General features: G+C 60.4%; 94 protein-coding genes, 4 tRNA genes and 1 pseudogene (1 of these 99 running past the window's edge). 45 read left to right on the top strand and 54 right to left on the bottom strand.

Going from position 1 to position 115,343, the window contains the following annotated elements:
- Positions 1 to 2,234, bottom strand: the beginning of a protein-coding gene (locus JV551A3_RS11315; RefSeq protein WP_133970844.1) for an NAD-glutamate dehydrogenase. Its footprint begins 2,632 nt before the window's first position; only the first 2,234 of its 4,866 coding nucleotides appear in the window; its start codon is at positions 2,232 to 2,234; the stop codon falls past the left edge of the window.
- A gap of 274 nt (positions 2,235 to 2,508) precedes the next feature.
- Here JV551A3_RS11315 and JV551A3_RS11310 point away from each other — a divergent pair, with 274 nt between their 5' ends.
- Positions 2,509 to 2,862 carry a hypothetical protein gene (locus JV551A3_RS11310; RefSeq protein WP_112252093.1) on the top strand — a complete coding sequence of 118 codons (354 nt, stop codon included), beginning with the start codon at positions 2,509 to 2,511 and terminating at the stop codon, positions 2,860 to 2,862.
- A 185-nt stretch (positions 2,863 to 3,047) separates the two neighbouring features.
- On the opposite strand, the gene JV551A3_RS11300 is transcribed toward JV551A3_RS11310, so the two are convergent.
- Complete coding sequence (locus JV551A3_RS11300) at positions 3,048 to 3,953, bottom strand: LysR family transcriptional regulator (RefSeq protein WP_112252092.1); 906 nt, start codon at positions 3,951 to 3,953, stop codon at positions 3,048 to 3,050.
- Between the two features lie 123 nt (positions 3,954 to 4,076).
- On the opposite strand from JV551A3_RS11300, the gene lysA reads away from it, so the two are divergent.
- From lysA to JV551A3_RS11285, 3 genes are all read left to right on the top strand, one after another.
- Complete coding sequence (gene lysA / locus JV551A3_RS11295; protein ID WP_133970843.1) at positions 4,077 to 5,309, top strand: diaminopimelate decarboxylase; 1,233 nt, start codon at positions 4,077 to 4,079, stop codon at positions 5,307 to 5,309.
- A gap of 312 nt (positions 5,310 to 5,621) precedes the next feature.
- Entirely contained in the window at positions 5,622 to 6,065 is a 444-nt protein-coding gene (locus JV551A3_RS11290) for an acetyltransferase (RefSeq protein ID WP_133970842.1), read from the top strand.
- A gap of 57 nt (positions 6,066 to 6,122) precedes the next feature.
- On the top strand, positions 6,123 to 6,860 hold the full coding sequence (locus JV551A3_RS11285) for a GntR family transcriptional regulator (RefSeq protein ID WP_133970841.1): 738 nt from the start codon (positions 6,123 to 6,125) through the stop codon (positions 6,858 to 6,860).
- A gap of 199 nt (positions 6,861 to 7,059) precedes the next feature.
- On the opposite strand, the gene JV551A3_RS11280 is transcribed toward JV551A3_RS11285, so the two are convergent.
- Both JV551A3_RS11280 and JV551A3_RS11275 read right to left on the bottom strand, forming a co-directional pair.
- A complete protein-coding gene (locus JV551A3_RS11280) occupies positions 7,060 to 10,140 on the bottom strand; it encodes a MexW/MexI family multidrug efflux RND transporter permease subunit (RefSeq protein WP_133970836.1) in 3,081 nt (1,026 codons plus the stop codon).
- Positions 10,137 to 11,234 carry an efflux RND transporter periplasmic adaptor subunit gene (locus tag JV551A3_RS11275; RefSeq protein ID WP_133970835.1) on the bottom strand — a complete coding sequence of 366 codons (1,098 nt, stop codon included), beginning with the start codon at positions 11,232 to 11,234 and terminating at the stop codon, positions 10,137 to 10,139. The genes JV551A3_RS11280 and JV551A3_RS11275 overlap by 4 nt, the downstream gene beginning before the upstream one ends.
- A gap of 85 nt (positions 11,235 to 11,319) precedes the next feature.
- Here JV551A3_RS11275 and soxR point away from each other — a divergent pair, with 85 nt between their 5' ends.
- Positions 11,320 to 11,775, top strand: a complete 456-nt coding sequence (gene soxR, locus JV551A3_RS11270; RefSeq protein ID WP_016500816.1) for a redox-sensitive transcriptional activator SoxR — start codon at positions 11,320 to 11,322, stop codon at positions 11,773 to 11,775.
- 191 nt (positions 11,776 to 11,966) lie between these two features.
- On the opposite strand, the gene JV551A3_RS11265 is transcribed toward soxR, so the two are convergent.
- Positions 11,967 to 12,263, bottom strand: a complete 297-nt coding sequence (locus tag JV551A3_RS11265; RefSeq protein WP_112252086.1) for a DUF3144 domain-containing protein — start codon at positions 12,261 to 12,263, stop codon at positions 11,967 to 11,969.
- Positions 12,264 to 12,405: 142 nt separating this feature from the next.
- Between JV551A3_RS11265 and JV551A3_RS11260 the strand changes: the two genes are divergently transcribed.
- The 3 genes from JV551A3_RS11260 (at position 12,406) to JV551A3_RS11250 (ending at position 15,203) form a co-directional block, all read left to right on the top strand.
- Entirely contained in the window at positions 12,406 to 13,266 is an 861-nt protein-coding gene (locus tag JV551A3_RS11260; protein ID WP_133970834.1) for a CAP domain-containing protein, read from the top strand.
- Between the two features lie 219 nt (positions 13,267 to 13,485).
- Positions 13,486 to 14,268 (top strand): aldolase, encoded by a 783-nt coding sequence (locus tag JV551A3_RS11255; protein WP_133970833.1) that lies wholly within the window; start codon positions 13,486 to 13,488, stop codon positions 14,266 to 14,268.
- 44 nt (positions 14,269 to 14,312) lie between these two features.
- Complete coding sequence (locus JV551A3_RS11250) at positions 14,313 to 15,203, top strand: dihydrodipicolinate synthase family protein (RefSeq protein WP_133978681.1); 891 nt, start codon at positions 14,313 to 14,315, stop codon at positions 15,201 to 15,203.
- 77 nt (positions 15,204 to 15,280) lie between these two features.
- On the opposite strand, the gene JV551A3_RS11245 is transcribed toward JV551A3_RS11250, so the two are convergent.
- A complete protein-coding gene (locus tag JV551A3_RS11245) occupies positions 15,281 to 16,588 on the bottom strand; it encodes a DUF2235 domain-containing protein (protein WP_133970831.1) in 1,308 nt (435 codons plus the stop codon).
- Between the two features lie 231 nt (positions 16,589 to 16,819).
- Here JV551A3_RS11245 and JV551A3_RS11240 point away from each other — a divergent pair, with 231 nt between their 5' ends.
- From JV551A3_RS11240 to JV551A3_RS11195, 9 genes are all read left to right on the top strand, one after another.
- Positions 16,820 to 17,779 carry an AAA family ATPase gene (locus JV551A3_RS11240; protein WP_112252082.1) on the top strand — a complete coding sequence of 320 codons (960 nt, stop codon included), beginning with the start codon at positions 16,820 to 16,822 and terminating at the stop codon, positions 17,777 to 17,779.
- Positions 17,780 to 17,783: 4 nt separating this feature from the next.
- Positions 17,784 to 18,728, top strand: a complete 945-nt coding sequence (locus tag JV551A3_RS11235) for a DUF58 domain-containing protein (RefSeq protein WP_025338269.1) — start codon at positions 17,784 to 17,786, stop codon at positions 18,726 to 18,728.
- Between the two features lie 13 nt (positions 18,729 to 18,741).
- Entirely contained in the window at positions 18,742 to 19,236 is a 495-nt protein-coding gene (locus JV551A3_RS11230) for a DUF4381 domain-containing protein (protein WP_085625249.1), read from the top strand.
- Positions 19,229 to 20,305, top strand: a complete 1,077-nt coding sequence (locus JV551A3_RS11225; protein WP_133970830.1) for a vWA domain-containing protein — start codon at positions 19,229 to 19,231, stop codon at positions 20,303 to 20,305. The genes JV551A3_RS11230 and JV551A3_RS11225 overlap by 8 nt, the downstream gene beginning before the upstream one ends.
- Positions 20,302 to 22,020, top strand: a complete 1,719-nt coding sequence (locus JV551A3_RS11220) for a vWA domain-containing protein (RefSeq protein ID WP_133970829.1) — start codon at positions 20,302 to 20,304, stop codon at positions 22,018 to 22,020. The genes JV551A3_RS11225 and JV551A3_RS11220 overlap by 4 nt, the downstream gene beginning before the upstream one ends.
- Positions 22,017 to 23,651: a BatD family protein gene (locus tag JV551A3_RS11215; protein WP_133970828.1), complete on the top strand. Its 1,635-nt coding sequence runs from the start codon at positions 22,017 to 22,019 to the stop codon at positions 23,649 to 23,651. Before JV551A3_RS11220 ends, JV551A3_RS11215 begins: the two co-directional genes overlap by 4 nt.
- Before the next feature lie 341 nt (positions 23,652 to 23,992).
- The gene (locus tag JV551A3_RS11205) at positions 23,993 to 25,231 is read left to right on the top strand and encodes an exonuclease SbcCD subunit D C-terminal domain-containing protein (protein ID WP_133970827.1); all 1,239 of its coding nucleotides are present in this window, start codon (positions 23,993 to 23,995) and stop codon (positions 25,229 to 25,231) included.
- Positions 25,228 to 28,872: an AAA family ATPase gene (locus JV551A3_RS11200; RefSeq protein WP_133970826.1), complete on the top strand. Its 3,645-nt coding sequence runs from the start codon at positions 25,228 to 25,230 to the stop codon at positions 28,870 to 28,872. Before JV551A3_RS11205 ends, JV551A3_RS11200 begins: the two co-directional genes overlap by 4 nt.
- Positions 28,869 to 29,462 carry a glutathione S-transferase gene (locus JV551A3_RS11195; RefSeq protein ID WP_133970825.1) on the top strand — a complete coding sequence of 198 codons (594 nt, stop codon included), beginning with the start codon at positions 28,869 to 28,871 and terminating at the stop codon, positions 29,460 to 29,462. The genes JV551A3_RS11200 and JV551A3_RS11195 overlap by 4 nt, the downstream gene beginning before the upstream one ends.
- 147 nt (positions 29,463 to 29,609) lie before the next feature.
- Here JV551A3_RS11195 and JV551A3_RS11190 read toward each other — a convergent pair whose 3' ends face one another.
- From JV551A3_RS11190 to JV551A3_RS11135, 11 genes are all read right to left on the bottom strand, one after another.
- The gene (locus JV551A3_RS11190; protein WP_063913828.1) at positions 29,610 to 29,789 is read right to left on the bottom strand and encodes a hypothetical protein; all 180 of its coding nucleotides are present in this window, start codon (positions 29,787 to 29,789) and stop codon (positions 29,610 to 29,612) included.
- A gap of 122 nt (positions 29,790 to 29,911) precedes the next feature.
- Positions 29,912 to 31,042: a lactonase family protein gene (locus tag JV551A3_RS11185; RefSeq protein WP_235874563.1), complete on the bottom strand. Its 1,131-nt coding sequence runs from the start codon at positions 31,040 to 31,042 to the stop codon at positions 29,912 to 29,914.
- A complete protein-coding gene (locus JV551A3_RS11180) occupies positions 31,008 to 31,298 on the bottom strand; it encodes a DUF5629 family protein (protein WP_133970823.1) in 291 nt (96 codons plus the stop codon). Before JV551A3_RS11180 ends, JV551A3_RS11185 begins: the two co-directional genes overlap by 35 nt.
- 151 nt (positions 31,299 to 31,449) lie before the next feature.
- On the bottom strand, positions 31,450 to 33,825 hold the full coding sequence (locus JV551A3_RS11175; RefSeq protein WP_112252168.1) for an efflux RND transporter permease subunit: 2,376 nt from the start codon (positions 33,823 to 33,825) through the stop codon (positions 31,450 to 31,452).
- Positions 33,826 to 33,845: 20 nt separating this feature from the next.
- Positions 33,846 to 34,865, bottom strand: a complete 1,020-nt coding sequence (locus JV551A3_RS11170; RefSeq protein ID WP_133970822.1) for a WD40/YVTN/BNR-like repeat-containing protein — start codon at positions 34,863 to 34,865, stop codon at positions 33,846 to 33,848.
- Positions 34,866 to 35,131: 266 nt separating this feature from the next.
- Positions 35,132 to 37,789: an aminopeptidase N gene (pepN, locus tag JV551A3_RS11160; protein ID WP_133970821.1), complete on the bottom strand. Its 2,658-nt coding sequence runs from the start codon at positions 37,787 to 37,789 to the stop codon at positions 35,132 to 35,134.
- Between the two features lie 13 nt (positions 37,790 to 37,802).
- Positions 37,803 to 38,633: a DUF2797 domain-containing protein gene (locus tag JV551A3_RS11155; protein ID WP_133970820.1), complete on the bottom strand. Its 831-nt coding sequence runs from the start codon at positions 38,631 to 38,633 to the stop codon at positions 37,803 to 37,805.
- Positions 38,630 to 38,890 (bottom strand): YeaC family protein, encoded by a 261-nt coding sequence (locus tag JV551A3_RS11150; protein WP_003260154.1) that lies wholly within the window; start codon positions 38,888 to 38,890, stop codon positions 38,630 to 38,632. The genes JV551A3_RS11155 and JV551A3_RS11150 overlap by 4 nt, the downstream gene beginning before the upstream one ends.
- Positions 38,891 to 38,903: 13 nt before the next feature.
- Positions 38,904 to 39,791, bottom strand: coding sequence for a rhomboid family intramembrane serine protease (locus JV551A3_RS11145; protein WP_133970819.1), 888 nt, complete (start codon positions 39,789 to 39,791; stop codon positions 38,904 to 38,906).
- On the bottom strand, positions 39,788 to 40,759 hold the full coding sequence (locus JV551A3_RS11140; RefSeq protein WP_133970818.1) for a metallophosphoesterase: 972 nt from the start codon (positions 40,757 to 40,759) through the stop codon (positions 39,788 to 39,790). The genes JV551A3_RS11145 and JV551A3_RS11140 overlap by 4 nt, the downstream gene beginning before the upstream one ends.
- The gene (locus JV551A3_RS11135; protein ID WP_025338255.1) at positions 40,759 to 41,649 is read right to left on the bottom strand and encodes an NAD(+) kinase; all 891 of its coding nucleotides are present in this window, start codon (positions 41,647 to 41,649) and stop codon (positions 40,759 to 40,761) included. The genes JV551A3_RS11140 and JV551A3_RS11135 overlap by 1 nt, the downstream gene beginning before the upstream one ends.
- An 88-nt stretch (positions 41,650 to 41,737) precedes the next feature.
- Between JV551A3_RS11135 and JV551A3_RS11130 the strand changes: the two genes are divergently transcribed.
- Both JV551A3_RS11130 and JV551A3_RS11125 read left to right on the top strand, forming a co-directional pair.
- Positions 41,738 to 42,670 (top strand): DUF1853 family protein, encoded by a 933-nt coding sequence (locus JV551A3_RS11130; RefSeq protein WP_133970817.1) that lies wholly within the window; start codon positions 41,738 to 41,740, stop codon positions 42,668 to 42,670.
- 224 nt (positions 42,671 to 42,894) lie between these two features.
- Positions 42,895 to 43,440 (top strand): cytochrome b, encoded by a 546-nt coding sequence (locus JV551A3_RS11125; protein WP_133970816.1) that lies wholly within the window; start codon positions 42,895 to 42,897, stop codon positions 43,438 to 43,440.
- Here the strand turns inward: JV551A3_RS11125 and JV551A3_RS11120 are convergent.
- Together JV551A3_RS11120 and JV551A3_RS11115 are read right to left on the bottom strand one after the other, a co-directional pair.
- Positions 43,431 to 44,324: a 1-aminocyclopropane-1-carboxylate deaminase/D-cysteine desulfhydrase gene (locus JV551A3_RS11120; RefSeq protein ID WP_133970815.1), complete on the bottom strand. Its 894-nt coding sequence runs from the start codon at positions 44,322 to 44,324 to the stop codon at positions 43,431 to 43,433. The two genes, JV551A3_RS11125 and JV551A3_RS11120, sit on opposite strands and share 10 nt — an antisense overlap.
- A gap of 153 nt (positions 44,325 to 44,477) precedes the next feature.
- Complete coding sequence (locus JV551A3_RS11115; protein WP_133970814.1) at positions 44,478 to 46,514, bottom strand: NADPH-dependent 2,4-dienoyl-CoA reductase; 2,037 nt, start codon at positions 46,512 to 46,514, stop codon at positions 44,478 to 44,480.
- Positions 46,515 to 46,704: 190 nt separating this feature from the next.
- Here JV551A3_RS11115 and JV551A3_RS11110 point away from each other — a divergent pair, with 190 nt between their 5' ends.
- From JV551A3_RS11110 to JV551A3_RS11085, 6 genes are all read left to right on the top strand, one after another.
- Positions 46,705 to 47,823: a carbon-nitrogen hydrolase family protein gene (locus JV551A3_RS11110; RefSeq protein WP_133970813.1), complete on the top strand. Its 1,119-nt coding sequence runs from the start codon at positions 46,705 to 46,707 to the stop codon at positions 47,821 to 47,823.
- Positions 47,824 to 47,827: 4 nt separating this feature from the next.
- Positions 47,828 to 48,868 carry an AraC family transcriptional regulator gene (locus JV551A3_RS11105; protein WP_133970812.1) on the top strand — a complete coding sequence of 347 codons (1,041 nt, stop codon included), beginning with the start codon at positions 47,828 to 47,830 and terminating at the stop codon, positions 48,866 to 48,868.
- Positions 48,869 to 49,177: 309 nt separating this feature from the next.
- Complete coding sequence (locus JV551A3_RS11100; protein ID WP_133970811.1) at positions 49,178 to 50,359, top strand: tyrosine-type recombinase/integrase; 1,182 nt, start codon at positions 49,178 to 49,180, stop codon at positions 50,357 to 50,359.
- Positions 50,323 to 52,005: a hypothetical protein gene (locus JV551A3_RS11095; protein WP_133970810.1), complete on the top strand. Its 1,683-nt coding sequence runs from the start codon at positions 50,323 to 50,325 to the stop codon at positions 52,003 to 52,005. The genes JV551A3_RS11100 and JV551A3_RS11095 overlap by 37 nt, the downstream gene beginning before the upstream one ends.
- A gap of 17 nt (positions 52,006 to 52,022) precedes the next feature.
- Positions 52,023 to 53,879, top strand: coding sequence for a tyrosine-type recombinase/integrase (locus tag JV551A3_RS11090; RefSeq protein WP_235874562.1), 1,857 nt, complete (start codon positions 52,023 to 52,025; stop codon positions 53,877 to 53,879).
- Complete coding sequence (locus JV551A3_RS11085; protein WP_133970808.1) at positions 53,876 to 54,304, top strand: TetR family transcriptional regulator; 429 nt, start codon at positions 53,876 to 53,878, stop codon at positions 54,302 to 54,304. The genes JV551A3_RS11090 and JV551A3_RS11085 overlap by 4 nt, the downstream gene beginning before the upstream one ends.
- A gap of 23 nt (positions 54,305 to 54,327) precedes the next feature.
- Here the strand turns inward: JV551A3_RS11085 and JV551A3_RS11080 are convergent, their stop codons facing one another.
- Positions 54,328 to 54,780: a hypothetical protein gene (locus tag JV551A3_RS11080; protein WP_133970807.1), complete on the bottom strand. Its 453-nt coding sequence runs from the start codon at positions 54,778 to 54,780 to the stop codon at positions 54,328 to 54,330.
- Positions 54,781 to 54,865: 85 nt separating this feature from the next.
- Here JV551A3_RS11080 and JV551A3_RS11075 point away from each other — a divergent pair, with 85 nt between their 5' ends.
- The 8 genes and pseudogenes from JV551A3_RS11075 (at position 54,866) to JV551A3_RS11045 (ending at position 60,773) form a co-directional block, all read left to right on the top strand.
- Positions 54,866 to 55,153, top strand: a complete 288-nt coding sequence (locus JV551A3_RS11075) for a helix-turn-helix domain-containing protein (protein WP_133970806.1) — start codon at positions 54,866 to 54,868, stop codon at positions 55,151 to 55,153.
- Positions 55,154 to 55,474: 321 nt separating this feature from the next.
- A complete protein-coding gene (locus tag JV551A3_RS31375) occupies positions 55,475 to 55,741 on the top strand; it encodes an antitoxin Xre/MbcA/ParS toxin-binding domain-containing protein (protein WP_133970805.1) in 267 nt (88 codons plus the stop codon).
- Positions 55,742 to 55,799: 58 nt separating this feature from the next.
- Positions 55,800 to 56,411 carry a DUF6088 family protein gene (locus JV551A3_RS11065; RefSeq protein ID WP_133970804.1) on the top strand — a complete coding sequence of 204 codons (612 nt, stop codon included), beginning with the start codon at positions 55,800 to 55,802 and terminating at the stop codon, positions 56,409 to 56,411.
- A gap of 479 nt (positions 56,412 to 56,890) precedes the next feature.
- Positions 56,891 to 57,934, top strand: a complete 1,044-nt coding sequence (locus tag JV551A3_RS11060; RefSeq protein WP_133970803.1) for an AbrB family transcriptional regulator — start codon at positions 56,891 to 56,893, stop codon at positions 57,932 to 57,934.
- A 49-nt stretch (positions 57,935 to 57,983) separates the two neighbouring features.
- Positions 57,984 to 58,742 carry a TerC family protein gene (locus JV551A3_RS11055; RefSeq protein WP_133970802.1) on the top strand — a complete coding sequence of 253 codons (759 nt, stop codon included), beginning with the start codon at positions 57,984 to 57,986 and terminating at the stop codon, positions 58,740 to 58,742.
- A gap of 97 nt (positions 58,743 to 58,839) precedes the next feature.
- Positions 58,840 to 59,601, top strand: a pseudogene (locus JV551A3_RS31370) (MCP four helix bundle domain-containing protein); the annotation flags it as partial.
- Positions 59,599 to 60,465, top strand: coding sequence for a methyl-accepting chemotaxis protein (locus tag JV551A3_RS31365; protein WP_371262250.1), 867 nt, complete (start codon positions 59,599 to 59,601; stop codon positions 60,463 to 60,465). The pseudogene JV551A3_RS31370 and the gene JV551A3_RS31365, both read left to right, overlap by 3 nt.
- A 44-nt stretch (positions 60,466 to 60,509) precedes the next feature.
- Complete coding sequence (locus JV551A3_RS11045; RefSeq protein WP_133970800.1) at positions 60,510 to 60,773, top strand: LysR family transcriptional regulator; 264 nt, start codon at positions 60,510 to 60,512, stop codon at positions 60,771 to 60,773.
- Positions 60,774 to 61,083: 310 nt separating this feature from the next.
- Here the strand turns inward: JV551A3_RS11045 and JV551A3_RS11040 are convergent, their stop codons facing one another.
- The gene (locus JV551A3_RS11040; protein ID WP_133970799.1) at positions 61,084 to 61,725 is read right to left on the bottom strand and encodes a hypothetical protein; all 642 of its coding nucleotides are present in this window, start codon (positions 61,723 to 61,725) and stop codon (positions 61,084 to 61,086) included.
- Positions 61,726 to 61,972: 247 nt separating this feature from the next.
- Between JV551A3_RS11040 and JV551A3_RS11035 the strand changes: the two genes are divergently transcribed.
- Positions 61,973 to 64,627, top strand: coding sequence for a TrlF family AAA-like ATPase (locus JV551A3_RS11035; protein ID WP_133970798.1), 2,655 nt, complete (start codon positions 61,973 to 61,975; stop codon positions 64,625 to 64,627).
- A gap of 91 nt (positions 64,628 to 64,718) precedes the next feature.
- Here JV551A3_RS11035 and JV551A3_RS11030 read toward each other — a convergent pair whose 3' ends face one another.
- The 3 genes from JV551A3_RS11030 to JV551A3_RS11020 are packed head-to-tail and all read right to left on the bottom strand — an operon-like array spanning position 64,719 to position 70,474.
- Positions 64,719 to 66,134, bottom strand: a complete 1,416-nt coding sequence (locus tag JV551A3_RS11030; RefSeq protein ID WP_133970797.1) for an efflux transporter outer membrane subunit — start codon at positions 66,132 to 66,134, stop codon at positions 64,719 to 64,721.
- Positions 66,118 to 67,284 carry an efflux RND transporter periplasmic adaptor subunit gene (locus JV551A3_RS11025; RefSeq protein ID WP_133970796.1) on the bottom strand — a complete coding sequence of 389 codons (1,167 nt, stop codon included), beginning with the start codon at positions 67,282 to 67,284 and terminating at the stop codon, positions 66,118 to 66,120. Before JV551A3_RS11025 ends, JV551A3_RS11030 begins: the two co-directional genes overlap by 17 nt.
- Positions 67,277 to 70,474, bottom strand: coding sequence for an efflux RND transporter permease subunit (locus JV551A3_RS11020; RefSeq protein WP_133970795.1), 3,198 nt, complete (start codon positions 70,472 to 70,474; stop codon positions 67,277 to 67,279). The genes JV551A3_RS11025 and JV551A3_RS11020 overlap by 8 nt, the downstream gene beginning before the upstream one ends.
- Positions 70,475 to 70,659: 185 nt before the next feature.
- Between JV551A3_RS11020 and JV551A3_RS11015 the strand changes: the two genes are divergently transcribed.
- On the top strand, positions 70,660 to 71,070 hold the full coding sequence (locus JV551A3_RS11015) for a PA0061/PA0062 family lipoprotein (RefSeq protein WP_133970839.1): 411 nt from the start codon (positions 70,660 to 70,662) through the stop codon (positions 71,068 to 71,070).
- A gap of 77 nt (positions 71,071 to 71,147) precedes the next feature.
- Here the strand turns inward: JV551A3_RS11015 and fecE are convergent, their stop codons facing one another.
- The 7 genes from fecE to JV551A3_RS10980 all read right to left on the bottom strand — a co-directional run bounded on the left by fecE (position 71,148) and on the right by JV551A3_RS10980 (position 78,663).
- On the bottom strand, positions 71,148 to 71,933 hold the full coding sequence (gene fecE, locus JV551A3_RS11010) for a Fe(3+) dicitrate ABC transporter ATP-binding protein FecE (RefSeq protein WP_133970794.1): 786 nt from the start codon (positions 71,931 to 71,933) through the stop codon (positions 71,148 to 71,150).
- 4 nt (positions 71,934 to 71,937) lie between these two features.
- Positions 71,938 to 72,906: an iron chelate uptake ABC transporter family permease subunit gene (locus JV551A3_RS11005; RefSeq protein WP_133970793.1), complete on the bottom strand. Its 969-nt coding sequence runs from the start codon at positions 72,904 to 72,906 to the stop codon at positions 71,938 to 71,940.
- Positions 72,903 to 73,898 carry an iron-dicitrate ABC transporter permease FecC gene (gene fecC / locus JV551A3_RS11000; RefSeq protein WP_166674230.1) on the bottom strand — a complete coding sequence of 332 codons (996 nt, stop codon included), beginning with the start codon at positions 73,896 to 73,898 and terminating at the stop codon, positions 72,903 to 72,905. The genes JV551A3_RS11005 and fecC overlap by 4 nt, the downstream gene beginning before the upstream one ends.
- A complete protein-coding gene (locus JV551A3_RS10995) occupies positions 73,895 to 74,815 on the bottom strand; it encodes a Fe(3+) dicitrate ABC transporter substrate-binding protein (RefSeq protein ID WP_133970792.1) in 921 nt (306 codons plus the stop codon). Before JV551A3_RS10995 ends, fecC begins: the two co-directional genes overlap by 4 nt.
- Positions 74,816 to 74,953: 138 nt before the next feature.
- Positions 74,954 to 75,901, bottom strand: a complete 948-nt coding sequence (locus JV551A3_RS10990; RefSeq protein ID WP_226033916.1) for a GntR family transcriptional regulator — start codon at positions 75,899 to 75,901, stop codon at positions 74,954 to 74,956.
- A gap of 46 nt (positions 75,902 to 75,947) precedes the next feature.
- Positions 75,948 to 77,255, bottom strand: a complete 1,308-nt coding sequence (locus tag JV551A3_RS10985; protein ID WP_025755010.1) for an MFS transporter — start codon at positions 77,253 to 77,255, stop codon at positions 75,948 to 75,950.
- Between the two features lie 88 nt (positions 77,256 to 77,343).
- Complete coding sequence (locus tag JV551A3_RS10980) at positions 77,344 to 78,663, bottom strand: CitMHS family transporter (RefSeq protein WP_027615666.1); 1,320 nt, start codon at positions 78,661 to 78,663, stop codon at positions 77,344 to 77,346.
- Positions 78,664 to 78,959: 296 nt separating this feature from the next.
- Between JV551A3_RS10980 and acnA the strand changes: the two genes are divergently transcribed.
- The 9 genes from acnA to JV551A3_RS10935 all read left to right on the top strand — a co-directional run bounded on the left by acnA (position 78,960) and on the right by JV551A3_RS10935 (position 90,824).
- Entirely contained in the window at positions 78,960 to 81,587 is a 2,628-nt protein-coding gene (gene acnA / locus JV551A3_RS10975; protein ID WP_133970791.1) for an aconitate hydratase AcnA, read from the top strand.
- Positions 81,587 to 82,735: a 2-methylaconitate cis-trans isomerase PrpF gene (gene prpF, locus JV551A3_RS10970; RefSeq protein WP_133970790.1), complete on the top strand. Its 1,149-nt coding sequence runs from the start codon at positions 81,587 to 81,589 to the stop codon at positions 82,733 to 82,735. The genes acnA and prpF overlap by 1 nt, the downstream gene beginning before the upstream one ends.
- Before the next feature lie 71 nt (positions 82,736 to 82,806).
- Positions 82,807 to 84,027, top strand: coding sequence for a lactonase family protein (locus tag JV551A3_RS10965; protein ID WP_235874561.1), 1,221 nt, complete (start codon positions 82,807 to 82,809; stop codon positions 84,025 to 84,027).
- Positions 84,028 to 84,085: 58 nt separating this feature from the next.
- On the top strand, positions 84,086 to 85,354 hold the full coding sequence (locus JV551A3_RS10960) for an OprD family porin (protein WP_372239046.1): 1,269 nt from the start codon (positions 84,086 to 84,088) through the stop codon (positions 85,352 to 85,354).
- 13 nt (positions 85,355 to 85,367) lie between these two features.
- Positions 85,368 to 86,093 (top strand): transporter substrate-binding domain-containing protein, encoded by a 726-nt coding sequence (locus tag JV551A3_RS10955; protein WP_133970788.1) that lies wholly within the window; start codon positions 85,368 to 85,370, stop codon positions 86,091 to 86,093.
- A 63-nt stretch (positions 86,094 to 86,156) separates the two neighbouring features.
- A complete protein-coding gene (locus JV551A3_RS10950; RefSeq protein ID WP_133970787.1) occupies positions 86,157 to 87,800 on the top strand; it encodes an acetolactate synthase large subunit in 1,644 nt (547 codons plus the stop codon).
- 328 nt (positions 87,801 to 88,128) lie between these two features.
- Positions 88,129 to 88,662, top strand: coding sequence for a hypothetical protein (locus JV551A3_RS10945; RefSeq protein WP_133970786.1), 534 nt, complete (start codon positions 88,129 to 88,131; stop codon positions 88,660 to 88,662).
- Between the two features lie 170 nt (positions 88,663 to 88,832).
- Positions 88,833 to 90,161 (top strand): HEPN/Toprim-associated domain-containing protein, encoded by a 1,329-nt coding sequence (locus JV551A3_RS10940; protein ID WP_133970785.1) that lies wholly within the window; start codon positions 88,833 to 88,835, stop codon positions 90,159 to 90,161.
- A 99-nt stretch (positions 90,162 to 90,260) separates the two neighbouring features.
- A complete protein-coding gene (locus JV551A3_RS10935) occupies positions 90,261 to 90,824 on the top strand; it encodes a hypothetical protein (RefSeq protein WP_133970784.1) in 564 nt (187 codons plus the stop codon).
- A 136-nt stretch (positions 90,825 to 90,960) separates the two neighbouring features.
- On the opposite strand, the gene JV551A3_RS10930 is transcribed toward JV551A3_RS10935, so the two are convergent.
- From JV551A3_RS10930 to JV551A3_RS10905, 6 genes are all read right to left on the bottom strand, one after another.
- Positions 90,961 to 91,689 carry a hypothetical protein gene (locus JV551A3_RS10930; protein ID WP_133970783.1) on the bottom strand — a complete coding sequence of 243 codons (729 nt, stop codon included), beginning with the start codon at positions 91,687 to 91,689 and terminating at the stop codon, positions 90,961 to 90,963.
- Positions 91,686 to 92,213: a hypothetical protein gene (locus JV551A3_RS10925; RefSeq protein WP_133970782.1), complete on the bottom strand. Its 528-nt coding sequence runs from the start codon at positions 92,211 to 92,213 to the stop codon at positions 91,686 to 91,688. The genes JV551A3_RS10930 and JV551A3_RS10925 overlap by 4 nt, the downstream gene beginning before the upstream one ends.
- A gap of 52 nt (positions 92,214 to 92,265) precedes the next feature.
- Positions 92,266 to 93,303 carry a hypothetical protein gene (locus tag JV551A3_RS10920; protein ID WP_133970781.1) on the bottom strand — a complete coding sequence of 346 codons (1,038 nt, stop codon included), beginning with the start codon at positions 93,301 to 93,303 and terminating at the stop codon, positions 92,266 to 92,268.
- 64 nt (positions 93,304 to 93,367) lie between these two features.
- The gene (locus tag JV551A3_RS10915) at positions 93,368 to 94,159 is read right to left on the bottom strand and encodes a hypothetical protein (RefSeq protein ID WP_133970780.1); all 792 of its coding nucleotides are present in this window, start codon (positions 94,157 to 94,159) and stop codon (positions 93,368 to 93,370) included.
- 944 nt (positions 94,160 to 95,103) lie between these two features.
- Positions 95,104 to 97,197, bottom strand: coding sequence for a TonB-dependent receptor (locus JV551A3_RS10910; protein ID WP_166674229.1), 2,094 nt, complete (start codon positions 97,195 to 97,197; stop codon positions 95,104 to 95,106).
- Between the two features lie 582 nt (positions 97,198 to 97,779).
- A complete protein-coding gene (locus tag JV551A3_RS10905; protein WP_133970777.1) occupies positions 97,780 to 98,517 on the bottom strand; it encodes a hypothetical protein in 738 nt (245 codons plus the stop codon).
- A gap of 302 nt (positions 98,518 to 98,819) precedes the next feature.
- Between JV551A3_RS10905 and JV551A3_RS10900 the strand changes: the two genes are divergently transcribed.
- Positions 98,820 to 99,647: a restriction endonuclease gene (locus JV551A3_RS10900; protein ID WP_133970776.1), complete on the top strand. Its 828-nt coding sequence runs from the start codon at positions 98,820 to 98,822 to the stop codon at positions 99,645 to 99,647.
- 377 nt (positions 99,648 to 100,024) lie between these two features.
- On the opposite strand, the gene JV551A3_RS10895 is transcribed toward JV551A3_RS10900, so the two are convergent.
- The 17 genes from JV551A3_RS10895 to JV551A3_RS30650 form a co-directional block, all read right to left on the bottom strand.
- On the bottom strand, positions 100,025 to 100,864 hold the full coding sequence (locus JV551A3_RS10895; protein ID WP_133970775.1) for a DUF2242 domain-containing protein: 840 nt from the start codon (positions 100,862 to 100,864) through the stop codon (positions 100,025 to 100,027).
- A 200-nt stretch (positions 100,865 to 101,064) separates the two neighbouring features.
- A tRNA-Asp gene (locus JV551A3_RS10890) sits at positions 101,065 to 101,141 on the bottom strand.
- A 141-nt stretch (positions 101,142 to 101,282) separates the two neighbouring features.
- Positions 101,283 to 101,359 (bottom strand) — tRNA-Asp (locus JV551A3_RS10885).
- Between the two features lie 99 nt (positions 101,360 to 101,458).
- Positions 101,459 to 101,535, bottom strand: a tRNA-Asp gene (locus JV551A3_RS10880).
- A gap of 66 nt (positions 101,536 to 101,601) precedes the next feature.
- Positions 101,602 to 101,677 (bottom strand) — tRNA-Val (locus JV551A3_RS10875).
- A 239-nt stretch (positions 101,678 to 101,916) separates the two neighbouring features.
- Complete coding sequence (locus tag JV551A3_RS10870) at positions 101,917 to 102,690, bottom strand: SDR family oxidoreductase (protein WP_013971614.1); 774 nt, start codon at positions 102,688 to 102,690, stop codon at positions 101,917 to 101,919.
- A complete protein-coding gene (locus JV551A3_RS10865) occupies positions 102,687 to 103,898 on the bottom strand; it encodes an O-succinylhomoserine sulfhydrylase (RefSeq protein ID WP_133970774.1) in 1,212 nt (403 codons plus the stop codon). The genes JV551A3_RS10870 and JV551A3_RS10865 overlap by 4 nt, the downstream gene beginning before the upstream one ends.
- A gap of 16 nt (positions 103,899 to 103,914) precedes the next feature.
- The gene (gene purF, locus JV551A3_RS10860; protein ID WP_085625289.1) at positions 103,915 to 105,420 is read right to left on the bottom strand and encodes an amidophosphoribosyltransferase; all 1,506 of its coding nucleotides are present in this window, start codon (positions 105,418 to 105,420) and stop codon (positions 103,915 to 103,917) included.
- A 42-nt stretch (positions 105,421 to 105,462) separates the two neighbouring features.
- Positions 105,463 to 106,020 (bottom strand): CvpA family protein, encoded by a 558-nt coding sequence (locus JV551A3_RS10855; protein ID WP_085625290.1) that lies wholly within the window; start codon positions 106,018 to 106,020, stop codon positions 105,463 to 105,465.
- A 197-nt stretch (positions 106,021 to 106,217) separates the two neighbouring features.
- A complete protein-coding gene (locus tag JV551A3_RS10850) occupies positions 106,218 to 106,880 on the bottom strand; it encodes an SPOR domain-containing protein (protein ID WP_133978679.1) in 663 nt (220 codons plus the stop codon).
- Positions 106,864 to 108,171: a bifunctional tetrahydrofolate synthase/dihydrofolate synthase gene (folC, locus tag JV551A3_RS10845; protein WP_133970772.1), complete on the bottom strand. Its 1,308-nt coding sequence runs from the start codon at positions 108,169 to 108,171 to the stop codon at positions 106,864 to 106,866. Before folC ends, JV551A3_RS10850 begins: the two co-directional genes overlap by 17 nt.
- Complete coding sequence (accD, locus tag JV551A3_RS10840; protein WP_013971609.1) at positions 108,171 to 109,064, bottom strand: acetyl-CoA carboxylase, carboxyltransferase subunit beta; 894 nt, start codon at positions 109,062 to 109,064, stop codon at positions 108,171 to 108,173. Before accD ends, folC begins: the two co-directional genes overlap by 1 nt.
- 222 nt (positions 109,065 to 109,286) lie before the next feature.
- Complete coding sequence (locus JV551A3_RS10835; protein ID WP_046617033.1) at positions 109,287 to 109,907, bottom strand: phosphoribosylanthranilate isomerase; 621 nt, start codon at positions 109,905 to 109,907, stop codon at positions 109,287 to 109,289.
- A 61-nt stretch (positions 109,908 to 109,968) separates the two neighbouring features.
- Positions 109,969 to 110,829: a tRNA pseudouridine(38-40) synthase TruA gene (truA, locus tag JV551A3_RS10830; protein ID WP_133970771.1), complete on the bottom strand. Its 861-nt coding sequence runs from the start codon at positions 110,827 to 110,829 to the stop codon at positions 109,969 to 109,971.
- Positions 110,830 to 111,022: 193 nt separating this feature from the next.
- A complete protein-coding gene (locus JV551A3_RS10825) occupies positions 111,023 to 113,722 on the bottom strand; it encodes a FimV/HubP family polar landmark protein (RefSeq protein ID WP_133970770.1) in 2,700 nt (899 codons plus the stop codon).
- A 71-nt stretch (positions 113,723 to 113,793) separates the two neighbouring features.
- Positions 113,794 to 114,798 carry an aspartate-semialdehyde dehydrogenase gene (locus tag JV551A3_RS10820; protein WP_133970769.1) on the bottom strand — a complete coding sequence of 335 codons (1,005 nt, stop codon included), beginning with the start codon at positions 114,796 to 114,798 and terminating at the stop codon, positions 113,794 to 113,796.
- Entirely contained in the window at positions 114,795 to 115,049 is a 255-nt protein-coding gene (locus JV551A3_RS30650) for a hypothetical protein (RefSeq protein ID WP_166674228.1), read from the bottom strand. The genes JV551A3_RS10820 and JV551A3_RS30650 overlap by 4 nt, the downstream gene beginning before the upstream one ends.
- Between the last annotated feature and the right edge of the window lie 294 nt (positions 115,050 to 115,343).

Here is a 115,343-nt window from a genome sequence, read left to right as displayed (position 1 = left end):
TCTTCGTTGAGCACCTGCACGTCGTCCAGCGCGGTCAGGATGGCTTGCTCCAGGCGCAGCTGCTTGTCATCCAGGTCCTCCTGGGTGAGCTTGCGCGCCAGGTAGAAGCGGGTCTTGAACAACCGGGTCAGCTCGCGGGCGATGTCGGTGTGGTTGTTCAGGGTGCTGGCGATGTAGCCCAGATCGAAGCCCAGGCGAATCTGCTTCAGGTAACGGGCGTAGGCACGCAGCAGCGCCACGTCACGCCATGGCAGGCCGGCGGTGAGCACCAGGCGGTTGAAGGCGTCGTTTTCGGCATCGCCGCGGACGATGTGGATGAAGGCGTCCTGCAGGGTGTCGTTGAGCTGCTGGATGTCCAGGCTCAGGCCTTCGCTGTAGGTGAAGGCGAAGTCGTGGATCCAGTAGCCGCGGCCATTGGCATGGCGCAGGCGGTACGGGAACTCGCCGAGCACGCGCAGGCCAAGGTTCTCCAGGATCGGCAGCACGTCGGACAGCGCCAGCGGCGTGTCGGCGTGGTACAGCTTGCAGTGCAGGGTGCGCTCGCCGACCTGGGTCAGCGGCTGGTAGAAGCTCATCGCCAGCGGCTTGCTTTCCGACAGGTTCAGCACGTGCTGCAGGTCGACCACTGCCGAGTGCGCGGCGAAGCGCTCGCGGTAGCCGGCCGGGAAACCTTTGGGGAAGTCGGCGAGGATGTTGGTGCCCTGGGCTTCGCCGAAGTTCTCGATCACCAGCGCCGAGTAGTCGTCATGCCACGAGCGGCAGGCCTGGATCACTTCGCGTTCCAGCTGCTGCGGGTCGATGTCGATACGGTTTTTCGGGTCTACCCGCAGAATCAGCTGCACACGGGCCAGCACCGATTCGGAGAAGAAGGTCCAGAACTCGCAGTCGCTGGCCTTCAGGCGCTCCATCAGCACCTGCTGGATCTTCTGCCGCACTTCGGTGGAGTAGATTTCCCGCGGTACATAGGCCAGGCAGTAGCAGAAGCGGCCGTACGGGTCCTTGCGCAGGAACACGCGGATCTTGTTGCGTTCCTGGATCTGCACGATCGACATGACGGTGCTGAACAGCTCGTCGACCGGGGTCTGGAACAGGTCGTCGCGCGGCAACACTTCCAGCACCTGGGCCAGTTCCTTGCCCAGGTGGGCCTTGGGATCGAAGCCCGAGCGGCGCTCGACTTCGGTGACCTTCTGCCGGATATAAGGGATGGCATGCACGCTTTCACCGTACACCGACGAGGTGTACAAGCCCATGAAGCGGTGTTCCTTGATCACCTTGCCATCGGCGTCCAGCTGGCGGATCGACACGTAGTCCGGGTACGCCGGGCGGTGTACGCGGCTTGGCAGGGCAGCCTTGGCGAACGACAGCAGCAACGGTTCGTTGAGGTAGGCCACGGCGTAGTCTTCGATGCGCAGCTCATCGCTCGTCAGGCCCACGCGCAAGCGGCGCGGCAGGCCGAGGAACGACTGCTCGTCGTAGACCATCTGGCCGCCATCGGCGTCGCCCTTGACGGTGAATTCTTCGTAGCCCAGGAAGGTGAAGTGGTTGTCCAGCAGCCACTCGAGAAACGCCTTGACCTCGCCCTTTTCGTGGTGCGCCGGGCCAAAGGCGGTCTGCTCCACCTCCGCCACCACTTCACGCAGCTTGGCCTTCATCGGTTCGAAGTCGGCCACCACCACCCGCACCTCGGCCAGCACCTGCTCGATCTCGCGGGCCAGTACCGTCAGTTCGGCGGCATTGGCGCAACGGTCGATCTCCAGGTACATCAGCGACTCATGGCGTACGCCCTCGCCCTGGGTGCCCTTGGGCAGCAGTTCCAGCAGCTCGCCCTTGGCGCCGCGGCGCACGCTGAGCACGGTGGTCTGCAGGGTGTGGATGCTGTAACCGCGGCGGTTGAGCTCGGTGCGTACCGAGTCGACCAGGAACGGCAGGTCGTGGTGCAGCACTTCGACCACGCTGTGGGTCGATTGCCAGCCATTGCGTTCGTAGTCGGGGTTGTACACCCGTACTTGCGGGTATTCGGGGTCGAAACGCTCGATAATGCGCCAGGCTGACAGGGTGCAGCCGGCCAGGTCGGAAAGCCTGCGCTGGGTGAGTTCGTCCAGAGAGATGATGCCGAAGAACTGCTCGGCGAACAGCGCAACTTGTGGCAGGGACTGTTCGCTGATGTGCTGCGCCAGGGCCGCTTGCAGTTGATGCTGGAAGTCGGCTTTGCTGGCTGCGGTGAAGAACGCCATCTGTGGTACTCCGCTTGGGCTTTGTAATAATTGAAGCGTCGCTGCGTGCGCCGTGTACGGATCAACGATAGCCAACCCGTGGCAAGGCGGACGGTAAAACCAGGCGTTGAACGTGCGCAGGCACGCCCAGGGCTCGCCGAAGCTTAACGACTGATCGGTCATCAAGGCTTGCAGCGCTGCGACAATTTCGGTCAAGGGGGGGTAACTTTACGTTTATGCCTGTGGGCAAGACTGTCAGAATTCCCTTCCGTTTCCTTTGATCCGAGCCTTGTCCATGCAAATCAATACTGCCCTGCTGTTCGCCACCCCTTGCGATGACGAGGAAGACAACATGGCGACCCTGTGCTGCCACAGCGACAAGGGTCAGATGTTCCTGCTGACCCGCTACCCGGACGAAGACACCGTCGACCTGACCCTGGATGACGAGCCGTCGACGCTGGATGGCCTGAAAGTTACCCTGAGCGCCAAGCGCCTGCTGATCGAGGTGGCGGCCGGCGACCGCGACGCACTGAAGGGCGATGAGGTGCTGGAAATCAACCTGACCAGCGAGTTGAGCGACATGGATGAAGTGAAAGAAACCCTGGAGAACATCCTGGCCGGGACTGGTACCTTCGTCTGCGAAATCTGAACACTTGCGCGGTCCCTGTGGGAGCGGGCGTGCCCGCGAAGCAGGCGACGCGGTGGCTGGCACCGGCTACGCCGGTGTTCGCGGCCACGGCCGCTCCCACAGGGACCGCATAAACCCGAAACCTGCGCGATCCCTGTGGGACCGGGTTTACCCGGGAAGCAGGCGCCGCGGTGGCTCAGAGGGCATCAGATGAGTGCCGCCTGCATCTCTTGGGCCTGTTGCCGCAACGCCTCACAAAACGGCTCCACCGCCGCCGACGCCGGCCGGTGGTCCGGCCTGATCAGCATCACCTGATACGGCACCGACACCCGCAACCGCCGGATCGGCAACCCGCCCTGCGCCGCCTCCAGGCCGCTCAGCGGGTTGATGATCGCCACCCCCAGGCCCTGCCTGACCATGGCGCAGACCGAGGCAGCGCTGGTGGTCTCGATGACCGTGCGGCGGTTCACCCCTGCCGCGCGAAAATGCTGGTCCAGGCGTTGCCGGTAGGTGTCCAGGCTGGCCAGGTTGATGAAGTCGACCTCGTGGAAATCGCTCAATTCCAGCTCTGCCCTGGCCTGCAACGGGTGCCCGTCGGGCAGCACGCACACCATGTTGGCACTGAACAGCAATTCGCCGTAGGCGCCACGCGGTATCTGCTCGACCTCGGTCAGGCCCAGGTCATGCTGCTGGGCCACCAGTGATTCTTCCAGCAACGGCGACTCCTGCGCCAGGATACTCACGCTCACGCCCCGGTGCTGCTGGTGAAAGCGCTGGCAAGCCTTGGGCAGCAAGGTCTGGGAAAACAGCGGCAGGCAGGTAATGGCCAACCGGCCCTGCTCGAAATTGCGGATGGCCTGGGCAAAGCGGTCGATGCGCTCCAGCCCCACGTAAGCCCGCTCGACCTCCTCGATCAACAGCAGCGCCTGGGCCGTCGCCACCAGGCGGCCACCTTCGCGCTCGAACAGGTTCAGCCCGGTAACCTGCTCCAGCCGCGCCAGTTCGCGGCTGACGGTTGGCTGCGAGGTGAACAGCAGGCGCGCAGCCCCGGTGACGCTGCCAGCGGCCATGATGGCGCGGAACACTTCGATATGGCGGACGGACAGTTTCACAGCGATACCTGGTAAGTCGGCAATAGCCATATCAGATATGAATGGCTGACAGAAAAATAGCTATTTTTCTGAATTCCTGCTTTGGCTCATCCTCATGGCCTTCTTTATATGAGTAGCGCCGCCATGACTGCACCCTTCACTCTTCTGGCCGAGGCTGTCCGCCAGCACGGCTCGCCGCTGTGGGCCTACGACGCCGGCACCATCGCCGAGCGTGTCGAACAGCTGAAGGTGTTCGACACCGTGCGCTTCGCCCAAAAGGCCAACCCCAACCTGCATGTGCTGCGCCTGATGCGCGCCCACGGCCTGGTGCTGGACGCAGTGTCGCTGGGCGAAATGGAACGGGCTTTTGCTGCGGGTGCAAGCGTGGATGGCGACCCTGCCGGCGTGGTGCTTACCTGCGACGCGCTGGATCGGCCGACTCTGGAGCGGGTGGTGGCCTCGAAGATCGAAGTCAACGCCGGCTCCATCGACATGCTGCGCCAACTGGGTGAGCGCTCGCCCGGCCACCGCGTGTGGATCCGCATCAACCCCGGCTTCGGTCACGGCCACAGCCGCAAGACCAACACCGGCGGCGAGAACAGCAAGCACGGCATCTGGCACGAAGAGCTGGGCGAAGCGTTGGCCTGTGTGAAAACCCACGGCCTGCACCTGGTAGGGGTACACATGCACATCGGCTCTGGGGTGGATTACCAGCATCTGGAGCAAGTGGCGCGCTCGATGATCGAGCTGATCGGCCGCCTGGGCGTGGACATCGAGGCGTTCTCCATTGGCGGCGGGCTTTCCACCCCGTACCGCAGCAGCGACAAGCCGGTCGACCTGCAACGCTACGCCCGTACCTGGGCCGTGGCCCGCAAGGAAATCGAAGCGATGCTGGGCCACCCCGTGCGCATGGAGATCGAGCCAGGGCGCTTCCTGGTGGCGGAATCGGGCTACCTGGTGGCCGAGGTACGCGCCGTGAAACAGGTGGGCCGCAATACCTTCGTCATGATCGACGCCGGCTTCAACGACCTGATGCGCCCTGCGATGTACGGGGCCTACCACAGCATGACCCTGCTGGACGCCAACGGCCAGCCGGTGCAGCGCCCACGGCAGCCGACCGTGGTGGCCGGGCCGCTGTGCGAGTCGGGTGATGTATTTACCCAGGATGACCAGGAACTGACCCCACATGACCTGCCCCAGGCGCAGGTGGGTGACCTGCTGGTGATCCACGACGCCGGGGCCTATGGCGCGTCGATGTCGTCGAACTACAACAGCCGGCCGTTGCTGCCGGAGTTCCTGATCGAAGATGGGGCGCTGCGGATGATTCGCCGCAGGCAGACGGTGCAGGACCTGCTGGGCCTGGAGGCGGGCTTCTAGACACTGTTTTCCAGGCATCTGCGCAACCTCTGTGGGAGCGGCTTCAGCCGCGAAGAATCCAACGCGGTGCATGGCACCGGCTGCGCCGGTGTTCGCGGCTAAAGCCGCTCCCACAGGTATGGCGCCCCCCACAGGTACGGCGCCGGGCTTGAGGGCAGTGCTTGCTTGTGGGAGCGGGTTTACCCGCGAAAGGGCCGGCCCGGCCGACACATCAGCTGATGCCCTGCCCCACCGTCCATTGCCCCGCCTCGCACAATACGGGTACCCTTTTTCTTCCTCCCGCCCCGACCATATACAGCCAGGCACGACTCCATGATCATTCGCCAAAGCATCGCTGCAGACCACCCGCAACTGCTCGATATCTGGCTGCGCGCCGTGCGCGCCACGCACCACTTTCTGCAAGCCTCCGACATCGACGCGCTGCTGCCACAACTGCGCGACGTCTACTTTCAGGCCGTCGAACTCTGGGTTGCGGTTGACAAAGAAGACCGCCCGCTGGGCTTTATCGGCTTCAATGGCAACCACGTGGAAATGCTTTTCGTCGCACCCGAGCACCACGGCCAAGGCATAGGGCGCGCGCTGCTGGATTTCGGCCGCCAGAAACACAGCGTGATGAGCGTCGATGTCAACGAGCAGAACCCGCAGGCGGTGGGGTTCTACCGGCATTACGGCTTCATCCAGACTGGCCGCTCACCGCTGGATGGCGAAGGCCGACCGTTCCCCTTGCTGCATATGAGCTTGCCCGCGCAGGCTTGATTTCCGGGGCCGCTTGCGCCCCACCGCTGTTACAAATTTGCGAGACAGACCAAAGGTATGAACCCGACGCGCTATTCCATCGTGGCAAAGGACTTGATGGAAGGCATCGCCAGCGGCCGCTACCCGGTGGGCAGCCTGCTGCCGACCGAGTTCGAGCTGTGCGACCTGTACGATGTGAGCCGGCACACGGTGCGCGCGGCGATCAACCAGTTGCTCGACCAAGGGCTGGTATCGCGGCGCAAGCGCGTGGGTACCCGGGTGGAGGCCAGCAGCCCGCGCGGTGGCTACTCGCAGTCACTGGCCAGCGTGGCGGAGCTGGCGCAACTGGCGCAAACCCAGCAACGGGAAATCCAGGACGTGCGCCACTTCGTCGCCGACCTGAGCCAGGCGGCGCGGCTGGGGCTGGTACCGGGCGAGCATTACTTCTGCGTGTCGAGCATCCGCGTCGACCGCGAGCACAACGCGGCACCGCTGTGCTGGACCGATGTGTACGCGCAGCGCGACTATGCCGCAGTCATCGAGCTGGCCCGCGAGCACCCCGACCAGCTGATTGCGGGGCTGATCGAGCAGCACTATGGCCGGGCGATCGCGGTGGTCGACCAGCAGGTGCGGGCAGTGTTGCTGAGCGCGGAAATGGCCCGGGTGCTGAAGGCCGAAGCAGGCTCGCCGGGGCTGAAGATCATTCGCCATTACCGCGAGGAAAACGGCGACCTGATGGCGGTGTCCGAGACAGTGCACCCGGATGACCGGTTTACCCTGGTTACCCAGATGCGCCGCGATCGGTCGCCTGGCTGAGCAAACCAACGCCATGCTCGATATCCCAAAACTTGCGCGATCCCTGTAGGAGCGGCCTTGTGTCGCGAAAGGGCTGCGCAGCAGCCCCGGCAATTTGTGCACCTGCGCGGAAATCCTGGGGCTGCTGCGCAGCCCTTTCGCGACACAAGGCCGCTCCTACAGGGATCGCGCATGCGTGTGAGCGCTGGCCAGGTTTACCTCACACGCCCAGCACCCGCTCAGCCTCCGCCAACTGCTGCCCTCGCACCGTGGTCAGCCGATGGTCTCGCGCCAGCAAGGCATAGATCGTCGGCAGTACAAACAGGGTAAACAAGGTCCCCACCAGCATCCCGCACACGATCACCACTCCCAGGCCAAAGCGGCTGTTGGCCCCGGCGCCGCTGGCGAACAGCAGCGGCAGCACGCCGAAGGTCATCGCCGCCGTGGTCATCAGCACCGGCCGCAGGCGTATCTGCGCGGCGCGGACGATGGCGGCGGCACGGTCGAGGTTGTCACGCACCTGGATCTCGTTGGCGAACTCCACCATCAGGATGCCGTGCTTGCTGATAAGGCCGATCAGGGTCACCAGGCCGATCTGCGTATAGATATTCAGCGTGGCCCAACCCAGCGCCAGCGGCAGCAGCGCACCGCAGATCGACAGCGGCACGGTCACCAGAATGATCAGCGGGTCCACCAGGCTTTCGTACTGCGCGGCCAGCACCAGGTAGATCACCACCAGGGCGGCGAGAAATGCCCACATCAGGGCAAAGCCCTCCTGCACGTACTGGCGCGACTCCGACTGCCAGTCATGGCTGAAGCCAGGTGGCAGTTCGGCGGCAAGCTGCTCGAGAAATGCCACGGCATTCCCCATCGACACACCAGGCGCCGGGATCGCCTGCAGGGTACTGGCGTTCTGCTGGTCGAACTGCAGCAAACGGTTGGGCGCCACCTCGATGTCCAGGTGCACCACCGTGGCCAGCGGCACCAGGCTGCCGTTTTCGGCGCGTACGTACTGGCGGTTCAGCGCCGCCGGCGTCAGGCGCTGGTCCTGGATGCTTTGCGGGATCACATCGTAGGAGCGCCCGAACAGGGCGAAGCGGTTGAGGTACTGCTCGCCCACCAGCACACCCAGTGACTCGCCGATGGCCTGCATGCTGATGCCCAGGCTGGCCGCCTTGGCGCGGTCAATGCGCACCTTGACCACCGGGTTGTTGTAGTCGAGGTCGCTGTCCACCACGCTGAACAGACCGCTGTCACGGGCGCGCTGCTTGATCATCTCCATGGTCTGGTACAGCTCGGGGTAGTCCTGTGCACTGCGCAACACCATCTGCACCGGCAAGCCACCGCTGGAGCCGGGCAGCGAGGCCACCTGGAAGGCGAAGATGCTGCTGCCCTCGATGTCCGCCACGGCCTGCTGCAACTGCGCCTGCACCTGCGCGGCGGAACGTTCGCGGGCCTGCCAGGCGCTGAGGTTGATGCCGCCGAAGCTGGCGGCCGGGCCGTCGGTGCCGTTGATGATCCAGGTATCGGTGGTTTCGGCGAGGGACTTCATCACCTGGTCCAGCTTCAGGCCAAAGCGCTCCACATAATCCAGGCTGGCATGCTGCGGCGACTTGATGGCCGTCAGCACCGCCGCCTGGTCCTCGGGCGGGGCCAGTTCGCGCTGCGGCAGCAGGTACAGCCAAGGCAGGCTCAGGCACACCAGAAGCGCCACACCACCACTGATCCAGCGATGCGCCAGGGTGTAGGCGAGTACTCGCCCATAGGCCCCGGTCAGCATGCCGAACAGGCGGTCGGCCATGTTGGCCATGGCGCCATGCTGCTGGCCGGGTTGCAACAGCAGCGAACTCATCACCGGCGACAAGGTGAGCGCGACGATGCCGGACACGATCACCGCCCCGGCCAGGGTCAGGGCAAACTCACGGAACAGCGTGCCGGTCAGCCCGCCCATCAAGCCGATCGGCGCGTATACGGCGGCCAGCGTCAGGGTCATGGCGATCACCGGCCCGGCGATTTCCCGCGCCCCGGCCAGCGCCGCGACAACCGGCGACTTGCCTTCTTCGATATGGCGGTGCACGTTCTCCACCACCACAATGGCATCGTCCACCACCAGGCCGATGGCCAGCACCATCGCCAGCAAGGTCAGCAGGTTCAGGCTGAAGCCGAACAGCAGCATCAGGCCCGCCGCACCGAGCATCGACAGCGGGATGGCCACCACCGCGATCACCACGCTGCGCAGCGAGCCCAGGCACAGCCAGATCACCAACACCACGATCAGCATGGCTTCCACCAGAGTGCGCAGCACCTCGTCGATCGAGGCGTCGATGAAGCGTGCGGTCTCGTAGGCCAGCGCCACTTCCACCCCAGGCGGCAGGGTCTGGCGGATCTGCGGCAGCAGCTGGCGAATGCCTTCGACGATCACCAGCGGGTTGCCGGTCGGGGTGGGGAACAGCCCCAGGTGCACGGCGGGCTTGCCGTTCATGGTGGCGCTGGTCTGGGTGGCCGCCGCGCTCAGCTCGACGGTACCGACATCGCGCAGGCGTACCAGGTCGGTGCCATCGTTGCGAATGATCAGCTCGCGAAAGTCCTCGACCCGGGTCAGGTCGGTATCCACCTGGATATCGGCCAGCACATACTGCCCACGCACCTGCCCCGGCGTCGCCTGGTAGTTGTTGGCACGCACCGCCTGTGCCACGTCCGCAGCCGTCACCCCGCGCCCGGCCATCTGCTCGCTGTCCAGCCACAGGCGCATGGCCAGGCGCTGCCCGCCGAACGACTGCACCTTGGCCACACCGTCGATGCCGGAGAACTGCGGTTCCACCACCCGCGACAGGTAATCGCTAAGCTCGGGTATCGACAAGGTTTCGCTGGCAAAGCCCACGTAGGCCACCGCCGTGGAATCACCTGCCGACAGCTCCACCACCGGGTCGTAGGCCCTTTCCGGCAGGCGATAGCGCACCTGGTTGACCTTGGCCATGGTCTCGGCAAGCGCCTGGGTCGAATCGCGGTTGAGCACCATGCGCAAGGTGATCAGGCTGCGCCCCTGCTGCGACGACGAGGACAGGTAGTCGATGCCCTCGACCGACGACACCGCCTGGGTGATCGGCTGGGTCACGAAGCCTTGCATCAGCTCGGCGGAGGCGCCGGGGTACTCGGTGCTGATGGTGATGGTGGAGGTTTCCAGCAGCGGGTACTGGCGGATCGGCAGCTTGCTCATGGCAAACAGCCCCAGCAGGATGATCAGGCTGCTGACCACCAGCGCCAGTACCGGGCGGCGGACAAAGAGGTCGGTGAACTTCACGATTGCCGCCCTCCCTGGCTGGCCTGCAGGCTGTCCTGCGCCACGGGCTCGACCGGCATGCCGTCGCTCAGTTTCAGCTGCCCGGAAACCACAACCTGGTCACCGGGTGCCAGGCCTGAGGTGATCTCCACCCGCCCTTGCCAGCGCTCGCCGGTAGTCACCCGTACCCGGCTGACCCGGGTGCCCTGCTGCGGGTCCCGGGTAGCGACGAACACCGTCTGCCCGTAGGCGGTGTAGGTGATCGCGGTTTCCGGCACGGCCAGCACGCTTGACGGCTGCGCGGCATCCAGGCGCACGCCGGCGTACATGCCCGGCTGCAACTGCCCGCCCGGGTTCGGCAAGGCTGCCTGCACCTGCACCAGGCGCGCCTTGCTGACCACCGGGTCCACCGCTACCACCCGGGCCTGGAAGTCCTGCCCGTGCACCGCATCCACCGTCAGCGCCAGCAGTTGCCCCACGTGCACCTGCGGGGCGGCTTGCTCGCCCAGGGAAAAATTGACATGCAGCTGGCTGATATCGGCCAGGCTGGCGATGGTCTCACCAGCGCTCAGGTACTGGCCCTGATGCACCCGGCGAATGCCGAGCTTGCCGGCAAACGGTGCACGTATGGCCTTCTGCGCGATCAACGCCTCGACATGCTGCAGCTCACCGCTGGCCACATCCACGACGGTGGCGGCATTGTCCAGCAGCTCCTGTGACACGGCGTTCACCGCGCGCAACTTGCGGCTGCGCTGCAGCACCACTTCGGCATTGCGCAACCTGGCCCGCAACTGCACACGCTGGGCTTGCTCCGGGGCATCGTTCAGCTGTACCAGCAATTGCCCTGCACTCACCAATTGCCCCGACTCGAAGGCGATGCGGGTGATGCGCCCCGCCGTCTCGGCAGCCACCTGTACCTGGTTGACCGCCTCCAGCTCTCCCGAGGCAAAGTTCTGCCGTGCCAGCTGCACCTGCTCGGCCGTGGCCAGGGCCACCTTGGTCGCCGGCCATGCCGCTGCAGCCGGCGGCGCCGAGCCGCTGCCGACCAATGCATAGGCAGCGGCCAGCACACCTGCAACAGCGCCAGCCCAGGCCAGTAACGTCCTTTTGTTCATGCAGTGCTCCGATCATCAGGGAAAGCGGTTGCGGAGAAGATCGGGCAGGACTATAAAAGCTCAACTTAACTTGAGGTCAACAGGCATGGCAGCGGACAACACACGGATGCTGACGGTAGGGGAAGTGGCCAAGCGCAGCGGCGTGGCGGTGTCTGCGCTGCACTTTTACGAGACCAAGGGGCTGATCGCCAGCGTGCGTACTGCGGGTAACCAGCGCCGCTATCCTTCACTGGTTTTGCGCACGCTGGCCATCATCAAGGTGGCGCAGCGCACTGGAATTCCGCTTGAGGAGATCAAGCAGGCCTTCAGCCGCTATGCGCCCAACAGCAAGCTCACGGCAGCGCAATGGGGCGAGATGTCGACCGCCTGGCGCGAAGACCTGAACGCCCGCATTCGCACCCTGGAAGCGTTACGCGACAGCCTGGACAACTGCATTGGTTGCGGCTGCCTGTCGCTGGAGGATTGCCCGCTGCGCAACCCCGAGGATGTGCTGGGCAAGGAAGGCACCGGGGCGCGGATTCTGGAGAAGAAGGCCCGATAAGGCTGCACTGGCAGGTAGAGGACTGAATTCGCAAGCGGTCCGCGTACCCTGTGGGAGCGGCTTTAGCCGCGAAGAATCCAACGCGGTGCATGGCACCGGCTGCGCCGGTGTTCGCGGCTAAAGCCGCTCCCACAGGGTCCCTGCTAGTTCAATGAGCCGTGTGCAGTTCCATGAGATCGCGCCCCCATGGTTCAGTCGCCTTTACCTAGCACAAACCGGTCAAAATGCTCGATGTGCTCGTCCAGGTTGTCCTCGAGCATCATCCGGTACTGCTCGCAGAAATACTTCAACAGCTCCTCCCGCGCGGCAGCCAGCTCGGCACTGGTCTTGAAGCTGCGGGCGCTCATCCAGGCATTGAAGCGCGAGGCGCCGAAGGTCAGTGAGGCACTGACCTTGCCCAGGTCTTCGATTTTCTCGATCTGCTGGTTCGCCAGGTCGATATGCGCATCCGCGCGGTCATAAAAAGCCTGATCGGTAGCTTGTGTCATTGCGTTTACCTTGTTGCAGCATTCAAGTTGAGTACTAGCGAAAAATTGTACCCCGTGCACGTGAACCTGTATTGAGGCGCACAGTCTTAGCCGAGCCCTCAATTCGGCCTTGCCGCCGTCATTCACCCGAGCCATTCACCCCATGCGCCAAGCAGTCCGTCGCTCCCCCTTCGTCTCGCTCTGCCTCCTTCCTTTTTTCCAGCTGTTCGCCAACCCCGCCCATGCCAGTGGGGAAAGGCAGCTGGTGGCAGCCATCAACGACTATCGCGCCCAGCCACAGCGCTGCGAGCGGCGCATGATCCGAGGCTCGACGCCGCTGGTGCTGAAGCCGAAACTGGCGTTGCCGGTCGGCTACAGCGGGGAGTTGCGGCAGGGATTGAAAGCTGCGGGTTATCAGGCGGTGAAAGTGCGGGCGATCCGCTTGGTCGGCGCGCAAGATGCCGAGGAGGCCTTTGACATGCTCCGCAGCGACTACTGCGCAGCCCTGCTCGATAGCCAATATGCCGATATCGGCGTCAGTCGCTCACGCAACGAATGGCGGGTGCTGCTGGCTCGGCCCCTGCTCGACGCCCAGCTCGGCGATGGGCGATCGGCCAGCAACGCGTTGCTGGCACAGGTGAACGCTGCACGGGCGAAGCCGCGCCTGTGTGGTCGCAAGCGCTTTGCCGCTGCGCGCCCGCTGACCTGGAGCACTGCCCTGGGAATGGCGGCGCAGCGCCACAGCCGGGCGATGGCCAACGACAATTTCTTCGCGCACCGTGACCTCGACGGTGATCTACCCGCGGATCGTGCATGGGATGCCGGCTACCGTGGGCGGCAGATCGGCGAGAACATCGCCGCAGGCCAGGGCTCGCCGAGCAAGGCGATGGCAGGTTGGCTGGCCAGCCCCGGGCATTGCGCCAACCTGATGAACCCGATGTTTACCCAGGTAGGTGCGGCCTTTGCCGAGAACTCGCGTAGCGATAACGGCGTTTACTGGACGATGCTGTTCGGCGCACCTTGAAGGGCACGTGCCAGCCCTGTGATCAGGGCTGGCCTGCCGATCGTTGCCTGCACCACCTCTGACAACCCGCCATACCTCGCCCCCGCGCAGTCCGCATGACTGGCGCTGTCGATGACACATCGCTTGCATATGACACTTTGTGTCATTACTATCGCAGCTGTGTCCTGACGGTGTTCCTCGCCGATCAGCCAACCATCGCCCTTCCATGCAGGTACGCCCATGACGACCACCATGCAGACCCCCAAGGACCAACTGGTCAAACTCGCCCAGCAGCAGATGCTGACGGCGCTGGCCGACAACGCCTACACCCCTCGACAAAAACTCGCCCTCACCTGCCGCATCCTGTTCGACGGCGGCCACGACTCCGGCCTGGCCGGGCAGATCACCGCACGTGCCGAGCAGCCTGGCACCTACTACACGCAACAGCTCGGCCTGGGTTTCGACGAGATCGCCGCTTCCAACCTGCTGGTGGTCGACGAAGACCTCACCGTGCTGCAAGGCCGCGGCATGGCCAACCCGGCCAACCGCTTCCACAGCTGGCTGTATCGCGCACGCCCAGACGTCAACTGCATCATCCACACCCACCCGCTGCACAGCGCCGCCCTGTCGATGCTGGAAGTGCCGCTGGCGATCTCGCACATGGACCTTTGCCCGCTGTTCGACGACTGCGCGTTCCTCAAGGAATGGCCCGGCGTACCGGTAGGCAACGAAGAAGGTGAAATCATTTCCAGGGCGATCGGCGACAAGCGCGCGATCCTGCTTTCCCACCACGGCCTGCTGATCGCCGGTCGCTCGATCGAAGAGGCCTGCGTGCTCGCCCTGCTGTTCGAGCGCGCAGCAAAGATGCAGCTGCTGGCCATGGGTGCCGGTGACATCCGCCCCATCCCGGATGCCCTGGGCAAGGAAGCCCACGACTGGATCTCCACCCCCAAACGTCATGGTGCCGCGTTCAGCTACTACGCGCGCCGTGCCTTGCGTGCCCATGGCGACTGCCTGGGCTGACTGAAGCTGTACGCTTTCCCCAACAACGGCAGAGGTGCCTGGTTATGTCTACACCTGTAATTCGCGGCGTTATCGGTTACACCATCACTCCCTTCATGGCAGACGGCACGCTCGACCTGGATGCCCTGGGCATGTCCATCGACCGCCTGATCGCCGACGGCGTACACGCCATCGCACCGCTGGGCAGTACCGGCGAAGGCGCCTACCTGTCCGACAGCGAATGGGAAACGGTGGTGCGCTTCAGCCTGACACGCATTGCCGGCCGCGTGCCCAGCGTGGTCAGCGTCTCCGACCTGACCACCGCGCGCACCGTGCAGCGTGCCCGCCTGGCACAGGCCTGCGGCGCCACGGCGGTGATGGTCTTGCCCATCTCTTACTGGAAGCTCACCGAAGCCGAAGTGGTCACCCACTACAAGACAGTGGGCGCGGCCATCGACATTCCGATCATGCTCTACAACAACCCGGGCACCAGCGGCACCGACCTGTCGGTGGAGCTGATCCTGCGCATCCTCGGCGAAGTGCCCAATGTGACCATGGTCAAGGAAAGTACCGGCGACATCCAGCGCATGCACCGCCTGTTCAAGGCCACCGATGGCCAGGTGGCTTTCTACAACGGTTGCAACCCGCTCACCCTGGAAGCCCTGGTGGCCGGTGCCACCGGCTGGTGCACCGCCGCGCCCAACCTGATCCCGACGCTGAACCTGGCGCTGTGGGATGCGGTCCAGCAAGGCGACCTGGCTGAAGCCCGCGCGCTGTTCTACCGCCAGTACGAACTGTTGGAGTACATCACCCGGCGCGGCCTGCCCACCACCATCAAGGCCGGTTTGCAGATGCTCGGCCAGGATGTCGGCGCTCCACGCCTGCCCCTGCAACCGCTGGATGCGCAAGGCAGCGACTACCTGAAGGGCCTGCTGGACGCCGTTCTCGGCAATTGACGCAGGGCCTGTGGGAGCGGGTTGACCCGCGAACACCGGCGCCGCCGGTGCCATGCAAACCCCCTCCCACAGGCGGCTCAAGCGACTGGATTGGCATGCATCACCCGCCCCCCTGCCCCCGGCCGATTGACGAACAACACATCCAGCACACTGTTACGCAGCCCCTTCAACGCGTTCCAGTTCGCCGACGCATGCACATATCTGTCGCGCAACAAACCCAGCTCATCCTCGGTCAATCCAGGCTCTTCGCATTCACCCAAAGCAAATTCGTGCAACTTGCGGCTGATGCCCAGCAACTCCTCCGGCAACCGATGCTCAGCCTGCCCGCCCAAAGGCGCAAACGGCACACCCGCCCGCACCGCCAACTCGCGCATGATGCTCAGGTAAACCCGGGAAAGCTGCCCCGCTACTTCCCGCTCGCGATACACCGCCGCATAAACCTGCTTTTGCGCCTCGCTCGGCAGGCCACCGGGAATCGGCTCCTCCCAGACCAGCACCTGCGGCCTGGGCGCCCCCAGTTCGCCGAATGCCGACACCAGCAAGGCACTGACGCCGGCATGCACGCGAGTCTTCTCGGCGCGCATACCCTGCGGCACCCGTTGTGACTGCGGTTTGCACAGTAGCACCTGCTCCTGCGTGGTATCTGGGTAACCACCGCCAATGTTCGAATGCACGCCAGGCAAAATGATGTCATGGCCACTGCGCACCAGTGGGAAGTTGTGCCGCTGCTCGTCCCCCGCCACCAGTTGCACCATTTGCCGGGCAATGCCCGCGCCCAGGCCCAGGCGCAAGCCACCATGGCGGTCGTCGGCGGGATCGAAGTCACCCTGCAGCGGCGCAATGATCGCCGCCACTGTGTCGAACAGGCCGATGAAATTGATCACGATGCCGCAGGGCACAGCCAAGCGTTCGCCGCCGCCATCGTGCAAGAGGTTGGCCAGATGCCGCACCGCCGCCGCGCCCCGGCTGAAACCGAACAGGTCGAACTCGACCCGCTCGAGCCTTGCCTGTGGGTGCGCCTCACACCAGTCCCGCAGCTGCTCGGCAATCCCCGCCAGGGCCTCCTCGACCCGCGCCTCGGCCCCCCTGCTTCCACACCCGGTGGCCGAGGCATAGGCATGGTCCGCCTCCCCCGCCAGGGTGCCCACGCCCTCGATATAGCGCTTCAGAAACGCCATGGTCCCATCAGCATTGGCCCCCTGCGCCGGGTACAGCGCATGCAACAGGGCCACATTGCTCAAGGCATTGGCATAACTGGCCCCCTTGCCCGCCGGTGCGTCCACCGCCATCACATTGTGATGGTTGTTACCGGTGCCATCGAAGAACACGCCAAAGCGCAGGGTGACTGGCGTGGTGCGTGCAGTGCTACAGCTGTTCAGGTCCATCTTCGTGCCTCCTGCTTGTGCAAAAAGCACAAGCAGGCGCCAGCACACCGCTGCGGGCTATCAGCCAATGGCCAGCCACATGCAGGACAATTCCGGACCTGCATGGCCCCCGGCAAGGATAAATTTCCCTGCCGCCATTGGTCGCCACCCCCCCGGATGGATTAAAGTATCACCCCTTGCCAGGGCAGCTGCTTCCAGCCGCCTGCGGCCCCATACCAGGAACCGTCACCGATGGAACACCGTGAAGCGCTGATCGCGCTGCGCACCTTTCTTTCTTCCCAGATCCTCGGCCAGGAGAAACTGGTCGAGCGGCTGTTGATCGTGCTCCTGGCCGACGGCCACATGCTGGTCGAAGGCGCGCCGGGCCTGGCCAAGACCAAGGCCATCAAAGAGCTCGCCGAAGGCATCGAGGCGCAGTTCCATCGCATCCAGTTCACCCCCGACCTGCTCCCGGCCGACATCACCGGTACCGAAATCTACCGCCCGGAAACCGGCAGCTTCGTGTTCCAGCAGGGGCCGATCTTCCACAACCTGGTGCTGGCCGACGAAATCAACCGCGCCCCGGCCAAGGTGCAGTCCGCCCTGCTCGAAGCCATGGCCGAACGCCAGGTCAGCGTGGGCCGCAGTACCTACGACCTGTCGCCGCTGTTCCTGGTAATGGCAACGCAGAACCCGATCGAGCAGGAAGGCACCTACCCGCTGCCCGAAGCCCAGCTCGACCGCTTCCTGATGCACGTGAAAATCGGCTTCCCCGATGCTGCGGTAGAGCGGCGCATCCTGCTGCAGGCCCGTGGCGAAGCCCTGGGCGGCGAGACCAAGCCCGAGCGCCGGGTCAGCCAGCAGGCGATCTTCGCCGCCCGCAAGGAAATCCTCGGCCTGTACATGGCCGACGCGGTGGAGGAATACCTGGTGCAACTGGTGATGGCCACCCGCACCCCGGCCAAGTTCGATAGCGAACTGGCCGACTGGATCGCCTACGGCGCCAGCCCGCGTGGGTCCATTTCGCTGGACCGCTGTGCGCGTGCGCACGCCTGGCTGGCCGGGCGCGATTTCGTCAGCCCCGAAGACATCCAGGCGGTGCTGTTCGACGTGCTGCGCCACCGCATAATCCTCTCGTTCGAGGCCGAGGCGGCGGGGATCGACCAGGACCGCGTGGTCCAGCGCATCCTCGACGTCGTCGCCGTTGCCTGAGCCCATGCCCACCGCGTCGCTGGCCGAACCCGGCATCCGCATCGGCCTTGCCGAGCTGATCGACATGCGCCACCGCGTGCGCGAAATCCAGCTGTTTTCCCGGCCCGGCCAGCGCAGCCCGCTGGTGGGCCTGCACCACTCCAAATTACGCGGGCGCGGCGTGGACTTCGACCAGGTGCGCGTGTACCAGGCCGGCGACGATGTACGCAACATCGACTGGCGAGTCACCGCGCGTACCCAGGAGCCGCACACCAAGCTGTTCCATGAAGAGCGCGAACGCCCCATCTTCATCCTCGTCGAGCAGAGCCAACGGCTGTTCTTCGGCTCGGGGCTGATGTTCAAGTCGGTGCTGGCCGCCCAGGCCGCAGCGCTGTTCGGCTGGGCCGCACTGGGCCACAACGACCGCATCGGTGGGTTGGTGTTCGGCGACAACGAGCACCACGAAATCAAGCCCCGGCGCAGCAAGCAGAGCCTGCTGCAACTGCTCAACCGCCTGGCCAAGGTCAACCAGGCGCTGCACACCGAGGCCAGCCCCGGCGCCGACAGCCTCGGCCTGGCCCTGCGCCGCGCCCGCGAAGTGCTGCGCCCCGGCAGCCTGGCCATCGTGATCTGCGATGAGCGCTCGCTCACCGCCCAGGTGGAGCAGCACCTGGCCATGCTCTCGCGCCATTGCGACCTGCTGCTGATGCCGGTGTCCGACCCGCTCGACCACGCCCTGCCCGCCGCCGGCCTGCTGCGCTTCGCCCAGCGCAGCGCGCAGCTGGAGCTCGACACCCTGGACGCCAACCTGCGCCAGGCCTACCGCCAGCAGGCCGAAGCGCGCATCGAGCGCTGGGAACTGATGGCGCAAAAGCTGCGTGTGCTGCTGATGCCCCTGAGTACCCAAAGCGAAATGATCGAGCAACTGCGCGAATACCTGAACGCCCAGCGGCCGCGGAGCGCGTCATGAAGAGCAGCGGCCAATGAACCCGCTTGACCAACTGCAGCCGCTGATCGCCCCCGCGCCGATCGGCCTGTGGCCACCGGCACCAGGCTGGTGGCTGCTGCTGGCCGTGCTGCCGCTGCTGGCCTGGGGCCTGTGGCGGGTGCGCCGCTGGCGCCCGGGCAAACGCCGCATCGTGCGTGCCGAGCAACCCTTGGACCCGGTACGCGTGGAAGCGCTGGCCGAACTGGCGCGCCTGCCGCGCCCCTACGACGGCGCCCCGGCCGGGGCCTGGCTGCAACAGATCAACGCCCTGCTCAAGCGCCTGTGCCGCAGCCACTACCCGGGCGCCAACAGCCATACCCTCAACGGCCGCCAGTGGCTGGCGTTTCTCGACAACCGCTGCCCGGCCGCCGGCCTGACCCGCTGGATGGTGCTGGTCGAAGGCGCCTACAAACCCGAGTGCAAGCTCGACGACAAGGCCATCGCCGGGCTCAGCCAGGCCGTCGAAACCTGGATTCGCAAGCATGTTTGAACTGGCCTGGCCGTGGGTGTTCATCCTGTTGCCGCTGCCGTGGCTGGCGCGCCTGGTGCTGCCGGCCGCCGACAGCGGCGAACCGGTGCTCAAGGTGGGCTTCCTCGACGAACTGGAAGGCCTGGCCGGGCGCCGCGCGCGGCTCAACCTGCCGACCTGGCGCCAGCAGGCGCCCTTTGTCGTCATCTGGCTGTTGCTGCTGTGCGCCGCCGCCCGCCCGCAATGGCTGGGCGAGCCGGTGCCGGTAGCTGCCAGCGGCCGCGACCTGCTGGTGGCGGTGGATGTGTCCGGGTCGATGGACTTCCCCGACATGCAATGGCAGAACGAAGAGATCAGCCGCCTTGACCTGGTCAAGGCGCTGCTCGGCGACTTCCTGCAGGACCGCGAGGGCGACCGCGTGGGCCTGATCCTGTTCGGCAGCCAGGCCTACCTGCAGGCTCCGCTCACCTTCGACCGGCGCACCGTGCGCACCTTCCTCGACGAGGCGCAGATCGGCATCGCCGGCAAGAACACCGCCATCGGCGACGCCATTGGCCTGGCGGTCAAGCGGCTGCGCCAACGCCCGGCACAAAGCCGAGTGCTGGTGCTGATCACCGACGGCGCCAACAACGGTGGGCAGATCCACCCGCTGACCGCCGCCCGCCTGGCCGCCCAGGAAGGCGTGCGCATCTATACCATCGGCATCGGCGCCAACCCCGAAGCCAGTGGCACCCCAGGCCTGCTCGGCCTGAACCCGAGCCTGGACCTGGACGAAGCTTCGCTCAAGGAAGTTGCCGACATCACCCACGGCAGCTACTTCCGCGCCCATGACGGCGCCGAACTGGACGCCATTGGCGACACCCTCGACCAACTCGAACCGGTGGCCCAGCAACCGACCCAGGCACGCACCGCCAAGGCGCTGTATGCCTGGCCCCTGGCCCTGGCCCTGTTGCTGAGCGTGCTGCTGGTGCTGGCCGTGCAATGGCCCGACAACCTGCTGCACCGCCTGCTGCGCAAGCCGCGCTTCCTGCAACCGCACCCGGAATGGCGCCAGCGCCTGAAGCGCCTGCGCCTGAGGAGGCGGCGATGATCCAACTGTGGCCCGAATGGTTGCGCCCGCTCTGGCTGCTGGCCGTGCCCCTGCTCGGTTGGCTGCTGTACAAACTGTGGCATCGGCGCAAGCGCGCCGGGCGCTGGCAGATGATTCTGCCCCCGGCGTTCCATGGCGTGCTGCTCGGCGGTGGCAGCGGCAGCACCAGCAAGCTGCCGTGGGTAGCGCTGGGCCTGGCCTGGACGCTGGTGATCCTGGCCCTGCTCGGGCCCAGCTGGCAGCGCGTTGAGGAAAGCCGCCAGCGCCCGGCCGACCCGCTGGTGATCCTGCTGGAACTGACCCCGCAGATGCTCGCCGAAGACAGCCCGCCCAACCGCCTGGAGCAGGCACGGCGGAAAATCCTCGACCTGCTGGAGCACCGCCGCGACAGCCAGACCGCGCTGGTGGTCTATGCTGGCTCCGCACACACCCTGGTGCCGCTGTCCGACGACCTGGCCACCAGCCGCAACCTGCTCGAGGCGATCGACCCGTCGATCATGCCCAAGCCCGGCCAGCGCGCCGACCTGGCCGTGCAAAAAGGCCTGGCCCTGCTGGCCCAGAGCGGCCTGGGCCAGGGCCGCCTGCTGCTGGTCGGCTCGTCGCTCAGCGCCCCGGAGCGCCAAGGTATCGCCCAGGCCCTCGGCCGCCAGGGCCCGAGCTTGCTGATGCTGGGCATCGGCAGCCGCGAAGGCACACCCGTGCGCCAGGCCAACGGCGAATACCTCAAGGACGACCAGGGCGGCATCCTGTTGCCGCGCCTGGACAGCACCAGCCTCAAGGGCTTCATCAGCAGCACCGGCGGGCGCTACCGGCATGCCCGCATCGACGACCTCGACCTGCGCGGCCTGGGCCTGTTCGACAACCCGCGCGCCGGGCGCAATGACGGCCAGACCCTGCAACTGGACAGCTGGGCCGACCAGGGTTACTGGCTACTGCTGCCGCTGTTGCTGCTGGCCGCCTGTGCCGGCCGGCGCGGCTGGCTGTTCTGCCTGCCGCTGCTGCTGGCCCTGCCCCAACCCAGTCATGCCTTCGAGTTCAACGACCTGTGGCTGCGCCCCGACCAGCAGGGCCAGCGCTTGCTGGAGCAAAACCGCCCGGCCAGCGCCGCGCGGCAGTTCCAGGATCCGCAATGGCGCGGCATGGCCCTGTACCAGGCGGGCGACTTTGCCGGTGCCGCCGAAGCCTTTTCCCAAGGCGACACCGCCGCCGCCCACTACAATCGAGGCAATGCCCTGGCCCGCAGCGGTGAACTGGAAGCGGCCCTGGACGCTTACGAACAAGCCCTGGAACGCCAGCCCGACCTGCAAGTGGCGCTGGACAACCAGGCACTGGTGCAGCAACTGCTGCAACAGCGCGAGGCCAAGGCCGAGGAACAACCGGCCAGCAGCGATGCCCAAGGCACGCCCGGCAGCGAAACCGAAGGCAACAGCAGCTCGGCCAGCAGCCCGGCCCAGGGCACGCCCGGCGACGACGAGCAAGCCAGCGCCGAACAGCCCGGCGAAGGAAACAGCAACAGCCAGGCAGCGCCCGGCAACCAGGCGGGCGCGGATGACAGCGTCATCCAGCCGCCGCAGCGCCCGATATCGACCAGCCTCGATGCCGAACAGCGCCAGGCCCTGGAACAATGGCTGCGGGAGATCCCCGACAACCCGGCGGAGCTGCTGCGGCGCAAGTTCTGGTATGAACAGCAATTGCAACAGGAAACCCCACGATGAGTCGCTTCGGCGTCTTTCTCCTCAGTCTGCTGTGGGCCGTGCTGGCCCAGGCCGAACCGCTGCTGCGCGCCAGCGTCGACCGTACCCGCCTGGAAGCCGGCGAAAGCCTGGAGCTGACCCTGGAAAGCCAGGACGTCACCCAGTTCGGCAAGCCCGACCTGCGCGCGCTGGAGGGTGACTTCGAAGTGCGCGGCACGCGCCAGCTGAACAGCCTGCACAGCCTCGACGGCGAAACCCGCGCCAGCACCCGCTGGATCATCACCCTGCTGCCGCGGCGCAGCGGCAGCCTGCGCATCCCCGAGCTGCAACTGGGCCAGTCGCACAGCCAGGCCATCGAACTGCAAGTGCTGCAGGCCGATGCCAGCCGCCAGGACAGTGCCTCGCAGGTGTTCATCGAAGCCACGCTCGACAGCAGCGAGGTCTACGTCCAGGCCCAGGCCGTGCTCACCCTGCGCATCTACCATTCGGTGGCACTGTACGACGACAGCAGCCTCAGCCCGCTGCAACTGGAAAACGCCAAAGTCGAGCCGCTGGGTGAATCGCGCACCTATGAAAAGGAAATCAACGGCGTGCGCCACGGCGTGATCGAAACCCGCTATGCCGTGTATGCCCAGCAAAGCGGCACCCTCGACATCCCGCCGCTGACCTTCACCGCCACCGCTGCCGCCAGCCCGGACGAAGCCCCGCAAGCCAACGGCACGGCCCGGGCCGGCCGCCAGGTGCAGGTCAGCTCACTGCCATTGCGCCTGGCCGTACGGCCGATTCCGGCGGCCTGGCCTGCTGGCGTGCCGTGGCTGCCGGCCCGCAGCCTGACCCTTGAAGAGCACTGGAACCCCGACCCTGGCAACCAGCAGGTGCAGATTGGCGACTCGCTGACCCGCAACATCACCCTGCGTGCCGAAGGCTTGTCCAGCACCCAGCTGCCGCCACTGCCGGCCACCGAAATCACCGGCCTGCGCCGCTATCCCGACCAGCCGTTGTTGCGTAACGAAATCAGCGACCGAGGCATGATCGCCAACCGCGAAGAGCGCGAAGCCCTGGTGCCGACCCACAGCGGCGCGCTGGCCCTGCCGACGCTGGAAGTGGCCTGGTGGAACACCCGCGAAGACCACCTGGAGCACAGCAGCCTGCCGGCGCGCACGCTGAACGTGCAGGACAACCCGGCGCTGAGTGCCGACACCCCGGCCGGTGACAACAGCAGTGCCAGCAGCTTGCTGTGGCCCTGGCAGCTGGCCACCCTGATGTTCGCCCTCACCACCGTGCTGGGCTTTGTCCTGTGGTGGCGCGCCCGTTCGCAGCCAGCGGTGCTGCGCGCTGCGCAGGCCGGGCCGAGCCCGCGTACCTTGCTGGATGATCTCAAGCGCGCGTGCCAGGCCAACGACCCGCAGGCCACCCGCCAGGCGCTGGACGCCTGGGCCCGACAGCAGCCGGAGACCCTGGCCGAGATGGCGGCGCGGTTCGTGCCGTTGTCGGATGCACTGGATGGGTTGAACGGGGCGCTGTACAGCGAGAGTGGGCAGTATTGGCAGGGTGAGGATTTGTGGCGGGCGATCGGGACAATACCGCCAGCTGAGCAAGTGTTGTTGCCGGCTGGGGAGAACGGCAGCTTGCCGCCGCTCTATCCCAAGTAATCGGCTGCCTGTGTGGGCCTCTTCGCGGGCATGCCCGCTCCCACAGGAACACCACTGCTTTCAAGGGCGGTGAGATACCTGTGGGAGCGGGCGCGCCCGCGAACACCGGCGCAGCCGGTGCCAGCCACCCCGCCAGACCGGCGATATCACCTGGCATTGAGGTAAAGTCGACCGGCCTAATCGCCGGCAAGCCAGCTCCCACAGGTTCTGCACTGTTCTAGAGCTTCTTGCAGTCCCTGTGGGAGCTGGCTTGCCGGCGATTGGGCCGCACAGCGGCCCCATGCTTGGGTTACCATACCGCCCTTTCCCCGCTTGCTCGACTCGACACCAACAGGTCATCCATGCGTCTGTTTCACACCTCCGACTGGCACTTGGGCCAAAGCCTGCACGGCCAGGAACGCGACTTCGAACACGCCTGCTTCCTCGACTGGCTGCTCGGCCAGCTGCGCCTGCGCCAGCCGGACGCGCTGCTGATCGCCGGCGATATCTTCGACACGGTCAACCCGCCGGTCAAAGCCCAGGAACGTCTCTACGACTTCATCGTCCAGGCCCACGAACAACAGCCGAAGCTGGACATCGTGATGATCGCCGGCAACCACGACTCCGGCTCGCGCATCGAGCTGCCCGCGGCGCTGATGCGTCGCCTGCGCACCCATGCCCTGGGCCGTGTGCACTGGCTGGACGAGGGCCAGCTGGATGCCGAGCGCCTGCTGATTCCGCTGACCAACGGCCGGGGCAAGGTCGCCGCCTGGTGCCTGGCCCTGCCCTTCCTGCGCCCGGCCGAAGTGACCGGCCCGCAACTGGGCGACGACTACCTGCAAGGCATCACCCAGGTGCACCAGCAGCTGATCGCCGCCGCGCAAAAGAAGCGCAAGAAGGACCAGGCGCTGATCGCCATCAGCCACGCGCACATGGCCGGTGGCGCAGTGTCGGAGGACTCCGAGCGCAGCCTGATCATCGGCAACGCCGAGGCGCTACCGGCCAAGCTGTTCGACAAGGCCATCAGCTACGTCGCCCTGGGCCACCTGCACAAGCCGCAGAAGGTCAACCGCGAAGAACGCATCCGCTACAGCGGCTCGCCGATCCCGCTGTCGTTCGCCGAAATCAACTACCCGCACCAGGTGCTGGAAGTGGAGCTGGACGGCACCGGCCTGGTCAGCGTCGAACCGCGCCCGGTACCGCGCGCCGTGGCCCTGCAAAGGGTCGGCCCGGCACCACTGGGCGAACTGCTGGAACAGTTGGCCGACCTGCCAGTGATCGACCTGCTCGAAGACCCCAACCGCCAGCCCTGGCTGGAGGTGCGGGTGATACTGGACGAGCCGCAACCCGACCTGCGCCAGCAGATCGAAACCGCACTGGAAGGCAAGGCCGTGCGCTTGATCCGCATCAGCGCCGAATACGCCGGCCGCAACAACACCGAAGACGATGACCTGGCCTTTGTCGAACTGGCCCAGATGACCCCGCAAGACCTGTTCAGCCGCGCCTGGGAGCAGGCCTATGGCAACCCCGCCGACGAACAGGCGCTGGCCGACTTCGCCCTGCTGCTGCAGGACGTGCAGCTAGAAGAGGAACAGCCATGAAGATTCTCGCCATCCGCCTGAAGAACCTGGCATCCCTGGCCGGCCCGGTCGATATCGATTTCACCGCCGAACCGCTGGCGAGCGCCGGCCTTTTCGCCATCACCGGGCCTACGGGGGCGGGTAAAAGTACCCTGCTCGACGCCCTGTGCCTGGCGTTGTTCGGCACCGTGCCACGGCTGAACGACATTGGCCGCGAGGCCAAGGTGCCGGATGCCGACGGTGAAATCCCTACCTCCGACCCACGCAACCTGCTGCGCCGCGGCACCGGCAGCGGCTTTGCCGAAGTCGACTTCGTCGGTATCGATGGCCGCCGCTACCGCGCCCGCTGGGAAGCCAACCGCGCCCGCGACAAGGCCAACGGCAAGCTGCAGCACAGCCGCCAGAGTTTCTACGACCTGGACAGCGAGCAGGTACTGGGCAGCGGCAAGAACGAATACAAGCAACTGGTCGAAGCCCGCCTGGGCCTGAACTTCGAACAGTTCACCCGCGCGGTGATGCTGGCCCAGAGCGAATTTGGCGCCTTCCTCAAGGCCGACGACAAAGAGCGCAGCGAGCTGCTGGAAAAGCTCACCAACACCGCCATCTACACCCGCCTGGGGCAGCGCGCCTTCAGCAAGGCGCGCGAAGCCGGCGAGGCTCACAATGCCCTGAAGGACCGTGCCAGCCATCTGCTGCCGATGGCCGCCGAAGCCCGCGCCGAGCTCGACCAGCGCCTGGAGCAGGCGCAACTGCAGTTCAAGGCCGACCAGGCCGGCGAGCGCCAGCTGGAACAGCAACGCAACTGGCTGAACGAGCAGCGCCAGCTGCAGGCCCAGCACGCCGAAGCCGGCATCGCACTGCAGGCTGCCGAACAGGACTGGCAACAACTGGCTGACCAGCGCCTGGACCTCGTGCGCCTGGAGCGCCTGGCCCCGCAGCGCCACCAGTTCCACCGCCAGCAGACACTGGCCGCACAACTGGCGCCGGTGGCAGCGAAGATCGCCGAGCAACAGCAGCAGCAAGCCGAACTGCAAGTGCGCACCGGCGAGCTCGAACAGGCGCTGGACGCTGCGCGCCGGGCGCTCGCCGATAGCCAGACGCAACACAGCGAGAACGCCCCTCGCCTGCGCCAGGCCTTTGCCGCCCAGGACAACCTGGCCCGCCTGGAGCAGGAGCTGGCAACACAGCGCAGCGCCAGCGAGCAGGCCGAGCTGCAGGTCGCCGAAGGCCAGCAGCACTTGCAGCAACTGGAAGACAACCAGCAGCGCAGCCTGCAGCAACTGGCGCAGTTCGACACCGCGCTCGCCGACAGCCAGCACCTTGCGGGCCTGGCCAATGCCTGGCACGCCTACCTGCCACAACTGAAGCAAGTGATGCTGATCGGTGGCCGCCTGGCCAAGGGCCGTGAAGAGCTGCCCGGCCTGCAGGCCCAGGCCAGCCAGGCCAATGCGCACTTGCAGGCCGAGCGCGATGCCTTCGAGCTGCTGTTCCGCGAAGCCAAGGCCGAACCCCAGGCCCTGGCAGAACAGATCGACCTGCTGGGTGGCATGCTGCAGGACAACCGCAAGCAGCAACGCGCCGTGGAAGAACTGTCACGCCTGCATGGCCGTGAACTGGAACTGCGCCAGCAGTTGGAGACCGTGCGCGTGCGTCAGCAGCAGGCCATGCAGCAGCGCCAGCAACTGATTGGCGAAGGCACCGCCGCCAAGGCCGATCTGGAAGCCGCCGAGCAAGCGCTCAACCTCACCCGCCAGTTGCTGGAGCGCCAGCGCCTGGCGCGTAACACCAGCGTCGAAGAATTGCGCGGCCAATTACGCGACGGTGAGCCCTGCCCGGTATGCGGCAGCGCCGAGCACCCGTTCCACCAGCCTGAAGCGCTGCTGCAGAGCCTGGGTCGCCATGACCAGGCCGAGGAAGACGCCGCGCAGAAGCAGGTCGAAACCCTCAACGGCAAGCTGGTGGAACTGCGCACCCAGCTGGGAGTGGTCAACGCCCAGCTCAAGGATTACCAGCAGCAACAGCAGCAACTGGGCGAACAGTTGCAACCGCTGGTGGCCCAGGTGCAGGCACACAGCCTGTGGCCGGCCTTGGCGCCGCAGGATGACAAGGCCCGCAGTGCCTGGCTCGACAACCAGCTGCAGCGCCTGGAAGAAGAAATCAGCAAGGACGAGAAACGCCAGAGCGCCCTGCTCGCCCTGCAAAAGGATGCAGCCCGTCTCAACCAGCAACTGCAGGCCGCCCAACAGGCCCAGCAGCAGGCCCAGCGCCACCTGGAGCAACAGCACCAGGCCCTGGCCAGCGACGAGCAGCAGTTGCAGCAAGGCCTTGACGACCTGGCCGGCGTGTTGCCCGAAGAGGCCCTCAAGGCCTTGAACGACGACCCGGCCAATGCCTTCCTCGCCCTGGACCAGCAGATCGCCCAGCGTCTGCAGCAACTGGAGCAACGCAAGGACGAACAGGAAGAACAGCAAGCCCGCCAGGCCCAGCTGGACAAGCTGCGCGACCAGCAGCAGGCACGCGTGCAGACCCAACAGCAGCTGCAGCAGAAACTTGCCACCCTCGACGAGCAGCGCCAACAGGCCCAGGCCTCGCTCGGCGATCTGCTTGGCGAGCACGCCAGCGCCGAGGCCTGGCAACAGCACATGGACGCCGCGCTGGAGCAGGCCCGCGCCCTAGACGCCGACACCGCCCAGCGCCTGCAAGACCTGCGCACCCAGGGCGTGCAGCTGGCCAGCGAACTCAAGGCCAACACCCAGCAGCAGCAAACGCTGGACGCCGAGTGCCAGCAGCTGCAGGGCCAGATCGCCCAGTGGCGCGGTGAACACCCGGAATTGGACGACGCCGGCCTGGATCGCCTGCTGGCCATGGAAGACGCGCAGGTCAATGAACTGCGCCAGCGTCTGCAAGGCGCCGAAAAGGCCATCGAACAAGGCCGTGTGCTGTTGCAGGAACGCGAACAACGCCTGCAGCAACATGCCGCGCAAATGACCGTGGACACCTCGGCCGATGCCTTGGAACAGGCCCTTGCCGAACTGCGCGAGCGCCTGGCCGGGCATGAGCAGCAATGCGCCGAACTGCGTGCACAGCAGGCCGATGACCAACGTCGCCAACAGGCGCACCAGGCGCTGGCAGCGGAAATCGAACAGGCCCATCAGCAGTGGCAACGCTGGGCTCGCCTGAACGCCCTGATCGGTTCGGCCTCGGGTGATGTGTTCCGCAAGATCGCCCAGGGCTACAACCTCGACCTGCTGTTGCACCACGCCAACACCCAACTGCGCCAGCTGGCCCGCCGCTACCGCCTCAAGCGCGGCGGCAGCGCCCTCGGCCTGCTGGTGCTGGACACCGAGATGGGTGACGAACTGCGTTCGGTGCACTCGCTGTCTGGCGGGGAAACCTTCTTGGTGTCGCTGGCTCTGGCCTTGGGCCTGGCCTCGATGGCCTCCAGCACGCTGCGCATCGAATCGCTGTTCATCGACGAAGGCTTCGGCAGCCTCGACCCCGAGTCGCTGCAGCTGGCCATGGATGCCCTCGACGGCTTGCAGGCCCAGGGCCGCAAGGTGGCGGTGATTTCCCACGTGCAGGAAATGCACGAACGCATCCCGGTGCAGATCCAGGTGCGCCGCCAAGGCAATGGCCTGAGTGATGTGGAGGTGTGCGGGTGATCCTCTTCTCGTTCCGCCGCTGCCCCTGGGCCATGCGCGCGCGCCTGGCCCTGCGCTATGCGGGGTGCGAGGTGGAGATTCGCGAGGTGGCGATGAAAAACAAGCCGGCAGAACTGCTGGCCTTGTCACCCAAGGGCACGGTGCCGGTACTGGATACCGGTGCCGGGGTGCTCGAAGAAAGCCTGGACATCATGCGCTGGGCGCTGGCGCAAAACGACCCGCAGGACTGGCAGCTAAAGGCCGACCCTGTGGCAGCGCAGCATGCTGAAACACTGATTGCGCGCAACGACAGCACGTTCAAGGCGCAGGTGAACCTGTACAAGTATGCCGAGCGCTACCCCGAGCATACCCGCGAGCATTACCGCCAGCAGGCCGAAGCGTGGCTGGCAGAGCTCGAAGGCTTGCTGGCAGGCAGGCCCTACTTGCTGGCCACGCACCCGAGCATTGCCGATGCCGCGTTGCTGCCCCTGATGCGCCAGTTTGCCGGGGTCGAACCGCAGTGGTTCGCCGAGGCGGCTTATCCGCGGGTGCGGAGCTGGCTGGAGGGGTGGTTGGCTTCGGAGTTGTTCAGGTCAGTCATGGCCAGGTAGCTTTGCGCGATCCCTTGTAGGAGCGGCCTTGTGTCGCGATAGGGGCGCGCAGCGGCCCCAGGTTTTTGCGTCACAGCAGAAATTGCCGGGGCCGCTCTGCGGCCCTTTCGCGACACAAGGCCGCTCCTACAGGGGACCGAGTCAGGTTCAGTGGTGGTGCTTACCACTCAGGGCCGCATGAAAATTGGCGCTCTGGCGCAGGTACTGTTCGGTGTAGCTATGCGTTGCGGACGCCTTGCCGCTGCTGTCGGCATGGGCATGCGTCGGCAATACGACCGAAGCGGAAATGGCGGATGCGGCAATGACCGGGAAGAGATTGAAGTTCATCTGGGCTGACCTCGACGGCGGTGGTTTGACGTTGGCCCTTCTGGGCCTTGGGTCAAACTTACGCCGCCGAAGCCGCAGGCAAAAATTCATTGCGGCAGTATCGATTATCACGCCGATCGATATCACTCGATGAACTTCAGGTCCGACGGTGCATCCTGCTTCAGCGTCTGCACCGTCTCCAACAGCTTGCCGCTGCGCGGATCGCGGCGTATCACCACGATCTGGTTGCTCTTCTGGTTGGCCACCAGCAAGAAGTTGTCACTCGGGTCGAGGGCGAACTCGCGGGGATGATCCCCCTCCACCGAACGGCGCTGCAGGAATGCCAGTTGGCCGTCCTGCTTGCCCACGCTGAACGCCACGATCTCATTAGCCGTACCACGGTTGCTCACATACAGGAAGCGACCGTCTGCCGACAGGTGCAAGCCACCTGCCGCTTTCGCCGCAGCCTCCTTGCTCTCGGTCAGGGGCAGGCGCTGGCGTTCGACCAGGTTGCCCTCCTGCACATCGAACATCACCACTTCGGCACTCATTTCCAGGGTCAGGTAGGCATGCCGGCCCCTGGCGTCGAACAACAGATGGCGCGGCCCGCTGCCCGGCGGCAGGTCCACCGACGCGGGTATCGCCGGCGTCAGTGGGTGGTCTGCGCTGGCACCGTCGTAACGGTAGATGAACACCTTGTCGGCACCCAGGTCGCTGGCATACAGGTGTCGGCCGTCCGGTGACAGCACCAGCGAATGCACATGGGCGCCGGCCTGGCGCTCGGGGTTGACCCCGCTCGCCTTGTGCCGGGCCTGTTGCACTACCGGCTTGAGCTTGCCGTCCTTGGCCACCGGGACCACCACCAGGCTGCCGCCGGGGTCGGGCTTGACCGCGTAGTTGGCCACGAACAGATAACGCTGGTCCTGGCTGAGGCTGGCGTGGGTCGGCTCGTCACCTTGGCTGGCCACCTGATTGAGGAGCTTGATCTCGCCTTTTGCACTGACGCTGAAACTGCTGGCATGGCCGTTCGGGGTTTCGTTGACCGCGAACAGCTGGCGTTGATCGGCCGACAATACCAGCCACGAAGGGCTGACACTCTTCACCACCTGCTGGGTGGCAGGGTCGATATGGCCGGTCTTTTCGTCGAACTGATAGCGGTAGATGCCCTGGCTGGCGCCATCGGTGTAACTGCCCACCAGCAAGGTGGCGGCGTGGGTGTGGATGGTCAGGCTCATCAGGCTAGCGGTCAGCAGGCTCGTCCAGGTCCGGTTCATCTTGGTCATCATCCGGGGCGCGAAAGGCACTCATACAGACTAGCCGATGCGCGCCGTTGGCATCGTCGAGCTGCCATTCATCACCGCTGGCGATAGCGGCGGTGATTTGCTCGGGGGTGAACGACCAGCGGCGGAGCTGGCGGCCGTCCATGCATTCGATGGTGAGGCCGGACTCATCGGAGGTGAAGTCGAAGGCGTGCAGGCCGTCGATCAGGAGCATGTCGCAGGACTGCAGGGCGGTGGCGAGGGGGGACATGGGGGTACCAATCTGAAATGAGTTGGCATTATAGCCCTGGGGCTGCTTTGCAGCCCATTCGCAGCACAAGGCTGCTCCTACAGAAGATTCGCAGTCCCCTTGTGGGAGCAGCCTTGTGCTGCGAATGGGCCGCAAAGCGGCCCCCTGCAATTCAATGGGCGAAAATCGACCCACCCTCCTTGCCCACCATCTTCTCTGGCTTGATCAGGAACCTTGCAAGCGCCGGCAGCAGCCACAGCGCGCCAAACATGTTCCACAGCAGCATGAAGGTCAGCATCAACCCCATGTCCGCCTGGAACTTGATCGCCGAGAAGATCCAGGTGCACACGCCGATGGCCAGGCACAACCCGGTGAACAGCACAGCCTTGCCGGTCGAGCGCAGGGTCTCGTAATAAGCCTCCTGCAACGGCAACCCGGCGCGCAAGAAGCTTTCCAGCCGGCTGTAGATGTAGATGCCATAGTCCACGCCAATGCCCACACCCAGCGCCACCACCGGCAAGGTCGCCACCTTGACGCCGATGCCCATGTAGGCCATCAGCGCGTTACCCAGCACCGAGGTCAGCACCAGCGGCAGGACGATGCACAGGGTGGCGGCAAACGAGCGGAAGGTAATCAGGCACATCACCGCCACGCAGATGTACACCAGAATCAGGATGGTCAGCTCGGCCGACTTGATCACCTCGTTGGTCGCTGCCTCGATCCCGGCGTTGCCCGCCGCCAGCAGGAACTGCAGGCCTTCCTTGTTGTGGCTGTCGGCAAACGCCTTGGCCACGGCAGTGACCCGCTCCAGGGTTTCGGCCTTGTGGTCGTTGAGGAACACCAGTACCGGCGCCAGCGAGCAATCACCGTTGTACAGGCCATCGGCGCGGGCGATGGAGTTGTTGAGGATGTCCGGGTTGCGCGACAGGGTTTCCCATTTCAGGCTGCCCTCGTTCATGCCCTTGATCACCTGCTTGGACACGGTCACGAGGGAAATTGCCGACTGCACGCCAGGGGTGTTCTGCATGGTCCACATCAGCTCATCGATCGGCGCCATGGTCGAGTGGATCGAGCAGCTTTCCGGCGGGGTCTTGACCATGATCACCAGCACGTCGGAACTGGTCGAATAGTTGCTGATGATGAAGTTGTTGTCCTGGTTGTAGCGCGAGTCGGGGCGCAGTTCCGGCGCCCCCTGGTCGAGGTCGCCGATCTTCAGGTTCTGGCTGTACCACAGGCCACCGGCGAAGGCGACCAGCGCCAGAGCCACCGACACCGGCGCCACCTTGGCACTGGCAAAGTTCGACAGCAGGCGCCAGAACGGGTGCTCGCGGGTGGCGTCCTGCTTGCTGCGCTCGACGGCCTTCTTGCTGATGCCGACATAGGAGATGGCTACCGGCAGCAGGATGAGGTTGGTGAACACGATCACCGCCACACCGATGGAAGCACCGATGGCCAGCTCACGGATCACACCGATGTCGATGATCAGCAGGGTGATGAAGCCCACGGCGTCGGCAAGAATGGCGATCATCCCCGGCAGGAACAGCTGCCTGAAGGTGCGCCGGGCGGCGGTCAGTGCGTTGTCGGCGCCACTCGACTGCAGGGCGATGCCGTTGATCTTCTGCACACCGTGGGAAATGCCGATGGCGAAGATCAGGAACGGCACCAGCATCGAGTACGGGTCCAGGCCAAAGCCCACCGCATGCATCAGGCCCAGTTGCCAGACCACCGCCACCAGGGTGGTGATGAGCACGGCGATGGTGCTGCGGATGCACCAGGTGAACCAGTACAACAGCACCCAGGTGATGGCCAGGGCGACACCGAAGAACATCGCCACCATCACCAGGCCGTCGATCAGGTCACCGACCTTCTTGGCGAAGCCGACGATGTGCACCTTCACGTTGGGGTTCTGCGCCTGGAACTTGTCCCGAATCTTTTCTTCCAGCTGGTGCGAGAACTGCTGGTAGTCCAGCTTCACCTGCTTGCCCGGGTCCTGCGGGTCGGGGTAGCTCTCCAGCAGCGGCACGTCGACGATGCTGGACTTGAAGTTGTTGCCCACCAGGCGCCCTACCTGGCCCGACTTGAGCACGTTGTCGCGCAAGGTATCGAGGCTGTCCTGCGAGCCGTTGTAGGTGTTGGGGATCACCTCGCCACCGGAAAAACCTTCTTCGGTGACCTCGCTCCAGCGCACGCTGGGGCTCCACAGCGACTTCAGCCCGGCACGGTCGACGCCAGGAATGTAGAACACTTCGTCATGGATCTGCCGCAGGGTCTCCATGTAGTCCTTGTCGAAGATGTCGCCATTGACCGCCTCCACCGAGATGCGCACGGTGTTGCCGAGGTTGGCCAGGTCGTTGCGGTGCTCCATCATCTGCTCGATGAACGGGTGCTGCAGCGGGATCATCTTCTCGAAGCTGGTGGACGGGCGGATCTGCGTGGCCTGCCAGAACAGGAAGATACTGACCAGTACGCACAGGGCGATGACCACGGGGCGATTGTTGAAGATCAGGCGTTCGAGCAGCGTGGCCTTGTCCTGGTGATGCGGGTGCATGGTGATGCTCTCCCTGCTGGTCATGGACGCACCTCCTGGTCAGCACCCTGCGGGTCAGCCAGGTGCACGCCACCCTGCCCTACCAGCAGCAGGCCGCCATCGGCCCGGCCACTGACGCCGGCCAGGGCGATACGGTCGGCGCGGTTGTAGACACTGAAGGTCTGGCCATCATCGGTACTGCGCAGCACGCTGCCGCCATTGCCGACCAGCACCAGGCTACCGTCCTCGACAAGCGTAGCGCCTGCCAGGCCGAATTCGAGGGTGCCACGTGCGGCCTTGAGCTCGATCGGTTGCCAGCTGTCACCGAAATCGGCGGAACGGAACAGGTTGCCGCGCAGGCCGTAGGCCAGCAGGGTGTGCGGCCGGGCAGTGCCGATCACGCCGAACAGCGAGCCCTCGTAAGGGCCTTCGACCTTGGTCCAGCTCTGGCCGTTGTCGGCGGAGCGGAACATGCCACCCTGCTCGCCGACGATGAACAGGCCAGCATCGCGCACCTGGGCGATACCGTTCAGGTGCAGCTGGTCGGGGTTGTCCAGGCGCTCCGCCACGTCCTGCCAGTGCTGGCCGCCGTCGGTGGTTTCCAGCAAGGCGCCGTAGGCACCCACGGCAAAGCCGTGCCGGGCGTCGAGGAAGGCGACATCGAGCAAGGGTGCTTCGCGGGACAGGTCTTCGAACTGCTTGCTCCAGGTGGCACCACCATCGCTGCTGACAAGGACCAGCGCATCGTGGCCGACGGCCCAGCCGCGCTTGTCGTCGAGGAAGAACACTGCGGTCAGCAGTTGCCGGGTGGGCACCCGGGCCTGGGTCCAGGTGCTGCCTTGGTCGTCGGAGAACAGGATATGACCGCGATCGCCCACCACCACCAGACGCTTGCCGGCGTGGGTGGCGTCGATCAGCAGGCTTTGGCTGGCCTTGGCCGATTCGGTGGAGTATTCGTCGGCGGCAGCGGCTTGCACGCTGTCAGCCCACACGCCAAGCCCCAGCGCCAGTACCGCGCCAGCTGCCAATGGCCAGGCAAAGCGCCTGTTCTGTTCCCTCATGACTGTCCCCTTTGTGTTTTTTATTTGGCGGGTCAATGCATTGCAGGTACTGCGAAAAGCCTGATCTAGAGGCCTGCAATAGCTTGGGCGGATCGTAGCGGGGATGTTTGCGGGAACACAACGAGCGGGGTGTTATGTTTTGTTGTCGGCTCCAAAAGCTTCGCGGGTAAACCCGCTCCCACAGGTCCTGCACAGCCCATGAAAGCGGTGCAGTACTTGTGGGAGCGGGTTTACCCGCGAAGAGGTCGGCTCAGGCTACGGAAAACTCAAGCCAGACTCTTGCTCACAACCTCATACACATCACTGGACAGCTCACCAGAAGCCAGAATCCGCTCCAGCTCGCCCTTCATCAGGGCCTGACGCGCATCGTCATACTTGCGCCAGCGGGTCAGCGGTGCCAGTTGCCGGGAGGCAATCTGCGGGTTCAGCGCATTCAGCTCGATCACCAGGTCCGCCAGGAAGCGATAGCCCGAGCCATCCGCCGCATGGAAGTTGACCAGGTTCTGCCCGGCGAAGGCGCCGATCAGCGCACGTACCTTGTTCGGGTTCTTCAGGGTGAACGCCGGGTGCTGCATCAGCGCCTTGACCCGCGCCAGCCCGCCCGGCAGCGCACTGGCTGCCTGCACACTGAACCACTGGTCCATGACCAGCGGGTTGTCCTTGAAGTGCTCGGCAAAGGCTTCCAGGGCCTTGGCCCGCTCGGCCTCGAACGGCGAGTTGACCAGTACCGCCAGCGCGGTAAGGCGCTCGGTCATGTTGTCGCAGTGCTCGAACTGCTCCAGGGTCGCCTGCAGCACCTGCGGCTTGCCGCTCTGCATCAGGTACGACAGCGCGATGTTCTGCAGGCTGCGGCGGGCGAAATGCTCGGCCGAGGCCACATAGGCGGTGCTGCGCGACACTTCGCGGTTGGCCTGGTAGCGCGACCACAGGGCGTCGAACAGCTGCTCGGCGATCTGCTGGCGGGCGAACTCGCGGGCGGCGTGGATGGCGTCCACGTCGGCCACCTGGCTGATTTCGGTGAGGTAGGCCTCACCCGGCAGCGAGAGCATTTCGGCAACCATGGCCGGGTCCAGCGACTCGTTGCCGAGCACAGTGCCCAGGGCGGTGATCAAGCGCTGGTCGAGCTTGAGTGCTTCGCCACGCTGATGCTGGCCGATCAGCTCCTGCAGCACCTGCACCGACAACTGCTGCCCCGCCTCCCAGCGGTTGAAGCCGTCGCTGTCATGCTGCATCAGGAACATCAGCTGGTCGCGGTCATAGGGGAAGCTCAGCTTGACCGGTGCGCTGAAGCCACGCAGCAACGACGGCAGCGGCTTGGCCTGGATGCCCTGGAAGGTGAAGGTCTGCTCGGCTTCGGTCACCGACAGTACGCGGCTGGTGCCCTGCGCCGCAGCTTCCCCGGCCAGTTGCAGCGGCAGGTCGTTGCCTGCGGCATCCAGCAGGCCAAGCTCCACCGGGATCACGAACGGCAGCTTTTCGGCCTTGTCCGGGGTTTGCGGGCAGCTCTGGCGGAAGGTCAGGCTGTAGGTCTGCGCGGCCGCGTCATAGGCCTCGCTGACTTCCAGGCGCGGGGTGCCGGCCTGGTTGTACCAGCGTTTGAACTGGGTGAAGTCGACGCCGTTGGCGTCTTCCATGGCCTTGATGAAATCGTCGGTGGTCACCGCCTGGCCATCATGGCGTTCGAAGTACAGGTCGCTGCCCTTGCGGAAGCCGTCGGCGCCCAGCAGGGTACGAACCATGCGCACCACTTCGGCGCCCTTCTCGTACACGGTCAGGGTGTAGAAGTTGGAGATCTCGATGAAGCTGTCCGGGCGTACCGGGTGGGCCATGGGGCCAGCATCTTCGGCGAACTGGTGAGTTCGCAGGTAGGCCACGTCTTCGATGCGCTTGACCGTGCGCGAGTTCATGTCGGCGCTGAACTCGGCATCGCGGAACACCGTGAAGCCTTCTTTCAGCGACAGCTGGAACCAGTCACGGCAAGTGACGCGGTTGCCCGACCAGTTGTGGAAATACTCGTGGGCAACCACGCCTTCCACACGCTGGTGCGCGGCGTCGGTGGCCGTTTCGGCACGAGCCAGTACACAGCTGGAGTTGAAGATGTTCAGGCCCTTGTTTTCCATGGCGCCCATGTTGAAGTCGTTGACCGCGACGATCATGAAGATGTCCAGGTCGTACTCGCGGCCATAGACTTCTTCGTCCCAGCGCATGGACTTCTTCAGGCTGACCATGGCGTGGTCGCACTTGTCGATGTTCTCGGGCTCTACGTAGATGCGCAGGGTCACGTCACGGCCGGACTGGCGGGTGAAGCTGTCCTCGACGCACCACAGGTCACCGGCCACCAGGGCGAACAGGTAGGCCGGCTTCATGAACGGGTCTTCCCAGGTCGCCCAGTGGCGGCCGTCTTCTGCCGGCCCGCTGCCGATGGGGTTGCCGTTCGACAGCAATACCGGGTAGCGATGCTGTTCGGCGATGACCGTGGTGGTGAAGGTGCTCATCACGTCCGGGCGGTCGAGGTAGTAGGTAATCTTGCGGAAGCCTTCGGCCTCGCACTGGGTGCAGAACATCTTGCCCGACTTGTACAGGCCTTCCAGCGCGGTGTTGCTCTCGGGGTGGATCTTCACGCTGGTGTCGAGGGTGAAACGCTCGGCCTTGGGCTGCAAGGTCAGGCTGTCGGCATCGAGCTGGTAATCGCCCGGCTGCAGCTCCTGGTCATCCAGCGCGGCGCGCAGCAGTTCCAGCTGCTGGCCATCGAGTTCCAGTGGCGGCAGGCCGGCACCGCGTGCCGGGTTGCGGCGCATGACCAGTTGCGCGTGAACCAGGGTGTGGTCCTCGAACAGCTCGAAGGTCAGGTGTGTCTCGTCGATCAGGTACTCGGGCGCCTGGTAATCCTTGAGGTAGATCACTTGCGGTTGTTCGGTACGCATGTGCAGGTCCTTTTTACTGGAGCACGGCCAACTGGTAGGCCGTGTACTTGCGAATATTGATCACACCGGTGTCGAAGATCAGGTACTGGCCCTTGATGCCCAGCAGCGTGCCTTCCACTACCGGGTCCTTGTCGAGGTTGAAGCTGACGATCTTCGATGGGTAGGCCTCGACCGGGTACTTCATCTGTACCACTTCGGCGTCCGCCAGCGGCTGAACCGCCTGCAGGCCGAAGCGCCCCTGCAGCTCGCGCAGGCCGTCGGCGCAGGCGTCGAAGACCTGTTCACGAATGGCGACCAGGTCGAGCTCCTCGGCATCGCCCTTGAGCAGGGCGCGCCAGTTGGTGCGGTCCGGCACCTGGCTGCGCAGCAAGTCTTCGACCAGGCCGGACTGCTGGCGGGTGGCCACGCGAATGATCGGCAGGGCCTGGCTGGCCCCCTGGTCGAGCCAGCGGGTGGGTAGCTGGGTGGCGCGGGTGATACCGACCTTGATCCCCGACGAGTTGGCCAGGTAGACCACATGGTCGGTCATGCAGAACTGTTCGCCCCACGACGGTTCGCGGCAGGTGCCAGCGTCGTAGTGGCACTTTTCCGGGGCCATGATGCACACGTCGCACTGGGCCAGTTTGGTCATGCACGGGTAGCAGTAACCCTGGCTGAAGCTGGTCTTGGTGCGCTTGCCACAATGGCTGCAGTGAATGGCGCCGAGGTATTCAAGGCGCAGGCGCTGGCCGATCAGCGGGTTGACCGGCACCTGGGTGTCATCCAGGCGGAAGCTGTACTGCACCACCGGTGCCTGCAGGCTTACCGCCATCTTGCTCAACGAGCCACGAGCGAGTTCGATCAATGTACCGAGTCCGACTTGAACAGAATGTTGGCGATTGGCGCGGACTTCGAGGCGCATTCCTGCGGGCCCATGTAGCCGGTACGCTGGTCTTCGGGCAGGTTTTTCATCTCCCAGGCGATTACCGCTTGCAGCGACAGCTCTTTCTGCTCGGCAGTGAGCTTGCGGCCGTCCGACCATTTGCCGATTTCCACGGCCAGTTTCAGGCTCTCGTAGATTTCCGGGGTGATGTTTTCGATCATTTGCGCGAAAGTGGACATAGTGTCTCCTGATTCAAGCCGACAGTTTACGCCGGGCCAGCGCCCCACCCAAGAGCCCGGTCAGGCATCCGATGAGCAGCCCGCCGACGTGGGCGGCGTTGGCGATCTGGCCAAGGCCCAGGGTGTCGATCACGCCGCTCAGGCACACCACCAGCCAGATCAGCATCATCACCAGCACGCCCTTGGGCAGGTTGAAGTAACGGTTTGGCGCCAGCCACTGGAACAGCCAGATGTGCCCGAGCAGGCCGTACAGCACACCAGACAAGCCACCGAACAGGCTCGGCCCGCTGCTGTAGTGCTGGGCCAGGTTGGACACCAGGCTGAACAGCAGGGTCAGGCCCAGCAGCGCCCACGGGCCCTGGCGCAATTCGATGCGTTTGCCCAGCTCCCAGTACCACAGGCTGTTCATGGCCAGGTGCAGCACGCCGAAATGCAACAGCATGGGCGATACCAGCCGCCACCACTGACCTTCGTCCAGGCTTTGCGCCAGCGGGCTGAAGTACAGGTAGTCGCCCTGGACGCGGAAATCGAGGAAGGTGAACCAGCTGATGGTGGTGAAGTTGTCGCCCAGGCCGGTCAGGCCGGCGACGATGAAGCACAGCAGCAGGGTGATAGTGGTGACTTTGCAGGCTTTGGCCTGTTCTGCCAGGGAGGGTTGTGTGGGGCTATTCGCGGGTGAACCCGCTCCCACAGGGCCCTGTGCAAGTTCGAGGTCGGCGTTGCCGTCGGGGTAGCGCTGGTAGAGTTCGCGGACGTCCTCGGCCAGGGTGTCGGGTGCCCAGAGCACCTGGGCATCGCCCTCCTCGCTGACCCGGTGCGGCACTTGCAGGCGCTGCAGCAGGTGAACGAAGCCGCTGAGGTCGACCGACAGCGGCAGGCGCATCACTTCGATAATGTTCATTGGCTGGCCTGTGGGCGGTCGACATCGACCCAGACGAACTTGTGCGGGTCGATGCGGGTTTCATCATCCAGCCGGTAGGCAGCCAGCTTGCCGTAGAGCACGGCGCTGTAGTCCAGGCAGGCCAGGTTGGCGCGGATCGGCGCCGGGCGGCCGCTGCGCCAGTAATGGCCGACGAACAGCATGGGCTCGTCTTCGGCATAGCGCAGCAAGGCGTTCTTCTGGCTGTGGCTGAGCGGGGTGTTGGCCACTTCCGCGGGCAGGGCGTCTGGCTGGAACACGATGTCGCCGTAGGTTTGCGGGTCTTCTTCCCAGAACTTGGTACGGAAGAAGGCACGGGTCAGGCCGTCGCCACCGGTGAGGGTCAGGCCGTCCGGCAGGCGCATGTCGGTACCACGCAACAGGCGATTGCACACGGTGGCGGCAAAGCTGCTGCTCACCGCCGAGGCCTGGATGAAGTGCTCGTCGATGCGCCCGTCGGGGTACTGGTGGCGCAGCGGCTCGATCAGCCTCGGGTCCCAGCAGGCATGCACCAGGCGGAAGCGCCCGGCGTCGACGAACAGCGGCAATTCGTAGAACCAGTTGACGAAGTCGTGCCAGTCGGCGGGGTGGTGGGCAAACTGGGTCAGGGTTTCGTCGATCAGCCGGGCGTGGCGCGGCGTATGCTCGCGCACGAAAGCCTTGCCGCTGCCAGGCAGTGCCGGGGTGACCCAGCCCAGGGCGTTGTACTCGTGGTTGCCCATGATACAGAACGCCTGGCCGGCCTCGACCATGTCGTGGACGATGTGCAGCGCCTCGCGGATGCGTGGCCCGCGGTCGACGATGTCGCCAAGGAACAGCGCCTGGCGCCGTGGGTGACGCCACACACCTGCGACACGCTTGTAACCGAGGGCGTCGAGCAGGCGTTCAAGGGTCAGCGCACAACCGTGCACGTCACCGATGATGTCGAAACTACGCGCCGGATCGAGCATCAGTCGTCCCTGCTTCCCAGGCGGCTGCCCCAGCCGAGCTTGGTGCGGCAGACCTCGTAGTAATTGTGGTCCAGCGGGTGGATCAGGCGCAGCTTCTGCGGCTTCTTGCTCACCGTGATGGTGTCGCCGGGGGCGCAGGTGAAGTGGTTCTGGCCGTCACAGGATACTTGCGGGTAGATCTGTAGGTCCTTGGACACCACGATCTTCAGCTCGCTGTTGCCGTCGACCACGATCGGCCGGCCCGACAGGGTGTGCGGGTACATCGGCACGATGACGATGGCGTCGAGCTTGGGGTGCATGATCGGGCCGCCGGCCGACAGCGCGTAGGCGGTGGAGCCGGTGGGGGTGGCGACGATCAGGCCGTCGGCCTTCTGGCTACAGACGAACTGGCCATCGATGTAGATCTCGAACTCGATCATGCGCGTGGACTTGCCCGGGTGCAGTACCACGTCGTTCAGTGCATCACCCTGGCCAATGGCTTCGTTGTGGCGGCGAACCTCGGCCTGCAGCAGGAAGCGGTTTTCCACCAGGTAGTGGCCGTCGAGCACTTCGGCGACCTTCTCTTCCAGTTCGTCAGGGCGAATGTCGGTGAGGAAGCCCAGGTTGCCACGGTTGATGCCCAGCACTGGAATGTTGTGCCGGGCCAGGGCGCGGGCGGCGCCCAGCAGGCTGCCGTCGCCGCCGACCACGATGACCAGGTCGCAGACCTCGCCCAGCAGCTTGCGGGTAGAGGTTTGCAGGCCATGGCCGGGCAGCACTTCGGCGATGGTGTCCTCGAGGATCACGTGCAGGTGCCGCTCGAGGAGGAATTTTTTCAGTCGGCGAATGGTGTCGAGCACCTGCGAGCTACCAAGGCGGCCGATGATACCGATATTGCGAAATTGCTCCATGGGGCTCCTGCGAGGCTCTGCGGCGGGTGACTATGCCGCGATTATGGGCGAAACCACCGGGTAGCGGCAAACCGGCTATGCTCGCAGGATGATGCCATTCGCCCTGCTCCACGACCTGCCCCGGCAATTACGTCGCCCCAACGTGCGCGACCTGGCCTGGGCCCTGCTGTCGCCCCCATTGCTCAGCGCCCCGCCCTGCCCCCAGCGCCACCCGCTGGCGGGCAGCCTGTGGGCGGACCAGCCACAGTGCCTGGCAGACTGGCTGCGGGCGCTGGATGACGATGACCGCCCATTGCGCGACTGGCTGGCGCAACTGGGCAGCCGGCGCCTGGGGCACTACTACGAACGGCTGTGGCAATTTGCCCTGGGCCAGGCGCCGGGTATCGAACTGCTGGCGGCCAACCTGGCGATTCGCGAAGCCGGGCGCACCCTGGGCGAGCTGGATGTGGTACTGCGCGACCGCGACGGCGTGCATCATCTGGAACTGGCCATCAAGCTGTACCTGGGCCCGGAACACGCCGGGCACGACCCAGCAGCCTGGCTGGGTCCGGGCTGCCATGACCGACTGGGAAGCAAACTGGCGCACCTGGCACGGCACCAGTTGCCCATGTCGGCGGGGGCGCACAGCCGCGAGGTGCTGGCGCGGCTGGGAGTGGAGCAGGTGCAGGCGCATGTGTGGCTGGGTGGCTATCTGTTCTACCCGTGGCCTGGGCATGCGCAGCCACCACAGGGCGCCAACCCGCAGCATTTGCGCGGGCGCTGGCTGCGGCGGCGGGACTGGGTCATGGGCGAAGGTGAACGATGGCAACCGCTGCAACGGCATGCCTGGCTGGCGCAGGCGCGGGTCGAGGCGCATGAGTGCTGGGCGGTGGAGCAGTTTGCGGCGTGGCTGTACGTACTGGAGCGGCAGGCTCCGGCGCAGTTGCTGGTGAGGTTGGAGCAAGAGGCTGACGGGGCGTGGCAGGAGGCCGAGCGGGTGTTTCTGGTGGCTGATGATTGGCCGCATCTACCCGATGTCTGATGTTGCCTTTACTGGCCCTTTCGCGGGTAAACCCGCTCCCACAGGTTCCGCGCAGCACTTGAAGACTGTGCAGTCCTTGTGGGAGCGGGTTTACCCGCGAAGAGGCCGGTGCAGACAACACAACTTTCACAGACCTGGCGCAAAGATTTGTGCCCCCATAGCCATTACAGTACTACCTGAGCGCCAGCAAGAGCGCCATTCCGACCTGATGACGAGGACCGATCATGGTTTCATCCACCTCCGCGACCCATTACGCGCGCCTGTCCATCGCCTTGCATTGGCTGATGCTGGTGCTGCTGGCCGCTGTCTATGCCCTTATCGAACTGCGTGGTCTGTTCCCCAAGGACAGCGTCGAACGCAACCTGATGAAGGACTTGCACTTCATGCTCGGGCTCAGCGTGTTCGTGCTGGTCTGGTTGCGCCTGGCCATCCGCCTGAGCCGCCCGACTCCACCCATCGTTCCCAAGCCTGCGGCCTGGCAGACCGGCCTGGCGCACCTGATGCACCTGGCGTTGTACCTGCTGATGATCATCCTGCCGCTGGCCGGCTGGCTGATCCTCAGCGCCGCCGACAAGCCGGTGCCGTTCTTCGGCCTGGAGCTGCCGCACCTGATCGGCCCGAACCCGGACCAGGCCAAGTTCATCAAAGGCTGGCATGAACGCATCGGCAGCTGGGGCTACTGGCTGATCGGCCTGCACGCGGTGGCCGGCCTGTACCACCACTACATCAAGCGCGACAACACGCTGTTGCGCATGCTGCCCTACAAGTAACCGCGCCGGCCCTGCAGGCCGCCGGTGTGTACGAAGAGCAGACGGGTGCCGGGCGCGAATAGCCCGGCCTCGACCTGCTCACGCAGGGCCAGCAGGGCTTTGCCGGTGTACAGGGCTTCGAGCGGCACGCCAGTGTGCCGCTCGCAGTCGGCGATAAACGCCAGCAGCTCAGCGTCGAACTTGCCGAAACCGCCACGGCAGGCGTCGTGCAGCTGGTAGCCATGCGCACCGGCCAGTGTCGCTACCGCCTCCGGTACACCATGGCCCCTGGGTACAGCCAATGCACCATGCACTACATGTGCGCCTGCCTCGGCCATTACCAGGCCGGCCAAGGTAGTTCCCGTTCCGGTGGCCAGCCACCAGGCGTCGTAGCCCGACCACCCCAGTGCCGCGATCTGCGCTTGCGCCTGCTGCATGATCAGCGCGCCCCCCTGTGCTCCAGCCAGCCCGCCGCCCCCTTCGGGAATGCAGTGCCAACCCGGGTAGCGTGCCTGCCAGGGCTCCCAGAAACCCGCTTCGTTTCGTGCACGGTAGCCGCCATAGCCCAGCCAGTGCAGTTCCATGCCCAGCGCCTGCAGGTCACGCACGGTTGGCGTGTCCTGGGCGTGGCCACGCAGCAGACCGGCGGTGGCAAAGCCGAAGCGCTTGCCGGCGGCTGCCAGGGCGTGCAGGTGGTTGGAATGGTTGCCGCCCAGGCTGATCAGGCCCGGGGCGTTGCTGGCGCTGGCCTGTTGCAGGTGGTGGCGTAGCTTGAACCACTTGTTGCCACTGATCAGCGGGTCGATCAGGTCCAGGCGCAGCATGGCGGCTGCGACCTTGGCTTGCTGCAGCCAGGGCAGGTTCAGGGGGTGCAATGGGGCTTGGGGAAGGTCTAGTGCAGACATGGATCGCAGTTTACAGGGAAACCTTGGGAGCCCGTTACGCCCCTGTGGGAGCGGGTTCACCCGCGAACACCGGCAGAGCCGGTGCCATGCACCGCGTGCACTTCTTCGCGGGTGAACCCGCTCCCACAGGGCCGCGCAGCGGCCCCGGCAATCTCAGAGTTCAGCCGCCAATCTCGACCCCTGGTTGATCGCCCGCTTGGCATCCAGCTCGGCCGCCACATCCGCGCCACCGATCAAGTGCACCGACTGCCCCGTCGCCACCAGCCCGTCCTGCAGTTCGCGCAGCGGTTCCTGCCCGGCACAGATCACCACGTTGTCCACCGCCAGCACCTGCGGCTCGCCATCGGCCACGCGAATATGCAAGCCGGCATCGTCGATGCCCAGGTATTCGACGCTGTTGAGCATCTGCACCCGCTTGTTCTTCAACCCGGTACGGTGAATCCAGCCGGTAGTCTTGCCCAGGCCGTCGCCCACCTTGGATTTCTTGCGCTGCAACAGGTACACCTGGCGCGCCGGGGCATGCGGCTCGGCCTTGATCCCGGCCACGCCACCGCGTGCCTGCAGGTGGGTGTCGATGCCCCACTCCCTCCAGAACGCCTCACGGTCCTGGCTGGTGGCCACGCCCTGATGCACCAGGTACTCGGAAACGTCGAAGCCGATGCCACCCGCGCCAATTACCGCGACAGCCTTGCCCACCGGCTTGCGCTCGAGCAGCACGTCCAGGTAGCTGAGCACCTTGGCATGCTCGATACCGGGGATGGCCGGCGTACGCGGGGCGATGCCGGTGGCCAGGATGATCTCGTCGTAGCCACCATCCACCAAGGCCTGCACATCGACCCTGGTGTTCAGCCGCAGGTCCACGCCGGTGCTGGCGACCTTGTTGCGGAAGTAACGCAGGGTCTCATGGAACTCTTCCTTGCCCGGCACCCGCTTGGCCACATTGAACTGGCCACCGATTTCGCTGGCGCTGTCGAACAAGGTCACCGCGTGGCCACGCTCGGCCGCTACCGTAGCCGCTGCCAGGCCCGCCGGGCCGGCGCCGACCACGGCAATGCGCTTCACGGCGCGCACCGGGGGGTAGTTGAGCTCGGTCTCGTGGCAGGCACGTGGGTTGACCAGGCAACTGGTCAGCTTGCCGCCGAAAGTATGGTCCAGGCAGGCCTGGTTGCAGCCGATGCAGGTGTTGATCTCGTCGCCGCGGCCGGCAGCGGCCTTGTTGACGAAGTCCGGGTCAGCCAGGAACGGCCGAGCCATCGAGACCATGTCGGCATCGCCCTCGGCCAGCACCGCCTCGGCAACTTCCGGGGTGTTGATGCGGTTGGTAGTGATCAGCGGAATGTTCACCACGCCACGCAGCTTGGCGGTGACCTTGCTGAATGCCGCGCGCGGCACCTTGGTGGCAATGGTCGGGATACGCGCTTCGTGCCAGCCGATGCCGGTATTGATCAAGGTCGCGCCGGCTTTCTCGATAGCCTTGGCCAGCAGCTCGATTTCATCCCAGGTGCTGCCGCCCTCGACCAGGTCGAGCATCGACAGGCGGAAGATGATGATGAAGTTCGGCCCTACCGCTTCGCGCACCCGGCTGACGATTTCCACCGCCAGGCGCATGCGGTTTTCATAGCTGCCGCCCCAGCGGTCGGTACGGTGGTTGGTGTGGGCGGCGAGGAACTGGTTGATGAAGTAGCCTTCCGAACCCATGATCTCGACGCCGTCGTAACCGGCGCGCTGGGCCAGCACTGCGCAATTGACGAAGTCGGCGATCTGCTTCTCGATACCCGCCTCGTCCAGTTCCTTGGGCTTGAACGGGTTGATCGGCGCCTGGATCGCGCTGGGCGCCACCTGACGCGGGCTGTAGGCATAGCGCCCGGCATGCAGGATCTGCAGGCAGATCTTGCCACCAGCGGCGTGTACCGCCTCGGTGACGATGCGATGCTTGTCTGCCTCCTCCTCGGTGCTGAGCTTGGCCGCCCCGGAATACACCCCGCCCTCATCGTTGGGTGCAATGCCGCCGGTGACCATCAGGCCGACGCCACCGCGGGCGCGCTCGGCAAAGTACGCCGCCATGCGCTCGAAGCCGCCCGGGCGCTCTTCCAGGCCGGTGTGCATCGAGCCCATCAGGGTGCGGTTGCGCAAGGTGGTGAAGCCCAGGTCGAGCGGGGCAAGCAGGTGTGGGTAGCGGTCGGCGGCCATGGAGGGTCCCCAGGTGGCGTGATCACGGGATGCGGGTGCCGCACCGGGCGGTGGGCCCCGTCGTTTGTCTGCCTGCGACATTAAACAGCCGTTTGAATGGGCTCAATGATCGAAACTGACAAGTTATTGATCCTCGCGTACAGCGCGACTACCCTAGGAAACTCTCGTTTCCAAGGCGCTGTTCTGCTCCATGCGAAAACTCCTGGCAAGCGCCCTGGCGCTGGTGATGATCGCCGCCCTCTGCGGCTATGGCTTCTGGACGATGCAACGCCCGGAAGGCCACTACCTTTCCGATTTACGAATCGAACTGGCGCTCAACCATGGCGTGCCGGGCGAGCACGGCAACCTGCTGGGTATCGAGCCGGTGCTCTACCCTGGCGATTACCAGAACCTGCAACGCCTGCGCCGCAAGCTCGCGGCGTACCTGGAGCAGGCCCGCGCCCAAGGGCTGGTGGGCCCGCGCACGGTGGTGGTGCTACCGGAGCACATCGGTACCTGGCTGTGGGCACGCGGAGAAAAGAACGAGTTGTACCAGGTCACGCAAAGCCGTGAAGCCCTGCAATGGCTGGAACTGAGCAACCCGCTGCGCTATGGCCTGGCCATGCTCCGGGCCGACGGGGACGACTGGCGCGCCGACGCGCACCTGCGCATGAAGGCCGAGCAGATGGCTGCCGACTACCAGCAACTGTTCGGTGGCCTGGCCAAGGAGTTCAACGTCACCTTAGTAGCCGGCTCCATCGTGCTGCCCGCCCCCTACGTGAAACAGGGTGTGCTACATGCCGGTAGCGGCCCGCTGTTCAACAGCAGCGTGGTGTTCGCCGGTGACGGCTCGCTGCTGGGCCAACCGCAACGCCAGCAATTCCCCGACAGCGAAATGCGCCGTTATGTGCACGATGGCCGCCAGCACCCGCTGCAGGTACTGCAAACCCCTGCCGGGCGCCTGGGCGTACTGGTGGGCAGTGACAGCTGGTACCCGGAAAACCACCAGCAACTGGCACGACAGGCGGTACAACTGGTCGCCAACCCGGTGTTTCTAAGCGGCAAGGGCAGCTGGCAAGCGCCGTGGCGCGGCAATCGCCATCAGGATGCCAGCGCCGGGCTGGCCTTGCAGCGCGGCGAAGTCAGTGAACAGGCCGCCTGGCAACGCCTGACCGAGGCAGGCGGGGCCGGCGTCAGCAGCATGAGCGTGTTCATGCGCGGGCAGTTCTGGGAACAGGGCAGCGACGGCCAGGGCTTTGCCCACCAGGCGGGTGAATTGCTGGCAGGCACCCCCAGCCCTGGCGCTCGCTTGCTGAACCTGTGGTTGTAAGCCCATGGCCCGCCCCCGCGTGCGCCTGGGCGACCTGTCGGTTGGTTTTGTCCAGCCGCTGACCGAGGCCCTGCGCGAACTGGGCCACGACCCCGAGCCGCTGCTGCGCCGCTATGGCCTGGATGCGGCGCGCCTGAGCGAAGCCGGTGCGCGCTTGTCGATCCCGCGCTACATGCACCTGGGGCACGCCGCCATCGAACTGTGCGGCGAGGCCGCGCTTGGCCTGCACATGGGGCGCCTGAGCCGCCTGGCGCATGCCGGCCTGGCCGGGGTCACCGCTGCGCAGGCGCCGAACCTGGGCGAGGCGGCACGCACCCTGTTGCGCTTCGAGCCCCTTTACGCCGCCAACTACCGCGGCCACTCCAGTTTTCAGGAAGATGCCCAGGGCGCCTGGCTACGCTTCTACTCCATCAGCCCCTACAACGCCTACAACCGTTTCGTGGTCGATTCGCTACTCGCCGGCTGGCTCGCCCAGCTTGCCGACCTGGTCGGTACGGCGGTGCAGGCCGAACATATGGATATCGAGTTCGCCGCACCCGCCTACGCCGCGCGCTACCAACCGCTGTGTAGCGCAACCGTGCAGTTCGCGGCCGACGCCAACCAGCTGCGCCTGAGCCGCGCTACGCTGCAACTGGCCAACCCCAGGCACTGCCCGAGCACCTGGCAGCACCTGCTGCAGCTGTGCGAAGCGGAGATGCTGCAACGCACGCGCGTACGCAGCCTGGGTGAGCGCATCACCCATCTGCTGGGCCCGTTGCTCAATGGTGGCCGTGAACCGGACCTGGAAGAAGTGGCGCTGCACCTGCAGCTGCCAACCTGGACCTTGCGCCGCAAACTGGCCGAGGAAGGCACGCGCTTTCGCGACCTGCTCAACGAAACACGGCGCGACCTTGCCGAGACCTACATCCGCGATACGGAGCTGGCCTTCGGCGAAATTGCCTATCTGCTGGGGTTTGCATCGGCCGAGGCCTTCCAGCGCGCCTTCAAGCGCTGGACGGGCCTTACACCGGGGGAGTTCCGCCGCAGCCAGCGGCGGGCGGGCTAGAGCTCGGTAGCGTCGTCAGCCGGCTCCGGGGTGTCCAGTTCATAAGCCTGGAATTCGAGAAGCTCTTCCTGATATTCGTCCATAGCCCTGCGTCCTCTCATTTCATGATCTTTATCGGTGTCGCCTTCAACCTAAGCAGGTGGAGTGAAGGAATGATGACAAGCTTATGTTCCGGTACGTAGCAACTGTTAGATCTCTGTGCTATCTGAATAGTAGACGTTTCTGAGCAGGTGTAGAGGGCACAGGCTTTAGCCCGAACACAATCCATGCGGCCATAACGCTAGGCAGCTACTTGGTGGAGGGTGATGGGTGGAGCTTTTGTGGAGCAGCGAGGATTTCGTAATCGCAGGTCAGCCCTACGAAGGCTTTCCCATCCTGCTTTGGGATTCGATGGCCAGTTGTATCGAAGCCAATCAATTCTTTCGCTATTACCTTCTTCGCGGGGCCATCGGCTCTAAGAACTCCTGGCCTAGTACTGGCCGAGCGCTCTATGACTTCTTCAGTTTCTTGCAAGCTCATGATCTTGACTGGCGAGACGTAGATCGAGGTGAGGAAATAAGCCTTTTAGCTTCCTATCGAAAATACTGCAAAGACACGTGCGGCCTTGCACTGAGCACCACCCGTCAACGCCTAACTTACGTTTGTGCATTTTACAAATTTGCACTTGATAAACACTGGGTGGTGCGCCTTCCGTTCAACCTTGAAGAGCGCATCGTGAAAGGTAAAACAAGTTTCCTTGATCATGCGAGCGCGAGGGGGCGCATGGCATTAGTTAATGACGCAGTGCCTCGCAATCACAAGTCCTTGCCAAAGTATCTAAGAATGACCGATATCAAGTTACTTCTATCGGCCACCAAAAACCCTCATCATCGAATTATGATTCAGCTAGCACTACATACAGGACTGCGTCGCAACGAGCTTGCAACCTTTCCGGTTACATATATTTTCGACCCGGATAAGATGGGAAGAACGGAGCGTAATCTCCGAATTACCTTGGATCCTGCCGACGGAAGCGGAATGCAGACCAAGGGTGGCAAACCACGAGAAGTCTTGATAAGCCGCAAGGTTATGAGTGACCTTTATCATTATGTGTCAACAATCCGAGGAGAGCGAGCAAACCTTTCAAATCAGCATAACTCGCTACTGCTCAATCAGGTGGGAGCCCCTTATGGCGACGACGGCAAGAGCTTGAATAGGATCATCGGCGATATTGGCAAGCGAGTAGGACTGAAAGTCCATACACATACGCTGCGTCACACCTATGCCACGCATACCTTAGCTAATCTCCAAAGACAGCCCCAGTACGGTCTTGATCCTCTTATCTTTCTCCAGAGGCAGCTAGGGCACAGCTCTGTACAAACCACAATTGTGTATTTGCACCTAATTAACGAGATGGCAGACAGAGCGGTGCTGGCTTATGACGATGAGTTAAATCAGATGACGGATGACTCTTTATGGGACGACGTAAGAAATTTATCAAGACCGATTTGAGCGTGCCTAAAGTCGAGTTCGATCTCGATCAGGATGGCATGGTTAACATTTTGTCTCAAGCTTGCCCTCCGAGCACCACCGTCGTTAAATTTGGACTTAATGCCGAGGCTGCGCGGAACTTTGATTTTGCACCGTGGTACAACAGAAAAATAGATCCCATCACGTACGTCTGCCAACGTCAGATTGAGCGTTTCCTCGTTGGCCTAGACAGCATAGTTTCGAGATCCACCGTTTCGTGCTACTGTCATGGAGGATTGCGATCTTTTCTTGAATATTGCGTAATCCATGCAAAGTCTATACAGCGCAATCTCACGCTAAATGATATAAATCGAAATCTAATCGACGGCTTTATCAGGCACCTCGCCGCAACAAATAACACCATCCCAAGTCAAAAAAGCTATTATTCACAATTTAAGCCTGTACTTATCTCGCTTGGGAAGCGAGGGATTTTCACACTAGAAACCTCTGGGGATACGGCTACTTTCCCACGGAACCCATTTCCAACCTGCGGGCGCAAAATTAAGGGCGATACAGCATTATCGAAGCGGGAGCGACAAGAGTTCACAGCAGCACTGCGGCACGCCATCAAGCCGATATGGAATGATACCACACATTTGACCTCGGAATTGCTTTCGTCAGTCCTACTGGCTATAGCACTCCACACAGGGCGTAATACTACCCCACTGCTGGAAATGGGACGCGAATGTTTGCAACCACACCCCAAGGATGACACCGTGTTCCTTGTTTTATGGAAGAGGCGCGGTTACAGCAGCAATAAAGTGGCCCTGCGCTCTGAAACAAATTCTAAGCGGATGGAGGGAGCAATGCCTACTGTAAGGGTCAACTTAGAGCGATTAATTCGTCGAGTGATGATGTTGACTGAGCCATTGGACTTGGAAGCTCCGGATGAAATAAAAGGGCGTATCTGGCTGTATCGAAGTCGAGCCCCTGAAGCAATCCACGGTCGCGTTACAGCATTGCAAGGCCCGGTATTGAAAAAAGCTATAAAAGCCCTTGTAGATAGGTACTCCCTCAAAGATAGTGATGGAAACCCATTGCGCATCACCATCTCGCGGCTTCGGAAAACTTTTGCAAACCGAATTTTCGACCTAACGCATGGCGATATTCTAACAACCGCAGCAGCTCTCGGCAACACAGTCCGCGTGACGGATCAGAACTATCTCGCCCCTGGTGAAAATGCTCGTCGAAATTGGAAATTTATGGGTGAGCTACTGGTAAAGGAGCTGCTGACTGCGACCATCGGAGCAACATATAAAGACACCCCTATGGGCAATTGCACAGATCCGGTGAATGGGGAGTTTGCTCCGAAACTCGCAGGCGCTATTTGTATGAATTTCATGAACTGTGTGCGCTGCAGGAATTATGCGGTAACCGCCGAAGATCTATACAAATTATTTAGTTTTTATTTCCGCGTCCTGGGGGAGCGCTCTCGAATGAATAAACAGCGCTGGGCAAGTGACTACGCCCATATTCCCCGACTGATCGACGATTACATCATTGCCGAAGGATTGCGTCGCGGCACCTTTAAGCCTTCAGCTGTGGATGCTGCTCGTAATCACGCTCGTGCACAGCCTCACCCGTTCTGGTCGGTGGATACCATTGATACTCTGAGTCTTTTTTCATGAGAGACCATAAGCCCGACATGCTATTCTTTGAATCCTTTGCTGACCAACCTGCTGACATAAAGGGACTTATCGAATCAGAGCGCGACAGACTAATAATAACTACAATGCAGCTTGACGGAAACTGGACCGTAACTAGCCGATACGGTGACGACACCTGGGAATTTTCCGACTTCACCACTAACGCCCCACATAGCTCTAAAAAAATAAATTTCATGAAATTTCCACCAGCATTTCGATCAGTTATGAAAGCAATGGTTTATCGCTTGATCATGCGGGGTCGCAATGGATGTGTGCGTCCAAAAGGCCCTACGGTTCGACTGTTTTTTCTCAATGCAGGCCTATTCTTGCGATATCTTCAATCGCTGAGCATTGAAAGTCTAGGTAAAATATCACCGATGATCTGTGCAAATTATGCCAAAAGCTGCAAAGACCGCCGACACCACCAAACCGGTAAGCCGCTGTCGGTAGCCAGGCTAATCGCTTTGCTGATATCGGTGGAAGAAATATATGAACTAAGCCAATATACAAACGACCCAATGCCGCAGCATCCATGGCCTGAATCCTCCGCACGCTGCCTCGCTGGAGGTATAGGCATGGATTTCAAGAGCAAAACCCCACTAATACCGGACGACGTATTCTGCTCTCTCTTTAAACAAGCGAGCTTAGAAATTGAGAACGCGAAGCAGATACTTGATCTTCGAGACGAACTATACGCTTTCGAAGATAACCAGGTCGACTGTATACCATCGAGCGAATGTTTAGCTAAAAATAGACATTTGAAATCTCGTGGATGGGAACTTGGTCTACGCGAATTCTACAAATCATTGATTAGCCTTCGAACTGCTTGCTACATCGTCTTAGCGAGCACTTCAGGATGTCGTAACCATGAGCTGACGAATCTACAAATAGGCTCTCACCATCGTTCTGAAGACAATGAGGGTAATATTTACCATTGGATGCGCTCAAAATCCGAAAAAACCGATGAAGGCATGCACAGCTGGATGATTCCAGAGGCTGCAGTTCGAGCATTGCGGGTTATGGAGCGCTGGTCTGATCCTTATCGAGCGGCCATTGCTGACGAAATTGCGCATTTACGTCGCTACAACCCACACGATCCGAATATCGGAGAGGTCTTGAAACACCGAAACGCACTGTTTTTAGGTCTGAATAAATTTGGCAAGGTGCGCACTGTCACTAGGAGCAACTGGCCAAAAGCCCTCAATAATTTCACTAAAAACTGCGGCTTGAACTGGAAGCTTGCTACCCACCAATTCCGTCGCAAGTTCGCAAATTATGCCGCACATAGTCGATTTGGCGATTTACGATACCTGAGAGAACATTTTGCTCATTGGTCCCTAGACATGACACTGCGTTATGCCATGGATGATAGTTGGGGGCAGCATCTAGACCTCGATCTGTATCTCGAGATTCAAGGAGAGCTGGAAGATATCAAATTTGAGACGGTCGATAGCTGGATGGAGAGCAAGTCCCTCGCCGGGGGCTACGGAACCGCTATCAAAAAGTGGCAGCGAAATCCGCAAAATTTGCTAATCTTCCCGAACCATGCCGCAATGTTGAAATCTATCGCTGAAAGCACAAGCATCCGTAGCAATGGCCACGCTTGGTGCACTGCAGATAACGACCGCTGCGTAGGCAATACTCTTGAACGAACCCGCTGTGGTGCTGGTTGCAACCAGGCTGTGATCGGACCATCTCATGCGCCCATCTATCAGCGCCTGTATAAAGATCTAAAAGAATTAAGGGACTGTGCTGATATCGGGGAGGCAGGGCGCCAACGCGTTGATCGCGACTTAGACCGCAGCCGCGAGGTGCTTCGCCAATTGGGTATAGATCCAGAGGAGATCATTGCATGACGGTCAATAATAAAGTTTCTAACTACAAACCGGCTGAGGATCGTGAAAAGGATCTGAAATTATCTCTCATTCGAATTCAAAAAGGCCGCTCTCGTACTGGGGAAACCAAGGTCTCCATCGCTGCTGTAGCTCGCGAAGCGGGCGTATCAACAGCGCTAATTCACAACCACTACCCCCAAATTGCGGAGGCGATTCGTGATGCTCAAGGGCGCTCCAGCCGCGCCACGCGTGATGCTAAACAAAACGAATTGACTGCTGAGCGAAAAAAGTCCGCAGCTTACCGGCAGGAGCTCAACGAGTTGAAGGCTAAAATTCAGAAACTCGCCTCCATCAATGAGGTGTTGATTGAAGCTAACCGTATACTCAAAGCCAAGGTGAACGACGCTAAAGTAGTCGATTTGCCTTCTAAAAATTCGCAACGATGAATGAAATGCGCAAGCGTCTTCACTCATCCACCCACTCGCAGATGGCGCTCAGCTGAAAAAATAATTTCTGTGACCTTAAGATTATCTCGCTGAGGCGAGTGATGAATGCTGTAACAAGCCCCACCTACAACCTTATAGATATAGCCCTCTTCCTTTCCTGAGGAGTCTTCAGCAATGCTCACTTCCTGAAGCGGCTCCATCACCCAGTTGTGCCCGCCTCTCATGTGACCAGGTGACATCAGATGTGCCTGCGCGAGCCATGAGCGGTCATCAAGCTCCGAAAGCATCTGCTGAAGGATCGGTACCGTGGGGATCATCAGCATGCTGCCCACGACGTCATCACCATAATCGCGCACGAGCTCCACGTAAAACCATGGGTGGTGCAGATCCAGCTCAATAAATTTCCAGCGGCGACTGGAAGGCTCACCGAAAATGTCGGCTGAGCTGAGTTCGGCGTGCTTGTAGGTCTTGAACATCGAAAAATCCTCAAAATATTAACAATAGTTAATGGATGTCTGACGTTCAAGACGGCTTCATCATTCCTTTTGTAGGAATGAAAAAATGGAACTGAAACAGGCATTTGGGAAAGCAATGAGGCAGCTTAGAAAATCACGCAACCTCAATCAAGAAGATTTCGGTGGGCACAGCAGCCAAACCTACCTCAGTCAACTGGAAGCCGGAGGAAAAGGCCCGACCCTCGAAATGGTGCATGGGCTCGCCTCTGTCATGAATGTTCATCCTTTGACGATCTTGACCCAGTGCTACCTTTTTATGGACAAGGATGCCACTCTGGATTCAATCATTCAGCGCGTTCGTGAGGAGCTCAGCGTGACGCCACCGGACCGATGAGGATGGGCACCTGCACCCTTCAGCATGGGCTGAGATGTCCTGTCTGATGCAACCAAAGTCTGCGCTGCCAGACACAGTGGCTGGGTTGCGCCTGGGCCCTACCTATGCGGAAAAGGAGAGACATTGAAAGGCCGGCGGAAGGTAAAGACTGAGAAGTGGCGTATCAAGTCGGAACAGGAACGCAGCGCCCAAGAGCTTTTGCGAGGGCGGGCACAGACGCAAGGAAGGTTCATCGATATAGCAGCACAAGCCGGCAACAAAATGGAACCCGTTGGCCGACTTGCCGGTTGAGAGATACGCTTTCATATTTGAGGTGTGCAGATGAATGATCCTCAGGTACTAGCGCTTTGCCCCAGTCCACCGCTGGGGTGCTGGAGCATCGCTCACCGATGCTTCAAGGGAAGGTGCGAGCTAATCATGCACTTGGCAACGCGAGTACTTGGCAGTCGAGTACTTGCTGCGCAATGGCTACACAAGCCAGCGATCGGCCTAAGGCATCAAGTGCCTTGTAACATCTTGGAAACTCGATCGGGCTATCAGCAAGTGGTAACACTTCTAGGACGAATTGAACACGGTGTCTACGCTTAACGCCGGTAGGTTCATATCCAGTCGACCTGTCCACAACCCGCATGACTTAGGATTAGCTGTGTCTGTCGCAGAATCTATCTCGAACCGTATCAAGCGCCTGCCTAAGGGAAGGCCCTTTGTTAGGGCGGTATTCGAGCGAGCGGGCTCCCGCTCTGCGGTGAACAAAGCTCTGTCTCGGATGGTGCTCAGGGGTTACCTAGAGCGTGTGGCCCGCGGCGTTTACATGCGTCCCAAGTACAGCCAATACACGGGCAGAAAAGTTCAAGCCAACCCGATTTCTGTAATGGAAGCTGTTGCCAGGGCAAGAGGCGAGACTATCCAGATCCATGGTGCAGAAGCTGTTCGTCGACTGGGACTGAGTGTTCAGATGCAGGTTCTGCCTACTTACTACACCAGCGGAGCGACACGTGTGATCAAGATCGGTAACGCGGTTGTTCGGCTGCGCCATGCGTCTCGCCAACGACTCCAGCAAGCTGGAACGCGAATAGGGACGGTCCTGACCGCTTTTTTCTATCTCGGAAAAAATGGGGTGAATGAGCATGTCGCGAGCAAAATTGCCAACTCGCTCAGCGCTGAAGAATTCAATAAGCTCATGGCATGCAAAATGCCCAAGTGGATGCGCTCAGCACTGGTCGGCTGCGTTGAAAACGCGTGCCCCCCAAAAAAATAGCCGCGAACAGGCAAGCTTTTGGCTCAAGATGCAACTGACATCTCCTGTCGCGACCGAAGAGGAAATTCAGGCCCAAAGCATGGAGCCAGAGCCAAGGAGAAATGGAAGGAGCTGGACCTTTCCCCTGCTACCGGCACTGAAGCTGCACACGATCCTTTTGCTACATCAATGCCAGCCCTAGCGAAGCCTACATAGGCAGACATCCAGAACCATTCCGCTCTCGGAGCAAGACGGCTGACGGTCATACCATGAGACTCGGAACCGTAGCTTCGTCGCCTAACGGCACCATTATTGACTTTACTGAAAACTAAATGCAATCTCTGCTAACAATAAAGCTGTAGTGACCTGCGCAAACCTGCCGAAAATCTACACTCCAGACATAGTCTACGGCAACCTCCGCAGGAGCGTTGGCTTGAAATGCTTGGAGAAATGATCCGCCGATCCGCGCATGCCCGAGCGACAAAAAACAGAGACGAATCATGCGGCTACCCTTCAGCCCCTTCTTAATCTTTGCCACACCTGCGATAGGCGCATTCGGGGCTCTCTGCGCGGAGAGCATCAATTGGCCGCTACCCTGGATGGTTGGATCCATGGTCATGGTCATCATCGTTCGCTGCTCCGGCTGGAGATTGAGAGACGTACCTAACGGTAGAAGAGTTGGCCAATGGCTCATCGCTTCAGTGATCGGCATGCACTTCTCAGCGGCTGTCTTGAGTGAGGTATCAAACCACTTCCTCATGATGCTTATTGCCGCTTTACTCACATTGCTGACAGCACTCATCGGAATCGCGCTGATCAACCGAAGCGGTGTTGATCTACCGACTAGTTTTTTCTCCCTGATGCCGGCCAACTCAGCAGAGATGATCATCCTGGGTGAGCGATATCAGGCGGATCGCGCACGGGTAGCTGCAGCTCATAGCCTTCGCCTTGTTCTGATCGTTCTGGTTATCCCTGCAGCCGTAACCTGGGGGCTTGGTACCGTTACGCGCAGCACCCCTGCCCCTGCAGACTGGTCATGGCTATCCATCATGTTGCCGACCGGCTTTGCCGTAGCTTGGCTATGGACGCGGATAGGCATGCCCAACGGATGGGCCTTCGGCCCCATGCTGGTGTGTGCCATCTTCACCATCGTTTTTGACCTCCACCTGAGCCTTCCAACGTGGCTTAGTAAATTCGGGCAATTACTGCTCGGCTGTTCTCTAGGCTCCTATTTCGATCGCTCATTCTTTCGCAGCGCCCCTAGCTTTCTGGCCAAGGTGCTACTGATAACCATCGCTGCAATAGGCGTCGCCTTCGGGGCCGGGTGGGTCATGAGCCTTGCGGTTGATGTCGATCCGATGTCCCTTGCCTTGGGCCTCATGCCTGGCAGTAGTACGGAAATGAGCCTGACCGCGGAGGCGCTGGGACTCGGCGTCGCACTGGTGACTGCAATGCAGATCATCCGCATGGTCGTCGTGATGCTGGTAGCAGAGCTCATCTACAAACGATGGGAACGGCGTGTGCAAGCACGCAGGTACAACTAAAACACCGCCTTGGCGGCCTCCCAATAGACCCACACATGAGAAAAGCAACATGGAATGGCTGATGAGCCCCGAGATCTGGATCGCCTTCTTCACCCTGACTGCCCTGGAGATCGTTCTCGGCATCGATAACATCATCATGATTGCAATCCTCGTGGGACGCATGCCACCGCATATGCAGGCCCGAACACGCTTCTTCGGACTGGCACTGGCAATGGTCACCCGGATCATGCTGCTACTTTCCATCACCTGGATCATGCGGCTCACCAGCGACTTGTTCGAGGTTTTTGGACACGGCATATCTGGGCGGGACCTCATCCTCTTCTTCGGTGGCCTTTTCCTGCTCTGGAAAAGCAGCACCGAGATGTATCACAGCCTCGAAGGGGAAGAGGAATCTGAAAGTAGTCCTAAAAGCCTGGCCGGTGGCTTCATTGGGACGATCATCCAAATTGCGATCATTGACATCGTTTTCTCTCTGGACTCGGTAATCACCGCGGTTGGTATGGTTTCCAACGTGCCAGTGATGGTGGCGGCGATTGTTGTCGCGGTGTTGGTGATGATGGCGTGTGCCGGGGCTATCAGCGGTTTCATAGACCGTCATCCCAGCTTGAAGATGCTTGCCCTTTCCTTCCTGGTGGTGGTTGGTACCGTCCTGATTGCAGAGGCTTTCGATGTCCACGTACCGAAGGGTTACGTTTACTTTGCAATGGCATTCTCGCTGGCTGTGGAAGCACTCAACATTCGCATGCGAACAGCTCAAGGCCGCAAGCAAGAACCTGTGAAGCTGTGTAAAGACGTGATCGACAACTGATCACCCCCAATTAATCACAACACCTTCCCGATTCATTGCTAAGCCGCAGGCTTAAGCGATCGGGGAGGTGTTCGCCCTCGATTAGGAAAAGGACGCCATGAGCACGAGATCAATCGGTATTGCGTTTCGCGCCACCTTGGGTTTTTCATGCATCGCAGCCCTCAGCTTTTTCTTGGGGTTCTTCGCTCTACAACAGATCAGTGATGTTCGCACGCAAGCACTGGAGATCCAGGACAACTGGCTTCAGCGCGTGAGGGTCCTTGCTGCTGCCAATACCTCCTTGAACCGCTACCGCATGGGCTCGATGCAACACATCCTCACCAACTCCTCCGAGGAAATGAGCGGCTACGAAGCAAAAGCGACATTGCGCTTATCCCAGATCCGCGAACAAATGGCCGAGTACAGCAAATTGCTGCGTACCGACAGCGAGAGGGGGCAGTTGCAGGCCTTCAACCAGAGCCTGGATGCATACGCCAAGAGACACCAAGAGCTGTTGCAAGTATCCCGGGCCGGCGACAAAACGGGAGCGAGAGGTCACTTGGCGTCGATCCGTGACGCTTACGACCAGATGACCAAGAGCTTTGAGCTTCTGATCACCCAGGCTGATCAAGGAGCCAGAACCGCCGCAGATCAATCGTCATCCACATACGAAAACGCAAAAATTGGTGTGCTAGCGGTCATTGCGCTGGTTTTGTTTGGCACGATCGTCATCGCATGGCTGCTTACCCGCAGCATTATCCAGCCACTAAATGAAGCACTTAACTGCGCCCAAACCGTGGCGTCAGGCGATCTGACCAGCACAATCCAGCCCTCGGGCAACGATGAGGCCACGCGGCTTCTCGAAGCCCTGAACTCGATGCAGGGCGTGCTGCTTTCCACTCTCAGGCAAATCGGTGGTACCTCCACCCAGCTAGCCTCAGCAGCGGAAGAGTTGAACGCGGTCACCGAAGAAGGCGGCCGTGAAACTCATCGGCAACACCTGGAAATTGAACAGGCCGCTACCGCTGTAACCGAGATGTCGGTCGCCATTGAGCAGGTTGCCCGCAACGCCGCGTTCACCTTGGAGCTCACTCAGACCTCCCAACAAAATGCGGTCAATGGCCAACGCTCGATGGAAGAAACATTGGCATCGCTTGGCAGTTTGGCGAATGAGGTGCTGTCTAGCGCCCAGGAGGTCGAAGGACTCGCTGACCAGGCACAGGGTATTGGCAAGGTATTGGAGGTCATCAGGACCATTGCCGAGCAAACCAACCTTCTAGCACTTAACGCTGCTATCGAAGCCGCCCGAGCAGGTGATGCTGGTCGAGGCTTTGCTGTCGTCGCTGATGAAGTCCGTGCGCTCGCACATCGCACCTCGCAATCGACGAGGGAAATCGAGGAGATGATAGGAAGTATCCAGCTGGGCACCGAGAAGGCTGTCAAATCCATGCAGCTCAGTAACGCCCGCTCCCAAGAGGTGCTGACCAAAGCAGAACAGGCAAGCGCTGCTCTGGAAAGCATCGTCGAAAACAGCAGTGAGATCAGTCGCCAGAACCTTCAGATCACCACAGCAACTGAAGAACAGGCTCGTGTCGCACGCGCCGTAGACCAGAACATTCTGACCATACGCAACGTCTCTGTTCAGACTTCCGAGGGAGCGAAACAGGTCACCGCGGCCTCCCAATCCCTTGCTGAGTTAGCTACAGATTTGCACGCCATGGTTAAGAAGTTCCGCACGGACTAGCTACCCAGGCTGATGATCATCAGCGCGATGCGAAGGGACGACCCATGCGCAATTTTGATTTGAACCTGCTCCGTGCACTGCGGGCGCTGCTAGAGAAGCAGGATGTCCAAGCGGCGGCCATGCATATTGGTGTGCCTGTGACCGCTATGGATGCCATGTTGACCAGGTTACGGGAAGCTTTCTCTGATCCCCTGCTGGTTCAAAGTTCGCATGGCACCGTGGTGACCGAACGGGCCAAGCTGATAGCCGAAGCCGTGGAGCGGATTTTTGAGGAACTGGACAGACTCACCATGCTTCAACGGACATGAAGTAAAACGCCCATTAGCCTTCATACACTTCAATTGAAACGAAAAGCCCCAAGTGGCCCAGGCCAACTGAACACCAGGCAGTCGATGCGACAAGAATGTCCCGTTTTGGCTGCATTTGCTCCATCTCAAAGGGACGTGATACCGTGCGCCTTGAGAATAGCCCCCACGCCTCGGGCAGGTCTGAAAACCTGCACTGCGCACCAGGGGGTTAGTTTTTCTCATCCAAGGGGTCACGCCTCGGATCTGACCCGTTGTTTGTGACGAATCCCGCCTGCTCTTCCCCTCACACCACAGTAGGCCTACTGCTGTTTCAGGTTGATACCTTCTTCCGCGCTTTACGATCAGCAGCATTGCGCAGATGACAGTCTTTACACACGGCTTGGAGAGTAACGCTCTGATGAGCGTGCAGCGTGTAGAGCAGAGCAGAATTATCCGCAGGTAAGGTAAAGGGTTCTTCGCTCCACCAATCAAACCCTCCAAATGCCTCGTGGAACTCCGAAGCCGACATCTGGAGCATCGCCTCACGGGCTATTTCCTGGAACTCAGGGCTCACGTGGTCTACTTCGGTTGAAGCAAGCAGCCCACATCGTTCACAAACTGGAAATGCATGCCTTCGAGCGGCTAAAAAAGGAGCCGATGCTAGGCGCAGGGCTGACTCGATCCAGTCATTCTGATTACGAGGAGCTAAGCACTGAGCCCAAGAAACCTTATGCCAACCTTTCGGATCAAAATTGCCGTAAAAGTCATACCCACCACCGGGTCGATATGTCATCCGGAATTGGCTTGGACGCAGGCTGTGGACAGAGCAGTAGTAATGTTTCTCGGCGATCAGGTCTGAGATCAGGTCGTCTTCAAAGGCTTCGTCAAGCTTCCGTTGCCTCAGTCTCGAACGGATAAGGTCTCGCAACTGAGTTTTAGCCATCCCTGCAAAATAGACTGCACCTCGCGCCATTACCTTTTTCCTTCTCGTAATGAAAGACTGAAGCTGCCACTCCACTTCCGTAGCGTATGTGAATGGCTTCGAAATGTCGCCCTTCCTTATGTCTGCTGTCGGTGCGTCAATGAAGGATGAGCCTGGTTACGTTGCCTGCCGCATAGGTATACATTCCTGGTTAGTGAGCAGCAGCATTTCGCTTAGCTTCACTCAGCCGGCGGGTACCTGATTCCCTCCTCCCTACCAAACCATGCGGCAGATCAACATGGACGATTCTTTCACCTTTGCGAAATTTTGGCGCTGTGCCTTACAGGTCAATCCGTTCAGCTATCAGAGTGCTTACCGCGGCTCTGAGCATGGCTTTGAGGAGGAGCAATACAACGCCGCTGTACTGGAAAAATGCCTGGCCCTTGATATCAAAATCGTCGGCATCGCTGACCACGGCAGTGTCAGCAGTGTCGATAGCTTGAGAAAAGTTCTGGAGCCTTCGGGAATTGTCGTGTTTCCAGGCTTTGAGATCGCTGCCAACGACAAAACCCACTTTGTATGCCTATTCCCTGAAGGTACCGGTACACAGCTGCTTGAACGATACCTTGGAAATCTCGATCTACTAGATCCGACTGATGGAGTTCGGCCATCGCGCTTAAGCTCGGAACAATTGGTCGATAAAGTGGATCAGCTCGGGGGCTTTATTTACGCTGCACACTGCACTCAAGACAGCGGGCTGTTGAAAAACCGACTCAACCACGTCTGGATGCTTCCAAAACTGCGAGCGGCGCAGATCCCGGGGTCAGTCGAGGATCTGGCCGGGGTGGAAAGCGATTTTTACCGTCGGGTACTTAAGAACAAGGATGACGCCTACAAGCGCGAACGCCTGGTCGCGGTAATCAACGCGAAGGACGTAGCTAAACCAGCAGACCTAGAGCACCCCGGCGCTACGTGCCTTATCAAGATGACACGTCCCACATTCGCGGCCTTCAAAGTTGCGTTTCTAGATCCATCTTCCAGGATCCGGTTGAGTTCCGATGCCGCGAAGCAGCCAGTCGGAAGGGTCCTCAGCATGGCGATTACAGGCGGCTATCTGGACGGTCTGAAGGTAAATTTCTCTGACCATCTCAATACTGTAATCGGCGGACGAGGCACCGGGAAATCAACGCTTCTGGAATGCCTACGCTTTGCTTTGGATTTGGCTCCTAAAGGCAAGCAGGCACTGAAGCTGCACCAAGAAATCATCAAGGAGAACATCGGGCGGGCGGCGGGCCGAGTCGAACTGGTTGTGGTGTCTTCGGCTCAGAATGGCAAGCAGTACACTGTATCACGCCGTCACGGTGAGCTACCGGTGGTTCGCGACATCAATGGTGATGTGTCAACCATGGTTCCTAGAGAACTGCTTCCGGGCCTCGACATCTACGGCCAAAATGAAATCTATGAGCTAGCTCAAGATGAAGCTAGCCGGTTGCAACTGCTTGACCGATTTCTTCCTCAAGATCGCGACTATGAGCAAAAGAGAGCCGACGCACAGAAGCGCTTGAAGGAAAACAGGGTCAAGGTCGTAGAGTCTCTTTCCGACGTAGACGATGTCGAATCAGAACTCAGACGACTTCCGAATTTGGAGGAGCAACTACGCGACTACGAGGCGCTGGGAGTTGCGGAAAAGTTGGCCACGACATCCTTGCTCGCCAGGGAAAGGGTGATAGTCAGCACAGCCAAGGAATCTTTGCAAAGCTTCGAAAGCGTGCTCGCCGATTTTCGTCGAGCCATTCCGGATCTCTCATTCATTAGCGATGAGGCGATTGAAGGGGTGCCTGATAGGGATGCCTTGGTCACAATGCGGGAAACGTTGGGCACACTCAAAGAGAGCTTCGAAACGCACATCACCGAAATGGAGACCGTTGCTGCGACCACCCAGCAATTTTTTTCAACTGAACACGATGCTTGGCTGCTGGCGGTACAGGAGCATGATAAAGAGCTGGAGAAAGAGCTCCGAACCCTTCCCGATACAGCGGGGAAGTCAGGGCAGGAAATCGGCGCCGCGTACCAAAAATTGCAACAGGACATCGAAAGCATACGGCCACTGGAATCCAAGCTTCCAGGACACCAGCAACAACATGACGCGCTGGAGCAAGAACGCCGAAACATCCTAGCGGAGCTATCTGATTTGAGAACACTTCGGCTAGCCGCTTTGCAGAAGGCAGCGAAAAGGCTAACCCGAAAGCTGGAAGGTAAAATGAAGGTCGAGGTGGTCCCCGAGGCCGACCGCTCACCACTGGTTGGATACCTTTTGGGGTGCCGGCTGGAGGGGATTGGAGAGAAACGACTAGCGTGGATTGAAGAGGCCGAAATCATCAGCCCAACCTTACTGGTTGCTTCAATCCGAGAGGGCAGCGGAATGCTCCAATTGGATTGGGGGCTAACGCCTATGGTTGCAGATGCTCTCGCGAAGCTTCAGCCTTCTCAAATCATGGAGCTTGAAGCTTTAGAGCTGGAACATCGCGTGGATATCTCACTGAACGTTGCCCATGGAGATGCTGAGCCAAATTTCCGTCCGCTGAACAAACTGTCGACCGGTCAGCAATGCACGGCGATCCTGCATATGTTGCTGCTGGACAACATTGATCCACTGTTTATGGACCAGCCGGAAGACAACCTTGACAACGCATTCATTGCCGAGAGGATAGTCAATGAGCTAAGGGACGCCAAAACCAACCGGCAATTTCTCTTCGCGACACATAACGCAAATATCCCAGTGTTCGGCGATGCCGAGTGGATCGGAGTATTCCGCACTGAGGATAACCGCGGGTGTCTTGAACTGGAGGCGCAGGGGTCTATCGATGTGGCTTTCATACGCGACCAGGTAGCGAGGATATTGGAGGGAGGCCGTGAGGCATTTATCCAGCGGATGGAAAAATACGAGTTTTAAAAGGGCCGTCGCCCGGGGCACCAAAGAATAGCCTGCTGATGTGGGATAACGATAGGAAACTCTCCCGGCTCTCGATGGCCGGGAGAAAGCATCAGCTTGGCTGCTGAGTCCACCCGCCACCAAGCGCTACCATCAAGCCAATGCATGCCTCTACCTGCTTGGTCTGTAGCCGTTGAAGATCCTGCTTCGTCTGCAGTGCATCGAGCTGGGCAGTGAGAACGTCGAGAAGGCTTACCCCTCCCTGCTTGTAGCTATTCATGGCAATCCTTTCTGCTGCCGTGGCAGCATCTGCGGCAGTTTTCACATCCCTGGCTTGTTGGCCAAGATCGCCGATCTGGGCCAGGTTATCTTCAACCTCCCGCACAGCATGAAGCACCCTACCGTGGTAGAACGCAGCGGCCTCGTCGAACTCAGCCACGGCTTTCTGCTCATCCGCTTCTCGTTTTCCCCCATCAAATATGGGCAGCTGTAGAACGGGGCCCACCGCCCAGAAGCGGTTAGCTGACGCCAACAAGTTTCCAGCTCCCTGGGTTTGCCCGCCGACAAGCCCCGTCAGACTGAAGTCTGGGTACCACGCCGCTCGGGCAACACCGATGTTGGCGTTGGCCGCATATACACGTCGCTCCGCTGCTGCGATATCGGGTCGACTCTGCAACAGCTTACTCGGCAGATCGTGCGGTACCTGGGGGGGCTCCAAGGGGGTCTGATCGTCAGCAATCGAGAACTCGCTGGGCAACTTGCCCACGAGCTCTGCTATTGCATGCTCCGCCAGACGGCGCTGAGCGATTGCCTCATCCACCTGTGCGTTCGCCTCTGACAGGCGCGCCGTTGCCCGGTCGAGATCCAACTCGCTCGCTATATTGCCTTGGTACCTATCTTGAATCAGCGTGAGCAGTTGGGTCCGATGTGCCAGGGCATCACCCAGCAGATGATGCTGTACATCCAAACCTCGCAATCGAACATAGAGAACGGCAAGTTGCTTCTGCAGGCTCAATCGCGCCGCTGCCAAGTCATCTCCAGAAGCTTGGGCTTCAGCATCACCAGCTGCGACTTGGTTACGTAGCTTCCCCCAGAGATCGAGATCGAAGTTCAAGCTCAGCCCAGCGGTATCGCTGTTGTAGATTGATGGCTGGGTATTACCACGCAACGGCCGGCGGTCCGACTGCCGCTGGCGTTGCGGCGTGACACTCGCGCTCGCCTGCGGCCAAAGGCTGCCATGCAAGCCTTGGGCGTAGGCTGCGGCCGCATCGTAGTGCGCCACTGCAGCGGCGAGGTCCGGATTCGACGCCTCAAGTTGTACCTGCAGCTCATTGAGCCGCTTGTCTTCGAACAGCTTCCACCACTGCGCTGGCAACCTCTGCTCTGTGCCCACCATCTGCCAGGCCCCTACCCGCTCGCCATAATGAGCCGGTAATTTCGCCTCAGGTACCTGGTAATGAGGGGCCAGCGAACAGCCCTGCAGAGCCAGGCTCAGCAGTAATCCGGCACGCTTAAACCGAGGGCTCATGCGAACCTCCCGGGGTCACACTGTGCACCGCGTCATTGTCCCGAAGAGCATCAGGCGGATTATCTACCACCTCGTCTTTCAAGCTCAGCCCGCGGTCGACGATCAGCTTGCTGCCCAGGTCCTGAGCGATATGGATACTTCGCAGATGCGCTCTGCTTTGGTCGTCGAGCACCGCCACCTGGGGTCCCTGGGCCCTGAATATCAGGGCGCTGGCGGGAATGCTTACGGCCTGGGCATCACTGCGCAAAGTGATCTGGGCACTGGCGTAGTCACCCGGCAGCAAGGCACCGCTGGCATTTTCAACGGCGTACTGGGCCTGCAGCGTGCCCGAGCTCTGGTCGACCGACGTAGAGGTGCCCAGCAACGCTGCCGTGTACGTTCTCCCGGGGTGTTCGGGCACCGACAGCTGAACCTGCATGCCGGGCAAGATTTGACTGGCGTAGTTCTGCGGCACCGGCACATACAGGCGTAGCCGGCGCGTATCGGCGATGTCGAACAGCGAGGTGGCGTTGTCGCTGTCGGCCTTGATCAGCTGGCCTATCTGCGCGTGGCGGGCGGTGATGGTGCCGTTGAACGGGGCGCGGATAACCTTGTAGGCAGCCAGGTCCTTGAGTCGCGCATATTCCGCTTGGGCCGCCTGCGCATCTGCATTAGCGACCGCGGCCGCGGCGACCTTCTCGTCAACCTCTTGTCGGGAAACGGAGTGGCTGGCGAAGAGATGCTGCCAGCGCTCGGCGGTGCTCTGTGCCAGCGAGGCACTGGCCTGGTGCTGTGCCAATTGCGCCTTGGCCTGAGCGAGTTGCTGGTCGAGTTCAGGACTGTCAATTTCAGCAAGCGGCTGACCGGTCTTGACCACCGTGCCGATATCTACTTGCCAGTTCTTCAGGTAGCCACTGACCCGGGCATTGACCCGCGCCATGTTCCAAGCCTGAAGGTGGGCCGGCAGGCTCAAGGTTTCGCCGGCAGCATTCATCGATGGGGTGAAGGTGACCACGGCGGGCTCTGCCCGGCTCTCGGTCCACGCCTGCACCGCAGCGGCCTGATGCTGACGGGCATACACGCCCAGCGCAACCACCAGGGCAGCCAGGCCCAGGCCGGCGCCCCCCATGAGTTTCAAGCGCCGACGATCAGCTACGGAACGGCTAGGCATGCAGGGTTTCTCCAACAACAGCGTGAGGGGTTGAGCGGCGATGTGCCAGGCTGAACACGACGGGGACGAACAGCAGGGTCGCACAAGTGGCAACGATCAGGCCGCCGATCACTGCCCGACCCAAGGGTGCGTTCTGCTCCTGCGAGAGGGCCAGCGGCAGCATGCCGATGATCATCGCCAAGGCGGTCATCAGCACCGGCCGGAAGCGGGTGAAGCCGGCCTCCATGGCAGCCTTTACGGCATCGCCATGTTCAGCCAGGCGCTCGCGGCAGAAACTGACCACCAGCACTGAGTTGGCGGTAGCCACACCCATGCACAGGATCGCCCCGGTGAGTGCCGGCACCGACAGCGTGGTGCCAGTGATGAACAGCATCCAGACAATGCCCGCCAGAGCCGCCGGCAGAGCGGTGATGATCACGAACGGGTCGACCCAGGACTGGAAGTTGACCACGATCAGCAGGTAGATCAGCACCACGGCACCCAACAGGCCAAGGCCCAGGCCGTGGAAGGCTTCATGCAGCGCGGTGATCTGGCCGTGCAGACTGACGGTCGCACCTTTCGGACGCAGCTGCGCGGTATCGTCGATGACGTGCTGAATATCTGCCGCAATGCCGCCCAGGTCGCGGCCTTGAACGTTGGCGTACAGGTCCAGGGTCGGGGTGATGTTGTAGTGGCTTACCACGTCGGCGCTACTGGACCGGTCCAGGCTGGCGATACCGCCGAGCACCGTTGTGTGGCCGTTACTGCCAGTGATCGGCAGTGCCTCAAGCTGGGCGATGCTGCTCATGCGGTACTGAGGCGTCGAACCGACCACGGAGTAGGACACACCATTGGCCGGGTTGAGCCAGAAAGTCGGTGCAGTCTGCGAAGTACCGGCCAGCGAAGCGCCCAGGCTGGCGGTGACATCGCGTTCTGTGATGCCCAGTTCGGCGGCGCGCTTTCGGTCAACGTTGACCTGCAGCGACGGGTAACTTTCCGACTGCTGCAGGCGCAGATCGGCGATGCCGGGGATGTGCTGCAGGCGGCGCATCACCTCGGCAGCATAGGCCCGGTTGGCGGCATCATTCGGGCCAGAAATCTTCACATCCAGCGGGGCCGGTGAGCCGAAGTTTAGGATCTGGCTGCTGATGTCCGCCGGCAAGAAAGCGAAGGTGGTGCCAGGGAAGCTGTCCGGCAGCACCTCGCGCAGTCGCTTCACGTAGTCGGCGGTCGGGCCATGGCCAGCTTTGAGCGAGATCTGGATATCACCATCCTGCGGTCCGACCGTGCCACTGGTGTTATAGGCCATGTCGATGCCGCTGATCGGCAGCCCGATGTTATCGATAATCGAATCCACGGCACCGGCCGGCAAGACCTCGCGGATGCGGCTTTCGATACGATCGAACGCTGCAGCGCTTTCCTCGATGCGCGTGCCCAAAGGCAAGCGCACATGCAGGGCCATGGCCCCGGCATCGGTTTCGGGGAAGAAGTCCTGCCCCAGGGTTGCCAGCAGCGCGAAGCTGGCTAGCACGCAACCGAGGAAGCCAAGCAGGAAGCGCTTTCGGTTGGCCAAGGCCACTTCCAGCAGTCCTTGGTAGCCATCGCGCAGCCGGGCAAAGCCTGCTTCGAAGCCGGCCTGCAGGCGTACCAGCGGGTTGGCCGACTTGTCGCCTTCGTGGTGATTGAGGTACGCGTCCTCCGGATGCCGCCCCTCGCCCTGCTCCACCCGGTGCGGCTTGAGCAGGAACATGGCCAGGGTCGGTACCAAGGTACGCGACAGAATAAAAGAGCTCCCCATGGCGAACATCACTGCCAATGCCATGGGCCGGAATAGGTACCCGGCGATGCCCTGGAGCATGAACATCGGAACAAATACAACGCAGATGCACAACAAGGCCACGAATGCAGGTCCGACGATCTGTTTGGCGCCATCGAGGATCGCCTCCCTGACCGACTTACCCTGCTCCAAGTGCCAGTTGATGTTTTCGATGGTCACCGTCGCGTCGTCGACCAGGATGCCCACGGCCAGAGCCAGGCCGCCGAGTGTCATGACATTGAGGGTCTGCCCGCTGACAGCTAGCAGAGCGATCGCCGACAGCACCGCCAACGGTATCGAGGCGGCGATGATCAGCGTCGATCGCCAGCTGCCGAGGAACAGAAGGATCATCGCACTGGTGAGCAAGGCGGCGATAATGCCCTCGCGGGCCACGCTGCCGACCGATTCTCTGACCACCGTCGAGGCATCACCAAGCAACGAGGTCTTCAGCTCCGGTGGCAAGGTTTCGTTGATCCGAGGCAGCATGCCGCGAATGCCGTCGACGATCGACAAGGTCGAGATGTTGCCGTTTTTCAATGCCGGCATCAGTACTGCGCGGTGCCCATCCACACGCACGATGTTGGTTTGCGGCGGAGCCCCATCACGCACATGGGCCACTTGGCCGATGGTGATCTGTGCTCCGTCGACGACCTTGATCGGCAGCTCGTTGAGCTGGTCAATAGCGGTTGGACTGTTGTTGAGCAGCACGGTGAATTCGTTGCGGCCGATCTTCGCCGTGCCCACCGGAATGATCTGGTTCTGCGCGGCCAGCGCATTCGCCACGTCCTGAGCAGACAAGCCCTTGGCGGCCAGAGCCTGCGGGTCAAGATCGAGGGTGATCTGGCGCTCCTTGCCACCCATCGGAGTCGGCATCGACAGCCCGGGCACCGAGGTCAGCGGCAGGCGAATGCTGTTCTGCACTAGGTCGCGGATCCGCGCTTCTGACAGGGTCGGGCTGGAGAAAGCCATCTGTAAGATCGGCACGGTCGAAGCGCTGTAGTTGAGGATCAGCGGTGGCGTGATGCCAGCCGGCATCTGCTTGAGCACGGTCTGCGAAACGGCGGTGACCTGCGCGTTGGCTGTGCGGATATCGACGCTGGGCTGGAAGAAGATCTTGACGATACCCATGCCTGGCAGCGACTGCGACTCGATATGTTCGATATCGTTTACCGTAGTACTCAGTGCCCGCTCATAGGTATAGACAACCCTTCCCGACATGGCGTCCGGAGCAAGCCCCGCGTACTGCCAAACGACCGCAATAACGGGTATACCAATATCCGGAAAAACATCACTCGGCGTACGCACCGCCGCTAATGGACCCACAATGCAAATCACGATTGCCAGCACTAAGAAAGTGTAGGGCTTGTGAAGTGCAGTTTTCACTAGACCGAGCATGCCGAGTCTCCGAAACTTGAATCGGCGCAGTCTTCCACGACTTATCAATAAGTTACGGTTAAACCTCCATTAAAGTTAATTTAGGAAATCGACGATCAGTCTTCACTTGCTGTTCACGATTGCACTGAGCATCATAGAAAAATCAATCGCAACATCATCTGAGGGGAAATCGTATGGGGATCAAGATGCGTACAAAATGGCGACTGCTCGTACCGCTACTCGGGGTCTTGAGCACACTGGGCGGCTGCGCCGGGCAGATGCCAAAAGCCAGCCCGGATGAGGCCTGGGTAGGCCTCAAGGAGGAGCCCACGACGACTGTAATGGCCGAGACCGTGGATGGCAAGCGCCTCGATGACGGTCGCTACTTCGAGGTTTCGGCGGGCAAGCATACGCTAGGGGCTACCCTTTTTGTTGAGGGCGAAGGCGACAGCAACGGCGCCACCTGTAACGCAAGCGTCACTTACCAAGACTTCAAAGCAGGCAAGCACTATACATTAGTGGAAAGCAGTCTGGGCCAAGAATACAAGGTCACACTTTATAACTCTGCAGATAAGCCCTTGGCCCACTCTCCCGACATAAACTGCATGGCCGGCTGATTCACACGCCATGTCTGCATTCATGATCCTCAACAAGCAAAACAAGAGAGGAATCATGCAGGCAAATTACTTCGCTACTACCCTCTCGAACTCCTTTCCACCACGCACATAGGCGTGCCTGAAACTGGTTCATTGATAATTTGAACCTGCACTTCAAAAACTTCCTTTACCAGATCAATACTCATAATCTCAGCGGGGCTACCATTGGCCACCAGTATTCCGCTGCGCATTACCGCAATGTGATCTGCGTAGCGACAAGCCTGATTGATATCGTGCAGCACCGTGATGACGGTCTTCCCTTCGCTGGCCAGATCTTGCATGAGGTCCAGCAGCTCAACCTGATGGCAGATATCGAGGTAGGTCGTAGGCTCGTCCAGCAGCACTACTTCTGTGTCCTGGGCAAGCACCATAGCTAACCAGGCCCGTTGCCGCTGGCCACCGGACAGATCAGAAAGTGGACGGTCTGCGAGCGCCTCCAACTCCATCCTCTCGATCGCTTGATCGACATGCCCCTTATCCGTTCCACTCAGCCGCCCCCAGAACGAGTTGTGCGGACTTCTGCCGTAGGCAATGAGTTGGCGTACGCTTACCCCTTCAGGAATGGGCAGCACCTGCGGAAGGAAAGAAACCCTGCGTGCGAGCTCTTGGTTTTTCAAGCGTGGCAACGGACTTCCATCGACCAACACTGAACCAGCCGAAGGCCGGATGATTCCTGCAAGGGCCTTAAGCAACGTCGACTTGCCACAGCCATTTGGGCCGATCAGTGCAGTGACCTTGCCGGCCGGCGGTGCGAAGGACAACCCTTTGACAATCGGCGCCGTGCCATAGCCTACGTCGACGTTGCGTGCCTGAATAATGCTCATGTGTTTAGCTCTTGAACCGTGCCAGCAGCCACAGGAAATAAGGCGCCCCTATTACTGCGGTGAAGATGCCAGCGGGAATTTCGCTGGGCGCGATCAACGCACGGCCGATCGTATCGGCCAATACCAGCAGTACTGCACCGATTAACATCGCTGCAGGAATCAGATGTTGGTGATGACCACCCACGAGTCGCCGGGCCATGTGAGGCGCAACGAGCCCGATGAAACCAACGGGGCCGATGATCCCCACACCTACACTGGTCAGGAGCACGGCGCAGCCGACTGCCACTCCCCGATTAGGTCCCATCCGCACGCCCAGGCTATGCGCCGCCTCATCTCCCAAGGCGATGAGGTTCAAGGACTTTGCCAACAGCATTCCCGTCGGGATCAACACCAGCAGCGGCGTGGCTAGAGCCACATGGTGCCAGTTCCGCCCCCAGATGCTGCCTGTGAGCGCGAGTAAAGCGGTGTTGATATCCAGAGGATGGGACAGAATCAAAAACTCGGTAATGCTTGCCAAGGTGACCGCAATAGCCACGCCTGACAGCGCAAAGCGAACGCCTGAAAAGCTGACGCCCGCGTTATAGCCGATCAGCAGCAATGCTCCCGCAGCCCCGCCTGCGCATGCAATCAATGGGAACCACATAGGCGAGATTTGTGCCCAGCCAATGATCGTCACCGTAAGCGCCAAGCCAGCCCCCTGTGTGACACCAAGGATCTCCGGCGAAGCGAGCGGATTACGGATTACACCTTGGACGATGGCGCCCGCCAAGCCAAACGCAGCACCGACCAGGACAGCAAGGATTGTTCGAGGCAGACGGTGATTCCATACTTCAAAGTCGGCGCCGTCATGGGCGACCAGGCGCTCAATAACTGCCTCAGGCTTCAACCAGGTGGTTCCGATGCTCAAGCTGGCGAACGCCGCCAATGCCAACAAGCCGACAAGTACTGCCAGGCGTATACGACCCACGCTCATAAGCTGCGCCTTGCGAGAAACAGGAAAAACGGCGCACCAACAATCGCAGTGACAGCTCCGGCGGGTGTTTCGGCTGGGAAAGCAACCATGCGCCCCACCAGATCAGCCGCCAATACGATCACAGCACCAAGGGCGGCACTCAGCGGTACCAACCAACGGTAATCGTTGCCCAGGAACTGGCGAAGAATATTGGGGGCAATCAACCCTACAAACCCAACCGGCCCCACAGCGCAGACAGTGGCCCCAACTAGCAGCAGACTGATCACAAACACCTGCAATCGCAGTGCAGTGATGCCCACCCCAAGTGATCGAGCTGCATCTTCGCCCAGATTGATGAGGTTCAGTCGAGGCGCGAGTATCAGTGCCCACAATGTGCCCACCAATGCGCACGGCCAGAGTATGTTCACCTGCGCCTCGGTGACGTTTGCAAGCGAACCCGCCAGCCAGTTCAGTACGCTCTGCGCCTGGGCTTCGACCAGAATCACTGTGAGTCGGGTAAGCGCAGCGCAGAGTGCCGCGACGGCAACTCCTGCCAGTACCAGGCGCCCTTGCGACGTGCTTTGTGACCAAGCACCACCAAGGCTAAACACGGTAACCCAGGCCAATGCACCACCAATGCAGGTCATCAGCAAAGCACCACCCGGGAACATTGGCGCAATCAACCCGGTGGAGAACAACGCCAGACCGGTAGCCGCACCCGCGGTCACTCCGAAAAGCGAGGGTGAGGCAAGACTGTTTCGCGTGATGCCCTGCATCAGCGCCCCGGCAAGTCCAAGACTGCCTCCCACCAGCGCTGCGCAGAGCGCGCGAGGTACACGGATTTGTGAGACGACGTAGGCCATGTTTCCACCTACGGTCCCTTGATGCACCAAACCATTCCAGGCGTCACAGGCTGTCAGCGTAAAGGGCGACCAGGTGAACAGCGAAAACCAAAACAACCCTGCACCAACGAGGAGGGTCATCACGCTGGCGAGTAGACCACGGTAACTCATTGGCTACGGGCGACCTGAGGACCTTTCAGTGCAGCCAACGCCTCGTCTGCGATCTGCTCAGAGGCCATCACACCGCGGTTCCGTGCCCAGGTATCACCGTCAACATCGACCACATGCTGATCACGCACCGCGGAGAGAACACTCCACAGCGGTTGCTTGCTCCAGGTATCAACAAGGCTTGGGTGACGGTAGTGCCCCACCAGTAGCCATGAGGGGTTCAAGGCCAGCAACTGCTCCAAACTTACAAATTCCGTAGGCGCAGCCCCCTGGCGGACAGCAGGCACGGTGAGGCCGATAGTGGACAGCACACTGCCAGCGTACGACGCCGGACCATGCAGAGAAAAACTGCTTTCACGAGCGACACCAAACAGGACGGTAACCCCAGACGGGATCTGCTTTGCCACCTCTGCAAGGTGAGCACGGTTTTGAGCGATTCGTTTTTCCATCTCTGGGCCTTTGCCCAGCGCTACACCAATCAGCTGAGCTGACTTCAGGCTTCCTTCGTAATCCTCTCCCCGAGATGGCAACAACAGAGTCGGAGCGATATGAGACAGGTCGTCATAGAGCGCTTCGTGTCGATTTAGGTCAGCCACAATCAAATCAGGCTTGAGCGCTGCAATCTGCTCGATGCTTGGCTGCGAGCGCAGCCCAACCGACGTCCACTTTCCAATGACGTCGCGAACTTTGGACAGCACCCGTTGCGCATCGCCGTCATCAGCGGCACCCACGGGAGTCACTCCTAGCGCAGCCAAGCTATCCAAAAACGAAAATTCAAGGACCACCACGCGCTTTGGCGCATCCGCCAGTTTGACTGTGTGCTGACCATCATTCACTTCGATGGGGGCTGCATGGCTGATGCAGGAGAAAGCAATCAACGCGCAGGAAAAAAGAATCCTGAGTGGTGCGGGGGTTCGCATAGTGGTCCCTTTGTGACGTCACACTGCCAGACATCGACAGGTGCGGAGCGGATGGGCGCACGCTGACGCAGATGGTCAGCGATGCGCGATTTAAAGCGGAAAGACAACGGCACAGAACAAGCGGTTCAGAGTGTCGGCTCAGGCCGACTCAACAGCAGCCTCAACAGGTAGCTCAACTGCCTCAAACAACTCAGCTGCAACTTTATGCCGGCGAGCTTGCTCCAGGTGCTTACGCATATGATCAGCAGCCGCAAGGCGGTCACCTTTTTCAAGGCACGCAAGGATCGCGAGGTGCTCAACCGCCTGCTCTCGGCGTGGAGCGCGCTTGCTAGCCTGACGGTACTCCACCAAACGGCGAAGCTGGTCGAGACGACGAACCGTCTGGACGTGAAATCTGTTGCCAGAAAAACTGGCAAGCGTCTCGTGGAACTGAGCATTCGACTCGAAGAGCTCCTGAGGCGTCATGGTCAGGTAGCCGCCATCTGCAATGAATTGTTGCTGCTTCTTGCAGCGAGCCAAGGCTTCCGTATCGACCATGAACGTGGGGGCAAGCAAGCCTGCCGGCTCTATGATCGCTCGGAAGGAATAGCTCTCTTCATAAGCTTCAACCGAATCGATCATCGGCAGGAACTGCCAGCCTTGGCCGGCACGCTGCTCGATCCAGCCCTCCTGCTGGATTCGCATCAACACGCCACGCAGCATATAGCGTGAAATGTTGAATAAACGCATCAGGTCCGTTTCAGCGAACTGCTCCGGGATCTGTCCATTCAGGCGCATCACTGCGATCTGCTGATAGATCGGATCATCGATGGAAACCGACAAATCCTGGGCAATATCGGCCAGATCATCATAGGGCTTGGCCAGGAAAAAGCCGCGATTGCGGTCCTGACTCAGCATTCCTCGCTCAGCGAGGTAGTTCAGAGCAATCTTGATAGGAGTCCGTGACGTCTTCAAAGCCTTAGCCAGTCCTAGCTCCGAGACATGATGCCCCGCAGCCAGTTGCTCTTGACGAACATAGGCAACGATATCGCGAGCTACGCGGGCTTGAAGAGGCGTTAGATTCATATCTTTTCCGAGTTGGGGCATGGGATTGTGGGGCTCTTCCATTGAGACGAGCCCCACAGCACCTACATTATGCCTTTTGCGGGCTCATTTCCAAATGGGGTTCGGTCTCAACTGTAGCCGGGACCATTGGCTTACGAGTCATAGTCAGTGCAATAACCGCACCAGCCACCAGGAGGATGCCTGCGATCATGAAGGCCCAGTTGTACGAGCCTGTGGCCTGAACGACGTAGCCAGTGACGATCGGAGCCGCCACACCGAAGAGGTTGCCGCCAACAACAATGAACGCGACCGCACGACCAACGTCCCCAGCACTTGGCAGCAGGTCATTGAGCAGGGAGAAGTTCAGCGAAGTGGTCGAGGCAATACCTGCCAAGGTCAGCGACGAAATCAAGACCAGCGATGCAGTAGAGTCAGCGAATGGCACCAAAAGGATGCAACTGGCAATTAGCATCGAGATCGCAATTACGTTGCGGCGCTTACCCGAGCTCACACCCCCGCCACGGGTCAGGTACCAGTCACTGAGTTTGCCCAGGCCGATGCAGAGCACAACAGCCGCAGCATAAGGGATAGCAGTCACCAGACCACTTTTTTCCAGCGTCAGATGACGCTCTTGCTGGAGGTAGCTCGGCAACCAGGTCAGGAAGAGGTATTGGGTGTAAACGTTGCAGCCTTGGGTCAGAGCAAGCCCCCAGAGGGTCGGCGTCTTCAGCAGGCGTTTCAGACCATACGGAGCGACTGCAGCACCACCCGCTTTGCCACCACCGGAGCGCGAGTCCAGGATGGTTTTACGCTCTTGGTTGCTCAGCCACTTCACATCTTCAGGCTTGCCGTAGAACAGGTACCAAGCCAACAGCCAAACGAAACCGATGCCGCCGGCGATCACGAAGGACCAGCGCCACCCAACACTGGCGACCAGCATCGCAAGAACGATCGAACAAATCGCTGGCCCAGCGTACGAGCCGCTGTTGAAAACGGCGGTGATGGTGCCGCGCTCCTGGCTCGGGATCCACTCACGAATCACCTTGGCCCCGACCGGATTGCTGACCGATTCACCAGCACCCATGACAAGTCGCGCAGCCAGCAGCGAAGCGAAGTTCATCGCTGCCCCGGTCAGCGCCGTAGCAGCCGACCACACGAGAATCCCAAAACCACCGATGCGCTTGGCGCCGTAGCGGTCGATCAGCAGACCAACAGGAATCAGGAAGAGCGCGTAGCTCCAGATAAATGAGGAAAAGAGGTATCCCATGCCGACTGCACTGAGATTGAATTCCTCGGCGATTGGTTTGGCAGCGATGGACAGGGCAATACGGTCCATGTAATTGATCATCGCCAGAGAGAACAGAAATACAGCAATCCAGGCTCTACGGTACGGCATGGTTACACCTTTATTTTTCTAGGCGCGGTTGCGCCGGCTACTAGCACCGGCAGCTGGCCGTCGACAGAGCCGACGGCCAGCCACCGACTCATGAAGCTGAGTGATAGAGCGGAAACGCTCCGAACATCACGCCACCTACCAACATGGCCATACTCACCAGCAGCGCCCACTTCAACGCAAAGCGCTGGTGGTCACCCAGGTCGACTTTTGCCAACGCCACCAGCAGGTAGAGCGAAGGCACCAATGGGCTGAGCAAGTGAACGGGCTGACCAACCACCGATGCCCGGGCGATCTCCAGATGCGAGATTCCGTAGGTAGCGGCGGTCTGTGCGATCACAGGCAAGATGCCGAAGTAGAAGGCATCGTTGGACATGAAGAAGGTGAACGGAATGCTGACCAAGGCAGTGAACACCGCCAGGTATGGACCAAACGCATCAGGGATGACTGCCAACAGCCCCTTCGCCATCGCATCGACCATGCCGGTACCCGAAAGGATGCCGGTGAAGATGCCTGCGGCGAAAATGACCGAAGTCACCGCGAGAACGTTGCCCGCGTGAGCGGAGATACGCTCTTTCTGCTGCTCCAGGTGTGGGTAGTTGATCATCACCGCAATGGCGAAGCAGACCATGAACAGCACCTGAATCGGCACGATACCCGCCATCAACACGCCAATCATCGTTGCAGTGAGCAGCAGGTTGGGCCAGAACATGTGCGGGCGACGATTGCGATCGCACTCTTCGTGCGAACCATTACCCAGCGCGATAGAGCCGTTGTGGAAATCATCCACGGCAATCACACCCAGGCGAGCACGCTCACGTCGACCCAGCAGAATTGCGATGAAGAGCAAGCAGGCGCAGCCCAGCAGCATCGACGGCACCATCGGCAGGAAGATGTCCATAGCGTCGACATGCAGCGCAGCCGCGGCGCGGGCAGTAGGGCCGCCCCACGGGGAGATGTTCATGATGCCGTTTGCGATGTTGACCACGCAGGTCAGGCCCAGAACGCTCATTCCAAGGCGCTGATAAAGCGGCAGGAATGCGGCGACCACGATCATGTAGGTAGTGGAACTGTCGCCATCCAGGGACACAAGCATGGTCAGGATCGTGGTTCCGACCAACACCTTCAGCGGGTCACCCTTCACGATCTTCAGGATGCAGCGCACCAATGAATCGAACAGTCCCGCGTCGATCATGATGCCGAAGTAAAGAATCGAGAAGGTCAGCATGACGCCAGTCGGCGCCAGAGTCTTGATGCCGTCGAGCATCATCGTGCCCAGGCCGGCATAGAAGCCACCAATCAGGGCAAACACGATCGGTACCACAATCAGGGCGACCAGGGCGGTCAGCCGCTTGGTCATGATCAGGTACATGAAACAGGTGACCATCGAAAAACCGAGCACGGTCAGCAGCATGGCTCTCTCCTTATTTTTTTAGTGCCGCGAAGCCAGGCTTTTTAGCGGTACGAAGCGGAAGGAGCGGACTGATGCCGGACGGATTTACGGTAGGTCTGATTGCATTTCATCTTGGATTTCCTCGTTTTTGTCTTTGTGCGGGAAAGGCTGGCAGGCAGATAAATGGCCGGTCTTCAGACTTCAAGGTGACCATTCGGCGCTCGACCGAAGTTTTTCTGCTGGAGATAAATTGACTCAAGTTTAGACAAAGTGCAATATCACCTCACAAAAAACACGCCTGTGAGGTCCCCGGCATGAGCAAGCACATTGGCCAAACCCTGGCCGTAAACGGTCGCGACTACCGCGTCTGCAACGTATCGGAAGCTGTAAAAGCGATAGGCGGCGACTTTGCCCGCCTGCCAATGAGCCTCCGGATCCTCGCTGAAAACGTCCTGCGTACCGAAGCAGAGCCGAACGAAGCGCTGAAGGTAATTTGCACTCGCTCTAAAAACAGCGACATCCCTTTCCGCCCCGCTCGCGTGGTTCTTCAGGACCTCCTCGGCACCCCCGCCCTGGTCGACCTGGCCGGCCTGCGTGACGCCGTAGCAAAAGCAGGCGGCGATCCACGCCAGGTAAACCCGGTCACCCCTACCCACCTCGTCGTCGACCACTCGCTGAACGTAGAGCGTTGGGGTGATGCCAGCGCACTGGCCGACAACGAAGCCATCGAGCGCGAGCGCAATGCCGAACGGTTTGCATTCCTTGACTGGTGCAACAAGGCCTTCAACAATCTGTCGATCGTGCCTTCGGGTAACGGCATCCTTCACCAGATCAACCTGGAGCGCCTGACCACCGTCATCGGCACTCGTGAAGTTGAAGGTGATCTTTGGGCCTTCCCTGACACGCTAGTCGGTACTGACAGCCACACCACCATGATCAACGGCATTGGCGTGTTGGGTTGGGGTGTTGGTGGTATCGAGGCAGAAGCCGCAATGCTGGGCAAAGCCCTGATGATGCGGGTTCCAGAAATCGTCGGCGTCCGGCTGGAAGGCGTGCCGCCATCGGGCTACGTTGCTACTGACATCGCACTTGCCCTGACCGAAAGCCTGCGCAAAGCTGGCGTAATCGGCAGCGTGTTGGAGTTCCATGGCCCAGGCGTTGCAGCCCTGTCCTTGGCGGACCGTGGCACCCTGTCCAACATGGCTCCTGAGTTCGGCGCTACCGCGGCAATGTTCGCGATCGACGATCGCACCCTGCACTACCTGCGACTCAGCGGTCGCGGCGGTGAGATTGCCGAGCTGACCGAGGCTTATGCCAAGCATCAAGGCCTGTGGCATGACAGCCTGGAATCGGTCGAGTACGACCGTGTCGTCACCCTCGACCTGAGCACCGTTGGTCGTGCGATTGCCGGCCCGAAACAACCTCACCAGCGCATCCTGCTGGGTAAAGGCGAAGCAGCAAAAGACATTCCTACCGGCCTGGATAACGGCTCGGTCGTGATTGCCGCCATCACCAGCTGCACCAACACCTCGAACCCTCGTGGCGTGATCGCTGCGGCTCTGGTCGCCCGCAATGCACTCAAGCGCGGTCTGCGTCGTGCTCCGTGGGTCAAGACTTCCTTCGCACCCGGCTCCAAGGTGGTCGCCGACTACCTGGACCGTGCAGGTCTGAACGTGGACCTCGACAACATGGGCTTCAACGTTGTTGGCTACGGCTGCACCACCTGCAATGGCATGTCCGGCCCTCTGCTCAGCAAAGAGATCGAGGACGAAATCCGCACTCGCAAGCTGGAGACCGTTGCCGCTACCTCCGGTAACCGCAACTTCGAAGGTCGCGTACACCCGCTGGCTCGTGAAGTGTTCATCATGTCCCCTCCCCTGATCGTGGCGTACGCGATCGCTGGCACCTACCGCATCGACCCGCAAGTGGATGCGCTCGGCACCGACGCCGAAGGCAAGCCGGTTTACCTCAGCGAGCTGTGGCCTTCGGATCAAGAGCTGGACGAGATCGAGAAGAAAGCACTGTCGGCCGACCTGTTCGACAAGGCCTACAGCTCGGTACCTCGCGAAGCGGGCGTCATCGCCTCTGACCTGCGCGCCGGCGTTACCGATCAGTACGCTTGGGACCAGAGCAGCACTTACATCCGCAAGCCCCCGTACTGGAGCGATGAGCTGACGGCTACCGACCCTCAACGCGACCTGAAAGACATGCGCGTTCTGGTGATGCTGTCGGACAACATTACTACCGACCACATCTCTCCGTCGGGCGCCATCCTGCCGGACAGCGACGCAGGTTCGTACCTCAAAGGCCACGGCATTGGTGTTGATGACTTCAACTCCTACGGCACTCGTCGCGGCAACCACGAAGCCGCGCAGCGCGCCACCTTCGCAAGCCCTCGCCTGAAGAACGAGCTGATGACTGACGGCCGCGAAGGCCCTTGGACCCTGCTGCTGCCGGAAAACCGCGTGAGCACCGTGTTCGAAGCCGCCCAAGCCTACGCCGATCGCAAGCAGCCTCTGATCGTAGTGGCAGGCAAGGAGTACGGCAGTGGTTCGTCGCGTGACTGGGCAGCCAAAGGCCCTCGCCTGCTGGGCGTGCGCGTAGTCGTGGCCGAGAGCTTCGAGCGCATCCACCGTACCAACCTGGCTGGCCTGGGCATCCTCCCGCTGCAGTTCCCAGAAGGTGTAACTCGCAAGACGCTAGGCCTCACCGGTCACGAGAAGTTCTCGGTGGAAGGCATCAACGACACCTTCGCGCCTGGCGACAAGCTGCAACTCGTCATTGAGCGTGCAGATGGCACCACTGAAAACGTAACCGTCACCAGCCGCCTGGATACGCATGAAGACGTGCGCTATTTCCGCCGCGGCGGCCTGCTGCCGCAGCTGCTGGTGGAGAGCATGGACAAGGCTGCTAAAGCGAAGCAACTGGAAGGAGCAGTGTAATGACTCAAGTTCGAATCCCTGCCGTATTCATGCGCGGTGGCACCAGTAAGGGCGTCTTTTTCCTTGAGCAAGATGTTCCGGCTGCAGGCCCCGAGCGCGATGCACTGATGCTCCGCGTCATTGGCAGCCCGGATCCTTACGGCAAGCAGATCGACGGCATGGGTGCTGCCACCTCCAGCTCCAGCAAGGTCGTCATCATCGGCAAATCGGGTCGTACCGATTGCGATGTCGACTACTTGTTCGGTGCCCCGGCAATCGAAAGCCCAGTGGTTGACTGGTCCGGTAACTGCGGCAACCTGAGCGCAGCCGTTGGCCCATTCGCCATTCGCCAAGGGCTCGTCGATGCGCCTCGTGACGGCATCGCCACCATCCGCATCTGGCAAGCCAATATTCAGAAACGCATCATCGCCCATGTCCCGATGAAGGATGGCGAGGTCGTTGAAGAAGGTGATTTCGTGCTGGATGGCGTCGCCTTCCCTGCTGCCGAAATCGTCGTGGAGTTCCTTCAGCCTGGCGGTTCGGGCGGCAGCATTCTGCCAACCGGCAATGTCGTGGATGAACTGGATATCCCTGGCTTCCCAGGCTTGCCAGCAACGCTGCTCAACGCAGGCAACCCGACGATCTTCGTCGACGCCCAGCGCGTTGGCCTGACCGGGACCGAGACCCAAGACCAGGTCAACGGCAACGCCGAACTGCTGCAGTCGCTGGAAACCATCCGCGCACACTGCACCGTGGCCATGGGTCTGGCGGCTACCGCTGAAGAAGCAACGCGCCTTCGCCCTCACACGCCGAAGCTCTGCCTGGTAGCTCCGCCGCAAACCTACGGCGCTGCCGGTGGCAAGACAGTCGAAGCCGGCGAGATCGATGTGATCGCCCGCATCCTTTCCATGGGCAAATTGCACCACGCAATCACCGGCACTGGCGCTGTAGCCGTTGCCGTGGCGGCCGCTCTGGAAGGCACGCTGGTCAACCGTATCGTCGGCGATATCGGTGAACGCCAAGTCAACATGGGCCACACCGCCGGTACCGTTGCCGTTGGCGCGCAGACCACCCAAGTCGATGGCAACTGGATTGTGGACAAGGCCGTCATGAGCCGAAGCGCCCGTCGCCTGATGGAAGGCTGGGTGCTCGTACCTTCGAAGTACTGATTGCTCAGCTACCGCCGACCTTCGAAGGTCGGCGGTACTCATCAAAACAAAAACAACGATGAGATTTTGCTATGTGCCCATCACCGTTCTTACCCGCCATTACTCGACGCACGCTGCTCTCTTCTACTTCCATCGTCGCTGCGGCAACCATTCTGGGCCTCGGCGCGGGAGCGGCAGATGCCAAATCAGGACCTGAGAAGAACTCTATGCAGCCTGCCAACTCGAACAAAACCCAAATTGTCTATGTGGGCTCCAGAACCACTCGCGAGCGGAACGCCCGCGGTGCAGGCATCACGGTCTATCGACATGACCCGCAGACAGGTCGCTCCGAATTGGTTCAAACCGTCGGCGATCTGACTAATCCATCCTTCCTGTGCCTCGACCAAACCCAGAGCCTGCTGTTCTGCGTGCATGGCGACCAGTCCACTGTCAGCTCATTCCAAATTGAGCCAACCAGCGGAAAGCTCACCAAGGTCAGCTCGGTTAGTTGCGAAGGGAACAACCCCGTCCACCTTACCGTGGACAAGAGCAACAAATTCCTCGCTGTGGCCAACTATGCCACCGGCAGCATTGTCATTCTGCCGTTCGATAAGACGGGCCACCTGCAACCCGTCATCAGCAAATACGACCTTCCGGGCAACCCAGGCCCGCACAAGATCGAGCAGGCGAGCTCCCACCCCCACATGATCCCACGCGATCCATCAGGGCGCTTCCTGGTGGTACCGGACAAAGGGCTGGATAAGGTCTTCGTGTTCGACCTGAAGCAGGACGGGACCGCGCTGAAGCCTGAGCTCGCCCATGAAATCAAAGCACGCGAAGGTGCCGGCCCTCGGCATGTGGTGTTCTCTCCGACCGGTTCTTTTGCCTACGTGGTGAACGAGCTGGATAGCACGATCACTAGCTACCGCTACAACCAGAAGGACGGCTCCCTGGTTCCATTCCAGATGGTTCCAGCACTGCCTCAGGACTTCGTTGGCGATAGCCGTGCAGCAGCATTGGTCATGGCACCGAATGGAGAACATTTGTTCTCTTCCAACCGCGGGCATGACAGCGTGACCATTTATTCGGTGGATCAGCCGACCGGCAAGATCAACCCGATCGGCAACGTACCTAGCCAAGGCAAGAAGCCACGCTTCATGACGGCATCTCCTAATGGGCGGTTCCTGTTCGTCGCTAACGAAGACAGCGACAACATCAAGACCTTCTCCATTAGCCCGAAAGGCGAACTGGCTTTGCTGGAGCATCAGATCGAGACCGGCAGCCCGGTCTGCATGATTTTCCGCACCGCCTGAACCTCTTTTTTTCCTGATCCTGGCGTGCCGGGAGGCACGCCTACACCCCACGTTCCAATTGATGGAGCAGCAAATGCATAACAAAAACAAAATTGGTTGCAAGCTTCTTGCAGTAACTCCTTGCCTGGCCGCAGCTACGGCTTATGGGGATGGCTTTATCGACGACAGCAAGGTCACCTTGCAAACAACGAACTTCTACATCAACCGCGATTTCCGTGACGGCGCCGGCCAGTCAAAGCGCGAAGAATGGGCCCACGGTTTCATTCTCGATGCGAAGTCCGGATACACACCTGGCCTAGTCGGTTTTGGCGTCGATGCTCTGGGCATGCTCGGCCTGAAGCTGGACTCAAGTCCCGATCGGACCGGTACCGGCCTGCTGCCGACTCATGATGATGGTCGCGCAGCTGACGAGTTCAGCCGCTTGGGCCTGACTGGCAAGATGCGCCTGTCCGAGACAGAGCTGAAATACGGCACTCTGATCCCCAAGCTGCCTACTGTTCAGGCCAACACTGGCCGCCTCCTCCCCCAGACCTTTGAGGGCGGCCTGCTCACCAGCAAAGAATTCGATTCGCTGTCCTTCATCGGTGCCCGCTTCGAGCGACAAACCGATCGAGACTCGACAGACCGCGTACCGATCACACTAAACAACAAAAACCGTCGCTTCACAGGTAACGCCGAAGGTGACGCCTTCTGGCTGGGCGGTTTGGATTACCAGCTCACAAAAGACCTGCTGCTGACCTATCAGTACGCAGAGCTGGAACAGGTCTACCACCAGCATTTCGTAGGGGCGAACTATTCGATTCCAGTCGGCCCCGGGAAGATCAAGGCTGATCTTCGCTACATGGATAGCGACGATGACGGTCGAGCTTTGGGCGGACGTATCGACAGCAGAGCAATTTCCGGCATGTTCACCTACAGCCTGGGCGGACATGCGCTTGGCCTGGGACTGCAAAAGATGAACGGTTCTACCTCCATGCCGTATCTCGATGGAACCGATCCTTACCTGGTCAACTTCGTCCAGCTCAACGACTTCGCCGAGCCCGGTGAACGTTCTTGGCAGCTGCGCTACGACTACAACTTCGCGGCTCTCGGTGTTCCTGGCCTGACCTTCATGACCCGCTACCTGCGAGGCGATCAGGCCGACGCTGCGACCATCAGCGGTGATGGACATGAATGGGAGCGCAACACCGAACTGCAGTATGTGGTGCAATCCGGTGCCCTGAAGAACGTATCGGTCCGGTGGCGTAACGCGAGCTATCGATCGAGCTTTGCACGTGGCGCGGATGAAAACCGCCTGATCGTGTCCTACACATTCCCAATTTTCTAACCCTGGAGAAAGTATGAGCCCTATTGCCCAGCAGGTTCTCAAGGACCTGGCGCCCAACGGCATTCTGCATGTGGCGATCAACTTTGGTAACCCAGTGCTGGCTCAGCCAGGCGCTGACGGAGAACCGCATGGTGTTTCTGTTGCACTTGCTAAATCGCTGGCCGAAGAGCTGGGCGTAGGTCTCGAATTGCGCACATACGACGCGGCCGGAAAAGTATTCGCTGCACTTGAACAAGACGCGTGGACGTTGGCCTTCCTGGCTATTGAGCCTGTCCGCGCCGCCCAGATCAGCTTCAGTGAACCTTACGTACTGATCGAAGGCACCTATCTGGTCAAGGCCGAGTCGCCCTACTCCAAAATCGAGGACCTGGATCAACCTGGACTTCGGCTTGCGGTCGGCAACGGCGCTGCTTACGACCTGTACCTGTCACGCACGTTGCAGCATGCAGAGCTCCAACGAGCTGACACGTCTGCAGGTGCTGTAGACCTCTTCATTGACCAAGGCCTGGATGCTGCCGCCGGGGTCAGACAACCGCTGGAACAAGTCGCAGCCAAGAATCCGAATTATCGGGTGATGCAGGGAGCCTTCACCGCTATCCGCCAAGCAGTCGCAGTGCCACGCGGCCGTGATGCGGGAGCAGCCTATGTCCGGGATTTCGTCGAGCGACGACTTGCCGAGGGTTTCGTCCGAGGCGCGTTACTCGCCAGCGGACAAACAGACGTCAGCGCACCTCGCTGAGGTCGATAGCCTGCAGGTGCGTCTCGCCTGCTTCAAACCGTGATAACTGAGGTAATAAGCAAGATGGCTAAGGCCGCCGATGTCGTAGTGCAATGCCTGGAAAACGAAGGTGTCGAGTATGTGTTCGGCATTCCTGGTGAGGAAAACCTCGACCTGCTGGAATCCCTGCGCAAGTCGAAGATCAAGTTGGTACTGACCCGCCACGAGCAGTCCGCGGGCTTCATGGCCGCCACCTATGGCCGCCTGACTGGCAAGACAGGCGTCAGCCTGTCGACCTTGGGCCCTGGCGCGACCAACCTGGTGACCGCCAGTGCGTACGCCTACTTGGGCGGCATGCCGATGATGATGATCACCGGCCAGAAGCCGATCAAGAAGTCCAAGCAGGGCCGCTTCCAGATCATTGACGTGTGCGGCATGATGGACCCCATCACCAAGTACACCCACCAGTTCGCCTCGGCCGACAACATCCCGGCGCGCATGCGCGAAGCGTTCCGCCTGGCTGAAGAAGAGAAGCCGGGTGCCGTGCACCTGGAGCTGCCGGAAGACATCGCTGCGGAGCAGACCGACGCCCTACCAGTCCCGCGCAGCCTGCACCGCCGGCCGCTGGCCGAGCACAAGGCCATTGAAGCTGCTATTGAGAAGCTGCAAGCAGCACGCAATCCGATCCTGGTGATCGGTGCCGGCGCCAACCGCAAGATGACCGCCAAGGTCCTCAAGCAACTGATCGACAAGACCGGCATCCCGTTCATCACCACCCAGATGGGCAAGGGCGTGGTCGACGAGCGTCACCCGCGCTTCCTGGGCAACGCTGCGCTGTCGTCCGGTGACTTCGTCCACCGCGCCATCGAAGCGGCCGACCTGATCATCAACATCGGCCACGACGTGATCGAGAAGCCACCGTTCTTCATGGTCCGTGGCGGCACCGAAGTCATCCACATCAGCTTCCGCTCCGCCGAAGTCGATGCCGTGTATTTCCCGCAGGTCGAAGTGATCGGCGACATCGCCAACGCCGTGTGGCAGATAAGCGAAGCGCTGAACGACACCGCGCACTGGGACTTCACCCGCCTGATGGCGATCCGTGAAGCCAACGAAGCGCAGATCGCCGAAGGTGCCGACGACAACCGCTTCCCGGTCTACCCGCAGCGCATGGTCGCCGACATCCGTCGCGTGCTGCCGTCCGAAGGCATCGTCGCTCTGGACAACGGCATTTACAAAATCTGGTTCGCCCGTAACTACAAGGCGCACAAGCCGAACACCGTGCTGCTGGACAACGCCCTGGCGACCATGGGCGCCGGCCTGCCATCGGCGATGGCCGCGCACCTGGTGCACCCGGACCGCCCGGTCATCTCGGTGTGTGGCGACGGCGGCTTCATGATGAACAGCCAGGAGCTGGAAACGGCTGTGCGTCTGGGCATGCACATCACCGTGGTGATTCTGCGTGACGACGGCTACGGCATGATACGCTGGAAGCAGGCCAACATGGGCTTCACCGATTTCGGCCTGGACTACGGCAACCCTGACTTCGTCAAGTACGCCGAAGCCTACGGTGCCAATGGGCACCGCGTGGAAAGCGCAGAAGGTTTACTGCCGCTGCTGGAGCACTGCATCAAGACACCAGGTGTGCATGTGATTGATTGCCCAGTCGATTACAGTGAGAACGACCGTATTCTCAACAGCGAGTTGCGCGAGCGAGCCATGGTGGTTTGATCCGATAGCGGATCACCTGTCGGACCACCGCTACTCCCTAAACGCCCCACCTCAACCCCACAAGCCGTACAATCAATAGCCCTCATCTGGCCCTCGCTAGGCCGGATGAGGGCTATTTAGTTAGCGGCGGTAATCCACTCGCAGGCTAGCTCTGGAGGGTACACCAACGTAATGGGAGTTATCACTATAAAGGATTTAGCAATAGGGGAACGAGAGGTCCAAACAGATACGATTGAAGTTTGCCGCTTGCGGAAGCAGTGCCACACGTCCAGTGTATAGAATAAGCGTTAGCGCCCAATAATGGATCGACGAGAATCGAGAGCTTACGATGAACAGCGAGTGGGAAAGGTGGTGCCATGATATACATCGCATGGTGGATGACTTGGTCAAACAGGTTGAGGAAATGAAGCAAGAACAAATCGTAGAGAAGCAGATCAGCGCGTTCATCCAACTCAACGAAAAACTGATGAACAACGCCAATGCGTATACCAACCTGATCATGGTTGCTGGCTACGCCGGCTACTTCGCCTTTTGGTCAACCCTGTCTGGCAAAATACCCATTTGGCTTTTCAACGCCTGCGGCCTTGCCATCACCTTCTCCCTCACCCTATTCATCACTTGGGAAATCGTAAAAATGTTTTGGAGCGCCAAACATATGCGGTCGACCCAGGCCATTCTGGCGAAACGGCCTCACGCCAACGTCATAGCCGAATTCGAGAAGGCTTTTCAAGACTTTAGTACACGCTCGCAAAAGGTCTGGCTCGTGTTTCTGGTACCGACTGTGGTCAGCGGCATGACCGCTGCCTGCCTGCTGCTTGGATATTTCTGCCTCAGCCTCGCAGGGGTGATCTCGCTTACTTAGAGAAATTTTTCGAGATTGGAGGCGAAACCGCAGCCGATTAATCTCTAGCTGCTCACTATGCCGTACGTTCCTATAAATAGTCGGTTTCGCCCCTTAGCCGTCGTTCGTAAAGGACTGCAATCGCCTGAAAGCGGGTATCCATGCTTGGCTCCCCAGCCCTAGGATGCAGAATGCGCCGTCTGGTATCAACTCCAATCGACACCGATGCACGTAATGGGACTGCTTGTAGGCTAGGCAGCCACGGTCTACTTTTAGACCAAGCCTTCTTCGGCTTTACGTACCGAGAAATCTCTCAGGAGTTATTAATGGGCTCAATAGTCAGTTTGACCATAGGCGGAATCGAAATTGACTGGGGAAAAAATAATAGATTCATCAATCACTCAAAGCTTTTTTTACCTACAGATAGAACAATTTTGTCTGAGCATGAGCATAACGGTACGCGTTATACCCTCTATGGTTACCGACGAGCACTACGAGACGTAATCCCCAGGCTGGAGCTTTATGGTTACAGCGCAAAAACCATACAAAAAATCTGGGACGAGAACGTGAGTTACTACCCAGAGTACTACCCGAAATTTGAATTGCCTTTCGAACAATTCGCAAAAGTCATAAAAAATGTAACAATAGCGCCTCGCACTGGGTCTGATCAAGGTTATGACTATGATCTTGGTGAATTCGCACAGGAAATGCTTAACCTGCCAGAATATTATCAGCTAAAAAAAGCAGTAAACTCGAATAGTGCAGACCTTCTCTCATTTTTTGAAAACCTAGATCCTTACATTCAACTTTGGCTTCTCTCCACAAACCTAGAAAATCAGAATCTTTATCTTGAGTGGCATACTGATAGCATAATCAAAGGCGGCTGGACGACTGAAGACGATCTATTTAAGTCGTGGGCGGATGATCGAACATTCCTGATCATCACCGAAGGCTCATCCGATACTTTCATTATTAAAGAAGCAATCGCCCTTCTGCGTCCCGATATTAAAGATTTCTTCACTTACATAGACATGACGGAGCACTATCCATTCACCGGAACTGGAAATCTATTCAACTTTTACAAAGGACTAGCAAAAATTGGCATCAAGAATAGATGCTTAATTGTGTTCGACAATGACACTGAAGGTGTTGAAAAACATCAAAAGTGCCAAAATATATCATCTCCTCCTTCACTGGCCTCAATGACTTTACCCGCACTGAGCGAATTCGAGAACGCGAAAACCATTGGTCCTAATGGCGCATTCAAAGCAAACATCAACGGAAGCGCAGTTTCAATAGAATGCTTTTTAGATCTTTCATACAAGACTAATGATCCAGCCACTATAAGGTGGAGCAGCTTCAATAAAGATATGGGCCGGTACCAGGGGGCTCTCGAAGGAAAAGAATTTTATATTGCGCAATTCAAAAAGGCATTAAAGAACCCAGAAAACTACGACTTCAGTAAATTACAGACACTTATAACCCACATTTGTGAAAAATGCATTGCCATACCGGATTAGGAAGCATTTTGTCGAACTCTAATCGACCCCATCGCGCATTACATGTTCAAGTAGATATTGCCATCCTTAACGCCGAACCTACTAATTACCAGGAGACTTATGCCACACCTGATTGATTTCGATGGCTTAGAGAAAAATCTATTCATTCTTCAACACTTGTGCTATGCAAGTAAAAAATTTTGCACGAAAAATAAAATTAGCCGGGACGCGGAGGAGTTTATTGATTATGAATGGTGGGAATACGCAGGTCTTCTGAAAAGCATTGTGAGCAACACTGTTATTGAGTCGGCAATAAAAATACGAATGCTACAAGACTTCGCCCAAAAGGAGAGTGAAGACGTTGATCTGTCAACAATGGATCAAGAAGCCTGCGAAAATCTATCGATTGGGATCGTTAGGAAAGGCGCAATAGTTCTCTCCCTAAGAGAGTCGTGCAATAAAATAGTGCATGCAACTGAAGCAAGGATGGGATGGTCCAATGCCGGTAACGCTAATGACTCACCCGAATACTGGAATGGGATCTATGCGCTATGGGGTGAGAACCGAGGAGCTAAGTGGGAAGTAGAGTTAAATATCGAAGCTTGGTGTATTGCCATGATTCGATTCAATAAAATAGTTCAAGAAAAAGTAGATTGGCATCACATATTCAAATATGACGAGTGAGCCACCATAATCCACCGACTGTCTCTTTCTCGATCTAATTGCGTCGACTCAGGTAAACACTTAGAACCCCCCTAAAGTCGTCGCAGTTAGGTGCGTAAAACAGCAAGTGTGACTTTAGTGCCTTACACGGTGACAATCATGTGAGCAGTGCGGGATTGAAATAGACGATAGCGAAAATCGCAAACGCTCCGCCTGCACGCAAATAATTCTTCATTTTTATCTCCAAAAAGCCAGGCAGCATCGCCCCAATACCAGCCCCGGCCAACGAAAGTACTGTGTGAAAAACCTTAAATTGAAATGCGCTTGGGTCTGGCTTCAGCAACGCGATCGTAAGCATCACTATAATAAATACCACCCCAAAAACAAACGACCAAACCAGATTTGTCTTCATAAAATCCTTTGACTTATACTCAAAGCCATAGACTGGAAGCCTGTTCAATTCGAACGTGTTTCGCAGCTTATCGACTTCCTTCTTTTTAATGTAGCTCACAACCATCCGCTGCATATTAGCAAAGGCAGTACTACTGGGCTCATAAACTTCACTCGGCATGCCGAGTCGGGCAAACTCCAACCGTAACGCCTGGTAGTGATCGGGCATTGTCTCTAATACAGCCTTGCAGTTTTCAGCGTAGCCTTGAGCCCAGTCCGCACTCTCTCTCGCACCGAGTATATCACTATCCCCCACCAACTCCTCAGCACAATTGAAGTACTCAGTTGCCGCTTGCTGGTAAGCGATAAGCGCAGGCCTTCTTTTTTCTGCGGAAGACTTCTGCACCTTATGGTATGCATCTAGAGCAGAGATCATTAACTTTTTCTTCGAAGCAATGACTCGCTTAGCATCTACAACACTTAGCCCTGCTGTCATTTACTCGCTGCCTTGGCACTTGCCAGCACCATAGCCAACAGAGTTCTCAAGTCCGAATTGTCTACGCCTTCAAAAACTGAATAAAGCACATCGGGAAAGTGCTTCTTGAAAATCCGTTTCACCTCAAATAGAGTGCGCGGATTCTCAGATGCAATTTCTTCCGCTAGATTCCGAACAGCAACTTCGGACGGCTCCCAATAGACGGGACCCAAAAATGTAATAATGTCCTGCTTAAATTTATTAAGCGCAGATTGATCTAACATCCCTTCCTCCGAGAGCATTAATGCTACTTTAAGCAGCGCATTCAAGTCCGAATTGTCGAATCCATAGTATCGACAGGACTCAACTGTAGAGCAGTGTTTTCTAACTACCACATCCCAATGATAATCTTCGAGCGCAAGGCCTCCACTAATAAGAATTTTGAGGTCATTTTTAATCCACTCCAACTGTGCAAATGAAGGCTCAGAGCCAGAAAGGCCGAACCTCATCATGAGTGCATGAGACAGCTGTCGATCAGCGTTCATATTCAGAACAATCTCTTCTTAGCCGTCAGCACAAAAATTTAAACCTCAATTCCTACCGACTAATATTTAATCGATGCAGTGTAAGTGGACCATCCTTTAGCCTATCTCTCACCACCGCCGTGCACTTGAATACTGCTGCACGGTCTGCACTGAGATCCTTCTCGAATTCATAATGTTCTCGTAACGACGAGCGGCTTACCGCCTCTCTGATTTCCTTGACTTGATCATGATAGAAGTCGTGCCAATATTTATCTGCCATGAGATCAGAACTGAAACTCGGTGCGCGCTTCGACTTGGCCATCGCGAACACACCACCAGACAAAAATGCCTCTAGGCGGCTGGTTGGTAAATGATATTTTTTCGAAGAAGAAGAAACTTCCTTCAAAATCACAGACAACAAGTAGCCAGACCTGGCAAGCCTTTTAAATATCATTTTCGACGAACTGCTTTTACGCGTACTAGAAGGTAATACTTGAACCCATAGAGCAAACATCGCCCCAGCGTTGAAATCCGCATCATGCTCAAGCGCGCGTCTCTCGTTATCATTCGATGGTATGTAGTCGCAGTGGCCAAATATTGCATGTGCTACTTCATGACAATAAAGTAAAACAGCGACATCCAAAGCGAGTTGAACCGACCCCGGACTGACCTTACTCAGAGAATGCAAACCAACAAACCAATTATTTACAGAGTTTTCGCGATTGGCATACCGACTATCCAAGCTTGAGGATTGTTGATTGCTCTCTAAAGTACACAACTCCTCCGCCACTGACAACGCGACCAAAGGCACCCCAAGAGACATACAAATCTGATATTTACCTTTAGCTCCACCAACTCGCGCAAAAAAAGACGAAGCGAAAACATGCTTAACATCAATCACCCAGTTCGCAGGCTGCAACCTATGAACATCCAAGGAGCGCCCAAGAAGCTGCAATTCCGAAAAATGCTCCGCACATACATTTTTTATCTGCTTCAGCATTTCTGGGGGCAGATCATAATCAGCAAAAAAAAGTTTTAGATCATCAACATTTGGCAGCGCATTCAGCACATTACCAGGAAGCTCCGCAGCACTTCCTTCATACATCCCCATGAAACCATTAGCCTTGGGCCTGGCCATAATTCCCCGAAGATAATTCAAGAACCATAACATAGCCTCAGCGACTGACCTGCTTGACTACAGCATCACTAGAAACAACCTGCTCATTATAAAAAACTGGTTTCGGATTCCAACACATAACCACTAAAAACAATACAAATCCGCCACTAAATCTTAAAATCTTACCAGCCCTGAATTCAAAATATCCAATTAGCACCACACCAGCACAGCCTGCAACCAATGAAGCCAGAATCCTATAGACCCACTCTTGAAATGGCGTTGGATGAGAAATAAAAATTGACAATACTATCAAGACAATTAAAAAGACAATCATAAACGCGCTGGACAGGACTGTTTGATGATCAATGCCAGCCTTACGTCTTTCCTTGAACCGGAATCCATAGATTGGTAGCTGGTTGCCCTCAAATTCGATACTAAGTGCATTTACCAGTTTCTTTTGAAGGGCACGCTTGCACAATCTTTGCATATTGGCAAACGCTGTAGCAGAAGGTCTTGGATCTATAACCTGCCCCAAATTTGCGAAGGCACGCTCCAGTAAAGTGTAGTACTGAGGCATTTGCTGTAGTACCGCAAAGCAATCTTCAGCGAAACCCTGAACCCATACTGCATTCTTATGGGCTCCAAGCAAGCTGCTGTCTCCTACAAATTCTTCGTAGAAATTGAAATACGCAGCACCTGCAGCCTGCAATCTTAAAACAGAATCCCGCGCTGCAACACAGCTGACCGAACTCAAATTAACATAGTCATGCAGTGCACTCATGAACACTTTTTTGAGTTCAGCACCTTTGGCTTTTGCTTTGACAACATCTTGAGAATTTGTAGTAGACAATTACTTTCCCGTCGCCGACTTTAGGGCCAAAGCCAATAACGACTTTAAATCGCTATTATCAACCCCATCAAACATGGGATAACTGGCATCATGGACACTATCAGAAACAATAATCTCTAATTCAGTTCGATTAAGCGGCCGATCGATTTCAACTCGAAACTCAATGCAGCTTTTGATTCGGAGTAGCTGTTCCTCGGTAGGATGCCAAGCGCTAATTCTTAGAATTCTCTCAAGCTCTAACTTAAATTTCTTTAAATCAAACACTGCTCACCTCGTCGCTCGCAACATTGCCATTGCGAGCAAAGTTGAGAGATCTTTATTATCTAAACCACCTTGAGGTTTGAATTCGGCGCGGGTGTGTCGAAGGATTAACCTGGCTGCTTCCATTTTTGACAGTCGTGGGGACTTCTGGCGGAACAGCACCATATCGCGCGCGATGCAATCAAGATCGTGTTCCGTAGGATTCCATTTGGAAATTCCGGCCAGGACTTCAAGCTCTTCCTTAAAACTCCTACCCATTGCCATTCGCCCTCGCCACCTGTAAGGCAAGTGCCAGTAATGTAGAAAGGTCGCTGGTATCCGCTCCGCGGTATCCAAAGGTGCCCGCAGAGGGACAGTGCTTTTTGACTAACTCGGCCCATCGCCGATCGTCCAGATTGATACCATGCCGGCGAAGAAACGCCACTTCACGGGAGATCTCTCTCAACTGAGTCTGGTTCGGTTCGAAGTGTGAGGTGCCGAATCGCATCCTCAAATGGTAGGCCAAATCCATTGCCGCAACACCTTATCCTTAGACGGGCACAGAGCATGGCACAAAGATATCATACTGTACAGCCATACAGCCACAATAAAATCGTGGAAGCCCAGCGTGCGTGCAGTTCAGCCAAACACCCTAGGGGTCGATAACGATAAGCTATCGCCCCCTTAGTCAGGATGCTAATTCCTTAGAACCGATAATCTACACGCAGGCTAGCGCTACGAGGCGCCCCAGGGTAGTTGGAGTTATCACTGCCTGCCTTGGCGGAAACGAAATACTCCCGGTTAAACAGGTTATCGACATTCAGCGTCACGTCGTAGCCCTCGCTTCGATATCCCCCAGCCAATTCAGCCGTCGTGTACGAACCAAGCGACACCCTGTTGTTCGGTGAGGTAAAGCGCTCACCTTCATACCGTCCCCCACCTGCGATGTAAAAGCCTCCGCCCAGCTCCTTCTTTAGCCAGACACTCGCGCTGCTCTTAGGGGTCAGAGGGCTCGTGTTCCCGACAATTGATTCGACCGGCGAATCAATCATTTCACCCTTCAACCATGCATAGCCGGCATAGGTGGACCAGCCATTACCAAGATCTCCGTTGATGGAAACCTCCACACCACGGGTCCGCTGTGTGCCGGCATCTACCGAGAATCGTGTGTCTGCTGGATCATCCATAAGGATGCCGGTACGGGTCATGTCAAACACCGACACCGTCGCCGAGAGCCTGTCATTGATGTCGAACTTCGCCCCAACCTCTTTGTTGACGGTTTCCTCAGGATCCAGCTCATCGCTGTTTCGCCGTAGCTCACCGTTGTCAGCCATTGGCTGGAAAGAGCGGCTGTAGGTCGCATAAAGCGACACCCAGTCCACCGGCTCGTAGACAAGCCCAATGCGTGGGCTGAAGGTATTGTCAGTGCGCTCCAAGTCCATATCAGCCGTTCCGTCATCACTGCGCTTGGTTGCCAAGCGATCGAATCGCCCACCAATCATCAACTTCCACTCAGGAGTGATCGTGATGAGGTCCTGGAGATACAAGCCTGCAATCGAGATATGCGTATCAGCGTCTGGGTTAGCTGCGGTGTTGCCTGGAATTTCTGGGAAGTCGATAAGCTGCGGATTGAACACATCGTAAGTGGCAACGTTACGCAGGGTTAAGCCTTTATCCTTTCGATCCTGGTAGCCGACCTCAACGCCGTAGAGCGCCTCATGACTGAATGGGCCGATCTCAAAGACATGTTTGAGCTCATTCTGCCAAAAGACCCCGCTTTCCTCCTTGTAGCGCGCAGCGCGGTTGATGCTAACCTTGTTTGTTGTCGTATTCACCGTGCCGAATGTCACGTACTTTCGGGTCACGTCAGAGTCGTATGCCCGCAAGGCGCTATGGAGGCTGAGCGAGTCACTCAGCGTACGATCAAGGGTAACCGTGGAGCCCTTGACCGTTGTCTCCACGTAGTTCTGGTCTTTCGCATCACGCGAGCCGTAGTACGTGTCGATATCTGCATCGACCGGATGACCTCCGTAGGCAGGAAGACCGGTGTCAGCCAGGCGCTTGTCGTGTAGGTAATCAGCCTGCAATGTCAGCGTCGTATCGGGATCAATGTTGAACTGGATGGAAGGCGCGAAAGCTTGCCGCTCAAGAAAATACCGATCACGGAAACCATCAGAATCTTCCAGGGCGCCGGTGAGCCTGACGCGAATGGAGTCGTTATCGTTGGCACCACCTAGGTCCATTTCGGTACGGCGCTGCCCTTCAGTCGACCCCATGATGCTGAGCTGCTGGACAGGGTTAGCCTCAGGTTTTTTTGTCACCCGATTGATCAGTCCACCCGACGATCCCCGCCCGTAAAGCACAGAAGACGGCCCTTTGAGGACCTCGACCCTATCGATATTGGAGAGGTCTCGGAAGTAGTACGCGTCATCACGCATACCATCTAGGTACATGTCATTCAGCGCTGAAAAGCCACGAATCACAAACTGATCCCGCTGGCCATCGCCTGCGTCCTGAGAAACACCCGGGACGTTTTTAAGGGCGCCCTGCAGCGTCGTGATGTTGCGGTCTTTGATCAACTCTGCCGGCACAACATCGACGGTCTGGGGCACATCCTTCAGCGGGATGTCCGTTTTGGTGGCCGTCACGGCGGTGGTTGAGCGATATGGCTGGCTAGCTTGCTCTGCGGAAATTTCAGTCGAGGGCAGCGTTAACTCGCCCTGCTCACTCGCCTGTACGCTCCCCATGACGGAGCTTCCGCACAAGCTGATCACTGCAACAACGGCCGTTCTGTTCATTCTCATCTCTCGCGCTGCCTACCGTCCGCACCGAAGGACACAGGCAGACATGCCCCTTCGACGGAGCGCGAATCTAATGAGAATTGATCTTAATTTCAACATAAATCAATCCTGCGCAATCTGCTCAGAGGGAACTCCTCCCGAGTTTATGCAGGAAGACAGATGAACAAACCCATATAAAACAATGACTTATGTATTAATATCGATTAGATTTTTGTCCTGAAAGTCAAGATTCAGTTGCTGCAATAAAATTTATCGACATAGTTTGTTGATCTTTTTGCACACTTAGACCATCAAGACTGAGGTCCTATGGCTGAGTGCATTCAGGATTGCTATACCCGTGCATCGATGGATGGGCCTCCCTGGACAGCCTTGGTTGCTATCCGGTTAGGCATCGCTGTAGTTCTTTTGTGGGGCACGGGCCGATTAGCGCTGCAAAAAGCTTGGCTTCTACCGGTATGGTGCCGATCAGGTATGGCAGTGGGTCTGTTGTTCGCCGGCGAGTTTCTCTTCATCGCCGAAGGACTTAGCTGGACCTCTGCATGTGGCGGTCTTTCTGTATACGGCTCAGCTTTCAAGTCGTTACACGTCAATTACCGCAGCGATGTCCTCGCGGGGAATGGTTTGTCCGGTGCCCCTGAAGGTGTGGGTGAGGTGACATTCCCCGTCATCCGAAAGCAGGTAGGCCCATAGCGATGCGCAGTAGTCATAGATATCGGTCGTTTTCCCTTTGAATTTGACTACTACAGGCTTCAGGTGTCCTTCGATGACCTCCCTGAGATCGACCGTTCCGCCTCCACCGCAAAAGCTGCTTGACCACATATCCCGAATTGCCTCAGGAATCCGGAAATTCATGCCGTCTTCGCTAGAGCTTGCAGCTGTGAGGGTATTCCATGCCCAGGGCCCGGTGGCATCACCCGCAGAACCTTCGTATTCGCTACGGAGCTTTACGATCCCTGCCGCCACCGGCTTTGCCATTGGGCGTTTATCCTCAGGGATCAACCCCATGATCTTGTCTAGAAATCGCCCCACACCCTGCATCGAGCCAAGCAACCCTTCGTCAAACCACGAAGGACAGCCACCATAGCTGGTCGAATGGTAATAGTAGGCGTGCGTGATGTCCTCGCGCGGGTAGGCATTTAACAAGTGCCACACAATATAGTGAAACCCCGGCTTTTGGATTTCACCCCACTCTTGTGCAATTTCTTGCACAGTCGGGTCTCGAAGAACTCGTTCGATATCATCGGAGGAAACTGCATAGATCTGAGCAAGAGAGTTAATGGCGTCTTCTCTGCTGTCACAGCTCGGGACAAAACTCATTTCAGGCTCCCAGCCTTACCATTGCGATAGGGCCGAGAGAATATCAGGTTGAAAATCTACGGGTAAGTCCAGGCAAACCGAGCTACAAACGTCGAGCGATCCTCCACCTTGTACTCCAAGAGACCACCCTTGGACTGAATGCCGCCTGCGCCAGCGGGCGCTTCTAAGCACACCATCAGAGGAAACCCCGGTGGCAGCTGACCAGCTGCGCTTTTTAAGGCCCGAGCTGTAGCTAGTCGGTGGACGTCACCTTTGTGAAGAAGTAGCCTCTCACACCGCGAACTGCAACGGGAGAAGCAGCAGTGATCGATGATCCGTTACCACAAGACTGGCGGGACCTTCAAAGTGGTGTGCAACGAATCTTCCGCAATGTTGGTTTATCCGCAGAGGTTGAGGTGGACCTCGATACGCCGCGGGGATCCGTAAATGTGGATGTGCTGGCTGTGGACGTTCAAAGCGTCGACAAGATCAAGTACATCGTGGAATGCAAGAATTGGGGAAGCGCCATTCCCCAGGCCGTGGTGCACTCGATCACTACTGTAATGCATGAAACGGGGGCAAACATCGGCTTCATCATCTCGAAGCATGGCCTCCAAAAGGGCGCCCAGCGCTACACGCAAAATACCAACATCGTCGGTATGACGTACCTTGAGTTCCAGCAGCGTTATTTTGAGGCGTGGTGGACCCGGTACTTCTGCCCACTCATCGGTGACACGGCTGATACACCCCTCCAGTATGTAGAACCGTGCAATGGCGTTCGAGATCGCGCTTACGATGCCTTAAGCCCGGAACAGAAGGAAAAGTTTGATCTCCTGTACGCGCTGCACGCTGTCCCAGTCATGTCATTTTCTATGTTCAACTATCGAGCCATGTCGCCAGTTTTGGGATCGGACGCTTTACTAGGCTTACCTGAAGATCTGGATGACTTTAAGAGCAGAGTGCTGACGCTCATTACTCCTCACGTTAGGTGGCATTGCGATACGTTTCGCGGGCTATTGGACGTTATCCTCAAGTACCTCAAAGACGTGGAAACCGAATTCGACGAGGTTTTTGGAGGGCCGATTTTTGAGCCACGGGCGCCCATCATCGGTGTAACACGCGATGGGCCGCCCTTGAGGATGGGTAGCTGACGCCTCATTCCCCAAGTGTCGCGCATCCACCTCTCAATCTGGGTGCGCATCTAACGGCCGTTCTGCCCAAAAAAATTCCCGACAGAACCGCCTGTCGCTCCAACGTCGTAAAATCGAAAAACGTTAAATCTCACAAGCTACTGATTAATCAGTTTTTTTGAAGATGTAACCGTTAACGACGCACCGGAACCTACGAGTGGTAAACGTAGCAGGTGTTCCGGAAGTTATCACCGCGTGCCTGTAACAGGGGATGTGCATTGGCTGCACCGGCCTCTTCGCGGGTAAACCCGCTCCCACAGGTACTGCGCAGATGTCGAGAACTGCGCAGTACCTGTGGGAGCGGGTTTACCCGCGAAGAGGCCGGTACAGGCAAGCCATCAAAGTGCGGGGATCGCGGTCTCGGCGGCCTCGGCAGGCTGCGCTTGCTGCTGTACTTCAATAGGTGCCGCCTCCGCTGGCGGGGCCACCGGTTGCGAGCCCTGGCTGTCATCCACCACCGGTGCCGCTACTGCCTCGCTGGCTGGGGTGACGGCAGCCGGGGCGGGCGCCGCTTCAACCAAAGGCGCCGCCACCGGGGCCGGTGCCACAGGTGCCGCCGCAGCCTGCTCCGGGAGCCCCAGGGCAGCCGCCGGCGCTTCGACTTTTGGCGCGGGCTGCTCGACCTTGGCCTTGCTCTGCTGTTCAGGCTTGGGCTTTGGCAGATAGCTCTCCACCAGGGCGAAATAGCGGTCATAGAACTGCGCCGCCGTGACCGTCTCGCTGGCCACCTTGACCATCGAGTCGTCGCTGGAGCCGATCGGCATCGACACCGATCCCAGTACACCAACGCCCAGGCTGGCGGAGGTATTGGACTTTTTCAGCGCATAACGGTCCTGCAGGGCGTTGGCGAACATGGTCGAACGCTGCTCGTCGCTCACATCCGGCGCACAGGTGACGTTGAAGCTGATCTGCAGGTGGTTCTCGCTGTTCTGCTGGAAGCTCTTGTTGCCCACTACCTGGTTGGCGCCACTGCTGGTGATAATGTAGCCCTGGCTGAGCAAAGCGCGCCGGGCGGCCTCGCAGGAGCCGGCATCGCTCACCGGGAAGCTGCGCGAGAAGGTACCCGAGTCATCGAAATTCTCGTGCTCGTAGACGGCGGCTTTTTTCGAGGAACAACCGGTCACGCCCGCCAGCACCAGGGCCAGCCCGAGCGCACCAAAGACGGAAGATCTGGTCATTGCGAATTCCGGGTAAGTCGAGAAGGTGCCTATTGTGCAACACAGCAGGCAGGCACAGGAACCGCTGATCGGTGAAGAGTCTGTCAGGTTGGTGTAAATCTGGGTCAACGGCGGCAATTGCCTGGCGCAAAAACGAAAAAAGCGACCCGAAGGTCGCTTTCTCGTGGCTTCGAGGCGTTCAAGGGGCCTCGAGGCGAAGATGGCGCAGCGGACGGGACTCGAACCCGCGACCCCCGGCGTGACAGGCCGGTATTCTAACCGACTGAACTACCGCTGCGTATCATTCAGGCTTGCGCCCGATTGAAACCTGGGTCTACCCTTTCGGCGCGATGGCCTCAGGGCAGGCACAAAAAAAGCGATAACATGATCGCTTCTCTTGTGTTTGCTTCAAGGTGTTCAAGGGACCTTGAAACGAAGATGGCGCAGCGGACGGGACTCGAACCCGCGACCCCCGGCGTGACAGGCCGGTATTCTAACCGACTGAACTACCGCTGCGTATCGTTCAGGCTTTCGCCCGATTGAAACTGGGATCAGCCCAAGGCGTTTTACCTTGTGGCTTCAGACCGGTGCCAGGCACCCATCTGTACTGAAAAATGGCGCAGCGGACGGGACTCGAACCCGCGACCCCCGGCGTGACAGGCCGGTATTCTAACCGACTGAACTACCGCTGCGCAGTGCGTTCCTCTCTGGCTATCGGCTTCTTGCGAAACCTGAAGCACCAGGAACATCTCAGGAAGTGGTGGGTGATGACGGGATCGAACCGCCGACCCTCTGCTTGTAAGGCAGATGCTCTCCCGGCTGAGCTAATCACCCTCGCGATGTTGCTTGTTGCGTTTGCTTCGCTGAGGCCGCGAAATTTACGCAGATGGCGAAGCTAAGTCAATAGCCCCGTTGGATTTTTTTCAAAAAAGGCAAAAGCGGTGTGGTTGTCTATGCTGGCCTCTTCGCGGGTAAACCCGCTCCCACAGGTACTGCACAGCTCTCAAGACCTGTGCAGTACCTGTGGGAGCGGGTTTACCCGCGAAGAGGCCGCTACAGGATATGCAGAATGCTCAGGTGTAGATCATCTTGCGGGTCATGCCGCCATCGACCACGAACTCCTGGCCGGTGACGAACGCCGCTTGCCGAGACAACAGCCAGGCAACCATGGCCGCAACGTCTTCCACCGTCCCTACCCTGCCCGTCGGGTGCTGGGCATGGTCCGCCTCGGTCAACGGCTCGGCACGGCGCTGCGACGGATCACGGGCATCGATCCAGCCCGGGCTCACTGCATTCACGCGGATCTCCGGGCCCAGGCTCATGGCCAGGGCATGGGTCAAGGCCACCAGGCCGCCCTTGCTCGCCGCGTAGGCCTCGGTATCGGGCTCGGACTGCCGCGCCCGGGTGGAGGTGAGATTGACGATCGCCCCATTGTGCGCACGCAGGTACGGCGCACAATGCTTGGCCAGCAGCATCGGGCCATTGAGGTTGACCGCCAGCACCCGGTTCCACTGCGCCAGGCTCAGGCTTTCGAGGGTCTGGTTGTGCGGGTTGGCGATGGCCGCATTGCACACCAGCGCGTCCAGGCGGCCAAACTGCCCCAGCACCTCGGACACCCCCGCGCTGACCTGGGCCTCATCGGCAACGTCCATGGTGATGAACCAGGCATTGTCGCCCAGGGCCTTGGCCGCCTTGGCGCCGCGCTGGCGATCGAGGTCACTGAGCACCACCTGCCAGCCTTCGCAGATCAACCACGCGGCAATGCCCAGGCCGATGCCGCGCGCGGCACCGGTCACCAGGGCTACCCGGCCGTTATGGCCGGGCGTACCGCCGCGGATTTCGATCACAGGGCAGCCAACCCGCGCGCCAGGTCGGCCTGCAGGTCGGCCACATCTTCCAGGCCCACGGCAACGCGGATCAGGCTGTCGCGGATACCGGCGGCTTCACGCTCCTGCGGCGTCAGGCGGCCGTGGGAGGTGGTGGCCGGGTGGGCGATGGTGGTCTTGCTGTCACCCAGGTTGGTGGTGATGGAAATCACCCGGGTAGCGTCGATGAAGCGCCAGGCGCCCTCTTTGCCACCCTTGACCTCGAAGCTGACCACCGCACCAAAGCCACTCATCTGGCGCTTGGCCAGTTCGTGCTGCGGGTGGCTCGGCAGGCCGGCATAGTGCACCTTCTCCACGCCCTCCTGCTGCTCCAGCCATTCGGCCAGTACCTGGGCGCTTTCGCAGTGCGCACGCATGCGCAGGCGCAAGGTTTCCAGGCCCTTGGTGAAGATCCAGGCGTTGAACGGGCTGAGGGTCGGGCCGGCGGTACGCAGGAAGCCCACCACTTCTTTCATCTGCTCGGCACGGCCGGCAACCACGCCACCCATGCAGCGGCCCTGGCCGTCGATGAACTTGGTGGCCGAGTGGAACACGATGTCGGCGCCCAGTTTCAAAGGCTGCTGCAGCGCCGGGGTGCTGAAGCAGTTGTCCACCACCAGCATGGCACCATGGGCATGGGCGATTTCGCTGAGCGCGGTGATATCGACCAGCTCGGCCAGCGGGTTGGACGGCGACTCGACGATCAGCAGCTTGGTATTGGACTTGATGGCCTTTTCCCAGCCGGCGAGATCGACCAGTGGCACATAGTCCACCTGCACGCCAAAGCGCTTGAAGTACTTCTCGAACAGGCTGATGGTCGAGCCGAACACGCTCTGCGAAACCAGCACATGGTCACCGGCACTGCACAACGACATCACTACGGCAAGGATCGCCGCCATGCCGGTGGAGGTGCCCACGGCCTGCTCGGCGCCTTCCATGGCCGCCAGGCGCTCCTCGAAGGCACGCACAGACGGGTTGGTGTAGCGCGAATAGACGTTGCCCGGCGTTTCGCCGGCAAAGCGCGCGGCCGCGTCGGCAGCCGTGCGGAACACATAGCTGGAGGTCAGGAACAGCGCTTCGCTGTGCTCGGCCTCCGGTGTACGGTTTTGACCGGCGCGCACCGCCAGGGTGTCGAAACCGACACCCTCGAGGTCACTGTCCAGTCGCCCGGCATCCCATTGATCCGTCATGCCGTCGCTCCCGAAATCAGTTGTTGTAGAGGTCGATGATCGCGCTGACCGCCTGGTTCTTGACCTTGGCCAGGTCGTTACGAGCCTGCTCGATACGGTCAAGGTAGGCTTCGTCGATATCGCCGGTGACGTACTCACCGTTGAATACCGCGCAATCGAAGTGGTCAATCTTGATCTTGCCGCCGCCGACCGAGTCGATCAGGTCCGGCAGGTCCTGGTAGACCAGCCAGTCGGCGCCAATCAACTCGGCCACCTGTTCGGTGGTACGGTTGTGGGCGATCAGTTCGTGAACACTCGGCATGTCGATGCCGTAGACGTTGGGGTAGCGCACAGCAGGCGCTGCGGAACAGAAGTAGACGTTCTTGGCGCCGGCTTCGCGGGCCATCTGGATGATCTGCTTGCAGGTGGTGCCGCGCACGATCGAGTCGTCCACCAGCATCACGTTCTTGCCGCGGAACTCCAGCTCGATGGCGTTGAGCTTCTGGCGTACCGATTTCTTGCGCGCGGCCTGGCCAGGCATGATGAAGGTACGGCCGATGTAGCGGTTCTTGACGAAACCTTCGCGGAACTTCACGCCCAGGCGGTTGGCCAGCTCCAGGGCCGCCGTGCGGCTGGTGTCAGGGATCGGGATGACCACGTCGATGTCGTGCTCGGGGCGCTCGCGCATGATCTTGTCAGCCAGTTTTTCACCCATGCGCAGACGGGCCTTGTACACCGACACGCCATCCATGATCGAGTCCGGGCGGGCCAGGTAGACATGCTCGAAGATGCACGGCTGCAGCTTCGGTGCTTCGGCGCACTGCTTGGTATACAGCTGGCCTTCTTCGGTGATGTACACCGCTTCGCCCGGCGCCAGGTCGCGGATCAGGGTGAAGCCGAGCACGTCCAGGGCCACGCTTTCCGAGGCGATCATGTATTCCACGCCTTCGTCGGTGTGACGCTGGCCGAACACCACCGGGCGGATGCCGTTGGGGTCACGGAAACCGACGATGCCGTAGCCGGTGATCATCGCCACCACGGCGTAACCGCCGACGCAGCGGCTGTGCACGTGGGAAACCGCGGCGAACACGTCTTCTTCGGTCGGCTGCAGCTTGCCACGCACCGCCAGCTCATGGGCGAACACGTTCAGCAGGACTTCCGAGTCGGAGTTGGTGTTGACGTGGCGCAGGTCGGACTCGTAGATCTCCTTGGCCAGCTGTTCGACGTTGGTCAGGTTGCCGTTGTGTGCCAGGGTGATGCCGTACGGCGAGTTGACGTAGAACGGCTGGGCCTCGGCCGAGGTAGAGCTGCCCGCGGTCGGGTAGCGCACGTGGCCGATGCCGATGCTGCCGACCAGGCGCTGCATGTGGCGCTGCTGGAACACGTCGCGCACCAAGCCATTATCCTTGCGCAGGAACAACCGGCCGTCATGGCTGGTCACGATACCGGCAGCGTCCTGGCCGCGGTGCTGGAGGACCGTAAGCGCGTCATACAGCGCCTGATTGACGTTCGACTTACCGACGATACCGACGATGCCACACATGCGACGCAACCCCTACTTTGACGAAACTTGAGTGAATAGCGCTCAGGGCTTTGCCGGCCCGAGCAACTGTTCCTTGAACGGAAGATCAGCTGGAGTGCCGATCAGCCCACTGGGTGTCCACTGGCCGGTAAAACCCAGGATCAGGTTTTTCGACCAGTCGGCGACCAAGAGAAATTGTGGTATCAGGCGTGATTCCTGCCACCAGGTGTCCTGTTGAACCGGCCCCAGGCTGATCAGCCCGATGGCCACCACCACCAGCAAGGCCCCGCGCGCGGCGCCGAAGGCCATGCCCAGGAAACGATCGGTACCGGACAGCCCGGTCACGCGGATCAGCTCGCCGATGAGGAAGTTGAGCATGGCCCCCACCAGCAAGGTGGCGACGAAAAGAATGGCGCAGCCGGCGATGACACGCATCGACGGCGTCTGGATGTAGCTTTCAAGATACACCGAGAGCGAACCGCCGAACATCCAGGCAACCGCACCGGCAATGATCCAGATGAGCAAGGACAAGGCTTCCTTGACGAAGCCGCGCTTGAGACTGATCAGTGTGGAGACGGCGATGATCGCGATGATCGCCCAATCGACCAAGGTAAATGCCACGGTGCTGCCTGCAGACGTTTGAGGCGGCGCATTTTAACAGAGCGGTGGGGGGTTGGGTAAGCGGAATGTCAGGTGGATTGGTGCTGGATCATTCGCGGGTAAACCCGCTCCCACAGGAGATGTGCAAACCCTGCCATTGCGCGTTCCCTGTGGGAGCGGGTTCACCCGCGAATGGGCGGCAAAGCCGCCCCGAGGCATCAGCTGCGCTCAGGCTGGAAGCGCACCACAAAACCCTTGAGGCTGTTCTGGCGGTTGATGGCGTCCCGCACGCGTTCGGCCTCGGCACGCTCGATCAGCGGCCCTACGTAAATGCGGTTCATGCCACCGGCCGAGCGGATATAGGCGTTGTAACCCTGGCTACGCAGGGTTTGCTGCAGTTTCTCGGCCCCGGCACGGTTGGACAGGCTGGCCAACTGGATGGACCAACTGACCGGCAGGCCATTGACGTCGATCTTCGACGGTGCGGCCGGCTTGGCTGCCGGCTGAGGCTCGACCTTGGCCACGGGCGCCTGCGGCTTGGCGGGCTGCGACTGGGGCTGCGCCTGTGCCTGCACCTGAGGCTGGGTCTGAGGTGACGGTGTAATCGGCTGGCTGGGCGTGCTCGCCGGCGCGGTGGACTCGTCCACCACCACCGGTGGCTGTTGCGGCTCTTGCGCAATAGCCTGCGGCTCCGGCACGGCGACCGGCTCCACCTTCACTTCCGGCAGGGTTGGCATGGCCGGCGCCTGCGGGGCCTCGACGCGAACCTGACGCATCTCGTCCTCGCGGGTGAACAGCATCGGCAGGAAAATCACCGCCAGCGCCACCAGCACCAACGCACCGACCATGCGCTGTTTCATCCCTTTATCCAGCACTGCCATCTACTCCACCCTCCTGGGCGTGCCGCTCCAGCCATTCCAGTGCCTGGGCAACACAGAAAAACGAACCGAACAGCAAGATCTGGTCATCCGCCGTTGCCTGCGCACACTGCCCTTCAAGGGCAGCATCGACGCTGGCATAAGACTTCACCGCGGCGCCGACGTTCGTCAAGGCCGCGGCCAGCTCCGCAGCCGGGCGGCTGCGCGGGGTATCCAGCGGCGCCACCGCCCAATCGTCGACCAGGCCGTGCAGCGGCGCGACAACACCGTCCAGGTCCTTGTCGGCGAGCAGGCCGAACACCGCCAGGCGGCGCCCCTTGAGCGGCCGAGCCGCCAGGCGCCGGGCCAGATATTGCGCAGCATGCGGGTTGTGCCCCACATCCAGCAACAGCTCCACCGGCTTGCCCTGCCAGCTCAGCAGGCGGCGGTCGAGGCGGCCAGTGATGCGGGTAGCCAACAACGCCTGGCAAATCTGCGCGGCGTCCCAGGGCAGGCCCATCAGCAGGTAGGCCTGCAGGGCCAGCGTGGCGTTTTCCATGGGCAGGTCGAGCAAAGGCAGGCCGTGGAGTTCTACCTGCACACCATCCGCTGCAGTACCGCGCCAGTTCCAGCTGCCATCGGCACTGGCCAGGTCGAAGTCACGCCCGCGCAGGAACAGCGGCGCGGCCAGTTCGGCAGCCCTGTCCAGCAACGGCTGTGGCGGATCCAGGTCACCGCACAGTGCCGGCTTGCCCTGACGGAAGATGCCGGCCTTCTCGAAAGCCACCAGCTCGCGGGTATCACCCAGGTAATCGACATGATCGACGCCGATGCTAGTCACCAGGGCCAGGTCGGCATCCACCACGTTCACGGTGTCCAGACGGCCACCAAGGCCCACTTCCAGCACCACGGCATCCAGCTGCGACTGGTGGAACAACCAGAACGCGGCCAGGGTACCCATCTCGAAGTAGGTCAGGGAAATATCGCCCCGCGCCGCCTCGACGGCGGCGAAGGCATCGCACAGGCGCTCATCGCTGGCCTCTTGGCCATCGATCAGCACCCGCTCGTTGTAACGCAATAAGTGCGGCGAGCTGTACACGCCGACCTTGAGCCCCTGGGCACGCAGCAGCGAGGCCACGAAGGCGCAGGTCGAGCCCTTGCCGTTGGTGCCGGTTACCGTCACCACGCGTGGCGCCAGCTTGCCCAGCGCCAACCGGGCCAGCACCTGCTGCGACCGCTCCAGGCCCATGTCGATGGCCGAGGGGTGCAACTGCTCGAGGTAGGCGAGCCATTCGCCCAGGGATCGTTGTTTCATCACGCGACGGCAGCCGCCTCACGCGCTTGCTCCGGGGTTTCCTGGCCGGTCATCTGCGCCAGCAGGCGGGCCAGACGCGGGCGCAGCTCGCCACGGGAGATGATCAGATCGATGGCGCCGTGCTCCAGCAGGAATTCGCTGCGCTGGAAGCCTTCCGGCAGCTTCTCGCGCACGGTCTGCTCGATCACGCGCGGGCCGGCGAAGCCGATCAGCGCCTTCGGCTCGCCGACGATCACGTCACCGAGCATGGCCAGGCTGGCGGAGACACCACCGTACACAGGGTCGGTCAGTACCGAGATGAACGGGATGCCTTCTTCGCGCAGGCGCGCCAGCACGGCCGAGGTCTTGGCCATCTGCATCAGCGAAATCAGCGCTTCCTGCATGCGTGCACCGCCCGAGGCGGAGAAGCAGACCATCGGGCAGCGGTGCTCCAGGGCATAGTTGGCCGCGCGCACGAAGCGCTCGCCGACGATGGCACCCATGGAGCCGCCCATGAACGAGAACTCGAAGGCGCTGACCACGATCGGCATGCCCATCAGGGTACCGCTCATGGAAATCAGGGCGTCCTTCTCGCCAGTCTGCTTCTGCGCGCCTGCCAGGCGGTCCTTGTACTTCTTGCCATCACGGAACTTCAGGCGGTCGACCGGCTCCAGGTCGGCGCCCAGCTCGGCACGGCCGTCGGCGTCGAGGAAGATGTCGATGCGCGCACGTGCGCCGATGCGCATGTGGTGGTTGCACTTGGGGCAGACATCCAGGGTCTTTTCCAGCTCCGGACGATACAGCACGGCCTCGCAGGCCGGGCACTTGTGCCACAGGCCTTCAGGCACCGAGCTCTTCTTCACCTCGGAACGCATGATCGAAGGGATCAGTTTGTCGACTAACCAGTTGCTCATGCTTTCTTTCTCCAGTATTGGCAGGCGTGGGCCGGTGTCGCCGGCCCTACCCTGCCCTTGAGCTCAAAATCTTTCATGAAACGATGATGGACCGGCCGCCGGGACTTCCAGCGCGCCACCCCACCGCTAATGTGTTGTCTTGCCGCCACAGGCACAGGCGGCTGCCCCGCAGGGCTGCGAAAGCTATGGACGATGGCGCGCAGCCAGCCGTCACATCTGCTATCACGCCTGTTTCACCGCACGCATGAAGGCCTCGATCTTCGCCGCGTCCTTGATGCCCTTGGCTTGCTCCACGCCGCCACTGACATCCACCGCGTACGGCCGCACCTGGGCGATGGCCTGGCCGACATTGTCGGCAGACAGCCCGCCGGCCAGGATGATCGGCTTGCTCAGGCGCGCCGGCACCAGCGACCAGTCGAACGCTTCACCGGTGCCTCCGGGTACGCCCGGCACATAGGTATCCAGCAGAATGCCGCGGGCACCAGCGTAAAGCTGGCAGGCCGCCTCCAGGTCGTCGCCCGGGCGCACGCGCAGGGCCTTGATCCAGGGGCGGTGGTAGCCTTCGCAGTCCTGCGGGGTTTCGTCGCCGTGGAACTGTAGCAGGTCCAGCGGAACCACTTCGAGGATCTCGTTCAGTTCGCAGCGCGAAGCATTGACGAACAACCCGACCGTGGTCACGAACGGCGGCAGCTCGGCGATGATCGCCCGCGCCTGGCGCACATCCACGGCGCGCGGGCTCTTGGCATAGAAGACGAAGCCGATGGCATCGGCCCCCGCCTCGGCAGCGGCCAGTGCGTCTTCGATGCGGGTAATCCCGCAGATCTTGCTGCGAACGTTGCTCATGGACAGCGAACCCTGCTTGTTACGGTGAGAGGCCGGATGTTAGCAAATGACTTTTCGCTCGTCAGTCGGCCAATGCCTCGTAGCCGGACAAAAAGTGTGGGCCGATGTAACGCTTGGGCAGCGCGTATTCCTCGGGGTACTCCACCTGCACCAGGTAGAGCCCGTACGGGTGCGCCGTAACCCCGCCTTCGCGGCGGTTGCGCCCCTCCAGCACCTCGCGCGCCCAGGTGACCGGGCGCTCGCCGGCACCGATGGCCATCAATACACCGGCAATGTTACGCACCATGTGGTGCAGGAAAGCCGTGGCCCGCACGTCCAGCACGATCATCTGGCCATGGCGGGTGACGCGCAGATGGTAGATGTGCTTGATCGGCGACTTGGCCTGGCACTGGCTGGCGCGGAAGGCACTGAAGTCATGGGTGCCGAGCAGGTACTGCGCGGCTTCGGCCATGCGCTCGACATCCAGCGGGCGGTGGTTCCAGGTAACCTCCTCGGCCAGGTGCGCCGGGCGGATCGGGTCGTTGTAGATGACGTAGCGGTAACGCCGGGCGCAGGCCTTGAAGCGGGCATGGAAGTCGGCGGGCATCGGCCGCGACCAGACCACGCTGATGTCATGGGGCAGGTTGAAGTTGGTGCCCATGGTCCAGGCGCGTTCGTCGCGCACGGCGCGGGTGTCGAAGTGCACGATCTGCCCGCAGCCATGCACGCCGGCGTCGGTGCGCCCGGCGCAGATTACCGAGATCGGCTCGTTGGCCACCTTGGACAACGCCTGTTCCAGGGCCTGCTGGACACTGGGCACGCCACTGGCCTGGCGCTGCCAGCCACGGTAGCGCGCGCCTTTGTATTCCACGCCCAGGGCGATGCGGGAGTAGCCTTCGGCCGCAGACTCGGCGGCGGCGGTGTCGATGATGTCCAAGAGCATGAAACCTGTGGGGTGTACGGAATGGCGGGGATTATAACGACAACGGCAGCCGTGTAGGGCTGCCGCTGAATGTGTGTCGCGCTTGAGGGCCTCTTCGCGGGTAAACCCGCTCCCACAGGGAGCCCACAGATTTCAGACCTGTGAGTCACCTGTGGGAGCGGGTTTACCCGCGAAGAGGCCGGTGCAGGCAACCTCAGACCAGTCGGGAGAGCATATCCTCGGCTTCCTGACGCTGACTATCGTCACCATCCTTGACCACTTCATCGAGGATGTCGCGTGCGCCCTGGTTGTCGCCCATGTCGATGTAGGCGCGGGCCAGGTCAAGCTTGGTGGCCACTTCGTCGCTACCAGAGAAGAAGTCGAAGTCCAGGTCGTCCAGTGGCTCAGGCTCCGGCTGGGCAGCTGCGTCCTCGCTGGTGAAGTGCGGCTCCAGCGATGGCGATTCGAGGCTCTGCGACAGCTTGTCCAGTTCGGCGTTGACGTCGTTCAGCTCCGAGGCAAAGCTCTTGGCTGCCGGCGAATCATCCTCCAGCGACAGCGAAAGATCGAAGTCGGACGGCAGGTCGAACTCGGAAAGCGGGTCGAATGCTGGCTCGCTGTCGAAGGCAGCCAGCTCGGCAGCGACATCCACCGGGTTTTCGTCGACCGCAGCCGGGGCGGCCGGGGCAACCGGCTCGCTGATGTCGAGGTCGAAGTCGGACAGGTCCACAGCGGGCTGTGTCTCGGCCTGAGCCAGCATGGCCTCGAACTCGGCGTCGGCGTCAGCCTGCAGCTCGGCATCCACGGCAAACGGCTCGCCTTCCGGCTGAGCCGCTTCCAGCACCGGCTCATCCAGCACCGGCTCGTCGACGACAGGTTGCTGGGCTACCGATTCGTCCAGCAGCGGCGCTGCCAGCGGGTCTTGCTCGGGCAGGTCGTCACCCAGGCTCAGGTCGAAGGCACTGTCCAGGTCCTGCTCGTCCGGGGCATCGAGGGTCGGCACTTCATCGAAGGCATCCAGCTCAGCATCCAGATCAACTTCAGGCTCGAGCACTGCCTCAGGTTCCGCTTCGGCAACGGCCTGTGGTTCAACCGCCACCTCTGGCTCGGGCGCCATGTCGGCAATCACTGGCGTTTCAGGCTGATCCTGCAGCAGTTCCTGCACGTACTGCTCATCCATCTCGGCAGCCAGGGCTGCCGCGCCCAGGCCGGCAGCGGCCAGGCCGAGCATGGCCGGGTAGCGCTCTTTCAGGCCGGCAACCGCTGCACTGTTCTGCTCGCTGGCCGGCAACTTGCGCTCCTGCTCGACGAACGCGCTCTGGTCACCCTGGCGCGCATACACATCCATCAGTTTCAGACGCAGGTCGTCACGCTGCGGCGCGGTGGCCACGGCAGGCTCCAGCAGGTCGGTAGCGCGGTTCAGGCGGCCTTCGGCCACGCATTGCTCGACCTCAGCCAGCAGCGCGGCGTAGGGGTCGGCTTGCGGCTCAGGCTGCACTTCGACGGCGGGTACCGATGTTTTTTCCGCGGCGGTAGCGGCGGCAGCCGAAGCGGCGACCACGGCCGGCGACAAGGTCACGCTCGGGGCCGAGACCTCGACACCTTCGAGGCTTGCGCTGTCGCTGTCAAAGCCTGCGCCCTGCTCTTCTTCCAGCGCCCGCGCCATGCGCAGGTGCTTTTCAGCCTCCTGCTGGGCCTTGCGCTTGCGCGCCAGCAACAGCAACAAAAGCAGCAGTACGAGGAAGGCACTACCGGCAATCAGCCCGAGCAGCAGCGGGTTGCCCATGATTTCGTCGACCGCGCTGCCAGGCTCGCCAGCAGGTGCGGCCTCGGAGGCAGGCACCGGCTTGGGTGCGGTATCGACGGCAGCAGGCGCCGGATTGACGACCGGTTGGGCCGGCGCAGCCGCCCCTTGGGCTTCAAGCCGGGCCAACTGGTTGTTCTTCAGCTCGATCAGACGCTGCAGCTTGTCCAGCTGGCTCTGCAGGTCGGCCATGCGGCTCTTGAGCTCTTCGTTGTCGCGACGGCTGGTGTCCAGGCTTTCCTGGGCAACCGCCAGTTTGTCGTTGAGGGCCTTGGCCTGGTCGGCACCCGCCTGGTTGCCCGGGCTGACCAGGCGCAGGTTGTCGCCCTGGGCTATACGTGCCGGCGCTGCCTCGGCGGCACCGCGACGGGTGGCGTCCAGCTGGCGGGCGCGCGGGCCCAGGCGGCGGCCTTCCCGCCAGGCAGCATACTGCTCGGCCACCTCGGCGGTCGCCTCGCCCTGCGGGATGTTCTGGATCTGCTGCTGGTCGGGCAGGCGCAGTACCTGGCCAACCTTCAGCTGGTTGATGTTGTTGCCGATGAAGGCGTCAGGGTTCAGCGCCTGGATCGCGATCATGGTCTGCTGGATCGAACCGCCCTGTGCATGGCGCGCGGCAATCTGCCACAAGGTGTCGCGGCGCTGGGTGGTGTAGCTGCCGGCACCGGTCACCGCTGGCGCGACATTGCCAGCCGCAGGCTTGTCGCCCTGGGCCTTGGCCTGGTCGAGCAGCACGCTGTAGTCACGCAGCAGGCGGCCCTGCGGCCACATCACCTGGACCAGGAACTTTACCACCGGCTCAGGCAGCGGCTGGCTGGAGGTAACCCGCAGCACGCTCTTGCCGTTGGGGTTGATCACCGGCGTGAAGGTGAGGTCTTCGAGGTATGTCGGCAGTGCCACCCCGGCCTTGCTGAACTCTTCCGGTGGCGCCAGGCTCGGTGCCACTTCGGCGGCGGTGAGGTCGCGCACGTCGAGCAGCTCGATCTCGGCGTCCAGGGGCTGGTTCTGTGCCGACTTGAGGGTCAGCTCCCCCAGGCCCAGGGCATTCGCCATGCCCGACGACAGCGCCGACGCTGCAGCCATGGCCAGAACCAGTTTGCGAATTCGAAGCATGACCTCTTCCCTTGTATAAAGCGTCCTGAAACCTGCATGCGGAGCAGGACAATAGTGCTCGCCAGTATCTTTTACGGCATGTGTTTAATCAACAATTGCGCCACTTGCACGGCATTGAGCGCGGCGCCTTTGCGCACGTTGTCGGTGGTCAGCCAGAGGTTGAGTTGCTGGTCTTCATCAACACCGTGCCGTACACGACCAACATAGACCACGTCCTGGCCCACTGCGTCGCCTACCGGGGTCGGATAATCGTCGAGCCCCACCAGCTCGACGCTGTCAGCCGCCTCGAGGGCCTGGTTTACCGCGCTCAGGTCCACCGGGCGACGGCTCTGCACCGCCACACTGAAGCTATCGCCGAAAAACACCGGGACTTGAACGCAGCTCACGGAAATCTTCAGTTCAGGCAGGCCCAGCAGCACCCGCAGCTCGCTGACCAGGCGGCGCTCCAGCGCCGTGTGGCCCTGTTCATCGGCGGCGCCGACCTGGGCCAACATATTGAACGCCATCTGCCGGTCGAAGAAGCGCGGCTCCAGCGGCCGGGCATTGAGCAGCTCGGCGGTTTGCCGGGCGAGCTCGGTGACCGCTTCACGGCCTTGTGCAGACACCGCCAGCGCGGCCATCACCTGCACCCGCTCGATATCCAGCAGGCCTTTGAGCGGTGCCAGGGCAACAGCCAGGGCAACCGCGGCCGAGCACGGGCTGACGATGCGGGCTGGCAATGCCAGGCCGGCCAGGCGTTCGGCGTTGGCTTCGGGCACCAGGGCCAGGGCGTCGTCCAGGCCCGCGGACAGGTCGATGACCGTGCAGCCTGCCTGCAGCGCCTTGCTGGCAAAGCTTCGGCTGACTGCCGCGCCTGCGGCGAAAAAGGCCAGCTTGACCTGGGCGAAGTCAAAGCTGTCCACTTCACGCACCTTCAGCTTCTTGCCAGCGAACATCACGCTGCTGCCCGCCGATTCCATGCTGGCCAGCAGGTGCAGGGTGGCGACCGGGAAATCCAGCTCTTCGAGAATCTGCACCAGGGCTTCACCGACGCTGCCGGTGGCGCCGACGACGGCGATGTCCAAAGGGTGTGTCATGGAAGGGGTCCTTTTGCTGAAAACGGCGGGGGGCGGCACTTTACTCGGATTGTAGAGTTTTGTCTGTGCTGGCCCAAACCTAGAGCTGCGCTGCTCTTGCTCTTGCTCTTGCTCTTGCTCTTGCTCTTGCTCTTGCTCTTGATCTTGATCTTGATCTTGATCTTGATCTTGATCTTGATCTTGATCTTGATCTTGATCTTCGCGACTTCAGGAGGCCGAGCAGAGGTCTTGCGGAGGGAGGTGACGGGCATGGATGCCCGTCAAGCGCTGAGGCCCCATGGATGGGGCCTGCAGCGCGTACTCCCGGGAGCAAGACCGGCGCGAGGGAACCCCGTAGCGTAGCGGAGGGGCCGGATGATGGGAGCGCAGCGTTTTTTGGTTACTTTTTGCCGCGTTTGGCAAAAAGTGACTCGCCGTAAGGGCGAAAAGGTGAGTATGCGTCGCCATCGCAAATGGACTGTTCGCCCTATCAAAACCGCCGCTTAAGCTTTTGGCTTTTTGTCTGTGGGCATTCACATCGAGTAGACATTCATTTGCAATGGTGG

This window comes from Pseudomonas inefficax, from assembly GCF_900277125.1.
Lineage (GTDB): Bacteria > Pseudomonadota > Gammaproteobacteria > Pseudomonadales > Pseudomonadaceae > Aquipseudomonas > Aquipseudomonas inefficax.
The sequence above is the reverse complement of the archived record's forward strand: the minus strand, read 5'-3'. Positions and strand labels throughout refer to the sequence as shown.

What these genes read in the sequence shown, in the direction of transcription:
- JV551A3_RS11310 (WP_112252093.1), top strand. Translation starts at nt 2,509, where the DNA reads ATGCAAATCAATACTGCCCTGCTGTTCGCCACCCCTTGCGATGACGAG.
- lysA (WP_133970843.1), top strand. Translation starts at nt 4,077, where the DNA reads ATGACTGCACCCTTCACTCTTCTGGCCGAGGCTGTCCGCCAGCACGGC.
- JV551A3_RS11290 (WP_133970842.1), top strand. Translation starts at nt 5,622, where the DNA reads ATGATCATTCGCCAAAGCATCGCTGCAGACCACCCGCAACTGCTCGAT.
- JV551A3_RS11285 (WP_133970841.1), top strand. Translation starts at nt 6,123, where the DNA reads ATGAACCCGACGCGCTATTCCATCGTGGCAAAGGACTTGATGGAAGGC.
- JV551A3_RS11275 (WP_133970835.1), bottom strand. Translation starts at nt 11,234, where the DNA reads ATGAACAAAAGGACGTTACTGGCCTGGGCTGGCGCTGTTGCAGGTGTG.
- soxR (WP_016500816.1), top strand. Translation starts at nt 11,320, where the DNA reads ATGGCAGCGGACAACACACGGATGCTGACGGTAGGGGAAGTGGCCAAG.
- JV551A3_RS11265 (WP_112252086.1), bottom strand. Translation starts at nt 12,263, where the DNA reads ATGACACAAGCTACCGATCAGGCTTTTTATGACCGCGCGGATGCGCAT.
- JV551A3_RS11260 (WP_133970834.1), top strand. Translation starts at nt 12,406, where the DNA reads ATGCGCCAAGCAGTCCGTCGCTCCCCCTTCGTCTCGCTCTGCCTCCTT.
- JV551A3_RS11255 (WP_133970833.1), top strand. Translation starts at nt 13,486, where the DNA reads ATGACGACCACCATGCAGACCCCCAAGGACCAACTGGTCAAACTCGCC.
- JV551A3_RS11250 (WP_133978681.1), top strand. Translation starts at nt 14,313, where the DNA reads ATGTCTACACCTGTAATTCGCGGCGTTATCGGTTACACCATCACTCCC.
- JV551A3_RS11245 (WP_133970831.1), bottom strand. Translation starts at nt 16,588, where the DNA reads ATGGACCTGAACAGCTGTAGCACTGCACGCACCACGCCAGTCACCCTG.
- JV551A3_RS11240 (WP_112252082.1), top strand. Translation starts at nt 16,820, where the DNA reads ATGGAACACCGTGAAGCGCTGATCGCGCTGCGCACCTTTCTTTCTTCC.
- JV551A3_RS11235 (WP_025338269.1), top strand. Translation starts at nt 17,784, where the DNA reads ATGCCCACCGCGTCGCTGGCCGAACCCGGCATCCGCATCGGCCTTGCC.
- JV551A3_RS11230 (WP_085625249.1), top strand. Translation starts at nt 18,742, where the DNA reads ATGAACCCGCTTGACCAACTGCAGCCGCTGATCGCCCCCGCGCCGATC.
- JV551A3_RS11225 (WP_133970830.1), top strand. Translation starts at nt 19,229, where the DNA reads ATGTTTGAACTGGCCTGGCCGTGGGTGTTCATCCTGTTGCCGCTGCCG.
- JV551A3_RS11220 (WP_133970829.1), top strand. Translation starts at nt 20,302, where the DNA reads ATGATCCAACTGTGGCCCGAATGGTTGCGCCCGCTCTGGCTGCTGGCC.
- JV551A3_RS11215 (WP_133970828.1), top strand. Translation starts at nt 22,017, where the DNA reads ATGAGTCGCTTCGGCGTCTTTCTCCTCAGTCTGCTGTGGGCCGTGCTG.
- JV551A3_RS11205 (WP_133970827.1), top strand. Translation starts at nt 23,993, where the DNA reads ATGCGTCTGTTTCACACCTCCGACTGGCACTTGGGCCAAAGCCTGCAC.
- JV551A3_RS11200 (WP_133970826.1), top strand. Translation starts at nt 25,228, where the DNA reads ATGAAGATTCTCGCCATCCGCCTGAAGAACCTGGCATCCCTGGCCGGC.
- JV551A3_RS11190 (WP_063913828.1), bottom strand. Translation starts at nt 29,789, where the DNA reads ATGAACTTCAATCTCTTCCCGGTCATTGCCGCATCCGCCATTTCCGCT.
- JV551A3_RS11185 (WP_235874563.1), bottom strand. Translation starts at nt 31,042, where the DNA reads ATGAACCGGACCTGGACGAGCCTGCTGACCGCTAGCCTGATGAGCCTG.
- JV551A3_RS11180 (WP_133970823.1), bottom strand. Translation starts at nt 31,298, where the DNA reads ATGTCCCCCCTCGCCACCGCCCTGCAGTCCTGCGACATGCTCCTGATC.
- JV551A3_RS11175 (WP_112252168.1), bottom strand. Translation starts at nt 33,825, where the DNA reads ATGCACCCGCATCACCAGGACAAGGCCACGCTGCTCGAACGCCTGATC.
- JV551A3_RS11170 (WP_133970822.1), bottom strand. Translation starts at nt 34,865, where the DNA reads ATGAGGGAACAGAACAGGCGCTTTGCCTGGCCATTGGCAGCTGGCGCG.
- pepN (WP_133970821.1), bottom strand. Translation starts at nt 37,789, where the DNA reads ATGCGTACCGAACAACCGCAAGTGATCTACCTCAAGGATTACCAGGCG.
- JV551A3_RS11150 (WP_003260154.1), bottom strand. Translation starts at nt 38,890, where the DNA reads ATGTCCACTTTCGCGCAAATGATCGAAAACATCACCCCGGAAATCTAC.
- JV551A3_RS11145 (WP_133970819.1), bottom strand. Translation starts at nt 39,791, where the DNA reads ATGAACATTATCGAAGTGATGCGCCTGCCGCTGTCGGTCGACCTCAGC.
- JV551A3_RS11140 (WP_133970818.1), bottom strand. Translation starts at nt 40,759, where the DNA reads ATGCTCGATCCGGCGCGTAGTTTCGACATCATCGGTGACGTGCACGGT.
- JV551A3_RS11135 (WP_025338255.1), bottom strand. Translation starts at nt 41,649, where the DNA reads ATGGAGCAATTTCGCAATATCGGTATCATCGGCCGCCTTGGTAGCTCG.
- JV551A3_RS11130 (WP_133970817.1), top strand. Translation starts at nt 41,738, where the DNA reads ATGATGCCATTCGCCCTGCTCCACGACCTGCCCCGGCAATTACGTCGC.
- JV551A3_RS11125 (WP_133970816.1), top strand. Translation starts at nt 42,895, where the DNA reads ATGGTTTCATCCACCTCCGCGACCCATTACGCGCGCCTGTCCATCGCC.
- JV551A3_RS11120 (WP_133970815.1), bottom strand. Translation starts at nt 44,324, where the DNA reads ATGTCTGCACTAGACCTTCCCCAAGCCCCATTGCACCCCCTGAACCTG.
- JV551A3_RS11115 (WP_133970814.1), bottom strand. Translation starts at nt 46,514, where the DNA reads ATGGCCGCCGACCGCTACCCACACCTGCTTGCCCCGCTCGACCTGGGC.
- JV551A3_RS11110 (WP_133970813.1), top strand. Translation starts at nt 46,705, where the DNA reads ATGCGAAAACTCCTGGCAAGCGCCCTGGCGCTGGTGATGATCGCCGCC.
- JV551A3_RS11105 (WP_133970812.1), top strand. Translation starts at nt 47,828, where the DNA reads ATGGCCCGCCCCCGCGTGCGCCTGGGCGACCTGTCGGTTGGTTTTGTC.
- JV551A3_RS11095 (WP_133970810.1), top strand. Translation starts at nt 50,323, where the DNA reads ATGGGACGACGTAAGAAATTTATCAAGACCGATTTGAGCGTGCCTAAA.
- JV551A3_RS11090 (WP_235874562.1), top strand. Translation starts at nt 52,023, where the DNA reads ATGCTATTCTTTGAATCCTTTGCTGACCAACCTGCTGACATAAAGGGA.
- JV551A3_RS11085 (WP_133970808.1), top strand. Translation starts at nt 53,876, where the DNA reads ATGACGGTCAATAATAAAGTTTCTAACTACAAACCGGCTGAGGATCGT.
- JV551A3_RS11080 (WP_133970807.1), bottom strand. Translation starts at nt 54,780, where the DNA reads ATGTTCAAGACCTACAAGCACGCCGAACTCAGCTCAGCCGACATTTTC.
- JV551A3_RS11075 (WP_133970806.1), top strand. Translation starts at nt 54,866, where the DNA reads ATGGAACTGAAACAGGCATTTGGGAAAGCAATGAGGCAGCTTAGAAAA.
- JV551A3_RS31375 (WP_133970805.1), top strand. Translation starts at nt 55,475, where the DNA reads ATGAATGATCCTCAGGTACTAGCGCTTTGCCCCAGTCCACCGCTGGGG.
- JV551A3_RS11060 (WP_133970803.1), top strand. Translation starts at nt 56,891, where the DNA reads ATGCGGCTACCCTTCAGCCCCTTCTTAATCTTTGCCACACCTGCGATA.
- JV551A3_RS11055 (WP_133970802.1), top strand. Translation starts at nt 57,984, where the DNA reads ATGGAATGGCTGATGAGCCCCGAGATCTGGATCGCCTTCTTCACCCTG.
- JV551A3_RS31365 (WP_371262250.1), top strand. Translation starts at nt 59,599, where the DNA reads ATGCAGGGCGTGCTGCTTTCCACTCTCAGGCAAATCGGTGGTACCTCC.
- JV551A3_RS11045 (WP_133970800.1), top strand. Translation starts at nt 60,510, where the DNA reads ATGCGCAATTTTGATTTGAACCTGCTCCGTGCACTGCGGGCGCTGCTA.
- JV551A3_RS11040 (WP_133970799.1), bottom strand. Translation starts at nt 61,725, where the DNA reads ATGGCGCGAGGTGCAGTCTATTTTGCAGGGATGGCTAAAACTCAGTTG.
- JV551A3_RS11035 (WP_133970798.1), top strand. Translation starts at nt 61,973, where the DNA reads ATGGACGATTCTTTCACCTTTGCGAAATTTTGGCGCTGTGCCTTACAG.
- JV551A3_RS11030 (WP_133970797.1), bottom strand. Translation starts at nt 66,134, where the DNA reads ATGAGCCCTCGGTTTAAGCGTGCCGGATTACTGCTGAGCCTGGCTCTG.
- JV551A3_RS11025 (WP_133970796.1), bottom strand. Translation starts at nt 67,284, where the DNA reads ATGCCTAGCCGTTCCGTAGCTGATCGTCGGCGCTTGAAACTCATGGGG.
- JV551A3_RS11020 (WP_133970795.1), bottom strand. Translation starts at nt 70,474, where the DNA reads ATGCTCGGTCTAGTGAAAACTGCACTTCACAAGCCCTACACTTTCTTA.
- JV551A3_RS11015 (WP_133970839.1), top strand. Translation starts at nt 70,660, where the DNA reads ATGCGTACAAAATGGCGACTGCTCGTACCGCTACTCGGGGTCTTGAGC.
- fecE (WP_133970794.1), bottom strand. Translation starts at nt 71,933, where the DNA reads ATGAGCATTATTCAGGCACGCAACGTCGACGTAGGCTATGGCACGGCG.
- JV551A3_RS11005 (WP_133970793.1), bottom strand. Translation starts at nt 72,906, where the DNA reads ATGAGCGTGGGTCGTATACGCCTGGCAGTACTTGTCGGCTTGTTGGCA.
- fecC (WP_166674230.1), bottom strand. Translation starts at nt 73,898, where the DNA reads ATGAGTTACCGTGGTCTACTCGCCAGCGTGATGACCCTCCTCGTTGGT.
- JV551A3_RS10995 (WP_133970792.1), bottom strand. Translation starts at nt 74,815, where the DNA reads ATGCGAACCCCCGCACCACTCAGGATTCTTTTTTCCTGCGCGTTGATT.
- JV551A3_RS10990 (WP_226033916.1), bottom strand. Translation starts at nt 75,901, where the DNA reads ATGCCCCAACTCGGAAAAGATATGAATCTAACGCCTCTTCAAGCCCGC.
- JV551A3_RS10985 (WP_025755010.1), bottom strand. Translation starts at nt 77,255, where the DNA reads ATGCCGTACCGTAGAGCCTGGATTGCTGTATTTCTGTTCTCTCTGGCG.
- acnA (WP_133970791.1), top strand. Translation starts at nt 78,960, where the DNA reads ATGAGCAAGCACATTGGCCAAACCCTGGCCGTAAACGGTCGCGACTAC.
- prpF (WP_133970790.1), top strand. Translation starts at nt 81,587, where the DNA reads ATGACTCAAGTTCGAATCCCTGCCGTATTCATGCGCGGTGGCACCAGT.
- JV551A3_RS10965 (WP_235874561.1), top strand. Translation starts at nt 82,807, where the DNA reads ATGTGCCCATCACCGTTCTTACCCGCCATTACTCGACGCACGCTGCTC.
- JV551A3_RS10955 (WP_133970788.1), top strand. Translation starts at nt 85,368, where the DNA reads ATGAGCCCTATTGCCCAGCAGGTTCTCAAGGACCTGGCGCCCAACGGC.
- JV551A3_RS10950 (WP_133970787.1), top strand. Translation starts at nt 86,157, where the DNA reads ATGGCTAAGGCCGCCGATGTCGTAGTGCAATGCCTGGAAAACGAAGGT.
- JV551A3_RS10945 (WP_133970786.1), top strand. Translation starts at nt 88,129, where the DNA reads ATGAACAGCGAGTGGGAAAGGTGGTGCCATGATATACATCGCATGGTG.
- JV551A3_RS10940 (WP_133970785.1), top strand. Translation starts at nt 88,833, where the DNA reads ATGCGCCGTCTGGTATCAACTCCAATCGACACCGATGCACGTAATGGG.
- JV551A3_RS10935 (WP_133970784.1), top strand. Translation starts at nt 90,261, where the DNA reads ATGCCACACCTGATTGATTTCGATGGCTTAGAGAAAAATCTATTCATT.
- JV551A3_RS10930 (WP_133970783.1), bottom strand. Translation starts at nt 91,689, where the DNA reads ATGACAGCAGGGCTAAGTGTTGTAGATGCTAAGCGAGTCATTGCTTCG.
- JV551A3_RS10925 (WP_133970782.1), bottom strand. Translation starts at nt 92,213, where the DNA reads ATGAACGCTGATCGACAGCTGTCTCATGCACTCATGATGAGGTTCGGC.
- JV551A3_RS10920 (WP_133970781.1), bottom strand. Translation starts at nt 93,303, where the DNA reads ATGGGGATGTATGAAGGAAGTGCTGCGGAGCTTCCTGGTAATGTGCTG.
- JV551A3_RS10910 (WP_166674229.1), bottom strand. Translation starts at nt 97,197, where the DNA reads ATGAACAGAACGGCCGTTGTTGCAGTGATCAGCTTGTGCGGAAGCTCC.
- JV551A3_RS10905 (WP_133970777.1), bottom strand. Translation starts at nt 98,517, where the DNA reads ATGAGTTTTGTCCCGAGCTGTGACAGCAGAGAAGACGCCATTAACTCT.
- JV551A3_RS10895 (WP_133970775.1), bottom strand. Translation starts at nt 100,864, where the DNA reads ATGACCAGATCTTCCGTCTTTGGTGCGCTCGGGCTGGCCCTGGTGCTG.
- JV551A3_RS10865 (WP_133970774.1), bottom strand. Translation starts at nt 103,898, where the DNA reads ATGACGGATCAATGGGATGCCGGGCGACTGGACAGTGACCTCGAGGGT.
- purF (WP_085625289.1), bottom strand. Translation starts at nt 105,420, where the DNA reads ATGTGTGGCATCGTCGGTATCGTCGGTAAGTCGAACGTCAATCAGGCG.
- JV551A3_RS10850 (WP_133978679.1), bottom strand. Translation starts at nt 106,880, where the DNA reads ATGGCAGTGCTGGATAAAGGGATGAAACAGCGCATGGTCGGTGCGTTG.
- folC (WP_133970772.1), bottom strand. Translation starts at nt 108,171, where the DNA reads ATGAAACAACGATCCCTGGGCGAATGGCTCGCCTACCTCGAGCAGTTG.
- accD (WP_013971609.1), bottom strand. Translation starts at nt 109,064, where the DNA reads ATGAGCAACTGGTTAGTCGACAAACTGATCCCTTCGATCATGCGTTCC.
- JV551A3_RS10835 (WP_046617033.1), bottom strand. Translation starts at nt 109,907, where the DNA reads ATGAGCAACGTTCGCAGCAAGATCTGCGGGATTACCCGCATCGAAGAC.
- truA (WP_133970771.1), bottom strand. Translation starts at nt 110,829, where the DNA reads ATGCTCTTGGACATCATCGACACCGCCGCCGCCGAGTCTGCGGCCGAA.
- JV551A3_RS10825 (WP_133970770.1), bottom strand. Translation starts at nt 113,722, where the DNA reads ATGCTTCGAATTCGCAAACTGGTTCTGGCCATGGCTGCAGCGTCGGCG.
- JV551A3_RS10820 (WP_133970769.1), bottom strand. Translation starts at nt 114,798, where the DNA reads ATGACACACCCTTTGGACATCGCCGTCGTCGGCGCCACCGGCAGCGTC.
- JV551A3_RS30650 (WP_166674228.1), bottom strand. Translation starts at nt 115,049, where the DNA reads ATGCCCGTCACCTCCCTCCGCAAGACCTCTGCTCGGCCTCCTGAAGTC.